115 protein-coding genes, 1 tRNA gene and 1 riboswitch (2 of these 117 running past the window's edge) are annotated in these 109,145 nt (G+C 68.4%); of the genes, 64 read left to right on the top strand and 52 right to left on the bottom strand.

The features are described 5' to 3' along the window. The 10 genes from gyrB to J2X65_RS10765 all read right to left on the bottom strand — a co-directional run. Positions 1-1,625, bottom strand: the 5' portion of a protein-coding gene (gene gyrB / locus J2X65_RS10810) for a DNA topoisomerase (ATP-hydrolyzing) subunit B (RefSeq protein WP_310200915.1). 802 nt of this gene lie to the left of the window's left edge; only the first 1,625 of its 2,427 coding nucleotides appear in the window; its start codon is at positions 1,623-1,625; its stop codon lies beyond the left edge, outside the window. 59 nt (positions 1,626-1,684) lie between these two features. Beyond that, positions 1,685-2,299 carry a LysE family translocator gene (locus J2X65_RS10805; RefSeq protein ID WP_310200914.1) on the bottom strand — a complete coding sequence of 205 codons (615 nt, stop codon included), beginning with the start codon at positions 2,297-2,299 and terminating at the stop codon, positions 1,685-1,687. 70 nt (positions 2,300-2,369) lie between these two features. Beyond that, positions 2,370-3,530 (bottom strand): DNA replication/repair protein RecF, encoded by a 1,161-nt coding sequence (gene recF, locus J2X65_RS10800; RefSeq protein ID WP_310200913.1) that lies wholly within the window; start codon positions 3,528-3,530, stop codon positions 2,370-2,372. Continuing rightward, a complete protein-coding gene (gene dnaN / locus J2X65_RS10795; protein WP_310200912.1) occupies positions 3,527-4,642 on the bottom strand; it encodes a DNA polymerase III subunit beta in 1,116 nt (371 codons plus the stop codon). The genes recF and dnaN overlap by 4 nt, the downstream gene beginning before the upstream one ends. A gap of 215 nt (positions 4,643-4,857) precedes the next feature. Then, positions 4,858-6,357 carry a chromosomal replication initiator protein DnaA gene (dnaA, locus tag J2X65_RS10790; RefSeq protein ID WP_310200911.1) on the bottom strand — a complete coding sequence of 500 codons (1,500 nt, stop codon included), beginning with the start codon at positions 6,355-6,357 and terminating at the stop codon, positions 4,858-4,860. A 1,073-nt stretch (positions 6,358-7,430) separates the two neighbouring features. Next, the gene (gene rpsT, locus J2X65_RS10785) at positions 7,431-7,697 is read right to left on the bottom strand and encodes a 30S ribosomal protein S20 (RefSeq protein WP_310200910.1); all 267 of its coding nucleotides are present in this window, start codon (positions 7,695-7,697) and stop codon (positions 7,431-7,433) included. A gap of 154 nt (positions 7,698-7,851) precedes the next feature. Beyond that, entirely contained in the window at positions 7,852-8,625 is a 774-nt protein-coding gene (locus J2X65_RS10780) for an enoyl-CoA hydratase (protein ID WP_310200909.1), read from the bottom strand. A 13-nt stretch (positions 8,626-8,638) separates the two neighbouring features. Then, a complete protein-coding gene (gene mutM / locus J2X65_RS10775; protein ID WP_310200908.1) occupies positions 8,639-9,568 on the bottom strand; it encodes a bifunctional DNA-formamidopyrimidine glycosylase/DNA-(apurinic or apyrimidinic site) lyase in 930 nt (309 codons plus the stop codon). A 26-nt stretch (positions 9,569-9,594) separates the two neighbouring features. Further along, positions 9,595-10,233: an HAD family phosphatase gene (locus J2X65_RS10770; RefSeq protein ID WP_310200907.1), complete on the bottom strand. Its 639-nt coding sequence runs from the start codon at positions 10,231-10,233 to the stop codon at positions 9,595-9,597. An 11-nt stretch (positions 10,234-10,244) separates the two neighbouring features. Next, positions 10,245-10,754, bottom strand: coding sequence for an invasion associated locus B family protein (locus tag J2X65_RS10765; protein ID WP_310200906.1), 510 nt, complete (start codon positions 10,752-10,754; stop codon positions 10,245-10,247). Between the two features lie 420 nt (positions 10,755-11,174). On the opposite strand from J2X65_RS10765, the gene coxB reads away from it, so the two are divergent. The 15 genes from coxB (at position 11,175) to J2X65_RS10690 (ending at position 26,239) form a co-directional block, all read left to right on the top strand. Further along, positions 11,175-12,077, top strand: a complete 903-nt coding sequence (gene coxB / locus J2X65_RS10760; RefSeq protein WP_310200905.1) for a cytochrome c oxidase subunit II — start codon at positions 11,175-11,177, stop codon at positions 12,075-12,077. 140 nt (positions 12,078-12,217) lie between these two features. Beyond that, the gene (gene ctaD / locus J2X65_RS10755; RefSeq protein WP_310200904.1) at positions 12,218-13,834 is read left to right on the top strand and encodes a cytochrome c oxidase subunit I; all 1,617 of its coding nucleotides are present in this window, start codon (positions 12,218-12,220) and stop codon (positions 13,832-13,834) included. A gap of 121 nt (positions 13,835-13,955) precedes the next feature. Then, on the top strand, positions 13,956-14,918 hold the full coding sequence (locus J2X65_RS10750) for a heme o synthase (protein WP_310200903.1): 963 nt from the start codon (positions 13,956-13,958) through the stop codon (positions 14,916-14,918). Positions 14,919-14,943: 25 nt separating this feature from the next. Continuing rightward, positions 14,944-15,183, top strand: a complete 240-nt coding sequence (locus J2X65_RS10745; protein ID WP_310201066.1) for a hypothetical protein — start codon at positions 14,944-14,946, stop codon at positions 15,181-15,183. A gap of 7 nt (positions 15,184-15,190) precedes the next feature. Next, positions 15,191-15,829 carry a cytochrome c oxidase assembly protein gene (locus J2X65_RS10740; RefSeq protein WP_310200902.1) on the top strand — a complete coding sequence of 213 codons (639 nt, stop codon included), beginning with the start codon at positions 15,191-15,193 and terminating at the stop codon, positions 15,827-15,829. A gap of 225 nt (positions 15,830-16,054) precedes the next feature. Further along, the gene (locus J2X65_RS10735) at positions 16,055-16,891 is read left to right on the top strand and encodes a cytochrome c oxidase subunit 3 (protein ID WP_310200901.1); all 837 of its coding nucleotides are present in this window, start codon (positions 16,055-16,057) and stop codon (positions 16,889-16,891) included. A 160-nt stretch (positions 16,892-17,051) separates the two neighbouring features. Further along, positions 17,052-17,438 carry a DUF983 domain-containing protein gene (locus J2X65_RS10730; protein WP_310201062.1) on the top strand — a complete coding sequence of 129 codons (387 nt, stop codon included), beginning with the start codon at positions 17,052-17,054 and terminating at the stop codon, positions 17,436-17,438. Then, complete coding sequence (locus J2X65_RS10725; RefSeq protein WP_310200900.1) at positions 17,435-18,196, top strand: SURF1 family protein; 762 nt, start codon at positions 17,435-17,437, stop codon at positions 18,194-18,196. Before J2X65_RS10730 ends, J2X65_RS10725 begins: the two co-directional genes overlap by 4 nt. Before the next feature lie 169 nt (positions 18,197-18,365). Then, complete coding sequence (gene thrC, locus J2X65_RS10720; protein WP_310200899.1) at positions 18,366-19,775, top strand: threonine synthase; 1,410 nt, start codon at positions 18,366-18,368, stop codon at positions 19,773-19,775. Next, positions 19,772-21,070 carry a pitrilysin family protein gene (locus tag J2X65_RS10715; RefSeq protein ID WP_310200898.1) on the top strand — a complete coding sequence of 433 codons (1,299 nt, stop codon included), beginning with the start codon at positions 19,772-19,774 and terminating at the stop codon, positions 21,068-21,070. The genes thrC and J2X65_RS10715 overlap by 4 nt, the downstream gene beginning before the upstream one ends. Before the next feature lie 30 nt (positions 21,071-21,100). Next, the gene (locus J2X65_RS10710) at positions 21,101-21,748 is read left to right on the top strand and encodes a GNAT family protein (protein WP_310200897.1); all 648 of its coding nucleotides are present in this window, start codon (positions 21,101-21,103) and stop codon (positions 21,746-21,748) included. 356 nt (positions 21,749-22,104) lie between these two features. Continuing rightward, entirely contained in the window at positions 22,105-22,413 is a 309-nt protein-coding gene (locus J2X65_RS10705; protein WP_310200896.1) for a (2Fe-2S)-binding protein, read from the top strand. A gap of 272 nt (positions 22,414-22,685) precedes the next feature. Continuing rightward, entirely contained in the window at positions 22,686-23,162 is a 477-nt protein-coding gene (gene bfr, locus J2X65_RS10700; RefSeq protein WP_213364846.1) for a bacterioferritin, read from the top strand. Positions 23,163-23,386: 224 nt separating this feature from the next. After that, a complete protein-coding gene (locus tag J2X65_RS10695) occupies positions 23,387-24,436 on the top strand; it encodes a Fe(3+) ABC transporter substrate-binding protein (protein WP_310200895.1) in 1,050 nt (349 codons plus the stop codon). A 126-nt stretch (positions 24,437-24,562) separates the two neighbouring features. Further along, positions 24,563-26,239 (top strand): iron ABC transporter permease, encoded by a 1,677-nt coding sequence (locus J2X65_RS10690; RefSeq protein ID WP_310201061.1) that lies wholly within the window; start codon positions 24,563-24,565, stop codon positions 26,237-26,239. A 276-nt stretch (positions 26,240-26,515) separates the two neighbouring features. Here the strand turns inward: J2X65_RS10690 and J2X65_RS10685 are convergent, their stop codons facing one another. Next, complete coding sequence (locus J2X65_RS10685; RefSeq protein ID WP_310200894.1) at positions 26,516-28,483, bottom strand: acetoacetate--CoA ligase; 1,968 nt, start codon at positions 28,481-28,483, stop codon at positions 26,516-26,518. 275 nt (positions 28,484-28,758) lie between these two features. Between J2X65_RS10685 and J2X65_RS10680 the strand changes: the two genes are divergently transcribed. Further along, positions 28,759-30,558: an AsmA family protein gene (locus J2X65_RS10680; protein WP_310200893.1), complete on the top strand. Its 1,800-nt coding sequence runs from the start codon at positions 28,759-28,761 to the stop codon at positions 30,556-30,558. 18 nt (positions 30,559-30,576) lie between these two features. Here the strand turns inward: J2X65_RS10680 and J2X65_RS10675 are convergent, their stop codons facing one another. Beyond that, positions 30,577-33,537: a PAS domain-containing sensor histidine kinase gene (locus tag J2X65_RS10675; RefSeq protein WP_310200892.1), complete on the bottom strand. Its 2,961-nt coding sequence runs from the start codon at positions 33,535-33,537 to the stop codon at positions 30,577-30,579. Between the two features lie 281 nt (positions 33,538-33,818). Here J2X65_RS10675 and J2X65_RS10670 point away from each other — a divergent pair, with 281 nt between their 5' ends. From J2X65_RS10670 to J2X65_RS10650, 5 genes are all read left to right on the top strand, one after another. Then, entirely contained in the window at positions 33,819-34,922 is a 1,104-nt protein-coding gene (locus tag J2X65_RS10670) for a phasin family protein (protein ID WP_310200891.1), read from the top strand. A 272-nt stretch (positions 34,923-35,194) separates the two neighbouring features. Further along, a complete protein-coding gene (locus tag J2X65_RS10665) occupies positions 35,195-35,683 on the top strand; it encodes a phasin (protein ID WP_310200890.1) in 489 nt (162 codons plus the stop codon). A 256-nt stretch (positions 35,684-35,939) separates the two neighbouring features. Then, entirely contained in the window at positions 35,940-36,236 is a 297-nt protein-coding gene (gene groES / locus J2X65_RS10660; protein ID WP_310200889.1) for a co-chaperone GroES, read from the top strand. Positions 36,237-36,325: 89 nt separating this feature from the next. Then, positions 36,326-37,963 carry a chaperonin GroEL gene (groL, locus tag J2X65_RS10655; protein ID WP_310200888.1) on the top strand — a complete coding sequence of 546 codons (1,638 nt, stop codon included), beginning with the start codon at positions 36,326-36,328 and terminating at the stop codon, positions 37,961-37,963. Positions 37,964-38,233: 270 nt separating this feature from the next. Continuing rightward, positions 38,234-39,115 (top strand): dienelactone hydrolase family protein, encoded by an 882-nt coding sequence (locus tag J2X65_RS10650; RefSeq protein ID WP_310200887.1) that lies wholly within the window; start codon positions 38,234-38,236, stop codon positions 39,113-39,115. 24 nt (positions 39,116-39,139) lie between these two features. Here the strand turns inward: J2X65_RS10650 and J2X65_RS10645 are convergent, their stop codons facing one another. Then, positions 39,140-39,835, bottom strand: a complete 696-nt coding sequence (locus tag J2X65_RS10645) for a MarC family protein (RefSeq protein WP_310200886.1) — start codon at positions 39,833-39,835, stop codon at positions 39,140-39,142. A 105-nt stretch (positions 39,836-39,940) separates the two neighbouring features. On the opposite strand from J2X65_RS10645, the gene J2X65_RS10640 reads away from it, so the two are divergent. Next, complete coding sequence (locus J2X65_RS10640) at positions 39,941-40,591, top strand: ribonuclease HII (RefSeq protein ID WP_310200885.1); 651 nt, start codon at positions 39,941-39,943, stop codon at positions 40,589-40,591. Positions 40,592-40,612: 21 nt separating this feature from the next. Here J2X65_RS10640 and cydB read toward each other — a convergent pair whose 3' ends face one another. From cydB to J2X65_RS10625, 3 genes are all read right to left on the bottom strand, one after another. Continuing rightward, complete coding sequence (gene cydB, locus J2X65_RS10635; protein WP_310200884.1) at positions 40,613-41,632, bottom strand: cytochrome d ubiquinol oxidase subunit II; 1,020 nt, start codon at positions 41,630-41,632, stop codon at positions 40,613-40,615. Positions 41,633-41,637: 5 nt separating this feature from the next. After that, complete coding sequence (locus tag J2X65_RS10630; protein WP_310201060.1) at positions 41,638-43,050, bottom strand: cytochrome ubiquinol oxidase subunit I; 1,413 nt, start codon at positions 43,048-43,050, stop codon at positions 41,638-41,640. Positions 43,051-43,386: 336 nt separating this feature from the next. After that, positions 43,387-44,301 (bottom strand): uracil-DNA glycosylase, encoded by a 915-nt coding sequence (locus tag J2X65_RS10625; RefSeq protein WP_310200883.1) that lies wholly within the window; start codon positions 44,299-44,301, stop codon positions 43,387-43,389. Between the two features lie 89 nt (positions 44,302-44,390). On the opposite strand from J2X65_RS10625, the gene J2X65_RS10620 reads away from it, so the two are divergent. Further along, positions 44,391-46,064 (top strand): electron transfer flavoprotein-ubiquinone oxidoreductase, encoded by a 1,674-nt coding sequence (locus tag J2X65_RS10620; protein ID WP_310200882.1) that lies wholly within the window; start codon positions 44,391-44,393, stop codon positions 46,062-46,064. Between the two features lie 10 nt (positions 46,065-46,074). Next, positions 46,075-47,139, top strand: coding sequence for a hypothetical protein (locus J2X65_RS10615; protein WP_310200881.1), 1,065 nt, complete (start codon positions 46,075-46,077; stop codon positions 47,137-47,139). Between the two features lie 144 nt (positions 47,140-47,283). Here J2X65_RS10615 and J2X65_RS10610 read toward each other — a convergent pair whose 3' ends face one another. Continuing rightward, positions 47,284-47,748 carry a DUF6790 family protein gene (locus J2X65_RS10610; protein ID WP_310200880.1) on the bottom strand — a complete coding sequence of 155 codons (465 nt, stop codon included), beginning with the start codon at positions 47,746-47,748 and terminating at the stop codon, positions 47,284-47,286. A gap of 141 nt (positions 47,749-47,889) precedes the next feature. Here J2X65_RS10610 and phnC point away from each other — a divergent pair, with 141 nt between their 5' ends. The 5 genes from phnC to J2X65_RS10585 all read left to right on the top strand — a co-directional run bounded on the left by phnC (position 47,890) and on the right by J2X65_RS10585 (position 53,133). After that, on the top strand, positions 47,890-48,726 hold the full coding sequence (phnC, locus tag J2X65_RS10605) for a phosphonate ABC transporter ATP-binding protein (protein ID WP_310200879.1): 837 nt from the start codon (positions 47,890-47,892) through the stop codon (positions 48,724-48,726). A gap of 14 nt (positions 48,727-48,740) precedes the next feature. Continuing rightward, positions 48,741-49,742: a phosphonate ABC transporter substrate-binding protein gene (gene phnD / locus J2X65_RS10600; protein WP_310200878.1), complete on the top strand. Its 1,002-nt coding sequence runs from the start codon at positions 48,741-48,743 to the stop codon at positions 49,740-49,742. Between the two features lie 96 nt (positions 49,743-49,838). Further along, positions 49,839-50,660 (top strand): phosphonate ABC transporter, permease protein PhnE, encoded by an 822-nt coding sequence (gene phnE / locus J2X65_RS10595; RefSeq protein WP_310200877.1) that lies wholly within the window; start codon positions 49,839-49,841, stop codon positions 50,658-50,660. A gap of 257 nt (positions 50,661-50,917) precedes the next feature. Then, positions 50,918-51,148 (top strand): hypothetical protein, encoded by a 231-nt coding sequence (locus tag J2X65_RS10590; protein ID WP_310200876.1) that lies wholly within the window; start codon positions 50,918-50,920, stop codon positions 51,146-51,148. A gap of 233 nt (positions 51,149-51,381) precedes the next feature. Continuing rightward, positions 51,382-53,133 carry an ABC transporter ATP-binding protein/permease gene (locus tag J2X65_RS10585; protein WP_310200875.1) on the top strand — a complete coding sequence of 584 codons (1,752 nt, stop codon included), beginning with the start codon at positions 51,382-51,384 and terminating at the stop codon, positions 53,131-53,133. 12 nt (positions 53,134-53,145) lie between these two features. Here J2X65_RS10585 and clcA read toward each other — a convergent pair whose 3' ends face one another. The 5 genes from clcA to J2X65_RS10560 form a co-directional block, all read right to left on the bottom strand. Continuing rightward, on the bottom strand, positions 53,146-54,510 hold the full coding sequence (gene clcA / locus J2X65_RS10580; RefSeq protein ID WP_310200874.1) for a H(+)/Cl(-) exchange transporter ClcA: 1,365 nt from the start codon (positions 54,508-54,510) through the stop codon (positions 53,146-53,148). A 167-nt stretch (positions 54,511-54,677) separates the two neighbouring features. Beyond that, positions 54,678-55,619, bottom strand: a complete 942-nt coding sequence (locus J2X65_RS10575; RefSeq protein ID WP_310200873.1) for an ABC transporter substrate-binding protein — start codon at positions 55,617-55,619, stop codon at positions 54,678-54,680. An 85-nt stretch (positions 55,620-55,704) separates the two neighbouring features. Further along, positions 55,705-55,823, bottom strand: a riboswitch (TPP riboswitch). Between the two features lie 63 nt (positions 55,824-55,886). Beyond that, positions 55,887-57,077: a winged helix-turn-helix domain-containing protein gene (locus J2X65_RS10570; protein ID WP_310200872.1), complete on the bottom strand. Its 1,191-nt coding sequence runs from the start codon at positions 57,075-57,077 to the stop codon at positions 55,887-55,889. Continuing rightward, positions 57,074-57,976: a sensor domain-containing diguanylate cyclase gene (locus J2X65_RS10565; protein WP_310200871.1), complete on the bottom strand. Its 903-nt coding sequence runs from the start codon at positions 57,974-57,976 to the stop codon at positions 57,074-57,076. Before J2X65_RS10565 ends, J2X65_RS10570 begins: the two co-directional genes overlap by 4 nt. Before the next feature lie 72 nt (positions 57,977-58,048). Then, positions 58,049-58,807 carry an ABC transporter permease gene (locus tag J2X65_RS10560; protein WP_310200870.1) on the bottom strand — a complete coding sequence of 253 codons (759 nt, stop codon included), beginning with the start codon at positions 58,805-58,807 and terminating at the stop codon, positions 58,049-58,051. Between the two features lie 232 nt (positions 58,808-59,039). On the opposite strand from J2X65_RS10560, the gene J2X65_RS10555 reads away from it, so the two are divergent. After that, on the top strand, positions 59,040-59,873 hold the full coding sequence (locus J2X65_RS10555; RefSeq protein WP_310200869.1) for a universal stress protein: 834 nt from the start codon (positions 59,040-59,042) through the stop codon (positions 59,871-59,873). Between the two features lie 80 nt (positions 59,874-59,953). On the opposite strand, the gene J2X65_RS10550 is transcribed toward J2X65_RS10555, so the two are convergent. From J2X65_RS10550 to J2X65_RS10535, 4 genes are all read right to left on the bottom strand, one after another. After that, positions 59,954-60,334, bottom strand: a complete 381-nt coding sequence (locus J2X65_RS10550) for a hypothetical protein (RefSeq protein ID WP_310200868.1) — start codon at positions 60,332-60,334, stop codon at positions 59,954-59,956. Between the two features lie 325 nt (positions 60,335-60,659). Further along, complete coding sequence (locus J2X65_RS10545; RefSeq protein ID WP_310200867.1) at positions 60,660-60,962, bottom strand: DUF6481 family protein; 303 nt, start codon at positions 60,960-60,962, stop codon at positions 60,660-60,662. A 75-nt stretch (positions 60,963-61,037) separates the two neighbouring features. Continuing rightward, complete coding sequence (locus tag J2X65_RS10540; RefSeq protein ID WP_310200866.1) at positions 61,038-61,280, bottom strand: BrnA antitoxin family protein; 243 nt, start codon at positions 61,278-61,280, stop codon at positions 61,038-61,040. A 153-nt stretch (positions 61,281-61,433) separates the two neighbouring features. Then, a tRNA-His gene (locus J2X65_RS10535) sits at positions 61,434-61,510 on the bottom strand. A 165-nt stretch (positions 61,511-61,675) separates the two neighbouring features. Between J2X65_RS10535 and J2X65_RS10530 the strand changes: the two genes are divergently transcribed. Next, entirely contained in the window at positions 61,676-61,879 is a 204-nt protein-coding gene (locus J2X65_RS10530) for a DUF4089 domain-containing protein (protein ID WP_310200865.1), read from the top strand. Next, on the top strand, positions 61,876-63,306 hold the full coding sequence (locus J2X65_RS10525) for an AtzE family amidohydrolase (protein ID WP_310200864.1): 1,431 nt from the start codon (positions 61,876-61,878) through the stop codon (positions 63,304-63,306). The genes J2X65_RS10530 and J2X65_RS10525 overlap by 4 nt, the downstream gene beginning before the upstream one ends. A gap of 3 nt (positions 63,307-63,309) precedes the next feature. Here the strand turns inward: J2X65_RS10525 and J2X65_RS10520 are convergent, their stop codons facing one another. Both J2X65_RS10520 and J2X65_RS10515 read right to left on the bottom strand, forming a co-directional pair. Next, positions 63,310-64,110, bottom strand: coding sequence for a TIGR02186 family protein (locus J2X65_RS10520; RefSeq protein WP_310200863.1), 801 nt, complete (start codon positions 64,108-64,110; stop codon positions 63,310-63,312). Then, positions 64,107-65,033, bottom strand: coding sequence for a sulfite exporter TauE/SafE family protein (locus J2X65_RS10515; RefSeq protein ID WP_310200862.1), 927 nt, complete (start codon positions 65,031-65,033; stop codon positions 64,107-64,109). The genes J2X65_RS10520 and J2X65_RS10515 overlap by 4 nt, the downstream gene beginning before the upstream one ends. A gap of 363 nt (positions 65,034-65,396) precedes the next feature. Between J2X65_RS10515 and J2X65_RS10510 the strand changes: the two genes are divergently transcribed. Both J2X65_RS10510 and J2X65_RS10505 read left to right on the top strand, forming a co-directional pair. Continuing rightward, the gene (locus J2X65_RS10510) at positions 65,397-66,635 is read left to right on the top strand and encodes a PQQ-dependent sugar dehydrogenase (protein ID WP_310201059.1); all 1,239 of its coding nucleotides are present in this window, start codon (positions 65,397-65,399) and stop codon (positions 66,633-66,635) included. Between the two features lie 90 nt (positions 66,636-66,725). Beyond that, on the top strand, positions 66,726-67,097 hold the full coding sequence (locus J2X65_RS10505) for a cytochrome c (protein WP_310201058.1): 372 nt from the start codon (positions 66,726-66,728) through the stop codon (positions 67,095-67,097). Here J2X65_RS10505 and J2X65_RS10500 read toward each other — a convergent pair. The 3 genes from J2X65_RS10500 to meaB form a co-directional block, all read right to left on the bottom strand. Then, positions 67,075-67,710 carry a peptidase C15 gene (locus J2X65_RS10500; protein ID WP_310200861.1) on the bottom strand — a complete coding sequence of 212 codons (636 nt, stop codon included), beginning with the start codon at positions 67,708-67,710 and terminating at the stop codon, positions 67,075-67,077. The genes J2X65_RS10505 and J2X65_RS10500 overlap by 23 nt on opposite strands. Continuing rightward, positions 67,707-68,099 carry a response regulator gene (locus J2X65_RS10495; RefSeq protein WP_310200860.1) on the bottom strand — a complete coding sequence of 131 codons (393 nt, stop codon included), beginning with the start codon at positions 68,097-68,099 and terminating at the stop codon, positions 67,707-67,709. The genes J2X65_RS10500 and J2X65_RS10495 overlap by 4 nt, the downstream gene beginning before the upstream one ends. A gap of 104 nt (positions 68,100-68,203) precedes the next feature. Next, positions 68,204-69,205, bottom strand: coding sequence for a methylmalonyl Co-A mutase-associated GTPase MeaB (gene meaB, locus J2X65_RS10490; RefSeq protein ID WP_310200859.1), 1,002 nt, complete (start codon positions 69,203-69,205; stop codon positions 68,204-68,206). Positions 69,206-69,298: 93 nt separating this feature from the next. Between meaB and J2X65_RS10485 the strand changes: the two genes are divergently transcribed. Continuing rightward, positions 69,299-69,502 (top strand): CsbD family protein, encoded by a 204-nt coding sequence (locus J2X65_RS10485; protein WP_310200858.1) that lies wholly within the window; start codon positions 69,299-69,301, stop codon positions 69,500-69,502. A 108-nt stretch (positions 69,503-69,610) separates the two neighbouring features. Here the strand turns inward: J2X65_RS10485 and J2X65_RS10480 are convergent, their stop codons facing one another. From J2X65_RS10480 to J2X65_RS10470, 3 genes are all read right to left on the bottom strand, one after another. Continuing rightward, entirely contained in the window at positions 69,611-70,471 is an 861-nt protein-coding gene (locus J2X65_RS10480; protein WP_310200857.1) for a branched-chain amino acid aminotransferase, read from the bottom strand. A 121-nt stretch (positions 70,472-70,592) separates the two neighbouring features. Then, positions 70,593-71,975, bottom strand: coding sequence for a dipeptidase (locus J2X65_RS10475; protein ID WP_310200856.1), 1,383 nt, complete (start codon positions 71,973-71,975; stop codon positions 70,593-70,595). A 60-nt stretch (positions 71,976-72,035) separates the two neighbouring features. Further along, positions 72,036-73,682: a helicase HerA-like domain-containing protein gene (locus J2X65_RS10470; RefSeq protein ID WP_310200855.1), complete on the bottom strand. Its 1,647-nt coding sequence runs from the start codon at positions 73,680-73,682 to the stop codon at positions 72,036-72,038. Positions 73,683-73,833: 151 nt separating this feature from the next. On the opposite strand from J2X65_RS10470, the gene folP reads away from it, so the two are divergent. Both folP and folK read left to right on the top strand, forming a co-directional pair. Continuing rightward, a complete protein-coding gene (folP, locus tag J2X65_RS10465; RefSeq protein ID WP_310200854.1) occupies positions 73,834-74,700 on the top strand; it encodes a dihydropteroate synthase in 867 nt (288 codons plus the stop codon). After that, complete coding sequence (folK, locus tag J2X65_RS10460) at positions 74,690-75,223, top strand: 2-amino-4-hydroxy-6-hydroxymethyldihydropteridine diphosphokinase (protein WP_310200853.1); 534 nt, start codon at positions 74,690-74,692, stop codon at positions 75,221-75,223. Before folP ends, folK begins: the two co-directional genes overlap by 11 nt. Before the next feature lie 67 nt (positions 75,224-75,290). Here folK and J2X65_RS10455 read toward each other — a convergent pair whose 3' ends face one another. Then, a complete protein-coding gene (locus J2X65_RS10455; RefSeq protein WP_310200852.1) occupies positions 75,291-75,671 on the bottom strand; it encodes a hypothetical protein in 381 nt (126 codons plus the stop codon). Positions 75,672-75,843: 172 nt separating this feature from the next. On the opposite strand from J2X65_RS10455, the gene J2X65_RS10450 reads away from it, so the two are divergent. Next, positions 75,844-76,830 carry a zinc transporter ZntB gene (locus J2X65_RS10450; protein ID WP_310200851.1) on the top strand — a complete coding sequence of 329 codons (987 nt, stop codon included), beginning with the start codon at positions 75,844-75,846 and terminating at the stop codon, positions 76,828-76,830. A gap of 94 nt (positions 76,831-76,924) precedes the next feature. Continuing rightward, positions 76,925-77,281, top strand: coding sequence for a hypothetical protein (locus tag J2X65_RS10445; RefSeq protein ID WP_310200850.1), 357 nt, complete (start codon positions 76,925-76,927; stop codon positions 77,279-77,281). A gap of 140 nt (positions 77,282-77,421) precedes the next feature. On the opposite strand, the gene J2X65_RS10440 is transcribed toward J2X65_RS10445, so the two are convergent. After that, positions 77,422-78,018: a superoxide dismutase gene (locus J2X65_RS10440; RefSeq protein ID WP_310200849.1), complete on the bottom strand. Its 597-nt coding sequence runs from the start codon at positions 78,016-78,018 to the stop codon at positions 77,422-77,424. A gap of 328 nt (positions 78,019-78,346) precedes the next feature. Between J2X65_RS10440 and J2X65_RS10435 the strand changes: the two genes are divergently transcribed. Then, the gene (locus J2X65_RS10435; protein ID WP_310200848.1) at positions 78,347-79,456 is read left to right on the top strand and encodes a hypothetical protein; all 1,110 of its coding nucleotides are present in this window, start codon (positions 78,347-78,349) and stop codon (positions 79,454-79,456) included. Positions 79,457-79,519: 63 nt separating this feature from the next. Here J2X65_RS10435 and J2X65_RS10430 read toward each other — a convergent pair whose 3' ends face one another. Together J2X65_RS10430 and msrB are read right to left on the bottom strand one after the other, a co-directional pair. Further along, complete coding sequence (locus J2X65_RS10430) at positions 79,520-81,637, bottom strand: S9 family peptidase (protein ID WP_310200847.1); 2,118 nt, start codon at positions 81,635-81,637, stop codon at positions 79,520-79,522. Further along, on the bottom strand, positions 81,634-82,074 hold the full coding sequence (gene msrB, locus J2X65_RS10425; protein WP_310200846.1) for a peptide-methionine (R)-S-oxide reductase MsrB: 441 nt from the start codon (positions 82,072-82,074) through the stop codon (positions 81,634-81,636). Before msrB ends, J2X65_RS10430 begins: the two co-directional genes overlap by 4 nt. Before the next feature lie 417 nt (positions 82,075-82,491). On the opposite strand from msrB, the gene J2X65_RS10420 reads away from it, so the two are divergent. Next, positions 82,492-82,911, top strand: coding sequence for a MucR family transcriptional regulator (locus J2X65_RS10420; protein ID WP_310200845.1), 420 nt, complete (start codon positions 82,492-82,494; stop codon positions 82,909-82,911). A 23-nt stretch (positions 82,912-82,934) separates the two neighbouring features. Here J2X65_RS10420 and J2X65_RS10415 read toward each other — a convergent pair whose 3' ends face one another. Continuing rightward, the gene (locus J2X65_RS10415; RefSeq protein ID WP_310200844.1) at positions 82,935-83,225 is read right to left on the bottom strand and encodes a hypothetical protein; all 291 of its coding nucleotides are present in this window, start codon (positions 83,223-83,225) and stop codon (positions 82,935-82,937) included. A 217-nt stretch (positions 83,226-83,442) separates the two neighbouring features. Here J2X65_RS10415 and J2X65_RS10410 point away from each other — a divergent pair, with 217 nt between their 5' ends. Both J2X65_RS10410 and J2X65_RS10405 read left to right on the top strand, forming a co-directional pair. Then, entirely contained in the window at positions 83,443-83,754 is a 312-nt protein-coding gene (locus J2X65_RS10410; protein WP_310200843.1) for a helix-turn-helix domain-containing protein, read from the top strand. Then, positions 83,744-84,316: a DUF6456 domain-containing protein gene (locus J2X65_RS10405; RefSeq protein WP_310200842.1), complete on the top strand. Its 573-nt coding sequence runs from the start codon at positions 83,744-83,746 to the stop codon at positions 84,314-84,316. Before J2X65_RS10410 ends, J2X65_RS10405 begins: the two co-directional genes overlap by 11 nt. Here the strand turns inward: J2X65_RS10405 and J2X65_RS10400 are convergent. Continuing rightward, entirely contained in the window at positions 84,302-84,724 is a 423-nt protein-coding gene (locus J2X65_RS10400; RefSeq protein WP_310200841.1) for a SufE family protein, read from the bottom strand. The genes J2X65_RS10405 and J2X65_RS10400 overlap by 15 nt on opposite strands. 67 nt (positions 84,725-84,791) lie before the next feature. After that, a complete protein-coding gene (locus J2X65_RS10395; protein WP_310200840.1) occupies positions 84,792-85,304 on the bottom strand; it encodes a DUF5330 domain-containing protein in 513 nt (170 codons plus the stop codon). A 237-nt stretch (positions 85,305-85,541) separates the two neighbouring features. Here J2X65_RS10395 and J2X65_RS10390 point away from each other — a divergent pair, with 237 nt between their 5' ends. Next, a complete protein-coding gene (locus tag J2X65_RS10390) occupies positions 85,542-86,213 on the top strand; it encodes a peptidoglycan-binding domain-containing protein (protein WP_310200839.1) in 672 nt (223 codons plus the stop codon). A gap of 9 nt (positions 86,214-86,222) precedes the next feature. Further along, a complete protein-coding gene (locus tag J2X65_RS10385; RefSeq protein ID WP_310200838.1) occupies positions 86,223-86,567 on the top strand; it encodes a DUF1491 family protein in 345 nt (114 codons plus the stop codon). Here the strand turns inward: J2X65_RS10385 and J2X65_RS10380 are convergent. Next, positions 86,564-87,634 carry a hypothetical protein gene (locus J2X65_RS10380; RefSeq protein WP_310200837.1) on the bottom strand — a complete coding sequence of 357 codons (1,071 nt, stop codon included), beginning with the start codon at positions 87,632-87,634 and terminating at the stop codon, positions 86,564-86,566. The genes J2X65_RS10385 and J2X65_RS10380 overlap by 4 nt on opposite strands. A gap of 74 nt (positions 87,635-87,708) precedes the next feature. Between J2X65_RS10380 and J2X65_RS10375 the strand changes: the two genes are divergently transcribed. Next, positions 87,709-87,882, top strand: coding sequence for a hypothetical protein (locus J2X65_RS10375; RefSeq protein WP_310200836.1), 174 nt, complete (start codon positions 87,709-87,711; stop codon positions 87,880-87,882). 11 nt (positions 87,883-87,893) lie between these two features. On the opposite strand, the gene J2X65_RS10370 is transcribed toward J2X65_RS10375, so the two are convergent. The 3 genes from J2X65_RS10370 to J2X65_RS10360 all read right to left on the bottom strand — a co-directional run bounded on the left by J2X65_RS10370 (position 87,894) and on the right by J2X65_RS10360 (position 91,304). Further along, positions 87,894-88,439: a DUF1254 domain-containing protein gene (locus J2X65_RS10370; protein ID WP_310200835.1), complete on the bottom strand. Its 546-nt coding sequence runs from the start codon at positions 88,437-88,439 to the stop codon at positions 87,894-87,896. Next, the gene (locus J2X65_RS10365; RefSeq protein WP_310200834.1) at positions 88,436-89,011 is read right to left on the bottom strand and encodes a DUF1214 domain-containing protein; all 576 of its coding nucleotides are present in this window, start codon (positions 89,009-89,011) and stop codon (positions 88,436-88,438) included. Before J2X65_RS10365 ends, J2X65_RS10370 begins: the two co-directional genes overlap by 4 nt. Positions 89,012-89,072: 61 nt before the next feature. Further along, complete coding sequence (locus tag J2X65_RS10360) at positions 89,073-91,304, bottom strand: transglycosylase domain-containing protein (protein WP_404977693.1); 2,232 nt, start codon at positions 91,302-91,304, stop codon at positions 89,073-89,075. Between the two features lie 195 nt (positions 91,305-91,499). Here J2X65_RS10360 and J2X65_RS10355 point away from each other — a divergent pair, with 195 nt between their 5' ends. Further along, on the top strand, positions 91,500-92,045 hold the full coding sequence (locus J2X65_RS10355) for a YcgN family cysteine cluster protein (protein WP_310200832.1): 546 nt from the start codon (positions 91,500-91,502) through the stop codon (positions 92,043-92,045). Here the strand turns inward: J2X65_RS10355 and J2X65_RS10350 are convergent. The 3 genes from J2X65_RS10350 to J2X65_RS10340 all read right to left on the bottom strand — a co-directional run bounded on the left by J2X65_RS10350 (position 92,037) and on the right by J2X65_RS10340 (position 95,585). Continuing rightward, positions 92,037-92,618 carry a LysE family transporter gene (locus J2X65_RS10350; protein ID WP_310200831.1) on the bottom strand — a complete coding sequence of 194 codons (582 nt, stop codon included), beginning with the start codon at positions 92,616-92,618 and terminating at the stop codon, positions 92,037-92,039. The two genes, J2X65_RS10355 and J2X65_RS10350, sit on opposite strands and share 9 nt — an antisense overlap. An 87-nt stretch (positions 92,619-92,705) precedes the next feature. Next, entirely contained in the window at positions 92,706-93,842 is a 1,137-nt protein-coding gene (locus tag J2X65_RS10345; RefSeq protein WP_310200830.1) for an alpha-hydroxy acid oxidase, read from the bottom strand. A 60-nt stretch (positions 93,843-93,902) separates the two neighbouring features. Beyond that, positions 93,903-95,585, bottom strand: coding sequence for an L-lactate permease (locus tag J2X65_RS10340; protein WP_310200829.1), 1,683 nt, complete (start codon positions 95,583-95,585; stop codon positions 93,903-93,905). Positions 95,586-95,819: 234 nt separating this feature from the next. Between J2X65_RS10340 and J2X65_RS10335 the strand changes: the two genes are divergently transcribed. Next, positions 95,820-96,587 carry an FCD domain-containing protein gene (locus J2X65_RS10335; RefSeq protein ID WP_310200828.1) on the top strand — a complete coding sequence of 256 codons (768 nt, stop codon included), beginning with the start codon at positions 95,820-95,822 and terminating at the stop codon, positions 96,585-96,587. Between the two features lie 3 nt (positions 96,588-96,590). Here J2X65_RS10335 and dcd read toward each other — a convergent pair whose 3' ends face one another. Beyond that, complete coding sequence (gene dcd, locus J2X65_RS10330; RefSeq protein ID WP_310200827.1) at positions 96,591-97,148, bottom strand: dCTP deaminase; 558 nt, start codon at positions 97,146-97,148, stop codon at positions 96,591-96,593. A 179-nt stretch (positions 97,149-97,327) separates the two neighbouring features. Here dcd and J2X65_RS10325 point away from each other — a divergent pair, with 179 nt between their 5' ends. Beyond that, entirely contained in the window at positions 97,328-97,900 is a 573-nt protein-coding gene (locus tag J2X65_RS10325) for an NADPH-dependent FMN reductase (RefSeq protein ID WP_310200826.1), read from the top strand. A 124-nt stretch (positions 97,901-98,024) separates the two neighbouring features. Next, positions 98,025-98,600, top strand: a complete 576-nt coding sequence (locus tag J2X65_RS10320; RefSeq protein WP_310201057.1) for a TetR/AcrR family transcriptional regulator — start codon at positions 98,025-98,027, stop codon at positions 98,598-98,600. On the opposite strand, the gene J2X65_RS10315 is transcribed toward J2X65_RS10320, so the two are convergent. Then, positions 98,597-99,016, bottom strand: coding sequence for a DUF1801 domain-containing protein (locus J2X65_RS10315; protein WP_310200825.1), 420 nt, complete (start codon positions 99,014-99,016; stop codon positions 98,597-98,599). The two genes, J2X65_RS10320 and J2X65_RS10315, sit on opposite strands and share 4 nt — an antisense overlap. Positions 99,017-99,349: 333 nt before the next feature. On the opposite strand from J2X65_RS10315, the gene J2X65_RS10310 reads away from it, so the two are divergent. The 3 genes from J2X65_RS10310 (at position 99,350) to J2X65_RS10300 (ending at position 102,445) form a co-directional block, all read left to right on the top strand. Next, positions 99,350-99,895: a hypothetical protein gene (locus J2X65_RS10310; RefSeq protein ID WP_310200824.1), complete on the top strand. Its 546-nt coding sequence runs from the start codon at positions 99,350-99,352 to the stop codon at positions 99,893-99,895. Then, positions 99,864-101,183 (top strand): terminase large subunit domain-containing protein, encoded by a 1,320-nt coding sequence (locus tag J2X65_RS10305; protein ID WP_310200823.1) that lies wholly within the window; start codon positions 99,864-99,866, stop codon positions 101,181-101,183. Before J2X65_RS10310 ends, J2X65_RS10305 begins: the two co-directional genes overlap by 32 nt. 110 nt (positions 101,184-101,293) lie before the next feature. Then, the gene (locus J2X65_RS10300; protein WP_310200822.1) at positions 101,294-102,445 is read left to right on the top strand and encodes a phage portal protein; all 1,152 of its coding nucleotides are present in this window, start codon (positions 101,294-101,296) and stop codon (positions 102,443-102,445) included. 94 nt (positions 102,446-102,539) lie between these two features. On the opposite strand, the gene J2X65_RS10295 is transcribed toward J2X65_RS10300, so the two are convergent. Beyond that, positions 102,540-102,845, bottom strand: a complete 306-nt coding sequence (locus J2X65_RS10295) for a hypothetical protein (RefSeq protein ID WP_310200821.1) — start codon at positions 102,843-102,845, stop codon at positions 102,540-102,542. Between the two features lie 124 nt (positions 102,846-102,969). Here J2X65_RS10295 and J2X65_RS10290 point away from each other — a divergent pair, with 124 nt between their 5' ends. From J2X65_RS10290 to J2X65_RS10275, 4 genes are read left to right on the top strand one after another with little or no spacing between them, the layout of a single operon-like run. Beyond that, positions 102,970-103,170: a hypothetical protein gene (locus J2X65_RS10290; RefSeq protein WP_310200820.1), complete on the top strand. Its 201-nt coding sequence runs from the start codon at positions 102,970-102,972 to the stop codon at positions 103,168-103,170. Beyond that, positions 103,167-103,382, top strand: a complete 216-nt coding sequence (locus J2X65_RS10285) for a hypothetical protein (RefSeq protein WP_310200819.1) — start codon at positions 103,167-103,169, stop codon at positions 103,380-103,382. Before J2X65_RS10290 ends, J2X65_RS10285 begins: the two co-directional genes overlap by 4 nt. Continuing rightward, positions 103,379-103,969: an HK97 family phage prohead protease gene (locus J2X65_RS10280; RefSeq protein ID WP_310200818.1), complete on the top strand. Its 591-nt coding sequence runs from the start codon at positions 103,379-103,381 to the stop codon at positions 103,967-103,969. Before J2X65_RS10285 ends, J2X65_RS10280 begins: the two co-directional genes overlap by 4 nt. A 13-nt stretch (positions 103,970-103,982) precedes the next feature. Then, complete coding sequence (locus J2X65_RS10275) at positions 103,983-105,236, top strand: phage major capsid protein (RefSeq protein ID WP_310200817.1); 1,254 nt, start codon at positions 103,983-103,985, stop codon at positions 105,234-105,236. Between the two features lie 138 nt (positions 105,237-105,374). Here J2X65_RS10275 and J2X65_RS10270 read toward each other — a convergent pair whose 3' ends face one another. Beyond that, positions 105,375-106,160 carry a trypsin-like serine protease gene (locus J2X65_RS10270; protein WP_310200816.1) on the bottom strand — a complete coding sequence of 262 codons (786 nt, stop codon included), beginning with the start codon at positions 106,158-106,160 and terminating at the stop codon, positions 105,375-105,377. Positions 106,161-106,276: 116 nt separating this feature from the next. Here J2X65_RS10270 and J2X65_RS10265 point away from each other — a divergent pair, with 116 nt between their 5' ends. The 7 genes from J2X65_RS10265 to J2X65_RS10235 form a co-directional block, all read left to right on the top strand. Next, entirely contained in the window at positions 106,277-106,843 is a 567-nt protein-coding gene (locus tag J2X65_RS10265) for a head-tail connector protein (protein WP_310200815.1), read from the top strand. Then, positions 106,840-107,160 (top strand): head-tail adaptor protein, encoded by a 321-nt coding sequence (locus J2X65_RS10260; RefSeq protein WP_310200814.1) that lies wholly within the window; start codon positions 106,840-106,842, stop codon positions 107,158-107,160. Before J2X65_RS10265 ends, J2X65_RS10260 begins: the two co-directional genes overlap by 4 nt. A gap of 103 nt (positions 107,161-107,263) precedes the next feature. Next, on the top strand, positions 107,264-107,668 hold the full coding sequence (locus J2X65_RS10255) for a DUF3168 domain-containing protein (RefSeq protein ID WP_310200813.1): 405 nt from the start codon (positions 107,264-107,266) through the stop codon (positions 107,666-107,668). 217 nt (positions 107,669-107,885) lie between these two features. After that, entirely contained in the window at positions 107,886-108,293 is a 408-nt protein-coding gene (locus tag J2X65_RS10250; protein ID WP_310200812.1) for a phage major tail protein, TP901-1 family, read from the top strand. 11 nt (positions 108,294-108,304) lie between these two features. Next, positions 108,305-108,688, top strand: a complete 384-nt coding sequence (locus J2X65_RS10245; RefSeq protein WP_310200811.1) for a gene transfer agent family protein — start codon at positions 108,305-108,307, stop codon at positions 108,686-108,688. A gap of 50 nt (positions 108,689-108,738) precedes the next feature. Beyond that, positions 108,739-108,897: a phage tail assembly chaperone gene (locus J2X65_RS10240; protein WP_310200810.1), complete on the top strand. Its 159-nt coding sequence runs from the start codon at positions 108,739-108,741 to the stop codon at positions 108,895-108,897. Positions 108,898-108,959: 62 nt separating this feature from the next. Beyond that, positions 108,960-109,145 carry the 5' portion of a phage tail tape measure protein gene (locus J2X65_RS10235; protein WP_310200809.1) on the top strand. The gene runs 426 nt beyond the window's last position, so 186 of the gene's 612 nt are visible here — the first part of the coding sequence; it begins with the start codon at positions 108,960-108,962; its stop codon lies off the right edge, out of view.

Raw genomic sequence — 109,145 nt, 5'->3', positions numbered from 1 at the left:
TGGGCGATATAGATATGCCCGCGATCCAGCAATTCCGGCATCTGGCGGAAGAAAAAGGTCAGCAGCAGCGTACGGATATGCGAACCGTCGACATCCGCGTCGGTCATGATGATGATCTTGTGGTAGCGCAGCTTGTCGGCGTTGAAGTCGTCGCGGCCAATTCCAGTTCCGAGCGCAGTAATCAGCGTGCCGACCTGATCGGATGAGAGCATCTTGTCGAAGCGGGCGCGCTCGACATTCAGGATCTTGCCACGAAGTGGCAGGATAGCCTGAAAGGCTCTGTTGCGCCCCATCTTGGCGGAGCCGCCGGCCGAGTCGCCCTCGACGATGAATAACTCGGATTTTGCCGGGTCGCGCTCCTGACAATCGGCGAGTTTACCTGGAAGGGAGGCGACGTCGAGCGGGTTCTTGCGGCGCGTCAACTCGCGCGCCTTGCGGGCCGCCTCGCGCGCCGCCGCCGCTTCCACCACCTTGCCGACCACCGATTTCGCTTCGGCGGGATGTTCTTCCAGCCAGTTGTTGAGTGCGTCGTTGACCAGCGTCTCCACCACCGGCCGGACCTCCGAGGACACCAGCTTGTCCTTGGTCTGCGAGGAGAATTTCGGATCCGGTACCTTCACCGACAGCACGGCGGTCAGGCCCTCGCGGCAGTCCTCGCCGGTCGGGTCGACCTTCTCCTTCTTGGCGATGCCCGAGCGCTCGGAATAGCCGATGATCTGCCGCGTCAGTGCCGCTGCAAAACCGGTGAAATGCGTGCCACGATCACGCTGCGGAATGTTGTTGGTGAAGCACAGCACGTTTTCATGGTAGCTGTCGTTCCACGACAGGGCGCATTCGACGGTAATCCCGTCCTTCTCCGCGCGGATCACCACCGGTTTCGGCAGAATCGCCTGCTTGGAACGATCGAGATACTGGACGAAGGCTTCGACGCCGCCTTCATACATCATCTCTTCGCGTTTGACCTCAGGATGGCGGGCGTCCGTCAAGACGATGCGCACGCCCGAATTCAGGAAGGCGAGTTCACGCAGCCGATGCTCAAGAGTCGCGTAGTCGAATTCTATGTGAGTGAAGGTATCGGGACTCGGGACGAAGGTCACCATGGTGCCGCGCTTGCCGGCCGACGCCGGACCTTTAACGGCCAGCGGCGCCTCGGCATCGCCGTGGCGGAAGCGCATATGGTGCTCTAACCCATTGCGCCATATGGTCAAATCGAGCGTGGTCGAAAGCGCGTTCACTACCGAGACGCCGACGCCGTGCAGGCCGCCGGAAACCTTGTAGGAATTCTGGTTGAACTTTCCGCCGGCGTGCAGCTGGGTCATGATGACTTCGGCCGCCGACACGCCTTCTTCCGGATGAATATCCGTAGGAATACCGCGGCCGTTATCCGTTACTGTCACCGAGCCCTCGGCGTTCAGGGTGACGGTCACTTCCGTCGCATAGCCCGCCAAGGCTTCGTCGATGGCGTTGTCCACCACTTCGTAAACCATGTGGTGGAGGCCCGATCCATCGTCGGTATCACCGATATACATGCCCGGCCGTTTGCGTACCGCGTCCAGCCCCTTGAGGACTTGGATGGACTGCGCGCCGTACTCTTCGGGAGTCGGAGCGGAATCGGTATCGGACATGGTTGTCAGCTCTTCGAATCGTTGAGATCGTTCAGGTTCTTTGTAGCGCAAACACGCGCCTATTTCGTGGCCACCATCACTGCCGCGCCGGCCATCGCCGTGCCGCATGCGCGGTTGATCAGCCGGATCGTCCGGTCACTCCCGATCATGCCGCGTGCCCTTTGGGCGAGGCCGATATAGAGGCCGAAGACCAATGCCAATACCATAACGATGATCGCGCACATCTCGAAGAAGGCGAGCATCGTCAAGTGATTGAGGTCGATGATCGTTGGAAGGAGGGCAAGGTAGAAGGCCATCGCCTTAGGGTTGCCGAGTGTCATGCCGACGCCGGTGAGGAACAGCCCGGCGGGCGAGCCGGTCGGCTTGGGCATGGTGACGGCCATGGCGTGGGCAGGAGCCGTCCACAGCTTCCAGGCGAGAAAGACAAGATAGGTCGCCGCGGCCAGCCGCACGACGACAAACAGCGAGCCGAGCGTGGCGGCCAGTGCTGCCAGGCCCAGAGCGGCAGCCGCCAGCCATACCATGTCGCCGAGGATGATGCCGGCCACGAGAGGAGGCGTGCCCTGGCGCCCATGTGCCAATGTCCGCGCCACCAGCGCAATCACGCTCGGCCCCGGCGAGGCGGCGGCCAGCGCAAGCGCTGCAGCGAAGACAAGCAATCCCAGCAAATCCATCGCCTCTACGTGCGCGCGCGCACGCGAAAGGTCAAGGAATAAATAGTTAAATCAACTCAATGTGTTGAACTCATTGGGCCGAGGTGGGCGCGATCTGGCCGGGACGGACCGAAAACCGCTCGGCGCCCTCGGGTAGCGCGGCGAAGGCAGCGGGGTCTGCGCCGGTCATCCATACCTGGCCGCCGAGCGCTTGCAGCGTTGCGAACAGTGCCTCCCGGCGGGAGGGATCGAGATAGGCGACGACATCGTCGAGCAGCATGATCGGGCTCATGCCGGCCATCTCCGCCACCAGGCGGGCATGCGCGAGGATAAGGCCGATCAGCAGCGCCTTCTGCTCGCCGGTGGAGCCTTGCGCCGCCGGCATGGCTTTCGGGCCATGACCGACCATGAGGTCGGAAAGATGCGCTCCCTCGAGCGTCCGTCCCGCGGCACGGTCGCGCGAGCGGGCTTCACGCAGCACAGCGCGGTAGCCGTCCTCCACCTGCGTCGCCGGCAGATGAGCCAGCTCGCGCTCGATCGCGCCGTCGAGAGCCAGTGTCGCCCAAGGAAATGCCGATCCATCGTCGCGTCCGGCAACTATGCCGGAGGCGAGCCGGCGCACCGTTTCCAGCCGCGCGGCCGCCACCGCGACCGACAGGGCCGCGAGTTCCTGTTCGACGGCATCGAGATAGCGCGGATCGGTGCGCGGCTCTTCCAGAAGGCGATTGCGCGCGCGCAATGCCCGCTCCAGCGCGTTCACTCGCGCCCCGTGCTCGGCATCCACCGCCAGCACCAGCCGGTCCAGAAAGCGCCGCCGCTCCGCGGGCGGGCCGGTGAACAGGCCATCCATCTCCGGCGTGAGCCAGATCACCCGTACGAAATCGGCGAAGGCGGCAGCCGAGCCGACCGGCTCGCCGTCGATGCGGCAACGGCGCGCGCGCACCTCACCTGTTGGGTCAGATTCCTGTCCGGTGCCAAGCGTCACGTCGCCATAGGCACCGGCGATAGTCGCCGAAACCGCCCAACCGTTCGCCCTCACGCCGTCCTGGCGATAAGGAAATTGATCGAGCGCAGCCCGGCGCAGGCCGCGGCCCGGCGCCAGCAGTGAAACAGCTTCAAGAACGTTGGTCTTGCCGGCACCGTTGGGGCCAAGCAGCACCACCGTGTCGGCTTCGGACCGCAGTTCCGCTGCTCCATAGCTGCGGAACTGGGTCAGCCGCAGGCGCGTGATGTAGGTGGCGGGCGAGCTCACACCCGCATCGGCATCAGCACATAGAGCGCGCCACGCCGCTCAGGGTCCTGCACCAGCGTCGGCGAACCGGGATCGGCGAACTTCAGCTCTGCCGTCGCCCCCTCGATCTGGCCGGTGATGTCGAGGAGATAGCGGCTGTTGAAGCCGATATCGATCGCTTCGGCGGCATATTCGACCTCGATCTCTTCGGTCGCGCTGCCGGAGTCTGGATTGGTCACCGAGAGAGTGAGCTTGCCATCGGCGATGGAAAGCTTCACCGCCCGGCCGCGCTCGCTCGCCACCGTCGAGACGCGGTCGACGGCGGCGGCGAAGTCGGCCTTCTCCACCACCAGCGTCTTGTCGTTGTTGAGCGGAATCACGCGGCCGTAGTCGGGGAAGGTGCCGTCGATCAGCTTCGAAGTCAGCACCACGCGATCGAGCGAGACGCGGATCTTGGCGCTGGAGAGCTCGACGGTGACCTCGGCCTCGCCATTCTCGGCGAGCCGCTGGATCTCGGCGACCGCCTTGCGCGGCACGATGACTCCGGGCATCCCGGCTGCGCCAGCGGGGGCTTCCGTCTGGGCCTGGGCAAGCCGGTGTCCGTCGGTTGCCACGGCGCGCAACACCGGACCGCCGGCATCGGCAACGTGGAAATAGATGCCGTTGAGGTAGTAACGGGTTTCTTCGGTCGAAATGGCGAACTGCGTCTTGTCGACGAGGCGGCGCAATTCCCCGGCGGGAAGGGTGAAGCGGTGGCTCATCTCGCCGGCGGCGAGGTCCGGAAACTCGCCTTCCGGCAGTGTCTGAAGTTGGAAGCGCGAACGGCCGGCGCGCACGGTGAGCGTGCCGCGGTCGCCCGAAGTCTCAATCTGTACCTGCGCGCCCTCGGGCAGTTTGCGCACGATCTCGTAGATGGTGTGGGCCGGCACCGTGGTAGCACCTTCCTGCCCGACCTCGGCTGGGATGGTCTCCACCACCTCGATGTCGAGATCGGTGGCGCGCAGGGCGAGGCCGCGCGTATCGGTGCGCATCAGCACGTTCGCCAGAATCGGAATGGTATTGCGCCGCTCGACGACCCGGTGGACATGGGCGAGAGATTTGAGGAGCTCGGCCCGCTCGACGGTGACCTTCATGGCCGCGACACCCGTGGCTTTCGGAAAGGGGAGGGACTTCCCAGGGCGCGGAATGAAGCGGGCGCTGCCTCACATCGCGCCCCGGCGAGCGGCGCGGGCGCGCCGCCGGGCTGACGACATTGCCGCCAGACCCTTAGCAATACAAGCCCACCTTGCCGCAGTGCGGCGATTTGGTGGGGATAAACGGCCGCCTGGCGACGGCGCTGGCGGGTCGGCTACTCGCTGACCAGCCGCTTGAGCGTCTCGACCTCGCTGGCGAGCGCGCTGTCGCTGCCCACCAGCCCCTCGATCTTGCGCACCGCATGAAGAACGGTCGTGTGGTCGCGACCGCCGAAGCGTCGGCCAATCTCGGGAAGCGACCGCAGGGTGAGCATCTTGGCCAGGTACATCGCGATCTGGCGCGGCTTTACCACATTGGCGGTGCGGCGCTGCGAGAGGATGTCGGCACGGGTGACGTTGTAGTGCTTGGCAACGATGCGCAGGATGTCATCGACACGCACGCGCTTGGGCTCGGAGGAGCGCACGAGATCCCGCACGACCTCTTCAGCCATTTCCAGCGTGATGGCGCGGGAGGTCAGCTGATTATGTGCGAGCAGCCGGTTCAGGGCGCCGTCGAGATCGCGGCCGTTCTGGCCGCAATTGCGGGCGATGAACTGCAGCACGTCCTGCGGCACGCTGAAGCCGGGATGCTGCTGGGCGAGCGCGGCAACGCGGCTCGCCAGAATTTCAAGCCGCAGGTCCTCGTCGAGCGGGTCGATCTCCACCACCAGCCCGCCGGCGAGGCGCGAGCGCACCCGCTCTTCCAGCGCATCGAGCTCGGACGGCGGGCGGTCGGCGGCAATGACGATCTGCCGGCCAGAATCCATCAGGGAATTGAGGGTGTGACAGAATTCCTGCTGCACGCTCTTGCCCTGCAGGAATTGCAGGTCGTCGATCACCAGCGTGTCGATCTCGCGCACCTGCTCCTTGAAGGCGAGGGCGGATTGGCTCTTCAGCGCGGCGATGAAGCCATACATGAAGCGTTCGGCGGTGAGATAGACAACGCGGCGGCCACGTTCGGCGCCGGCGGCGACAATCGCCTGCAGCAGATGCGTCTTGCCGAGGCCGACGGCGGCGTGGAGATAAAGCGGGTTGAACACCGCAGGGCCGCCGGCGGGAGCCTGCGCCACTTTCAAGGCCGCGGCATGGGCAAGCCGGTTGGAACTGCCCAACCGATAGGTGCCGAAGGTGAGCCGGGCGTCCAGCGGCGATCCGGCGCCGAGATCCGGCGTGGAAGCCGGCGCGACGGGAGTGGACGTGATCGGCTTGACCTCGGCGAGCGGACGCGGCTGCGGCGAGGATTCGGCGCGGGCGATCACCGGGACGTGGCCGGGGCTGCGCAGCACTGCGGTGCGTACCGACAGCTCCACGTGCGAACCGGCGATTTCCTCATTCCACAACGTATTGAGGCGATCGATATAGTGCTGCTGAATCCAGTTCTTGAGGAAGCGCGTCGGCACGGACAGGCGCACGGTTTCGCCGAAGATGCCGTCCAGTTCCACACGCGGAAACCAGCTGAGATAGACCTCTTCCCCGATCTCGGCACGCAAGCGGCGGCGCACCCGATCCCAGAAGCTGCGAGGATCTCCATCGAACGCATCTGCGTCCCCATTGCCGCGGAGCGGCACGGTGACGGAATCGGAAACGGTCGTCTCGACGATGCTGGATTTGAACATGGAGTCTCCGCTGCTTTTTGGGCGGTTTATTGGAAACACCGGCCGGCGGCACGTCACGCATGCGTCAAGCAATACGCGACGCGCGACAAACGCGGCGGTGACGGATGACAAATTGGGAATACGCGGCCGTCAGGGCGGCGGCGTCACCGGATCGGGGCCGGAGGCCCGGAACAGGGGGGCAACGCGGATGAACAGGATGCCTGGATTTGGTTCGGCAGATCGCGGTCGGTGAATATTCCCCGAAGCCCGCAGCTGCGGCCGGCGGATCCTGTGCGCGTCATATCAAACGCGCCCATTCGCGTGAACATAAGAGCCCCTTCGCGGCAAGTGCATTGCCATCCCTGTTGACGTTTATTGGTTTCAGGTGACGCTATATACGAACGCTACTAGAGTTCCGACGGAGAGTTAAAGTTGTTTGACATTGGTCTCCGTCATTCCCGGCGTACTCTATATACGCGGAGGTGGTGGATGCTGAGAACAACATGCGACACTCCTCCTCACGTGCAATGAGTAGTTCGAAAACTCAACTTTTCGCTGAGATATCCGGCCTCGCCGGATGAAGAGAACATACACACGGCCTCCCCGTCGCGCAACGCTCTTGGCGGTTTCGGCGATCCCGCCGCAGGCCGATTCGGCGCCTCGGCACCAGCGGCGTCGAACTGCTAGTCGGCAAATCTCTGACTCCTCTGGAAGATTCAGGGAATGGGCGCGAATCGGGCCGAAATAGGTTTTTTTTGATCGCGGGCGATCAGGCCGCCTCGGGACGGGCGATTCGACGGGGTGTCGGGAGCGTGCCATTCAACTCGTTGATTTTTAAAGTGAATATTTGTGCGCCCGTTAACGGTTTCCGAGCTTCGCGACAAGATTGTCGCTGCGTTGGCGCCATATCGGAGTCAAGGCTGGAATACGCTGCTGGAGCTCGGTCGGGCGTCTCTGTGTCGTTCATGTGACGCCGCCACCGGCGCTTTTCCGATGCGGGCCGGCCTCGGGGAGGCCGGCGCTCGTCGCAATGCAAAAAGCCCGGCATGAAGCCGGGCTTTCCATCTCTTCAGTCGCAATTCTCGTCGATTAGATCAGGCGCTGAGCTTGGCAAGGCGCAGGGTCAGGCGCGACACCTTGCGCGAAGCGGTGCTCTTGTGGAGGACACCCTTCTGCGCCGCGCGCATGATCTCCGGCTCGGCTGCCTTGAGGGCCACGGAAGCCGCAGCGCTGTCGCCAGCCGCCAAGGCTTCCTCGACCTTGCGGACGAAGGTGCGCATGCGCGAGCGACGGCTCGCATTGACCTCGGTACGACGCGCAATCTTGCGAGCCGCCTTCTTGGCGGAGGGCGTATTGGCCATCGGCCGTCCTCTTCGATCGTTGCCGGACCAGCAAAGCTGCACCAGCAGGAATGTCATGTGACAAAAGGGAAGCGGGCGCTCCGGTGGGGAGCCCCGCGTGAGTGGCGGGCTTATAGTAGGCAGGCGCCGCGGCGTCAATAGCGATGGGGAGCGTTCACCTGTTGTTAAAGTTTGGGCTGCGCTTCTCGACGAAGGCGGCCATGCCCTCCTTCTGATCGTGGCTGGCGAACAGCGACTGGAACAGGCGGCGCTCGAAGCGGATGCCTTCGCCGAGGGTGGTTTCGAAGGAGCGGTTGACGCTTTCCTTTGCCATCATCACCGACGGCAGCGAGAGATTGGCGATGGTGTCGGCGACCTTCATCGCCTCGGTCATCAAATCGGCCAACGGAACGACGCGGGAAACCAGGCCGTACATATCGGCCTCGCTAGCGTTAAGTGTCCGTCCTGTCAGGCACATTTCCATCGCCTTCGCCTTGCCGATCGCGCGGGTGAGCCGCTGCGAGCCGCCGGCGCCGGGGATGATGCCGAGCTGGATTTCCGGCTGGCCGAAACGGGCATTGTCGGCGGCGAGCAGGATGTCGCACATCATGGCGAGCTCGCAGCCGCCGCCGAGCGCGTATCCCGCCACCGCGGCGATCACCGGCTTGCGGAATCGCGACAGCCGCTCCCACGAGGTGATGAAGTCGTCAGTATAGGTGTCAGGGAAGCTAAGTCCTTGCATTTCCTTGATATCTGCGCCGGCGGCGAAGGCGCGGTCCGAGCCGGTGAGGATGACCGTGCTGATGCCGGCATCGGTCTCGAAGCTGTCCAGCGCCCGGTTCAGCTCGGCGATGAGTGCCGAATTCAGCGCGTTGAGCGCCTTGGGACGGTTGAGGGTGACGACGCCGACTCGCCCGTCGGTATGGACCAGAATATTCTCGTAACCCATTGGCACGTAATCCTTATTTCTGGCAGGTCCTGCAATGGAACGTGGAGCGCCCGGACTGTACGAGCCGCTCGATCTCGCCTCCGCAGCCGGGGGTGAGGCAAGCCTCGCCGGCGCGGCCATAGGCGCGGAAGGAATGCTGGAAATAACCAAGCGTGCCATCAACTTGCGCGTGATCGCGCAGGGTCGAGCCGCCGGCCCGGATCGCTTCCTCCAGCACCTCGCGGATCGCCGCCACCAGGCGCTCGATCAGGAGGGTGGGGTGTATGATGGGAGCGATCTCGCCGTCCGGATGTCCGGTGAGATCGACCAGGCTTGCCGCCGGGCGTTCCGGAGCGATTCCTGCCCGGTGCAGCGCCTCGCAGACATAGATGTTGCCCAGCCCGGCCACCACGCTCTGGTCGAGCAGCACCGCCTTGATCGGCGAGCGGCGGCCGGCGCAGGCGGCGGCCAGCGCCGCGGCGTCGAAGGCGTTGCCGAGCGGCTCGGGCCCGAGCGAGCGGAACAGCGGGTGCTCCTCCAGCCCGGCGCGCGGCACCAGCAGCATCGCCCCGAAGCGGCGAGGGTCGTTGTAGACGATCCGAGTGCCGCCCTCGAAGCCGAGCTCGACATGATCATGCGCCGCCGCCTTGGAGCGGGGGAGGGCGAAGGCGCCGGGGAGCCGGGGCTCCGTCGCCGGCGCCTCGATGCGGAAGGAGCCGGACATGCCGAGATGCATGACCAGCACCTCGGCGGGATGGCCGTTCTCCGCTTCGAGGTCGGCGACGAGATATTTCGCCCGCCGCCCGAGCCCGGCGACCCGCCGGCCGGCGAGCCGTTCGGCGAAGCGCTCCGGCAGTGGCCAGCGCAGATCCGGCCTATGCGCCACCGCCTCGACGAGCCGCGCGCCCTCCATCACCGGGGCTAGGCCACGGCGGACGGTTTCGACTTCCGGCAGTTCGGGCATGGTGCGCTCCTCGCGAGGGACGCACTCTATATAAGAGAGAGACCGGCGAGAAACCCTTCCAGGCCGGCGGCATCGGTGAAGCGATGCGCGTGCAGGCCGGCGGCGCGGGCTCCGTCTATGTTCACCTGCTTGTCGTCGATCATCACCGCTTCCTGCGGCGCGGCGCCATAGAGCGCGGCGAGGCGGCGATAGATCGCCGGATCCGGCTTCTTGGTGTTGAACTCGGCGGCGACATGCATGGCCGGGCCGAACACCTCGCGCAGGCCGGGCACCAGAAGGTCGAAATGCTCCTTCATGATGTGCCCGTTATTGGTGAGCAGCGCGATGGGGGTGCGCTGGGCCACACGCCGCGCCAGCGCCACCGACTCTGGGAACAGCGTCATGGCGAGGCCACGGGTGCGCGTCCATTCCGGCCGCCCGAACGGCACGCGCAACGCCGCCGAGATGGCCGCGAGATAGGCGTCGGCATCCAGGCGTCCGGCATCGGCCGCGTCCTCGATGCCGTCCTCCCAGATCAGCCGGGCGACATCGTCGAGGCCGAGGCCCGCCAGCTCGGCGATCGCCCGCTGGCGCGCCGCCACATCGTAATGCAGCAGCACGTCGTCCATGTCGAAGATGACGAGGCGGGGAGCGGTGAGCCGGGAAGCCGAGCCGGCGGGAGCCATCTGCGCCCCCGTCACGGCAGGGCGTCGTATCCTTCGCCGAACCCCTTGAGGCTGAGCGGGATGCCGATTCCCTCTTCCGGGGTCTGGAACACGATGAAGGTGGCGTTCTGCCCGGTGCGCAGCTGCTGGGTCAGCTTGTCGTCCAGCACCACTTCGGCGACGCAGCCATTCGGCACGCAGCGTACGAAGCCGGCGCGGCCGACATCGGTCTGGTCGATCTTCAGGCCGAGGCCGGAGGGCAGCAGCACGCCGAGCGGGGCAAGCACGCGTAGCAGGCGGCTCTGGCCGTCGGCGGTCTTCAGCACGATGACGGTGAGGCCGACATTCGGCCGGTCGTCGGCCTGCACGCTCTGCAGCAGCACGCACTGCTCGGACTGGGCGCCGGGCGGCGTGTCGCAGCGGATCTGCCATTCGCCGTGCACCGAGCGCACGACGCCCTGGGCATGCGCCGCACCGCCGGCGAAGCCGACGAGAAGAAGCACCGCCAGTATGGCAGGGTGGAGGGCCGGGAAGCCGCGCATGGGCCTTGTCTCCCATAAGGATTGGTCGTTCGGGCGAAACCCGGAGCGACGATAATAACGGGCGGTGAAAAAAGGGCGAATCGCCGTGACGACGATCGCTGCCCTCCCCGGGTCCCGATCGGACCCCCGCTCGGGGAAAGGGGGTTACAGCGCTCCCGCGCGATGTCAAGAATGCGGCGCCGGCTTCCCGGTCTCTTGCCCGAATTCCCGCCTTCACGTTGCTTTCAGCGGCCTGTGGCGGCCTCGCTTCGGGGGTAGAACCGTTCCAGGCACCCGACGTCTTGTCGCAGAGGCAGAGGCGGTTGTTTCGTTGCCCGGTGGGTTATTTTGTGTTTGATGAAGATCAAATGTGACCGGCCGGCCCTGCCTTGCAGGCGCCTCGCCGGGAAGGACTGGACGTCGAGGGGAGTGACGATCGCGATGAATGGGCGGACGATCGGTAATTGGACCAGCCATAACTGGATCAGCCCCGCCTTGCGCGCCGGCGCAGGCTTCGTCGGCGCCGCCGCCGGCGTGCTGGGTTTCGCCGGCGCGGCCTTCGCCGGCACCGGCCAGCCTTCCCCTTGGCAGATCAACCTGCAGGGCGCGGCCAGCCCGGTGATGGAAAGCATCCACTCCTTCCACTTCTTCCTGCTGGTCATCATCGTCGCGGTGGTGCTGCTGGTGGCGGTGCTGATGGCGGTTGTGGCGTTCAAGTTCAACGAGAAAGCCAACCCGGTGCCCTCGCGCACCACCCACAACACCCTCATCGAGGTGCTGTGGACAGTGGTGCCGGTGCTGATCCTGGTGGCGATCGCCATTCCCTCCTTCCGCCTGCTGTTCCTGCAGCTCGACCTGCCCAAGGCGGAGCTGACGGTGAAGGTGACCGGCCACCAGTGGTACTGGTCCTACGAATATCCCGACAACGGCCCGTTCGGCTTCGACAGCATGATGGTGCAGGAAGCCGACCTCCAGCCCGGCCAGCCGCGCCTGCTCGCGGTGGACAACGAGGTGGTGGTGCCGGTGAACAAGATCGTGCGCATCCAGGTCACCTCCGCCGACGTGATCCATTCCTTCGCGGTGCCGTCCTTCGGCGTGAAGATCGACGCCCTGCCGGGCCGCCTGAACGAGAGTTGGTTCCAGGCGAGCAAGGAAGGGGTGTATTATGGCCAGTGCTCCGAGCTCTGCGGCAAGGACCACGCCTTCATGCCGCTCGCCATACGGGTGGTGAGCGAGGCGGACTTCGCCACCTGGGTGGAAGAGGCCAAGCAGAAATTCGCGGCGGGCGAGGCTCCGGCCCGCGTCGCCGCCAACGAGAACGCGCAGCTGCCGGCGGCCCGCTGACCGGTGGCGGACGCCGGGTCCGCAAGCCGGGCCCTGGCGGGCTGGGCCCCGAAAAGGCCGGCTCCGGCAAAACCGGTTCCGGCAAGTCGGGTTGAGGGATTTAAGAAGCGCGTGCAAACGCGCGAGTGAGGGACGGATCTATGGCGACGTATGCAGCCGGTCACGCGCAAGGTCACCACGCGCACTCGGGCGACCCGACGGGTTGGAAGCGCTGGGTCTATTCGACCAACAACAAGGACATCGGCCTGATGTACCTGATCTTCGCCATCGTGGCGGGGATCGTCGGCGGCGCGCTCTCCATCGGCATCCGCATGGAGCTGCAGGAGCCGGGGATGCAGATCTTCTCCGATCCGCAGACCTTCAACGTGTTCACCACCGGCCACGGCCTCATCATGATCTTCTTCATGGTGATGCCGGCGATGATCGGCGGCTATGGCAATTATTTCGTGCCGCTGATGATCGGCGCGCCCGACACCGCCTTCCCGCGCATCAACAACGTCGCCTTCTGGCTGCTGCCCCCGGCCTTCGCGCTGGCGATCCTGTCGCTGTTCGTCGAGGGCGCCGCCGGCTCGACCGGCTTCGGCGGCGGCTGGACCATCTATCCGCCGCTCTCCTCCAAGCTCGGCCATCCCGGCCCGGCGATGGACCTCCTGATCCTGTCGCTGCATATCGCCGGCGCTTCCTCGGTGCTCGGCGCGATCAACCTGATCACCACCATCCTGAACATGCGCGCCCCGGGCATGACGCTGCACAAGATGCCGCTCTTCGCCTGGTCGCAGCTGGTGACCGCCTTCCTGCTGCTGCTGTCGCTGCCGGTGCTGGCCGGCGCCATCACCATGCTGCTCACCGACCGCAATTTCGGCACCACCTTCTTCGACCCGGCCGGCGGCGGCGACCCGATCCTGTTCCAGCACCTGTTCTGGTTCTTCGGCCACCCCGAAGTGTACATCCTGATCCTGCCGGGCTTCGGCATCATCTCGCACATCGTCGCCACCTTCTCGAAGAAGCCGGTGTTCGGCTATCTCGGCATGGCCTATGCCATGGTCGCCATCGGCGTGGTCGGCTTCGTGGTGTGGGCGCACCACATGTATACGGTCGGCCTGTCCTCCTCGACCCAGGCCTATTTCGTGGCGGCGACGATGATCATCGCGGTGCCGACGGGGGTGAAGATCTTCTCCTGGATCGCTACCATGTGGGGCGGCTCGCTCTCCTTCCGCACCCCGATGCTGTGGGCCTTCGGCTTCATCTTCCTGTTCACCGTCGGCGGCGTGACCGGCGTGGTGCTGTCCAATGCCGGCATCGACCGCTCGCTGCACGACACCTATTACGTGGTGGCCCACTTCCACTACGTGCTGTCGCTGGGCGCGGTGTTCGCCATCTTCGCCGGCTGGTACTACTGGGCGCCGAAGATGTTCGGCTACATGTACTCCGAGACCATCGGCAAGCTGCATTTCTGGCTGACCTTCGTCGGCGTGAACCTGGTGTTCTTCCCGCAGCACTTCCTCGGCCTCGCCGGCATGCCCCGCCGCTATGCCGACTATCCCGACGCCTTCGCCGGCTGGAACTTCGTCTCCTCGATCGGCTCGTATATTTCGGGCTTCGCGGTGCTGGTGTTCCTGTACGGCATCTACCGCATGTTCGCCGCCAAGGTGCCGGCCGGTGCCAATCCGTGGGGCGAAGGCGCGACGACGCTGGAATGGACGCTGCCCTCGCCGCCGCCCTTCCATCACTTCGACGTTTTGCCGCGCATCAAGTGAGCGGACGCGGATCCGGACGGCGCCCCCCGTGGCGCGCCGCCCGACACGTGCAGGAAGCGCCGCCCGCGTGGCGGCGCAGTGAAGCCGCAGGCGCCGCCACGTGCAGCGCTGGAGTGACCAAATGACCGACGTCGCATCCCGCGATTATGCCATCACCGCCGAGGAGCGCCCGCTCGACGGGCCTTCCTATGCCTCGGTGTCCGATTATCTGGCGCTGCTGAAGCCGCGGGTGATGTCGCTCGTGGTGTTCACGGCGCTGGTCGGCATATTGCGGGCGCCGGGCGAGGTGCACCCGGTGATCGCCTTCACCGCGCTGCTGTGCATCGCCATCGGCGCCGGCGCCTCCGGCGCGCTCAACATGTGGTGGGACGCCGATATCGACGCGGTGATGAGCCGGACCAAGCGCCGGCCGATCCCCGCCGGCCGCGTCACCCCCGGCGAGGCGCTGGCCTTCGGCATGACGCTGTCGGTCGGCTCGGTGCTGGTGCTCGGCCTCCTGGTCAACGAACTGGCGGCGGCGCTGCTGGCCTTCACCATCTTCTTCTACGTGGTGATCTACACCATGTGGCTGAAGCGCTCGACGCCGCAGAACATCGTGATCGGCGGCGCCGCCGGCGCCTTCCCGCCCATGGTCGGCTGGGCCGCCGCCTCGGGAGGCATCGGCCTCGAGAGCGTGCTGCTGTTTCTCATCATCTTCTTCTGGACGCCGCCGCATTTCTGGGCGCTGTCGCTCTACAAGGCCGACGACTACGCCCGTGCCGGCGTGCCGATGCTGCCGGTGGTCTCCGGCCCGGACGAGACGCGCCGGCAGATCCTGCTCTACACGCTGCTGCTGGTGCCGCTGGCGATGTCGCCCTATTTCCTCGGCATGGCCGGCCTCGCCTATGGCGTAGTTTCCGGCATCACCGGGGCGATGATGCTGGCGCTTGCCATGAAGGTCTACCGCCTCCGCGAGGGCGCGGCGGCCACCAAGGCCTGCAAGCAGCTGTTCGGCTTCTCCATCCTCTATCTGTTCACGCTCTTCGCGGTGCTGCTCGTCGAGGCGCTGCATGTGCCGTCCTGGCTTTCCGGGCTCGGGAGCTGAGCCGATGGCGCAAGGGAGCCTGACCATGACCGAGCGAGACGGTGCGCCGCAGGACAGCAGCCGGCGCGATGCGCTGCCGGACGCCGAGGGCCGGCGCGAGCCCGCCGAGGCGCCGGTGGATGGCGTGGTGCTCAGCGAGGAACAGCGCCGCCGCCGCCGCTCGCGTTCCGTCGCCATCGCGGTCGTGCTCGGCGCGCTGTGCGTGCTGTTCTATGTCGTCACCATCGTGAAGCTCGGCCCCGCCGTGCTGATCCGGCCGCTGTGAGGCGAAGATGAGCGCCAGCGAGACACCCCGCCGGGAGCCTGCCGGCGCCGGAAGCCCGTCCACCCCCCGCCGGCATGGCCTGGTGGCGGCGGGATGCCTCGCCTTCGTCGCCGTCATGGTCGGCGCGGCCTATGCCTCGGTGCCGCTCTACCAGCTTTTCTGCCAGGTGACCGGCTTCGGCGGCACCACCCAGGTCGCGGCCAGCGCCCCGGCCACCACCTCCGATCGCGAGATCGAGATCCGCTTCGACGCCAATGTCGCGCCGGGCCTGCCCTGGCGATTCCTCCCCGAGCAGCGCGCGGTGACGGTGAAGCTGGGCGAGACCAAGCTGGCCTACTACAAGGTCGAGAATATCGGCGCCAAGCCGGTGACGGCGACGGCGAGCTACAACGTGACCCCGGCGCAGGCCGGCTACCACTTCGCCAAGATGCAGTGCTTCTGCTTCACCGACCAGACTTTGCAGCCGGGCGAGGTGCTGGACATGCCGGTGGTGTTCTTCGTCGATCCGGCGCTGGCCGACGACCCGGACGCGACCGGCGTGAAGACCATCACCCTTTCCTACACCTTCTTCGCCAAGGCCAAGCTCGCGGAGCCGGTGGCCGTGGCGCCGCCGAAGCCGGGCGAAGAGAGCAAGTCCCCGCTCTAAGGCGTTTTCCCATCCATCGCGGACACGGCGGTGGATGGGAAAGTGCCCTAGGGTTCGAGACGTGGAGCCGGTTTTGCCGAAGCGGTACAGCTTCTGCGGGGCCGGTTCCGGCGCCGGCGCGGCGGGCGGATACGCCGCAGCCGGGGCGTGACCTAGAGGCAGAACGACACATTGCGGCCGCAAAGTCGGACCGCTAGGAATAAGACGGAACGGAGAGCGCGACCCATGGCCGAGGCCCACGCCAAGCAACACGACTACCACCTCGTCGATCCGAGCCCGTGGCCGTTCGTGGTTTCCGTCTTCGCCTTCATCCTGGCGGTGGGCGCGGTGTTCTGGATGCATGGCCAGCTCACCTCGCTGGTGATGATCGTGGGCATGCTCGGCGTCGTCTACACCATGGGCGTGTGGTGGCGGGACGTCATCCGCGAAGGCCAGCAGCACTACCACACCCGCGTGGTGCAGCTGCATCTGCGCTACGGCATGATCCTGTTCATCGCCTCCGAGGTGATGTTCTTCGTCGCGTGGTTCTGGGCGTTCTTCGACGCCTCGATCTATGCCGGCGAGGCGATCAACTATACCCGCGCCGAATTCACCGGCGGCCACTGGCCGCCGCAGGGCATCGAGACCTTCGATCCCTGGCACCTGCCGCTGCTCAACACGCTGATCCTGCTGACCTCCGGCACCACGCTGACCTGGGCGCACCATGCGCTGGTCCATGGCGACCGCCAGAGCGCGAAATGGGGCCTGTGGTGCACGGTGGCGCTCGGCGTGCTGTTCTCCAGCCTCCAGGCCTATGAATACGCCCACGCCAGCTTCGCCTTCTCCGGCAACATCTACGGCGCCACCTTCTTCATGGCGACCGGCTTCCACGGCTTCCACGTCATCGTCGGCACGATCTTCCTCGCTGTCTGCCTCGGGCGGCTCTATGCCGGCCACTTCACCCCGACCGCGCATTTCGGCTTCGAGGCGGCGGCCTGGTACTGGCACTTCGTCGACGTGGTCTGGCTGTTCCTGTTCACCTTCATCTATGTTTGGGGCGCCGGCACCATCGCCGCACACTGAGCGGTTCACCGCAGGGCTTTGGCGGGGCGGCGGGGGCCGCCCCGTTTGCGTTTGCAGGTGGCAGAAAGCCGCCGGAAGGCGCGAGACAGCCGCCGGGCGACGTGCGACACAGGCGGATGGCCGGTCGCGCGGCCGGCGGGGCGGCGACGGAGAGACGATGATGGACCTGCAGCCCTTCCATACCGGCACCTCGCCCTATGCCGCCGGCCTGAGCTGCCGCTGCCCGCGCTGCGGCCGCGGCAAGCTGTTCTCCGGCTTCCTCACCGTCGCCCCTTCCTGCACCCAATGCGGGCTCGACTACAGCTTCGACGATTCCGGCGACGGGCCGGTGGTGTTCATCATCCTCGCCGCCGGCTCGCTGGTGGTCGGCCTCGCCCTCTGGGTCGAGCTCTCCTGGTCGCCGCCGCTCTGGGTGCATGCGCTGCTGTGGACGCCGCTGGTGCTGGTCTCGACGCTCGGCCTGCTGCGCCCGCTAAAGGCGACGCTGATCGCGCTGCAATACGCCAAGAAGGCGGAGCAGGGCCGGCTCGACAAGGGTGACGCGTGAACGATTCCGTGCCTGCGGTCCGCCGCCCGATGAAGCGTGGCCGCCTCATCGGCCTGGCCGCCAGCCTCCTCGCCTTTGCAATGCTAGTGTCGCTCGGTGTCTGGCAGCTGGAGCGGCTGGCCTGGAAACAGGAACTGATCGCCACGGTCGAGGCCCGCATCCATGAGACGGCGGTGCCGGTGCCCGAGGAGCAGGACTGGGACAAGGTCGACTACGAGAATGACGAGTATCGCCGGGTCCATGCCACCGGCCGCTTCCGCCACGATCTAGAGGTGCAGGTCTATACGCTCGCCGACCAGACGCCGGACGGCGGTGGCGGACCGGGCTATTGGGTGATCACGCCGCTGGTCACCGCCGAGGGGGCGGCAATCCTGGTCAATCGCGGCTTCGTGCCGATGCGGCTGAAGGATCCGGCCGGCCGGGCCGAAGGCCAGGTCGACGGGGTGGTCACGGTCACCGGGCTGATCCGGTTGCCGGAGGAGGGCGGGCTGTTCACCCCGCCGAACGACCCGGCCAGGGATGCCTGGTATGTGCGCGACCCTTTCGCCATCGGCGACGCCAAGGGATTGCTGCGGGTGGCGCCGTTCCTGATCGATGCCGACGCCGCCGCCAATCCCGGCGGCTGGCCGCAGGGCGGCCTGACGCGCATCGCCTTTCCCAACCGGCATTTTGAGTATGCGCTGACCTGGTTCGGCCTCGCCGCCTCGCTCGCCGGGGTGGGAGCGGCGGTGCTGTGGCGGCGCCGGCGCCGCGACTGAGCCGGCGACGGGCGGGCCGCGCGGCCTCTGCCCCGCGACCTGCGCCCGCGGCGCATGTGCCGCGGCGCGCGCCCGTCGCGACGCGCTTGCCTCGCGGGCGCGCCGCCACTAGGTTGCGGCGCTTTCCGGGGCCCAGTCTGCCCCGATCGGTTCCATTGGAGGCGCGAGGTTGCGCTACATCTCGACACGCGGCGAGGCGCCGGCGCTCGCCTTTTCCGACGCGCTGCTGGCCGGGCTCGCCCGCGACGGCGGGCTCTACGTTCCCGAGGCCTATCCCGCGCTCGCCCCCGCCGACATCGCCCGGCTCGCCGGCCATTCCTATGCCGAGGTGGCGGGCCGGGTGATCGCGCCCTTCGTCGACGCCGCCTTCGCGCCCGCCGTGCTGGCGCCGATGCTGGAGGAGGCCTATGCGGGCTTCCGCCATGCCGCGACGACGCCGCTCACCCAGATCGCGCCGAACCGATTCGTGCTGGAGCTGTTCCACGGCCCGACGCTGGCGTTCAAGGACGTCGCCATGCAGCTGCTCGGCCGCATGATGGACCATGTGCTGGCCGAGCGGGATTCGCGCGCGACCATCGTCGGCGCCACCTCCGGCGACACCGGCTCGGCGGCGATCGAGGCGTTCCGCGGCCGGGCGCGGACGGATGTGTTCATCCTCTATCCGGCCGGGCGCGTCTCCGAGGTGCAGCGCCGGCAGATGACCACGGTGCCGGACGCCAATGTCCACGCCATCGCCATCGAGGGCACCTTCGACGACTGCCAGGCCCATGTGAAGGCGCTGTTCAACGACCACGCCTTCCGCGACCGCATGGCGCTGGCGGGGGTGAACTCGATCAACTGGGCGCGGATCGTCGCGCAGGTGGTGTACTACTTCTATGCGGGGGTGGCGCTCGGGGCACCCTATCGCCCGGTGTCCTTCGTGGTGCCGACCGGCAATTTCGGCGACATCCTCGCCGGCTATGTCGCCAAGCGCATGGGCCTCACCGTGGCGCGGCTCGCCATCGCCACCAATGTGAACGACATCCTCGCCCGCACGCTGGCCACCGGCCGCTACGAGGCGACGGGGGTGGTGCCGTCCTCCTCGCCATCGATGGACATCGAGGTGTCGTCGAATTTCGAGCGGCTGCTGTTCGATGCCCATGACCGCGACGCCGGGGCGTTGCGCGGGCTGATGGCGTCGCTGGCGCAGTCCGGCGCCTTCTCGCCGTCCAACGAGGCGCTCGCCGCCATCCGCGCCGAATTCGACGCCGGCCGCGCCGACGAGCAGGAGACCGCCGCCACCATCGCCCGGGTGCGGGCCGAGACCGGCTATCTCCTCGACCCGCATACCGCCGTCGCGGTGACGGTGGCCGAGAAGCTGAAGCATGAGCCGAAGGTGCCGCAGGTGGTGCTGTCCACCGCGCATCCGGCCAAGTTCCCCGATGCGGTGGAGAAGGCCTGCGGCGAGCGCCCGGCGCTGCCGCCGCATCTCGCCGACCTTCTCGACCGCCCCGAGCGCACGCCGACGCTGCCGAACGACATCGCGGCGATCCGCGGCTACATCCAGGCGCATGCGCGCATCGCGACCGACGCGATATGAGTGACATCGACATGAACGAGCCGCGCATCACCACGCTGGAGAACGGCGTCACCGTCATCAGCGACGCCATGGGGCACCTCGCCACCGCCTCACTCGGCATCTGGACCGGCGCCGGCTCGCGCGACGAGGCGACCGGCGAGCACGGCATCTCGCATCTGCTCGAGCACATGGCGTTCAAGGGCACGCGCCGGCGCTCGGCCCGCGCCATCGCCGAGGAGATCGAGGCGGTCGGCGGCGACATCAACGCCGCCACCAGCGTCGAGCACACCTCCTACAATGCGCGGGTGCTCGGCGAGGACATGCCGCTCGCCATCGACGTGCTCTCCGACATCCTCACCGAGCCGGCCTTCGACCCCGAGGAGCTGGTGCGCGAGCACAACGTCATCATCCAGGAGATCGGCGCCGCGCTCGACACGCCGGACGACCTGGTGTTCGACCTGTTCCAGGAGCGCGCCTTCCCCGGCCAGCCGGTGGGCCGCTCCATTCTCGGCACGCCGGCGAGCGTGAAGTCGTTCGGCCCAGAGGCGCTGCGCAGCTACCTCGACCGCAACTACCGCACCGGCCGGATGATCGTCGCCGGTGCCGGGGCGATCGACCATGACCGTCTTGTCGAGGAGGCCGGCCGTCGCCTCGCCGGCCTGCCGGTGGGCGACAAGCCGGCCCCGGTGGCGGCCGCCTATCAGGGCGGCGTCGAGATCGGCGGCGGGCGCGATCTCGAGCAGGCGCATGTGCTGGTCGGCCTCGAGGGCCTGTCCTATCGCGATCCCGGCATCCACGCGCTGCAGGTGTTCACCAACATCCTCGGCGGCGGCATGTCGTCGCGGCTGTTTCAGGAGGTGCGGGAAAAGCGGGGGCTCTGCTACGCGGTCTATGCCTTCCACTGGAGCTATGGCGACACCGGGCTGTTCGGCGTCTATGCCGGCACCGATGCCGGCGATCTCGGCGAACTGGTGAACGTCGTCGTCGATGAGATCGGCGAGACGGTGGAGACCCTTACCGAGGCCGAGCTCGCCCGCTCCAAGGCGCAGGCCAAGGTCGGGCTGCTGGCGGCGCTGGAGAGCTCCGGCGCGCGGGCGGACCAGCTCGCCCGCCAGATGCTGGCCTTCGGCCGGCCGATTCCGCTGGAGGAGATCGTTGCCAAGGTGGAGGCGGTGACGCTGGAGGACGCCCGTGCGGCCGGGCGGCGGCTGCTTGCCGGCGGCAAAGCGGGCACCCGGCCGACTTTCGCGGCGCTGGGACCGCAGAAGCCTCTTGAAACCGCGGCCCGCTTCGCCGAACGTCTGGGGTCGGCCTGAATCCCTCAGGCTGAGTATGCCCGTCGACCCATGGCTCTGTTCCGCAGCGTTTCCTGGCCGGAACCGCCCTCGCTGATCGAGGGCGAAGGCGTCATCCTGCGCGTGCCGCAAATGTCGGACTACGCTGCCTGGGCGACGCTGCGGGAGGAAAGCCGCAGCTTCCTCGCCCCCTGGGAGCCGCTGTGGCCGGCGCACGACCTGACGCGCGGCGCCTTTCGCCGCCGCATGCGCCGCTATGCCCGCGACCTGAAGGAAGACAACGCCTATCCGTTCCTCGTGCTGCGGGCCGCCGACCGGGTGCTGCTTGGCGGATTGTCGCTGTCGAATGTCCGGCGCGGCGTCACCCAGACGGCCAATCTCGGCTACTGGATGGGCGCGCCCTTCGCCGGCAAGGGCCATATGACGGCGGCGGTGCGCGCACTTCTTCCCTATGCGCATGGCACGCTGGGCCTGCGGCGCATCGAGGCCGCCTGCCTGCCGAGCAACCAGCCCTCGATCCGACTGCTGCAGCGGGTCGGCTTCCGCCGCGAGGGCTATGGCCGGGAATATCTCTGCATCAACGGCGTGTGGCAGGACCATCTGCTGTTCGCACGGCTCTCCAGCGACCCGGTGGCTCCGGCGCCGGCCCCGGCCCGCCCGACGCTGGTGCGCGATGCCGACGAGGAACGGGGCGGCTGAGCCTCAGGGTCGAGAGAACCCCGGACCGCCGCCGTGCCGGCGGTCGCTCCGCGGTGGTGCCGCGCGCGTGACATGGAGCTCAAGGGGAAGTGGAAGGAGAGTCGTGTCGGGGCAAGGGCGGCATGTCCATGGCAACGGCCAGTGTTCAGAGGCGCTTCAGTCTGGAATTCATATAAAAAGTGTTCTCTCCAGACTAGAAATGATAAAAACTGGAGCGTGCGAAGGTGAATATTCGTTCCTGTGATCGCATGATCGGGTTTTCCCGATTGACGGCGGGACGGAATGACGCGAGAAGTGAAATACAGGCATAAATTTAGAATTATTCTAAATAGCTGGTCACTTGGTTCCGCCGCACGATGATTGTGTGTTCGTGTAACGTGCTGTCCGACACGCAGGTTCGCGCCGCCATCGCCGATCCCGAGGCGAGCGTGCGCACTGCCGGACAAGTGTATCGCTGCCTTGGTTGCAGCCCGCAATGCGGCCGCTGCGCCCGTACCATCCGCAAGCTGATCGACGACATCAACGCCCCGGCCTGCGGCGCCTGCCCGCTGGACTGCGCCGCACATGCGCATGCCCATGATCACCCCCACGAGCATCCCCACGATCATGCCGCCGAGCCGGTTCTCGCCGATTTCGTCCCGGCCAATCTGCTGGCGGCGGAATAGCGGCATTCCCATCCTCTGCGGCTTGCCGCACCCGGCGCGGGATCGCGGCAGCTTTAGCGTGCCAGCTTGAGCGTGCCCCTCCGGGGCGCCATCTGGGCGTGCTCGCTTCCCCTGAACATGCTGGTCTTCAAGTCTTGCCCGACCATCGGCTCGTGCGTGACGGCGGATTGGCGCGGGAAAACCGTGCCGTCGTGGCCTGCCAACGGCTTGTCATTCGATTGGAACAATTCTAAAAAGAGGGCCTAAGCTCGAACCATCGAAAAGGCGAGGCCATGAAGGGCGACACCAAGGTCATCGAATATCTCAACCGCGGCCTGCGCTCGGAGCTGACGGCGATCAACCAATATTGGCTGCATTACCGCATGCTCGACAATTGGGGTTTCAAGAAGCTGGCCGCCAAGTGGCGTGCCGAATCCATCGAGGAGATGCAGCACGCCGACAAGTTCGTCGATCGCATCCTGTTCCTCGAAGGCTTCCCCAATCTGCAGGTCCTCGATCCGCTGCGGATCGGCCAGGACATCAAGGAAGTGATCGAATGCGATCTCGCCGCCGAGATCGAGGCGCGCGCGCTCTACCAGGAGGCCGCCTCCTATTGCGACGAGGTGAAGGACTATCCCAGCCGTGACCTGTTCAAGGAACTGATGGCGGACGAGGAAGGCCACATCGACTTCCTCGAGACCCAGCTCGACCTGATCGCCCGGCTCGGTGTGCAACTCTACGCCCAGCACCATATCGGCGAACTCGGCTGAGGCACCTGCCGTCCCATCGCGGGAAAGCATCGAAGGCCGGTCGCGAGACCGGCCTTTTTTGCGCGTGCCGATGTTCAGATTTAACTTAGAATAACTATAAATTATTGAGATCACTTATCTTTTGTTTGACCAGCCATCGGGCCTCTTCTAACGCAGCGGCATGGGCAGGCGCGTACCGTCGCAACCGTGGCGGCAGCCGGCGGGCGCGCCAGGAGGAGGAACGCATGAGGACGAAGCAGGTCGGCATTCTGGCGCGGCGCACGATTCTGGGCGGTCTCGTCGCCGCCACCGCGGCTTTCGCGCCGCTGGGTGCGAGCGCGGAAGAAGTGGTGAACGTCTACACCACCCGCGAGCCGGCGCTCGCCAAGCCGGTATTCGACGCCTTCACCGAGAAGACCGGCGTGAAGGTCAACACCGTCTTCGTGAAGGAAGGCCTCGCCGAGCGCGTGAAGGCCGAGGGCGCCGCTTCGCCCGCCGACGTGCTGATGACCGTCGATATCGGCAACCTGCTCGACCTCGTCGACCAGGGCGTGACGCAGAACGTCAAGTCCGAGGTGCTGGAGAAGGCGATCCCCGCCAATCTGCGTGGCGCGAACGGCGAGTGGTTCGCCGTTTCGATGCGCGGGCGCGTGGTCTACGCCTCCAAGGACCGGGTGAAGCTCGAGGCCATCACCTATGAAGACCTTGCCGATCCCAAGTGGAAGGGCAAGATCTGCATCCGCTCGGGCAAGCACCCCTACAACACCGCGCTGATCGCCGCCTATATCGCCCATCACGGCGAGGCCAAGGCCGAGGAATGGCTGAAGGGCCTCAAGGCCAATCTCGCCCGCAAGCCGGCCGGTGGCGACCGCGAGAACGCCCGCGACATCCTCGGCGACATCTGCGACCTCGGCGTTGCCAATTCCTACTATGTCGGGCTGATGCGCTCCGGCAAGGGCGGCCCCGAGCAGGAGAAATGGGCCGAGGCGATCAACGTCATCCTGCCGACCTTCGAGGGCGGCGGCACCAATGTGAACGTCTCCGGCGCCTCGGTGGCCAAGAACGCCCCCAACCAGGCGAACGCGCTGAAGTTGATGGAATTCCTGGTCTCGCACGAGGCGCAGGACGTCTATGCCAAGGCGAATTTCGAGTATCCGGTCGTCGCCGGCTCGCCGGTCGACCCGATCATCGCCGCCTTCGGGCCGCTGAAGATCGACAATCTCGACCTCGTGAAGATCGGCCAGTATCGCAAGGCCGCCGCCGATCTCGTCGACAAGGTCGGCTTCGACAACTGATCCGGCAAACGGGGCGGCTGACGCCGCTCCGCCCTCTGCGCGCGCCCGTTCCCGCAACGGGCGCGTTCCCGTTTCGAGGCCGACGGCTTCGAAAGTCGCTCCGCGCGTGGTGACGCTACCTTGGCGATGAGTTCCCCGGCGACCTACCGGCCTTCCAGCGTTTCCGGCATCTCCGGCGCGGCCGGCCGGCTCATGCGTCTCGGCGCGCTCGCAATTGTCGGGCTGGTGCTGCTGCCGCTCGCCGCTCTCCTCGCCACCGCCGCCCACGGCACCGGCGACCTGTGGCCGCACATCCTGCGCAACGTGCTGCCGGTCGCCATCACCGACACCGCGATGCTGGTGCTGGGCGTGGGGATCATCGCCGGCACCATCGGCACCGGCACCGCCTGGCTGGTGGCGGTCTGCCGCTTCCCCGGCCGCGGGCTGTTCGAATGGGCGCTGCTGCTCCCGCTTGCCATCCCCACCTACATCCAGGCCTTCGTCTATGTCGACGCGGTGCATCCGCTGGGGCCGATCCCCAGCGCGATCCGCGCGCTGCTCGGCCTGAAGAGCCCGCGCGACCTGTGGCTGCCGGAGGTGCGCAACATCTGGGGCTGCATCCTGCTGCTCGGCTTCGTGCTGTATCCCTATGTCTACTTGCCGGCGCGCGCCGCCTTCCTGGTGCAGACCGCCTCGGCGCTGGATGCCGCCCGCACGCTGGGGCACGGCGCCACCGCCACCTTCTTCCGCATCGCGCTGCCGCTGGCGCGCCCGGCGATCGCGGTCGGCGTGACCCTGGCGCTGATGGAGACGGTGAACGATATCGGCGCCTCGGAATTTCTCGGGGTGCAGACGCTCACCTTGTCGATCTACTCCACCTGGCTGAACCGCTCCAGCCTGCCCGGCGCGGCGCAGATCGCGCTGTTCATGCTGGTGATCATGGTCGGCCTCGTCATGCTGGAGCGCTGGGGCCGGCGGCATATCAGCCATGCCAATGTCGGCAACCGCGCCCGCCCGCCGATGCGGCGCGAACTCTCCGCATGGGCGGGGGCGACCGCCTTCCTCGCCTGCCTGGTGCCGGTGACGCTCGGCTTCCTGGTGCCGGCCGGGCATCTGGTCAACGCCGCCTATGGCCGCTTCATGTTTCGCGGCCTGCCCGAGACGCTGCTGCCGGAGGCGCTGAACACGGCGCTGTTCGCCGCCATCGGCACCGTGCTCGCGCTCGGATGCGGGCTGCTGCTGGCGATCGCCGCCCGTACCGGCACGGTACGCTCCCTGATGCTGCTGCGTTTCGCCGCCCTCGGCTATGCGGTGCCCGGCACGGTGCTGGCGGTGGGATTGCTGGTGCCGCTGGCCGGCTTCGACAATCTGGTCGCCGCCACCGTCCGGTCGCTCGGCGGGCCGGCGCTGGGGCTGATCGTCTCCGGCTCGGGAGCGGCCCTGATCATCGCCTATGTCATCCGCTTCCTCGCCATCCCGGTCGGGGCGCTGGAGACCGGCTACGAGAAGGTCGGCATGAGCCTCGACATGGCGGCGCGCGGGCTCGGCGAGGCGCCGGGCGGGGTGGTGCGGCGCATCCACCTGCCGCTGCTGCGCCCGGCGCTCGGCACCGCCGCGCTGCTGGTGTTCGTCGACTGCATGAAGGAACTGCCGGCGACGCTGATGCTGCGCCCGCTGAACTTCGAGACGCTGGCGAGCCAGGTCTATGGCGAAGCCGCCCGCGGCTCCTACGAGGACGGCGCGCTGGCGGCGCTGGTCATCGTGCTGGTGGGGCTCATCCCGGTGATCCTGCTGGCGCGGCTGTCGCGCCCGCACGCCGGGTGAGGGCCGCCTGGGTGGGGCAGCCGTTTGTCTCGCGATCGCTGAAATCCGTCATTCCGAGTCGCCGGCTCCTTCTTCCCGCTACCCCGGTGAGGACGTAGCCGCGCAGGAGAGGCGGTGAGGGGGCGACCTTGGGAAGCCAGGAAGACCCCTCACCCCACCCCTCTCCCCGACGGGGAGAGGGAGCAGGTTGTGTGGGGGGCGGCGTTCCTCTTGCATACTCCATGACGTCGACAGAAGTGCGAGAGGGGGCAGGTCGCGCGGGTGGCGATCTGCCGCTCAGTTCGCCAGTTCCGGCAGGTTGCGGTAGAGGTCGAGCGCTTCCGGGTTCGCCAGTGCCTCGGTGTTCTTCACCGGCCGGCCATGTACCACCTCGCGCACCGCAAGCTCGGTGATCTTGCCCGAGCGGGTGCGGGGGATATCGGTTACCGCGACGATCTTCGCCGGCACATGGCGCGGCGAGGCGCCGACGCGGATCTGCGTCTTGATGCGCTTCTCCAGCTCCACATCGAGCGCCGCCCCGGCCTTCAGCCGCACGAACAGGACGACGCGCACGTCATTGTCCCATTCCTGACCGATGGCGAGGGCTTCCAGGATCTCCGGCACCTGCTCGGCCTGGGCGTAGATCTCGGCGGTACCGATGCGCACGCCCTGCGGGTTCAGCGTTGCGTCCGAGCGGCCATGGATGATGATGCCGCCATGCGCGGTCCATTCCGCGAAATCGCCATGGCACCAGACATTGTCGAAGCGCTCGAAATAGGCGGCGTGGTACTTGGCTCCCTCCGGGTCGTTCCAGAACATCACCGGCATGCAGGGGAAGGGGCGGGTGCAGACCAGCTCGCCGCGCTCGCCGGTGACCGGCTTGCCGTCGTCCGACCACACCTCCACCGCCATGCCGAGGCCGGGCGCCTGGATCTCGCCGCGATAGACCGGCGAGGTGGGATCGCCGAGCACGAAGCAGGACACGATGTCGGTGCCCCCCGAGATCGAGGCGAGGTGCAGGTCCGGCTTGATCGCCTCATAGACATAGGCGAAGTCCGCCGGCGCCAGCGGCGAGCCGGTGGAGGTGAGCGCCTTCAGCTTCGACAGGTCGTGGGTGTCGACCGGGCGCAGCCCTTCCTTGCGCAGCGAATCGATGTATTTCGCCGAGGTGCCGAACAGCGCGAAACCTTCCTGCTCGGCATAGTCGAACAGCACGGACGGCTTCGGCGCGAAGGGCGAGCCGTCGAACAGGCACAGGGTGAGCCCGCTGGCGAGGCCGGAGACCAGCCAGTTCCACATCATCCAGCCGCAGGTGGTGAAGTAGAACAGCCGGTCGCCGGGGTGCAGATCGCAGTGCAGCCGGTGCTCCTTGATGTGCTGGAGCAGCGTGCCGCCGCCGCCATGCACGATGCATTTCGGCACCCCGGTGGTGCCGGAGGAGAACAGGATGAACACCGGGTGGTTGAACGGCACCGGCTCGAAGCGGAGAGGGGCGGCGGCAAAATCGCCGAGGAAGGCGTCCAGCGAGGCACCGTTGGGCAGGCCGGCCGCGACCTCCTCGGACTCACCGAGATAGGGCACGATGACGGTCTTCACCGCGCTGTCGAGATGCGGCACCACCGCGCGCAATTTGTCGCCGATGGAGACGCGCTTGCCGGAATACCAATAGCCATCGACGGCGAAATACAGCTTCGGCGCGATCTGGCTGAAGCGGTCGAGAATGCCGCGCTCGCCGAAATCCGGCGAGCAGGAGGAGAAGATGGCGCCGAGCGAGGTCGCCGCCAGCATGATGGCGATGGTCTCCGGCAGATTGGGCATGGTCGCCGCCACCCGGTCGCCCATGCCGACCCCGGCGGCCTTCATCGCCTGCTGCAGGCGGGAGACCAGGGCGGTGAGTTCGCCGAAGCTGACGCGCCGCTCCACCTTGTCCTCGCCGCGGAACACCATGGCGAGGCTGGCAGGATCGCGCGGGCGCAGCAGGTTCTCGGCGTAGTTCAGCTTCGCCTCGGGGAAGAAGGCGGCGCCGGGCATGCGGTCGCCATCGACGAGGGCGGGTCCGCTCCGCTCGCCGATCACCTCGCCGAGTTCCCATACCGCCTCCCAGAAGGCGGCCGGCTCGGCGATCGACCAGGCGTGCAGGTCGCGATAGCTGGCAAGTGCGGTGCCGTGGCGTTGGTTGACGGCGCGGATGAAAGCGACGACGGCGGTGCGTGCGACGCGTTCCTCGCTCGGCGTCCATAGCGGCAGATCGGTATCCGCACTCATAAAAGGTTCCCTCCCAGGCTCCAGCAGCGACGGTATCGTCGGTGTTTGTCGGGTGGCGTTTGTTGAGGATTTGTCGCACCCGGCGAATTCATAGCGCCGGGTCCACAACTTGTCAGGCCATGAAACAGACACAGAGGGACAGGATGTTGCACTATGTCGGCAATTGGTTTTATGCCAGTTCGCCGCCGGTCGACGACGGGAGGGGTGGTTCGTCGGATTAGCAAGCGACGGGCAGCGCAGCATGCGGAATGCCGACGGGGTTGTGGCGACACGCGATGAGAAAACTGCTGGCGATCCTGCTGCTGCCGCTCCTCCTTGTAGTGGTAGGCGCCGCCCTTGCTCCCAAGCTCGCCTCGCAGGAGCGGCTGCGTGCCGAGGCGCTCGAGCTGATGCGCGCCGCGACCGGCTTGGACGCGGCGATCGATGGTGACGTGCGCTTCGAAGTGCTGCCCTGGCCGGCGCTGGAGATGCAGGGCGTCCGCATCGGGCAGGATGACGGCGCCAGCCTGAGCGTGCCGCATCTGCGAATCGTGCTCGATCTGCTGCCGCTGGTCACCGGCGCCGCGCGCGCCGACTATATTGCGCTGGCCGACCCGGTGCTGATCGTTCCTGACCGCGTCTCCAACTCCGCCATGCTCGCCGAGTTGCTGCGCCGCATCGGCACCGGCACGCTGGCCGGCGAGATCCGGGTGACGGACGGCCTGCTGCGCCTCACCGATGCCGATGGCGCCATCCTCACCACGGCGCGGATGAACGCCACCATCGACTGGCGGGGCGGCAATTCGCTGAACCTCGATGGCGGGTTGATCTGGCACGACCAGCCGATGGAGGTCGACGTCGCCTTCTCGCAGCTCGGCGCGCTTGCCCAAGGGCACAATGCCCGTCTGCGCGCCTCGAGTTCCGGACCGCTCGGCGATCTCTCCTATGAAGGCAGCTTCGGATTTTCCAGCGGGCTCTCCGGCGAGGGAGCCGTCTATGCCGCCGCCCGCTCGGTGCGCGCGACGCTGGACTGGCTCGGCCTCGACGCGCCGACCGAGGGCGGCTTCGGCCCGTTCACGCTGAAGGCCGACATGCTGTATTCCGGCCAGTCGGCGGCATTGAGCCGGGTGCGGCTGGAACTCGACGGCAATGTCAGCGAGGGCGGCTTCAACCTGCGCCTCGACGAGGGGCGCCCGCGCATCCAGGGCTCGCTCGCCACCGGGACGCTCGATCTCGCGCCCTATGGCCAGCTGGTGCTGGCGGACCCAGACGGCCGCAACTGGAACCGCGATCCGATCGAGACGCAGCGGCTGGGGCGCTTCGACCTCGATCTGAGGCTCTCGGCCGGCGAGGTGCGCGTCGGCGGCACCAAGCTGGAGCGCTTCGCCGCCAGCGCGGTGGTGAAGGCAGGCAAGCTGTCGCTCGCCATCGGAGAGGCCGAGGGCTGGCAAGGCATCTTCCGCGCCTCCGCCCAGGTGGCGCCGGTGGCGGCCGGCACCGAGGTGCGGGTCGAACTCGTCTGCGAAGACGTCGCGCTCGCCCAGGCGCTCGGCGATATCTTCCGCACCCAGCGGCTCGAGGGGACCGGCTCGTTCCGGCTGACCGCCGCCGGCAGCGGCCGCGACATTGCCGGTATCGTCGGCAGCCTCGATGGCAGCTTCCGGCTGCAGGGCGCCACGGGGGCGCTGGTCGGCATCGATGCGCCGCGCATCCTCGCGCGGCTGGCGGAGCGCCCGCTGTCCGGCGTCGGCAATCTGCGCGGCGGCCGCACCGGCTTCGACAGCATCGCGGCGGAAGCGACGATCACCGCCGGCGTCGCCAGCCTCACCGCGCTTTCCATCGACAGCGCGCGGCTGGCGGTGCGGATGAACGGCACCGCCTCGATCCTGGCGCGCGACCTCGATCTCGCCGGCACCGCCATGCTGAAGGATGCCAGCGGGACGGCCAGCCCGTTCGAGCTGCCCTTCGTGGTGCGGGGAGACTGGGACGACCCGGTGCTGCTGCCCGATCCGCAATCGCTGATCCGCCGCTCCGGCGCCGCGCGGCCGCTTTTCGGGCCGCGCAGGGAAGCTGCCGGTATCGTGACGCCGCCCTGAGCCCCGGTCCGGCCGGCTCTATTCCGCCAGCACCCGGGTCGAGGGGAAGGTGATCTCGACCAGCGTGCCGGACTCCACCGCCGAGCGGATGGTGAAGGAGGCGCGGTTGGCTTCCGCCAGCGCCTTGGTCAGCGGCAGGCCGAGCCCGGTGCCGCCCGAGCCGGACTGGCCGGATGTGGCGATCTGCCGGAACGGCTCCATGGCGATGGCGATATCGGCCTCCGACATGCCGATGCCGGTGTCGCGCACCCGCAGCACCACCTCACCGGCGGAGGTGAGGGCGGTCGACAGGATCACCTGCCCGCCGGGCCGGGTGAACTTCACCGAATTCGACACCAGATTGAGGATGATCTGGCGGATCGAGCGCGCATCCGCCACCACCGGCGGCAGGTCGGCGGCCAGCGACGAGCGGATGATGATGCGCTCGCGATTGGCCTGCGGCTGCATGATCGCCATGCCCTGCTGCACGATCTCGTTGAGCGCGACGCTGGTAAAGGACAGATCGAGCTTGCCGGCCTCGATCTTCGACAGATCGAGCAGATCGTTGATGAGCGAGATGAGATGGCCGCCGGAGGCGTGGATATCGCGCAGATAGTCGCGGTAGCGCTGGTTCTCCACCGGCCCGAAGCGCTCCTCCATCATCACCTCGGAAAAGCCGATGATGGCGTTGAGCGGGGTGCGGATCTCGTGGCTGATCTTGGCGAGGAAGTCGGACTTGGCCATGTTGGCGCGCTCGGCGAGACGCTTGGCCTCGGTGAGTTCCTCCTCGGCGCGCTTCCACTGGGTGATGTCGCGCAGCACGGCGCAGAACTTGGTGGAGTCCTCGCCGACCCGCCCGACCGTCATGAACAGCGGGATCAGCCCGCCCTCGCGCACCCGTCCGATCACCTCGCGCCCGTCATTGAGCACGCTGGCGACACCGTTGGAGGCGAGGCCGTCGAGATAGTCGACGGCGGCGCGCTGGCTTTCGGGGGCGAACAGCAAGGTGAAGGTCTCGCCCTGCACCTCGGCGGAATCGAAGCCGAACAGCGCTTCAGCCGGCCGGTTCATCGACAGGATGACGCCCGCCGCGTCGATCAGCACCACGCCATCGGTGGCGGTATCGAGGATCGCGCGCAGCTCGCGGGCGGTCGATTCCGACTGGCGCAGCGCCAGCTCCGCCTGCCGCTGCCGCTCGTCCGCCGGCTCGCCCAGGCGGCGCAGCAGGTAGAGCATGGCCGGGGCGTCGTCCCAGGGGGCCGACATCAGCCGCGCCTCCACCGCGATCGGCACGCCGGTGCGGGTGAGGATCGACAGCGCGGCGCCGTCCTGCCCCTCGGTGGCGGCGGGGCCGCCGAACAGGCCGGCAAGCCCGCCGCCCGCCTGCATGGCGCCGGTATCTGCATAGCCGGTCCAGTCGAGCAGGGTGCGATTGGCGTAGAGGAGACGGTCGCCGCGCCAGGCGACGAGGCCGACCGGCAGACGGTCGAGCACCGGCCGCTCGGCCTCGGAGAGACTGCGGCGCAGGCCGTCGCGGCGGGCGGGATCCTCCGTGGCAGCGCGCGAGGGCGCGGAGGATTCCGGCGCCGGGACCACCGGGAGCGGCGCGGGCGGCGGCGGTTCGGGCGCGCGGAGTTCGGGTGCCGGCGATGGGGTGGCCGCTCGCGGGGAGGGGAGCTCGGCATCCGCGGGCGTTGACGGCGCCTCGGGTGAAAGGCCGGCCGAAGCGGGCGGAAGATCGACGGGCAAATCCGCCGTGTGGTCCGCCGGCAGGTCTGTCGGCAGGTCGGCCTGCACGTCCACCGGGTCGACGTCCATGCCCTCGATGCGGGCGCCGAGGGCGCGGGCGATCTCGCGGAAGGCGTTGCGCTCGCCGGTCGACAGGCCCTCCCAGGAGGCGCGCGCGGCATCGCCGCGGGCGGTGTCGGCGCGGTTGCCTTCGCCGGCGCGTAACGGCACGACATTGGGGATCGGCGGCACCAGGCTGAGGGTCGGCCGCGGGGCCTCCGAGGCCGGGGCGACCGCGGGAGAGGCCGGCCGCGGCGGCTCGGCGGCCGGCGGCGTGGCCGCGGGCGTGGCTTCGACGGGCGGCGGCGCGGCGGGGGCACCGGCCGGATCGGCCGGTGGCACGTCCTCGGTCGCTGCCGTCGGCACGGCGGGGACGGGCTCGGCGGCGACAGGCGCCGCCGCGGCTTCCTGCGGCGGCAGGGGGGCGGATGGACGGCCCTTCACCACACCGAAGCCACGCATGCCGCCCTCGCGCAGCGGCGCGCCGCCGAGTTCAGCATGCAGCGTCACCCCGGCGGCGGCGGTCAGTTCCACCGGCAGATGCGTGAAGCTCACGCCGGCCATGGCCGCTTGATGCGCTTGCACCGCGCCGAGTTCGGCCCAGCTGCGTCCGGCGATGTCCTGTACCGGACGGCCGAGCAACGCGCCGAGACGCGCATCGACCGGATCCAGCCGGCCATCGGCGCGGGTGCGCCAGGTGAAACGCTTGGCCGGGGGGCTCGCCGGCGGCAACGGCACGGTGGCGGGCGGCGGCGACGCTGCCGCCGCCGGCGCGACCGGCTCCGGCGGCGCTGCCGGTTCGGGAGCAAAGGCGGGCATGGCCGCATCCGGCCGGCGCGCACTGAACGAGGCCGGCGCATCGAGCGCGACCAGCAGCACCGCGCGGTGGCCGGCGGCGGCGACCAGCGTGCAGGCGACAGTGACCGGGGTGAGCCGGGCGGGAAGCCGCAGCTTTTCCAGCCGATGTCCGCCATGGCCGCGGGCGGCGCTACGGGCGGCAAGGCCGGCGAGATCGCGCGCCAGCGCCATCGACGCCTCGCCGATCAGGGCGCGGCCGGCCGCATTGCCGGCGAGCAGGCGGCCGGCGGCATCGACCAGCAGCGCCGGCGCCCGCGCCGCCAGCGCGGCGGCGATGCGGGGCTCGGCGAGCAGCGCGCTCACCGCGTGTGCGCCAGTGCCTGCGGCGTCGTGTCCGTCGGTCGGTGTCGTCATGAACCCGAACTGTTCGCTCCCACGGGGACGGGAAAAGCCAGCGGAGGCGCGCAGGAGGCCTCCATCGCCGCGATCATAAGGCGGGCGGCGGCCTCGCGCCATGCCGTCCCGCCGGCCGGCGGGACGCTTCGCGTTTCGCGGTTAACCGGATGCGACCAGACGCCAACCCCGATTCCGGTTGCCTTTCGCAGGGCGGACGATACTTTAGTTGTATGTGACGCTGCGCATAGACGCTAGCGTGCGCTGCGGTATCATGCCGGCAGAGTGAGGGGAGGACGTCGATGGCCCAGGATCCCAAGCTGGACATTCCGAACCACCTGCGGAACTTCGCCGAGCAGGGCGTGGACCAGGCACGCTCGGCCGTCGACAACATGTTCGGCGCCGCCCACAAGGCGCTGAGCGATGTCGAGCGCCGGGTGGACACCGCCCAGCAGAACGCCCGGGGATTTGGGCGGACCACGGTCGATTTCGCCGCCGCCAATATCGCCGCCGCCTTCGAGTTCGCCGGCCGCCTCGCACGCGCCTCGTCGCTGGAGGAATGGCGGCGGCTGAACGAGGAATTCGTGACCCGGCAGGCGCAGCGGCTCGGCGAGCAGGTCCGGGTGCTGTCGCAGGCCGGCTTCGCCGCCGCCGAAAGCGGTGGCGCCAAGCCGAACGGCCCGACGGCTCGCGCCGGCGTGTCCAAGGCTGAGCCGCCGCCGGCCCCCGCGGCTGCCGCGAAGCCGGCGACGGTCGAGCCTGCCGCTGCCAAACCTAGCGCTGCCAAGCCGGTTTCGGCCATGCCTGCCGCTGCCAAGGCGGTTGCGGCCGCCCCGGCGGCGATCGAGCCGGCGGCAGAGGTTTCGGCAAAGCCGGTGGCCGCGAAGCGGGGCGCGACGAAACCCAGCGTCACGGCGGCGCCACAGGCCGCAGCGGCGGTCGAGCCGGCGACGGCGAAGCGTGCGCGTGCGGCGACCAAGCCCTCAGCCGCGAAGCGCGCGGCGGCCAAGGCGACGGCAACGGTCCCGCTCGCAACAAAGGCCGCCGCACCTTCAAAGCCGGCGTCGGTCGCCGAATCCTCGCCGGCTACTGCGCCGGACGCCAAGACCCCTGCCGCCAAGACCCCTGCCGCCAAGACCCCGGCCATCAAGCCTCCGGCGGGCCGGCGTGCCGCTGCCCCCAAGGCTCCGGCGGCGCCCGAGCCGCCGGCTGCGCCCAAAGCTCCTGTTGAGGACAAGGCTGCCGTGTCTATCAAGCCTGCGAGGGGCCGGCGTGCCGCGCCGAAGTCCGCGACCGTGCCGTCGCCGGCTTCCAAGGAGCCGCCGGCGACCGAAGCGCCTGCGGCTGCCGAGCCTGTGGCGACGGCTCCGGCACCCGAGGCCCCGCGGCCCGCTGCGCAGGAGTGACGCCGCCGGCGCGGTGTCCGGGCTATTGTTCGGCGCCGTCCCGCCTGGCGATGCCGTCTTTTCAGTCTTTCGGGAGGCACCCCGGCAAAAAATTTGCGCAGCCGGGGTTGATTGTGCATTGCAATATGATATTGCATTGCACAAATAAGCAATGCGAAGTCGGAAAGGGCGGGAGGACATCCCGCTCGCGTTTTCCGAGCGCCGTTCCCGATCCGCGCCGCAGGCGTGGACGGGCGACTTGATTGAGCACCCGTGAACGCGAGGACCAAGCCATGACCGAGGCTACCGCTACCCCGACCCCGAAGAAGACCGTGAAGGCCGCCACCGCGGCGTTCGAGACGGCGCTGCCGAAGTTCGACATTCCCAATCTCGAAGTTCCCGCCGCGGTGCGTGAATTGACCGAGAAGAGCGTGCAGAACGCCCGCGACGCCTATGAGAAGCTTAAGTCGCATGCCGAGGAGACCACCGACCTCCTCGAGGACACCTACACCACCGCCTCCAAGGGCGTCGCCGAGTACAACACGCTGGCGCTCGAGGCCCTGCGCGCCAATGTGAATTCCACCTTCGACTATTTCAGCGCCCTGCTGGGCACCAAGAGCCTGTCCGAGGCGGTGGAGATCTCCACCGGCCACCTGCGCAAGCAGTTCGACGTGCTCTCGGCCCAGGCCAAGGATCTCTCGGTGCTGGCCCAGAAGGTCGCGAACGAGACCGCCGAGCCGATCAAGGCTTCGGTCGAGAAGACCATCAAGAAGGCCTCCTGACGCCTTACCGACCTGCCGATTCCGGAAGGCCCGGCCCGCCACACGCGGGTCGGGCCTTTCGGCGTTTCGAGGGGCGGGTTCCCGTACCGCGGGAATTCGCCGCCGCCCCCGGTTCCTCGCCTTGACTCCGCCTCATGGCCTGCCTATCTCGGCAGCGGCTTTGGCACTCATTCGCCCCGAGTGCCAGCCGGCCTGCCCCCGCGGGTGTCATGCCGGCGCCGTGCCGGCGCCACAGAGGAATAGCCGAGGATCAACGATGGCCAAGCTCAAGTTCCGTCCCCTGCACGACCGCATCGTGGTGAAGCGCATCGATGCCGAAGAGAAGACCGCCGGCGGCATCATCATCCCCGACAGCGCCAAGGAAAAGCCCTCGCAGGGCGAAGTCATCTCCGCCGGCCCGGGCGCCCGCGACGAGGCCGGCAAGCTGGTTCCGCTCGATGTGAAGGCCGGTGACCGCGTGCTGTTCGGCAAGTGGTCCGGCACCGAGGTGAAGCTCGACGGCGTCGACTACCTCATCATGAAGGAATCCGACGTGCTTGGCATCGTCGGCTGACACCGGCCGCCGGCATCCCGACCGGCACGCCCCGCGCCCGTCGAGGCAGCGGGGGAGCCGGCCCAGATATTTAGTCAGGAGCGAGCCCCATGGCTGCCAAGGAAGTTAAATTCTCCGTCGAAGCGCGCGAAAAGATGCTGCGCGGCGTCGACGTCCTCGCCAACGCGGTGAAGGTGACGCTGGGTCCCAAGGGGCGCAACGTCGTGATCGACAAGAGCTTCGGCGCCCCGCGCATCACCAAGGACGGCGTCACCGTCGCCAAGGAGATCGAGCTCGAGGACAAGTTCGAGAACATGGGCGCCCAGATGGTGCGCGAAGTGGCCTCGAAGACCAACGACCTCGCCGGCGACGGCACCACCACCGCCACCGTGCTCGCCCAGGCGATCGTCCGCGAGGGCGCCAAGTCGGTGGCCGCCGGCATGAACCCGATGGACCTGAAGCGTGGCATCGACCTCGCCGCCGCCGAGGCCATCAAGGACATCACCAAGCGCGCCAAGAAGGTGAAGTCGTCCGACGAAGTCGCGCAGGTCGGCACCATCTCCGCCAATGGCGATGCCTCGATCGGCCAGATGATCGCCGGCGCGATGCAGAAGGTCGGTAATGAGGGTGTCATCACCGTCGAGGAAGCCAAGACCGCCGAGACCGAGCTCGAAGTGGTCGAGGGCATGCAGTTCGACCGCGGCTACCTCTCGCCGTATTTCGTGACCAATGCCGAGAAGATGATCGTCGACCTCGACGATCCCTACATCCTGATCTTCGACAAGAAGCTCTCCGGCCTGCAGGCGATCCTGCCGGTTCTCGAAGCCGTGGTGCAGTCGAGCAAGCCGCTGGTCATCATCGCCGAGGACGTCGAGGGCGAAGCCCTTGCGACCCTCGTGGTGAACAAGCTGCGCGGCGGCCTGAAGGTCGCGGCGGTGAAGGCGCCCGGCTTCGGCGACCGCCGCAAGGCCATGCTCGAGGACATCGCCATCCTCACCGCCGGCCAGGTGATCTCCGAAGAGCTGGGCATCAAGCTTGAGAGCGTCTCGCTCGCCATGCTCGGCCGCGCCAAGAAGGTGATCATCGAGAAGGAGAAGACCACCGTCGTCGACGGCGCCGGCAAGAAGAAGGACATCGAGGGCCGCGTCGCGCAGATCAAGGTGCAGATCGAGGAGACCACCTCGGACTATGACCGCGAGAAGCTGCAGGAGCGCCTGGCCAAGCTCGCGGGCGGCGTCGCGGTGATCCGCGTCGGCGGCGCCACCGAGATCGAGGTGAAGGAGAAGAAGGACCGCATCGACGACGCCCTGAACGCCACCCGCGCGGCGGTGCAGGAAGGCATCGTGCCCGGCGGCGGCATCGCGCTGCTGCGCGCCAAGAAGGCGGTCGAGAAGCTGTCCTCGGACAATGCCGACATCCAGGCCGGCATCAAGATCGTCCTGAAGTCGCTTGAGGCGCCGATCCGCCAGATCGCCGAGAATTCCGGCGTGGAAGGCTCCATCGTCGTCGGCAAGGTACAGGAATCGAAGGACCAGAACTTCGGTTTCAACGCCCAGACCGAAGAGTTCGTCGACATGATCGAGGCCGGCATCGTCGACCCCGCCAAGGTGGTGCGCACCGCGCTGCAGGACGCCGCCTCGGTGGCCGGCCTGCTGATCACCACCGAAGCCATGGTTGCCGAGCTGCCGAAGCCGGCAGCTGCCGCTCCGGCCATGCCGGGTGGCGGCATGGGCGGCATGGATTTCTGACGAAATCCACTCCGCCCCTGCGGTTGTGAGTGCCGGAGCCGGGCGAGCCCGGCTTCGGAAAAGCATGGACTTCCGATCGAGGTCCGTGAGCTGTGGAATTGGAAAGGGCGCGGCGGAAGCTGCGCCCTTTCTGCTTGGCGGCTTCCGCAGATGGCGGGGCGGGCGCTCCGGAAAGCTCCCTCATTCGTGGCGCAGGGGCCGCTCGCTGGTTTCTGATGTGCGCGCGGCGGCGAACGGGTCCACCCTGCCGGTTCCCTGGGAGGAACGCCAATGGACCAGCGCATCATCGATCTCTACGACCGCTTCACCCATGGCCAGATCGGCCGGCGGGATTTCATGGACCGGCTCATCACCCTTGCCGGCTCGGTGGCGGCGGCAAGCGCCGTGCTGCCGCTGCTCTCCAATGACTATGCCCGCGCCGCCGTCGTCGCCGAGGACGATCCGCGGCTCGACATCTCGACGGCGAGCTTCCTGTCCGGCGGCAAGAATGTCAGCGGCCTGCTCGTACGGGCCAAGCGCGTCGATGCCCGGCGGCCGGCGGTGCTGGTGATCCACGAAAACCGCGGCCTCAATCCGCATATACGCGACATTACCCGCCGGCTGGGGCTCGAGGGCTATCTTGCCTTCGGCATCGACCTGCTTTCGGCCGATGGCGGCACGCCCGCCGACGAGGACAAGGCGCGGGACATGATCGCCGCGCTCGACCGCCCGGCCACGCTGGCGCGCGCCGTCGATGCGGTGGCCTTCCTCGCCCGCCACGAGGCCTCGACCGGATCGGTGGGGGCGGTGGGGTTCTGCTGGGGCGGCGGCATGGTCAACCTGCTCGCCGAGGCGAGCCCGCAGCTGAAGGCCGGCGTCGCCTATTACGGCGCGCAGCCGCCGCTCGACAAGGTGCCGGACATCAAGGCGGCGCTGCTGCTGCAGTATGGCGGGCTCGATACCCGCATCAATGAAGGCATCCCGGCCTATGAGGAGGCGCTCAAGAAAGCCGGCAAGGACTTCACCATCCACATCTATGCGGGCGCCAACCACGCCTTCAACAACGATACCAGCCCGACGCGCTACGATCCCCAGGCCGCAGCGCTCGCCTGGACCCGCACCGGCACGTTCCTGGCCAAGCATCTCGGCTCGCCGCCGCCGGTCGAGACCTGAGCGGCCGGCACGGACCCGTTCCGTTCAGATTGGCGGCAGGTTCAGCCAGCCGGCGGTGGCGCTGAGAATGAGATCGATGGCCATCGCCGCCAGGATCATGCCCATCACCCGCGAGATGATCGCGCCGCCGCCGCGGCCGATCAGCCGCGACAGGAAGCCGGCGCAGAGCAGGATGGTGAGGGTGACCAGCAGCACCACGCTCATGGTGCCGAGGGTCAGCATGCGATCGGTGACGTCGTGCCGGGCATCGTCCGACAGCACCACTGCCGCCAGCATCGCGCCCGGCCCGGCGATGGAGGGAATGGCCAGCGGGTAGACGGCGATGTCCATCGGGTTGGCGTCGATCTCGGGATGCGCGCTCTGGGTATGGCCGCCATGGATCATGCTGAGCGCGAACAGGAACAGCACGATGCCGCCGGCGATCTGGAACGAGGCGATGGAGACATCCATCGCATTGAGCAGAAAGTGCCCGGCCAAGGCGAAGAACACCAGCACGGCGAAGGCGATGATCACCGCCAGCACCGCCGCCTTCCGTCGCGCGGCGGGCGACAGCCCGGCGGTGACCGCGAGGAACACCGGCAAGGTGCCGATCGGGTCGAGAACGACCCAGAAGGTGACGAATTCCTGTAAGCGTTCCGACCAGTTCATCGCATCGCCCGTATAAAGCAGCCCGCAGACGGCTGCCGCCGCGCGGCGCGTCCCGAGCCTGCCGATATCCACATACCGCGCCTGTGGCGACACGAGGGCGCGCTGCGGGCGTTGCGTCCGGCAGCATAGAGACGCATGGTCGGCGCACAATCTCTCGCTCTCGAATCGCCCTGAAAAATGCCGCCGCGCCCGCTCCCCCGTTCCGGTCCCGATTTCGCCCATGAGGCTGCCGCCTGGCGGACAGGCGACGTACCGGTGGCCGGCGCCGACGAGGTCGGGCGCGGCCCCTGGGCGGGGCCGGTGGTGGCGGCGGCGGTGATCCTCGATCCGGCGCGGGTGCCGGAAGGGCTCGACGATTCCAAGAAGCTCACTGCCGCGCGCCGCGAAGCGCTGTACGAGATCATCTGCGAGACGGCGGAGGTGTCGGTCGCCTTCGCCCCGCCGGCGCGCATCGACGCCACCAATATCCGCCAGGCGACGCTGTGGGCGCTGGCGCGGGCGGCGCAGGGCCTGCCGCGCGCGCCGCGGCTGCTGCTGGTCGACGGCAATGATCTGCCGCCGGTCTCATGCGCGGCGCGGGCGATCATCGGCGGCGACGGGCTGGTCGCCTCGATCGCCGCGGCGTCCATCGTCGCCAAGGTCACGCGCGACCGGCTGATGGGCGAACTCGGGCGGCTCAATCCCGGCTACGGCTTCGAGCGGCACATGGGCTACGGCACGCCCGAACATGGCGAGGCGCTGGAGCGGCTCGGCGTATGCCGGCACCACCGCACCTCCTTCGCGCCGATCCGTCTGCGGCTGGCGCGGGAGAGCGAAGCGGCCGAATAGAATGCCGCCGGCTCATGCGGGCTAGTGATAGCCCTCGCCGGCGCGGACCTTGCCGCGGAAGGTCCAGTAGACGAAGGCGACATAGCCGAGGATCAGCGGCAGCATGAACACCGTGCCGATGAGCATGAACACCTGGCTCGCCGGCGCCGCCGCGGTCTCCCAGACAGTGAGCGCCGGCGGCACGAGGTGCGGAAAGATCGAGATGCCGATGCCGGCATAGCCGAGCAGGAACAGCCCGATCACCCCGAGGAACGGCAGGTGCTCGTGGCCGCGCTCCAGCCAGCGCCACACCAGGCCGGCGAGCAGCAGGGTGAGCAGCGGCAGCGGCGCCAGGTAATAGAGGTTCGGCAGCGAGAACCAGCGGTCGGCGATGCGCGGAAAGGCGATCGGCGTCCACAGGCTGACAATGCCCATGAAGATGAGCACCACCGGCAGCAGCAGCCGGGCGTGATGGCGGGCGCGGGCCTGGGCGGCGCCGTCGGTCTTCAGGATCAGCCAGACCGCGCCGATCAGCGCATAGCCGGCGGTCACCGCCAGCCCGCAGAGCAGCGCGAACGGCGTCGCCCAATCGAGCGCACCGCCGGCGAAGGCGTTGTTCTCCACCTTCATGCCCTGCACGAAGCCGCCGAGCAGCACGCCCTGGAAGAAGGCGGCGAGCGTCGAGCCGCCGGCGAAGGAGATGTTCCACAGGAAGCGGCTGGTGTCGGCGACGTGGCGGAACTCGAAGGCGACGCCGCGAAACACCAGCGCCAGCAACATGAAGATCACCGGCAGGTAGAGCGCCGGCATCAGGATCGAATAGGCGAGCGGGAAGGCGACGAGCAGCCCGCCCCCGCCGAGGATCAGCCACGTCTCGTTGCCGTCCCAGAACGGGGCGACGGAGTTCATCATCTGGTCCTTTTCCACCTCGCTGCGGGCGAAGGGAAACAGGACGCCGATGCCGAGATCGAAGCCGTCCAGCACGACATAGAGGGCGACGGCGACGGCGAGCAGCAGCGCCCAGATGACCGGGAGATAATATTCCATGCCGAGGCTGACCATGGCGTTCACTCCCCGGGTTGCTGGATGGCGGCGCGAGCGGCCTCGCGGGCGCCGGAGATCGGCTGGCTCGGCAGTCCCTGGTCCGGCGTGTCGATGGAGGCGCCGGTCGGGCCGCGGACGATCAGCCGGTTGATGTAGTAGATGCCGCCGGAGAACACGATGCCGTAGACGATGACGAACAGCGCCAGCGTGGTGGCCACCGCCCAGCCCTCCACCGGCGAGACGGCATCGGCGGTGCGCAGGATGCCGGTGGCCACCCAGGGCTGGCGGCCGACCTCGGTGACGAACCAGCCGGACAGTATGGTGATGAAGCCGACCGGCCAGACGAACTGCGTCGGCCACAGGTACCAGTCGGTCTCGAACAGGCGGCGCCGCCAGAGCAGGAAGGCGCCGACCCAGCCGAGGGCGATCATCAGCACGCCGAGCCCGACCATGATGCGGAAGGCGAAGAACGGCACCAGCAGTGGCGGGCGGTCCTCGCGCGGAAAATCCTTCAGGCTGGCGAAACCGTCGGTCCAGCTATGGGTGAGGATGAGGCTGCCGAGATGCGGGATCGAGATCTCGTAATCATTGCTCTCGGTCTCCTCGTTGGGAATGGCGAACAGCACCAGTGGCACGCCGGCTCCCGGCGGATGGCCGCCCCAGTTCGCCTCCACCGCGGCGATCTTGGCCGGCTGGTGCTTCAGCGTGTTGAGGCCGTGGGCATCGCCGATATAGGCCTGGATCGGCGCGAGGATGGCGATCAGGCCGATGGCCATGCGCATCATGGTGCGCCCGTCCTGCGGGTAGCGGCCGGCATAGACGTAGCGGGCGCCGATCGCCAGCACCACCAGCGCGGTGGTGAGGTAGCAGGCGGTGACCATATGCGCGAAGCGATAGGGGAAGCTCGGATTGAAGATGGCGGCGAGCCAATCGACCGGATAGGCGATGCCGTCTATGACCTCGTGGCCGGCCGGGGTCTGCATCCAGCTATTGGCCGCGAGGATCCAGAAGGCCGAGAGGCTGGTGCCGACCGCCACCGCGATAGAGGCGAAGACGTGCAGCCCCTTGGGCACCCGGTTCCAGCCGAACAGCATGATGCCGAGGAAGGTTGCCTCCAGGAAGAAGGCGGTGAGCACCTCATAGCCGATCATCGGGCCGACGACATTGCCGACGACACGGGAGAAATGGCTCCAATTGGTGCCGAACTGGTAGGACAGCACGATGCCCGACACCACGCCCATGCCGAAGGAGACGGCGAAGATCTTGGTGAAGAAGCGGGCGATGCGGTGGAAATGCTCGCGTCCGGTGGTGAGCCACAACACTTCCAGCGTGGCGATATAGGCCGCGAGGCCGATGGTGAAGCTGGGAAAGATGATGTGGAAGGAGACGGTGAAGGCGAACTGAATGCGGGCCAGCAAAACCGGATCGAATTCCATCGGCATGCCCCTATCCGACGCGGCGACGGTGCGCCGCTAGGGAAACTCTACGCGGTCACCGTTCAGAATGGAACAGGTCTTAACTTGGTTTGGCCGACGCGGAGATGACGGAGATCAGGCCGCAGGAGGACGCGGCTGCCGCGCGCCGGGTCGGGCGGAGGGCACGATCCCGCCCTGTCCGGCCCGTCGCCTTGAAGGTTTTCCGGCAGATGAAATCTTCCCGCGGCCGATAGCCGGCCGTTGGCCGGTTCGGTTCCGGGCGGGCAGCTTACCCGTTGATCGGGGTGCCGGATGAGACGTGCGGGGCGACCATGGAGAAAGGAACCGATCGTTCTCTCAGCCGGCTTCCGGTTTCGTCTCGGCGAGCTTGCGCTCGATGGCGAGCAGGTCGCGCCACACCATGCGCTTGCCGAGCGGGGTGCGCAGGAGATAGGCCGGGTGAAAGGTCGCCAGCGCCGCGATGCGGCGCGTGCCGGTGTCGTATTCCATCCAGCGGCCACGCGCCTTGGTGATGCCGTCCTTGCTGCCGAGCAGGGTCTGCGTCGACGGATTGCCGAGGCAAACCAGCACGTCCGGGTTCACCAGTTCGATCTGCCGGCGGATGAAGGGCAGGCAGATGGCGGTTTCCTGCGGCGTCGGCGTGCGATTGCCGGGCGGGTGCCAGGGAATGACGTTGGCGATATAGGCGCTCGTGCGGTCGATGCCGATGGCGGCGAGCATGCGGTCGAGCAGCTTGCCGGAGCGGCCGACGAAGGGCTTGCCCTCGATGTCCTCGTCGCGGCCGGGCGCCTCGCCCACCAGCATCAGCCGCGCCCGCGGGTTGCCGTCGCCGAAGACGAGGCGGCTGGCGGTGAGCTTCAGCGCACATCCGTCGAAGCCCTCCATCAGCGCGCGCAGCGCGTCGAGATCGGGCGCGGAGGCCGCGGCCTCGCGGGCATCGGCGGCGGCGCGGTCGGGTGGCGGCGGGGCGCCTGGAGACGGGGCGCCGGGAGACGGGGCAGGCGCACGCGCGATCTCCCGCCTTGCGGCGGCGGTGCCGGGCGATGCCGCGACGGGCAGCGCGGCGCCGGGGGCGGCGGCGTCTGGCCGTGGCGCGGCGCGCGGTGCGCTGCGCTCGGCGGCGCTTTCGGCGAATCGGTCCACCGGAGCGTCGCCGAGAGCGGCATCGACCCCGGCCTCGGCATAGAAGGCGAGCAAATCGGCAAGGGCGGCGCGCGGGTCGGGCTCACGCGGATCTTTGGAAAGGTCCATAACCTATCTTATCGCGTCGCGGCGGCGATTGTCAGGTCGGCGCAAGCGTGGAAGAAGTCCAGACAACAGATTACGTGCCGGAGAGTGAGATGGACGCGGCCGAACTGCCCGAACGCGAGGGCATGGACTATGACGTCGTGGTGGTCGGCGCCGGGCCGGCGGGCCTCGCCGCGGCGATCCGCCTGAAGCAGCTCGACGAGAACCTCACCGTCGTCGTCGTCGAGAAGGGCTCGGAGGTCGGCGCGCACATCCTGTCCGGCGCGGTGATCGATCCCATCGGCCTCGACCGGTTGTTCCCGGACTGGCGCGAAGCGCCCGACGCGCCGCTGAAGACGCCGGTGACCGAGGACCGCTTCTACCTGCTGGGCCCGGCCGGAGGGCTGCGGCTGCCCAACGGCCTGATGCCGCCCCTGATGAACAATCACGGCAATTATGTCGGCTCGCTCGGCAATGTGTGCCGCTGGCTGGCCGGCAAGGCCGAAGCGCTGGGCATCGAGATCTATCCCGGCTTCGCCGCCGCCGAACTGCTGTTCGACGGGAACGGCGCCGTCACAGGCGTCGCCACCGGCGATATGGGCATCGGCCGCGACGGCAAGCCAGGCCCGAACTTTGCGCGCGGCATGGAGCTACGGGGCAAGTACACGCTGTTCGCCGAGGGCGCGCGCGGCTCGCTCTCCAAACAGCTCATTGCCCGCTTCAAGCTGGACAAAGGCCGCGAGCCGCCGAAATTCGGCCTCGGGCTCAAGGAGCTGTGGCAGCTCGATCCGGCCAAGCACAAGCCGGGGCTGGTGCAGCATTCCTTCGGCTGGCCGCTGTCGTCCGACACCGGCGGCGGTTCCTTCCTCTATCACCTCGAGGACGGGCAGGCGGTGGTGGGCTTCGTGGTTCACCTGAACTATTCGAACCCGTATCTCTCGCCGTTCGAGGAGTTCCAGCGCTTCAAGACGCATCCGCTGATCCGCGAGCAGCTGGAGGGCGGCAAGCGGCTGTCCTATGGCGCGCGGGCGATCACCGAGGGCGGCTTCCAGTCGGTGCCGCGCACGGTGTTCCCCGGCGGGGCGCTGATCGGCTGCGCTGCCGGCTTCGTCAACGTGCCCCGCATCAAGGGCAGCCATAATGCGGTGCTCTCCGGCATGCTCGCCGCCGAGGAGGCCGCCGCCGCGCTGGCCGCGGGCCGGGCGCAGGACGTGCTGGAGGGCTATGAGGCCGGCTGGCGAACCGGGGCGATCGGCGCCGATCTGTGGAAGGTGCGCAACGTCAAGCCGCTCTGGTCGAAGTTCGGCACCTATGTCGGCATCGCGCTGGGCGGCTTCGACATGTGGGCGAACACGCTGCTGAAGTGGTCGCCCTTCGGCACACTCGGGCACGGCAAGCCGGACTCGGACACGCTGAAGCCGGCCAAGGACTCGCGGAAGATCGCCTATCCCAAGCCGGACGGCGTGGTCTCCTTCGATCGGCTGTCCTCGGTGTTCCTCTCCAACACCAACCACGAGGAGGACCAGCCGATCCACCTCAAGGTGAAGGACATGGAGCTGCAGAAGCGCTCCGAGCACGACATCTATGCCGGCCCCTCCAACCGCTACTGCCCGGCCGGCGTGTATGAATGGGTGGAGAAGGCAGAAGGCGCCGGGACGGACGAGGTCTTCGTGATCAACGCGCAGAACTGCGTGCACTGCAAGACCTGCGACATCAAGGACCCCAACCGCAACATCACCTGGGTGACGCCGGAAGGCGGCGGCGGGCCGAACTACCCCAATATGTGAGGAGGCCCCCATGCGTATGGCGATCATGGCGGGGCTACTGGTGCTGGCTTCGGCGAGCGCGCCGACGGTGGCGACGACGGAGGCCTGCGCGACCGAGGCACCGGACTATGCGCCGTTCCGCGACGGGCTGTTCCTGCGCTACCTCAATGCCGAGCCGGGCGGACGCATCGACGCGGTGCCGCGCATCGGCCTCTCCTTTGGCGGGGAAGAGCCGCTGCGGGCGGAACTGGATTCCGGCTCCACCGGCATCGTGGTGGCCGCAGCCTATATTCCCGGCTTCGACCAGCTGCCGAGCCAGGGGCCGGGGCAACTCACCTATACGAGCTCCGGCCGGCAGATGATCGGGCAATGGGTGGTGACGCCGGTGACGCTCAGCGGCAAGGAAGGCGCCTCCGTTACCACCGAGCCGATGCCGGTGTTGGCGGTGACCGAGCTGCGCTGCCTCGACACGGCCCGCGACTGCACCCCGCGCCAGATGCCCGAGCACATCGCCATGGTCGGCGTCGGCTTTGCCCGCGAGGCCGATCGCCAGAGCCAGAGCACGCCGGACAAGAACCCGCTGCTGCGGGTGACCGGCGGGGAGGGCGGCGAAAACGAAGGCGCTCGCCGGCGCGGCTATATCCTCTCGCCCGAGGGCATGCATGTCGGGCTGTCGCGGGGAAATACCGGCGGCGACTTCCGCTTCCTCAAGCTCGACCGGCAGGACGACGGCTCGGACTGGAAGGCGACGCCGGCCTGCCTCGCGCTGAACGGGGCCGCTCCGCCGGCCTGCGGCACGCTGCTGGTCGATACCGGGGTGTCGGCGATGTTCATGACGGTGCCGCCGGCGCAGGCGGCAGGTGCCGAGCGAACCCTGCCGGAGGGAACCGAGGTGGCGGTCCGCGCCGGCGCGGGAGAGGACGGCTTCGAGCTCTACCGTTTCACGGTGGGGGCCGACTCGCCGCTCGCGCCGGACGCCATCCATCTGCGCGTGGCACCCGACCGGGTGTTCGTGAACACCAGCTTCCACCTGCTGAACGGCTATGACGTGCTCTACGACGCCGACGGCGGCTATGTCGGGTTCCGCCGGCGCTAGGGACGCAAGCGCGTGCGTGCTTCGAGGCCGGCCTGCAGCCGGCACCTCAGCATGAGCAGCCCTCCGCCAAGAGAGCGGGCGGCCGCACCCTGAGGTCACCCTGAGGGGCGCTGCGCAGCGGAGCCTCGAAGGACGCACAGGCCCTCAGAACTGCGCGATGAGGAAGGCGGCGAACAGGATGAAGGCGGCGACGAGATCGCTGACCATCGCCATGTTCTCGCGGAAGTTCCGCTCCGGCCGGCGCATGTGGTTGAGCCCGGCAAGGCCGAGAAAGGCGCCACCGATGAAGGCGACCGGAAACACCCAGCTGGAGATCAGCAGCGACAGCAGCCCCGCCGCGCCCATGGCGAGATTGGCGCAGCCGAGTTCCTGCACCAGCACATGCGACCGCAGATCATCGACGCCGAGGATGGAGCTGGCGGTGTAGCCGGGCTTCAACAGCTGGGTGATGCCGGCCAGCAGCAGCCGCACGCCGACCGCCCAGAACACGAACCATTTGCTGGCGATGGTGAAGAAGCCGACCAGCGTGCCGTTGCCGGCCAGCTCCGAGGCGATGGAGACGACGGGCAGGATGACCATCGTGAACAGCAGCGTGGCGTAATAGATCATGGGTCGCACTCGGTGGCGGGCGGGAAGGTGACGCAACGGCAGATCGCGGTGCATGTCACCGAACTGTAACGTCATATTCATCCCGACGTCACCCGCCGCCGATACGCCCTCATCGACCCTGATGGCCGACGAGGGAAATCGATGCCGGCAGCGCTTGAACTCGACCGTGTAAGCAAGACGTGGGGCGCCATGCGCGCCGTCGACAATGTCTCGCTGCGCATCGAGGCGGGCGAGCGCGTGGCGCTGATCGGTGCTTCCGGCTCGGGCAAGTCGACGCTTATCCGCATCGCTTCCGGCCTCGCCCTGGCCGACCCGACCAGCGGCGGCGTGCGCTCCTTCGGCCTCGGCGTGCAGGACAAGGGGCGGCTGTCCTCCGAGGTGCGCCGCGCCCGCCGGCAGATCGGCCTGGTGTTCCAGCAATTCGCGCTGGTGGGCCGGCTGACGGTGATGACCAACGTGCTGGTCGGCGCGCTCGGCCGCATCAGCCGGCTGCGCGGCACGCTCGGCCTGTTCAACGTCGACGAGAAGCGCACGGCGCTGGCGGCGCTCGCCGAGGTCGGCATCGCCCAGCATGCCGGCAAGAAGGCGCGCGAGCTTTCCGGCGGCCAGCAGCAGCGCGTCGCCATCGCCCGCGCGCTGGTGCAGGGGGCGAAGCTCGTGCTTGCCGACGAGCCGATCGCCTCGCTCGACCCGAAATCCGCCAAGCGCGTGATGGACACGCTGGTGACCATGAGCCGCGACCACGGCATCGCCCTCGTGGTGTCGCTGCACCAGGTGGACTACGCCACCGCCTATTTCGACCGGGTGATCGCCATGAATGCCGGCCGCGTCGTGTTCGACGGTCCGGCGTCGCGCATCACCGCGGCCTTCCTCACCGAGCTCTACGGCGCCAGCGCCGAGGAACTGATCCTGCCGAGCCAGTTCGCCGTGCCGGCCGCGGTGGTGCTCGAAACGACCTCTTCAGAACCCGTATCCTGACAGGAGCGAACACCATGAAGCGCCTTCTCGCCGCCGGCCTGGTGCTGGCCGGCCTCACCGCCCCGCTGGCGGCTCAGGAAGTCAAGGAGCTGAACTTCGGCTTCATCTCCACCGAGTCCTCCGCCAATCTCGCCAAGAGCTTCGAGCCGCTGCTGAAGGACATGGAGAAGGCCATCGGCGTGCCGGTGAAGCCGTTCTTCGTCGGTGACTATGCCGGCGTGATCGAAGGCATGCGCTTCAAGAAGGTCGACGTGGCGTGGTTCGGCAACAAGTCGGCCATGGAAGCGGTCGACCGCTCCAATGGCGAAGTCTTCGTCAAGACCGCCAAGCCGGACGGTTCCTCGGGCTACTACTCGCTGATCGTCACCAATGTCGACCGCAACGACATCAACGGCCTGAAGGACATTCTCGACTGCTCCAAGGGCTATAATTTCGGCAATGGCGACCCGAATTCCACCTCGGGCTTCCTGGTGCCGAGCTACTACGTGTTCGCGCTCAACAATGTCGACCCGCAGAAGTGCTACAAGCGCGTCGTGACCTCGAACCATGAGGGCAACCTGCTCGCGGTCGCCAACAAGCAGGTCGATTTCGCCACCAACAACACCGAGAACATGACCCGTCTGCAGCAGACGCGTCCGGCCGAGGCGGCGAAGATCAAGGAAGTGTGGCGCTCGCCGCTGATCGCCGGCGATCCGATCGTGTGGCGCAAGGACCTGCCGGCCGACCTGAAGGCCAAGATCTACACCTTCTTCATGACCTATGGCCGCAACGGCACCCCGGAGGAGATCGAGCGCGCCCGCGCGGTGCTCGCCAAGACCTCGGACGGCTGGGGTCCGTTCCTCGCCTCTTCCGACGCGCAGCTGATCCCGATCCGCCAGCTCGAGCTGTTCAAGGCCAAGGTGAAGGCCCAGAGCAACGACAAGCTCTCGGCCGACGAGAAGGCCGCCGAGGTCAAGAAGATCGACGCCCAGCTCGCCGATCTCGATAGCCAGCTCAAGAAGCTGCCCGCCATGTGACATGTCGCCGGAGGCCGGCTTCGCCCGGCCTTCGCGCATGGCTTGCCGCCGTCTCCGGTCCGCCGGGGACGGCGTTCGATTGAGAGGGGACGCCCCATGTTCGCCACCGAGACCGCTCATCGCTCCGTCGCCGCCGCGCTGCCGGCGCCGCCGGTGACGCCGCTTGCCACTCGGCTGACCCGCCTGTGCCTCGGCGCGGTGGCGGTGGTCCTGCTGGTGTTCTTCTGGCACGAGGCGGAGATGAACCCGGCGCAGCTGGTGAAGGACGCCGGCAACATGGCAACGCTCGGCGCCGATTTCCTGCGCCCGGACTTCACCGATTGGGACGTCTACGCCACCGCCATGGTCGAGACGCTGGCCATCGCCGTCTGGGGCACGCTGCTGGCGGTGATCGTCGGCATCCCCTTCGGCATCCTCTGCGCCGACAACGTGGTGCCGCGCTGGGTCGCGTTTCCGGTGCGCCGATTGATGGATGCCTGCCGCGCCATCAATGAGCTCGTCTTCGCGCTGATCTTCATCGCCGCGGTCGGCCTCGGCCCGTTCGCCGGCGTGCTGGCCCTGTTCGTGCACACCACCGGTGTGGTCGCCAAACTGTTCTCCGAAGCGGTGGAAGCGATCGATCCGGCGCCGGTCGAGGGCATTCGCGGCACCGGCGGCACCTGGTTCCAGGAGGTCGTCTATGGCGTGCTGCCGCAGGTGCTGCCGCTGTGGATCTCCTACACGCTCTACCGCTTCGAATCCAATGTCCGCTCGGCGACCGTGCTCGGCATCGTCGGCGGCGGCGGCATCGGCATGGTGTTCAACGAAACCATGCGCGGCTTCCTCTATTCGCAGGGGGCCGCGATCCTGATCATCGTCATCATTACCGTGTCGTGCCTCGACATCGTCAGCCAGAACATCCGCAAGCGCTTCATCTGAGGGCCACGGGCAAAGCCGTCACGCATCCCCGGCCCGGCCGAGCGCCGGCATGGTCGCGGATCCGTTTCGCCTCGCGCCGCGTTTCGGGTCCTTTTGCGCCGCTGGCTTCATGACAGGTCGTCGGTTGGTTCCTTGCGATTCTGCACGATCAGGGATGCGTGAACTTCCCTTACGATCTGATCGCAAGCGACATAAATCATTCTCCGAATGCACGTCAGTGTCGCTCGCGCGACATGTCGCAAGTTAGGAGAAGACGCATGAGCAGGATAGTCGTCGCCCTTGCCCTTATTGCCAGCTTTGGCCTTTCCGGCGTGACCGCGGCGTCCGCCGCCGGGCGCAGCAAGGACGAGCGTGCCGCATGGTGGCAGACCATGCATCAGTCGAAGCAGCCCTGGAAAGACATGGTCAACAAGTCGAAAGCGGCGGTTGTCAAGCCGGCCGCGCCGGCGGCGAGCGCAGCGCCGAAGGCGGCCAAGCCGGCCCAGTGAGCCGGTTGCTTCCCGCCGCGAGCGACGCAACGCAGTGCAGGGGCGGTATCCCGCAAGGGTGCCGCCCTTGGCGTATTCGCCGAGCTTTCTTCATGACCTTACGTCACTTTGCCTGACCAAACTTTAATTTTCCCGCCATCCTCCCGCCGGGATTGCTTCCACTAGTCTTGCGGCGCGCGGCCCTCATGGGGCGGCGTCCAGCATTCGCCCTTCCCTCGGCCGGAGAATTCCCCGTGCGTGCCATATTGAGCCTGCTCTCCGACGTCTGGCGGCTGTCGAGCCCGTATTTCCGCGGCGAAGACAAGTGGCGCGGCGGTATCCTGCTTGCCGCCGTGGTGGCGCTGGAGGTCGGCTGGGTCTATGCGACTGTGCTGCTCAACGAGTGGAACAACGCCTTCTACAACGCCATCCAGGAAAAGGACTATCCGGCGTTCGTGCACCAGTTCTGGCTGTTCGGCGCCTATGCGGCCGGCGCGATCATCATCGCCGTCTACCAGATCTATCTGCGCCAGTGGCTGGAGATACGCTGGCGGACCTGGATGACGGAGAAATACCTCTCCGCCTGGCTCGACCACCAGACCCACTACCGGCTGCGGCTGAAGGGCGACACCGCCGACAACCCCGACCAGCGCATCGCCGAGGACATCCGCGCCTATATCGCCCAGACGCTCGGCATCTTCATCGGCATCCTCAATGCGGTGATGACGCTCGCCTCCTTCGCGGTGATCCTGTGGGGACTCTCGGGCGACTTCCACATTCCGCTGTTCGGGCACGAGGTGAACATTCCCGGCTATCTCGTCTGGGCGGCGTTCGCCTATGCGACGGTGGGCACCTACATCGCCCATCTCATCGGCAAGGTGCTGGTGAAGCTCAACTACGACCAGCAGCGTTTCGAGGCGGACTACCGCGTCGACCTGGTGCGCGTGCGCGAGAACGGCGAGCAGATCGCGCTGATGGACGGCGAGGGCGTCGAGCGCGCGCGGCTGCTCGACCGCTTCTCGCACATCGTCCACAATTACTGGGGCATCATGATCGCCCAGAAGCGGCTGACCTGGTTCACCGCCGGCTATGGGCAGGTGTCGAACGTCTTCCCCTTCATCGTGGTGGCGCCGGCCTATTTCGCCGGCGGCATCCAGCTCGGCCAGCTCATGCAGACCTCCTCCGCCTTCGCGCAGGTGCAGGGCTCGTTCTCCTTCTTCATCAACGCCTATGCGACGCTCGCCGAGTGGAAGGCGGTGGTGGACCGTCTCATCGGCTTCGAGAACAACATCGCCAGGGCCCGTGCCGATGCCGCCTCCAGCGCCTATCGCCGGGGAGCGGCCAGCGGAGGGACCATGCTGGCGATCGACGGCATGGAGGTGCGGCTGCCGCAGGGACGCACGGTGCTCACCGTCGACGGCGTCGCGATCCGGCGCGGCGAGGCGGTGCTGCTCACCGGGCCGTCCGGCTCGGGCAAGTCGACACTGCTGCGTGCCGTCGCCGGCATCTGGCCCTATGGGTCGGGCACGGTGGAGATCGCCCCCGATGCCCGGATGCTGGTGCTGCCGCAGCGGCCCTACATTCCGGTGGGCAGCCTGCGCGGAGCGCTCGCCTATCCCGATGCGTTGGCTGAGCACGACGACGCCGCGCTGCGCGAGGTGCTGGAGGCGGTCGGCCTCGGCGAACTCGCTGAGCGGCTCGACGAGCGCGAATTGTGGCCGGCGATCCTCTCCGGCGGCGAGCAGCAGCGGCTCTCGCTGGCGCGGGCGCTGCTGATCCGGCCCGATGTGCTGCTGCTCGACGAGGTGACCTCGGCGGTGGACGAGCCGGGCGAGGCGGCCCTCTACCGCACCCTGCGCGAGCGTCTGCCGGAGACGGCGATCCTCTCCATCGGCCACCGCTCGACGCTCAAGCCGCTGCACGGCCGGCACATCGAGATCACCCGTGCGGCGGGCGAGCCGGCACGGCTCGATGGCGGGGCGGAGCTGACGGCCGTCGCGGGCTGAGGCGCGGCCGCTTCACTCCTTAGTTTTGGAAGCGGCCATGCCGGAAAGATCGCTCCGCGGCCGGCGCAGGCGAAAGCGGCGGCGCGGGGCTGGCTGGCCCTCGGCCTCGATGGCCAGCGTGCGCTCCAGCAGGGTCTCGTAGATCGGCCGGCCGCCCAGCGCCTGCGCCACCATGTTGGAGACGATGGTGGCCAGCATCACCGGCACCAGGAGAGCATAGGCGCCGGTGAGTTCCATCACCAGCACCATGCCGACCAGCGGCGCGCCGATAGTGGCGGCGAACAGCCCGCCCATGGCGGCGATGGCGAGTGCGAGGTGGGTGTTCTCCGGCAGCGGGAGCACCAGCTCCAGCGCCGTGCCGAAGGTGAGGCCGATGGTGGTGGCGAGCGCCAGGATCGGCGCGAAGATGCCGCCGGCGACGCCGGTGGAGTAGCTCGCCATGGTCATGACGAAGCGGATGAGCACGATCACCGCCAGCACCGCCAGCGGACGGTTTTCCGTCGCCAGCTGCACGGCCAGCACCTCGCCGCCCTGCGTCGCCTCCGGCAGCAGGAAGATCAGCGGGCCGACCACGAGGCCGATGGCGAGCGGGAACAGATAGAACGACGTCGCCAGCCCGAGCCGGCGGACATGATCCAGCGACCAGACCAGCGTGCGGTTGAAGCCGACGCCGACCGCGCCGAGCACGGCGCCCAGCAGCACGAACGCCGGCAGCGCGGTGAGCGGCATCGCCGAGGCGGGAAGTCGCATATAGGGTGTGTTGCCGGTCAGGCTCTCGGTGACGACGGCGCTGGCGAGCGAGGCCAGGATGACGCCGACATAGGTCCGGGCGCTGTAGGGGAACTGCCGCCGCGTCTCCTCGATGACGAACAGCACGGCGGCCAGTGGTGCGTTGAAGGCGGCGGCGAGGCCGGCGGCGCCGCCGGCGGCGAGCAGGCCCCGCATGTCCTCGGACGACATTCTCGTCACATCGGCGGCGGCCTTGGCGATGGAGGCGCCGATATGGATGGTCGGCCCCTCGCGGCCGAGCACCATGCCGGAGGACAGCGACAGCAGGCCGGCGGCGAACTTCACCGGCAGCACGCGCTTCCAGCGCACCTCGCGCAGGCCTTCCATCGCGCCTTCGATCTCCGGCACGCCGGAGCCGCCGGCCTCCGGCGCGAAGCGGCGCACCAGGAACAGCGAGGCGACCGCCATGGCGGCGGCGACGAGCGCGGCGGCGGTGTAAAGCGCCGTGCCCGCCAGCCCGAGCGTGTCGCGCAGCAGCGCCGGCCAGGCGGCCGTGAGGCCCTCGACGCCGAGATGGAAGGCGACGCCGGCAACGCCGACTGCCAAGCCGACGAGGACCGCCACCATGTGATAGCCGCCATTGCCCATGCCGTTCCCCCCTGCGATCGCCTCACATCCCATCGGACGGGTAGCATCGCCTAGGGCGGGCTGGAAGGGCGACGTCCGCCGATTTGCCGGTTCGGCACGTGAGGCCAGACGGCAACACTCCCGCGGCGGCGGATGGCGCGCGCCGTCGAAGCGCGCGGCGTGTCGGCTCAGGGCAGCGCGGGGGCGTAGGTGGCGACCGGCTCGACGGTATGGATCAGCCCGTGCTGCTTCATGAATTCGCCGAAGCGGGCATAGCGGCCGGCGTCGAGCGCCGCCGGCGCATGGGCAAAGCGGCGCAGCGTATCGGTCCAGGCGGTGCGGTTGAGCTCGTCGTCGAGCTTGGGGTTCGCCTTCACGAAGACGCCCCAGGCTTCGTCCGGGTGGTTGAGCACATAGATGGTGGCATCCTCCACGGCGGCGAGGAAGCGTTTGAGGCGCGGATCGGCAACGAGATCCCTGCGGGTGATGTAGATCAGCTCATCGAACACCGGCACGCCGTGCTCCTCGGGGAAGAAGGCGGTGCCCTCCTTGCCCTCGAGGCGGATCTGGGTGAGCTCAAAATTGCGGTAGGCGCCGATCACCGCATCGACCTTGCCGGAGACCAGAGCGGGGGAGAGGGCGAAATTGACGTTCACCATGGTAACGTCGCTCGGCTTCAACCCGGCATCTGCGAGCATGGTGCCGAGCAGCGCGTCCTCCAGCCCCGCTACCGAAAAGCCGACCGTCTTGCCCTTGAGATCGGCAAGCGACTTGATCGGCCCATCCTTCAGCACCACCAGCGCGGTCAGCGGCGTCGAGACCAGCGTGCCGAAGCGGATGAGCGGCAGGCCCTCCTTCACCGCGAGATAGAGGTTCGGCTGGTAGCTGACCGCCACCTCGGCCTGGCCCGCCGCGACGAGGCGCGGCGGCGCGGAAGGATCGGCCGGCGCGACGAGTTCGACGTCGAGGCCGTGGGCGGCGAAAAGGCCTTTTTCCTTGGCGATGACCAGCGGCGCGTGGTCGGGGTTCACGTACCAGTCGAGTAGCACGGTGAGCTTGTCGGCCGCGGCGGCGGGGGCAAGCGAAAGCACCAGGGCGATGCCGGCGGCGGCGATGGTTTTGACGAACATTTGGATCTCCTCCCGTTTGCGGAGATCCGGCACATGAGCTTTCGGGGGAAATCCGGCGCAGGAACGAACATCACGCGGATGACTTGCCTCGCCGTCGTTCCGTCCCTTCGCCGGCATGACCCGGATCAGGTTCAAAGGGTCTGGCGGATGCCATCTCAGCCCCTTCGACCCCTGAAGGCCGGCGGGACACCCCTCGGACAGGTCGGAGCCTAGCAGAGCTGGTATGCCACGGCAATCGCTGCGCCAGCCGGCTTCGGCCGCGACCGCTCACCCTCGCCAGCCGTCGAGATAGCGCACGCCCTCGACCCCGGCGAAGCGGGCCATGCGGGCGAGTTCGGCGTCGAGCCGCTCCAGCCGGCCGGCCGAGGCTCGCACGCCCGGCTCCAGCCACAGGCGCCTGACGTCGAGCGTGCCGGCCTTGCGCTCGGCCTTCATGTCGATGCGGCCGATCATCCGGTCGCCCTCCATCAGCGGGAAGACATAATAGCCGTAGACCCGCTTCTCCGCCGGGACGAACACCTCGATGCGGTAGGAGAAGCCGAACAGCCGCTCGGCGCGGTTGCGATCGCGCAGCAGCGGGTCGAAGGGGCTGAGCACCCTGAGCCGCGCCGGCGGCTCCGGCAGCGCGTCGAAGGCCGGGCCGCTGCCGGCAAAGGCGAAGGAGGCGCGGGGGCGGCCGCCATCGGCGGTGACGAGCCGCACTTCCTCCAGTTTCTCGCGATTGGCGAGTACCCAGGCGCGCGCCTCCTCCGGCGACACCAGGTCCCAGAAGGCGGCGATCTCGCCATGGGTGGCGAAGCCGAGCCGCTCCAGCGCCGAGGCGCAGGCCCAGTCGACGAATTCCTCGCGCGTGACTTCGCTGCCGTAATGGCGGGCGGGAATGACGCGTTCGGCAAGGTCGTAGATTTTCTGGAAGCCGTCGCGGCCGGCAATGGCGAGACGGCCGGTGCGCCAGAGATATTCCAGCGCCGTCTTGGCCGGATGCCAGTTCCACCAGCCGCCGGGGATGCGCTCCTCCGCCTCGAAATGCCGGGCCATCAGCGGACCCTCGGTGGTGATGCGCTCCAGCACATGGTCGACCGATTGCTCGAAGCCGTTCTCGTGCCACGAGCGCCAGCGCTGGGCGAGGTTTTCCCGCGCGTGGGCGAAGCGGTGCTTCCAATAACCGTAGAACGCCGAGGGGATGATGGCGGCGTCGTGCGTCCAGTGCTCGAACAGGTCGCCGTCGCGCTCGGCGAGGGCGGTGAGGTGCTCGCGCCGATAGGTCTGGGCGCGGGCGAACAGGATGTGATGATGCGCGCGCTCCACCGTGGCGATGCTGTCCACCTGCACGAAGCCGAGCTCGTGGATCAGCTCCAGCAGTCCGGGCTTGCTGAGCGCGCGGCCGGGCGGGCGAGACAGGCCCTGCTTCGCCAGGAAGATGCGCCGGGCGTCCTGATTGGTGAGATGCAGGCTCATGCGCCGTCAATCCAGCCGGAATCCACCGCGATCGCCTGGCCGGTCGCCTTGGCGGCGTACATCAGCGTGTCGGCGTGCCGGAGCAGCGTATCGGCATCGATGGCCGTCTTGCACATGGCCACCCCGATGGCGGCGCCGATGGCGAGTTGATGATCGTCGATGGGCATCGCGGTGCAGATGGTTTCGGCGAAGACATGCAGGTCGTCGGCGGTCGGAGCATGATCGCGCGGGAAGGTGGAGAGCAGCACGAACTCGTCGCCGCCGATCCGCGCCGCGAAGCGCTGCGGATCCACATAGCGGCCCAGACGCTCCGCCACATGCCGGAGCACGCGATCGCCGACGAGATGGCCGTGACGGTCGTTGACCGACTTGAAGCCGTTCAGGTCGATATAAGCGAGCGCCACGCCCTGATCGACCTGCCACTGCGCCAGGAGGTTGCGCAATCGGTGGTCGAAGGCGGCGCGGTTCGGCAATCCGGTCACCACGTCGGTATAGGCCGCCTCCAATATGCCGCGCTCGAACGCCTTGCGTTCGGTGTTGTCGATGATGATCTCGATGTCGAGCTGCTGGCCATTGATGGTGCGGCACTGGGTCGAGATGAGCGTGGGAATGATGCGGCCGGACGAGTGCCGCAGGTCCACTTCCTCCAGCTGGTACAACCCGACCGTCTCCAACTCGTGCAGGCGGCGCAGCCTTTGCGGATCGTCGAGCCTCCTGACGGTGTCGAGATACATTGGCTGGTCGGCGATCTCCTCCCAGCTGCGGCCGATCAGGCTCAGATAGGCCGGATTGGCCATGATGTACCGGGAGACATACTCGGCTGTCGAAATGCAGATGGCGACGGGCGACAGCTCGAACACGTCCACCAGCGCTTCATAGACGACTTGGCGTGGAATCATGGATCCTCACAGGATCGACGGAAAGCTAACCTTGCTCGTTACCGCACTTCTCGTCCACTGCCCCTGTGGGGCTCACTCGCGGGCCGGGCCGGTCTCCGGCGCCCAGGGGACCAGCCGGGCGAGGGCGCGGTCGACCAGGGCGAACAGGATCAGCGCCACCGCCAGCAGGATGGCGAGCGCCGCGAACACCATGTCGGTCTGCATGCGGGCATTGGAATAGATCATCAGATAGCCGAGCCCGGCCGAGGCGCCGACCCATTCGCCCACCACCGCCCCGATCGGCGCAACCGCGGTGGCGACGCGCAGCCCGGAGGCGAGCGCCGGCAGCGCCGAGGGCACGCGGATGAAGCGCAGCATGGCGAGATCGCCGGCGCCATAGAGCCGCCCGAGATCGACCAGCCCCTGATCGGCGCGCGCGAGCCCGTCATGGAAGGCGGAGGCGACGGGAAAGAAGATGATCAGGCTGGCCATGACGATCTTGGAGGCGAGGCCGAAGCCGAACCAGATGACCAGCAGCGGCGCGATGGCGAAGACCGGCAGCGCCTGCGCCACCAGCAGCACCGGCCGCATGGCGCGCCGCACCGTCGGCGAAGTCGCCATGGCGAGGGCGCAGGCGATGCCGAGCGCACTGCCGCAGACGAGGCCGAGCAGCATTTCCCCGAGCGTGATCAGCGCATTGTCGAACAACACCGCGCGGTTCAGCCAGAGCGCCAGCCCGATGCGTGACGGAGTGGGAAGGATGTAGGCGGGTACGCCGGCCAGCCGCACCGCGATCTCCCATAGACCCAGCAGCAGGGCCGTGACGAGACAGGCGCGCACTAGCCCGGCCATCAGAGGTTCTCCATTCGAGGGGCGGCGGATTCGCGTCGCCCGGCAAGGACGGCCCTGGACCGCCGGCAGGGGCGGAGGGGCTTCGGATTGCCGTCTTACCGCGTCTTGTTCCCGCGGATCGAGAGCGGTCGGGCGGAAAATGTTCGGGGACGGGGAATGGGCTTGACGCCGGTCAATACCGGGCCAACTTGATGGAGGTAACAATGATGAAGCCTGTGAAGTGGAGGAAGGCATGATCAAGGACATTCTCGTCAGCCTGGGCGTCGGCGAGGGGGTGGATGCCACCACGGATTACGCGGTGTCCGCGGCGGCGGCGTTGGGCGCGCATCTCACCGCGGTGGCGGTCAGCTACGACATCGATATTCCGCCGGTCTATACCGAAGCCTTTTCCACTGACTTCCTGGAAGCGCAACGCGCCGAGGGGCAGCGGCTCGCCAAGCTGGCGGTGGAGCGGTTCGGCGAGTCGGCGCGCGCGGTCGGCATCACCGCTGAGGTGCGCAGCATCGACGGCACGCCCGGCGGTGCCGCCGAGCAGATCGGCGCCATGGCGCGGCTGTTCGATCTCACCATCGTCGGCCAGGCCGATCCGGAGCGGATGGGCCCCGAAGAGGTGATCGCCGAGGCGGTGCTGTTCGAATCCGGCCGCTCATTGCTGCTGGTGCCGATGAAGCAGGCCAAGCCCTTCTCCGCCCGCCGCATCCTCGTCGCCTGGGACGGCGGGCGCGCCTCCGCCCGTGCGGTGGCCGAGGCGCGGCCGCTGGTCGAGAAGGCGGATTTCGTCGAGGTGGCAGTGGTGGAGACCGGCAAGTCCAAGCCGGGCCGGCTCCCCGGCGTCGATCTCGCCGAGCATCTGTCGCGCCACGAGAAGAATGTCGAACTGCGTCGGCTGGTGCCGGCGAGCGACGAAGGCATTGTCGACGTTCTGCTGAAGGAGATTGCCGAACGCGACATCGATCTGGTGGTGATGGGCGGTTACGGCCATTCACGGCTGCGCGAATTCGTGCTGGGAGGCGTCACTCGCGACATGCTGGAGCGCATGACGGTGCCGCTGCTGCTCGCGCACTGAGTGCCGGAGGCACGGACGACCGAAAGGCGGCGCCGGGCGCCGCCTTTTTTCATGCCCGGCCGGCGCTCGGCACGCGTCGCTCAGCGTGAGTGGAAGAGCCGCTCGCGGCAGCGATAGCCGACGAAGCACTGCGCCTGATCCGATGTCTGCAGCCAGGCCGGCGTCGTGGTCTGCTGGTTGTTGCAGTAGCGCTGATTGGCGACATAGCGATCGAAAATGTTCGGGCCGGTGCCGATGACGATCGCACCGCGCTGGCTGACAAGGGCGCTGGTGGCGGCGCATGTCATGCTCAGCGAATTCGGCATCGCCTGAGCGAAGGCCGACGACGCCACGAACAGGAAAGGAAGGGATAGAAGAACGTTGCGCATCGCTTCGCCTCGCCAAAGATATCCGGTTACGCTGCGATTATCGCCGCGGATATCACGCAAGGTAATCAATAGCGCGTGCTTGAGCTTCCTCAACCGCACGGACCGCCGTGCTCGCGTGCCAAGGTTGAGGCGAAGGCGATGCTGGGTGGCACGCGGCGCCGGCGGCACGGATCGCCGAGATCACCCGCCGCGCGTGAAGCCGGCGCATCGGCCGGCGAGCCTCACTCGCGCCCGCCGGGCTGGACGCGGCGTGGCGCAATCCAAGGAGGGTATGGCCGGCCCGGCCTGCTCTACCCGCCTTGGCGTCACCATTTCGGCATGGTGCGCGATGGCAGTACCGTTTGCCAGTGCCCCGGCATGAGCAGAAGCAACCGCCGTGGCGGCGGTCGCTTGCTTGCAGAGGGGCACTCGCCGGCGATTACTTGCCGGCGCGTTCCTTCCGGGCGGCGTAACGCGCGTCGCGCTTCGCCTTGGCCGCGGCTTCCAGAGCGGCGGCGCGCTCGGCGGCGGCGGTCTCGTTGGCCAGCTTTTCGGCCGCCGCAGCTTCCTGGCGGGCGATCTTGGCGGCGAGGCGCGCTTCTTTCTCGGCCTTGCGCGCCTCGTTGCGAGCGATCACCGCCGGATCATCCGCCTTAGGCATTTCTTTCAGCTTGGCCAGCAGCCGAGCCTTGGAAGCTTCGGCGGTCCGACGGCGGTCTTCGAAGGTGTCGTTGATTTTCATTTACGCCCTGTACTCGGCGAGTGGATCTGTTTCAAGGGGCGTCGTCCGCGCCGAGAATACGGGCGGCCCCGTCGTTCAAAGCCCGGCGGCCTTGCGCAGGGCGGTGTTGATACGCTCCTGCCATCCCGCTCCCGCCTCCTGGAAGTGCGCCAGCACCTCGCGATCGAGCCGGATCGAAACGAGCTCCTTCGCATTCGGCAGCGGCGGCGCCTTGGCAACGGGCAATTCCGCTGCCGGCTTTGCCGTCGCGGCCTTGAATGCGGCCTCGGCAGCGTCTCTGGCCGAGCCCATCGGGCGGCGGGTCGTCGGACTTTTCATATAGCGAGTTCCTAGCGTCCGTGTCGCACCGGCCTTCGCGCCGCCTGCAACGCGTTGAATTCGAGGATCCGTCAGTCGTCGCCAGAAGCCGCCTTACCGGGTGCCTTGGTCGCCGCCATCTTATCAAGCTCTTGATGTCGTTCTGTTATGTTGTGGTACAGGTGGGTGGGCTCGAACCACCGACCTCCGGTTCCACAGACCGGCGCTCTAACCAACTGAGCTACACCTGCATGCCAGAACGGCGCGGAACCTAATCGGGCGAGTGCCGCTTTGCAAGGCCGCCAAGCCCTCGGATGCAAAATCCTTGGGATAGATGCCAAACCTCGCCTCGCCGCACCCCCGCAGCCATGGCACGTTTCCTGAATCGAGCGTGCGGTGGTGACAGGGAGGCGGATGTGACGGACGACCGGACGGGCAGCGAGCCCGGCGACCTTGGAACCTATCTCGACGCAGCGCTGGCGCTGGCCGGCCTGCCACTTGAGGCCGGGCTGCGGCCACGGGTGCTGATGCATCTTCATACCGCGCTGGAGATGGGCAGGCTGGTGCTCGATTTCGAGCTTCCCGACGAGGCCGAGCCGGCCCCGGTGTATCGGCCATGAGCGCAACCGTGCAGGCGCATGCGCCTTCCACCATCGCCGAATTCGCCGCCGGGCCGGCTCTCGCCATTGCCGAGGCGGTGCGCTCGGGCCGCGTATCCGCCCGCGCCATTTGCGAGGCGACGCTGGCACGGATCGGGGTGGTCGATCCCAAGCTCAACGCCTTCACCCACGTCACCGCGGTGCGTGCGCTGGCCGAGGCTGACGCACTCGATGCCGCCCGGGCGGCGGGCAAGGCGCTCGGGCCGCTGGCCGGGGTGCCCTTCGCGGTGAAGAACCTGTTCGACCTCAAGGGCCTGCCGACGCTCGCCGGCTCGAAGATCAACAAGGACCGGCCGGCGGCAACCCGGGACGCAACGCTGGTGGAGCGCATGGTCACCGCCGGCGCGGTATGCCTCGGCGCGCTCAACATGGGCGAATATGCCTATGATTTCACCGGCGAGAACATCCATGCCGGTAATTCCCGCAACCCGCACGATCACGGGCACATGTCCGGCGGCTCCTCCGGCGGCTCGGGCTCGGCCGTCGGCGGCAAGCTGGTGCCGCTGTCGCTCGGCTCCGACACCAATGGCTCGATCCGGGTGCCGTCGTCCTTCTGCGGCATCTTCGGGCTGAAGCCGACCTATGGCCGGCTGTCGCGGGCGCGCAGCTTTCCGTTCGTGGCGAGCCTCGATCATCTCGGTCCCTTCGCCCGCAACGTCGCCGACCTCGCCGCGACCTATGACGCGCTGACCGGTGCCGACCCGGAAGATCCGGCGATGGCCGATGTCGCGGCGCTGCCGACGCTGCCGGAACTGGAGCGCGGCGCCGACGGCCTGCGCATCGGGATCCTCGGCGGCTGGTTCGCCCGCCAGGGAACGCCACAGGCCTATGACGCCGTCGCCCGCGCCGCCGCCGCGCTCGGTGCTGCGCGCACCGTCGAGCTGCCCGAAGTCGAGCGGGCGCGGGCGAGCGCCTATGTGATCAGCATGGCTGAGGGCGCTGCGCTGCATCGCGAGCGCCTGCGCGACCGTCCGGCCGATTTCGACCCTGCCGTGCGCGAACGCCTGCTCGCCGGCGCGGTGCTGCCGGCCGGGATGATCGTGAAGGCGCAGAACTTCCGCCGCTGGTTCCACGACCGGGCGCTGGAACTGTTTGCCGAGTTCGACGTGCTGATCGCGCCCGCGACGCCGGTACCGGCACCGAGAAGCGGGCAGGTGACCTTCGTGCTCGACGGCAAGGAGATGCTGGTCCGGCCGAATATCGGCATCTACACCCAGCCGATCTCCTTTATCGGCCTGCCGGTGGTGGCGGCGCCGATCCCGACGGATGAGCCGCTGCCGATCGGCGTGCAACTGATCGCGGCGCCGTGGCGTGAGGATGCCGCGCTGCGGGCAGCCAGGGCGCTGGAACTGGCCGGCGTCGCCTATGCGCCGGAGCCGTTGCTCTAGCGCTCAGTCGCGGCGGAACATCAGATTGGCGACGAAGCCGACGGCGAGCGCGCCGAACATGGTGGCGAGGCCATAAAGCAGCGGATGATCCTGAGCGGCGGAGGCGACCGATTGCTCGAAATCGATCTTCGCCACCTCCAGCGGCAGCATGCCGCTGGCGAGGCGTTCGCCGTTCTGGAACAGCTTCACCTGCACGTCATAGGTGCCGATGGGGGCGATGCCGGGGATCGGGATGACGGTGCGGAACACGTGCGGGGCGATGAACTCCACCGCCGCCGTGCGCTCGAAATATAGTCCCTGCGCCTGCTTCACCCGCAGGAAGGCCTGCCGGAACGGGTCGCCCGGCACCACGTCGGCATAATCCGGGCCGACACGCTGCAGCAGGCGATTATTGGTGAATCCGGCCTGTTCCTGCCTGAGCGTGTCGGCATCCGCCATGTCGGCGGGCGGGCGATTGCTCAGCACGGCGAGATAGGACGGCGCGGCGAGGAAGGAACGGCTCTCGACATTGGTCCACAGGCCGAAACGGCGCGCCTTCCGCCAGGTGACGAAGCTCGCATTCGGCCCGCGCACCGTGACGACGACATCCGGCGGCGCAGCACCGTCGGCATCGTCCGGCGCGACGCCGAACAGCACGATGCTGTCGCCGGAGAAGCTGGAGGTGATCGTCACCCGCGGCTTGGAGAGCGACAGCACGAGGTTTTGCCGCTTCAGCACCGACGGCTGCTGCGCATCGGCCGGCGCGGACGCGAGGATGCCGCACGCCATCAGGCCGGGCAGGACAAGGGCGGCGGCGCGTCTCACCGGTTCGCCTCGTCGAGCGTGACGGCATAGAGATCGGTGGGTTGCCGGATCTGGTCGATGGCGACCCGCAGGCCGACGCCGAGCACCAGCAGGCCGAGCAGCAGGCGCAGATTCTCCGCCTTCATCGCCTGGCCGGCGCGGGCACCGAACTGGGCGCCGATGGTGCCGCCGACCATCAGGACCAGGCCCAGCACCGCATCCACGGTCTGGTTCAGCACCGCATGCATGACGATGGCCGCCGCCATGGTGACGAGGGTGAGCATCAGCGAGGTGGCGACCGAGGTCAGCGTCGGCACCCGCAGGAGATAGATCAGCGCCGGAACCAGCAGGAAGCCGCCGCCGATGCCCATCACCGCGCCGAGAAAGCCGATGGAGAAGCCGATGACGACGACCGGAATGATCGAGACATAGATCCGCGACTGGCGGAAGCGCATCTTGAACGGCATGCGCAGGAACCACGGATGCGCCCCCGGACGCCGGACCCGCGCCGGCTCGCCCCGCCAATTGCGCATCAGCACCCGCAGGCTCTCGATCACCATCAGCGTGCCGATGGTGCCGAGCAACACGATGTAGGAAATGGCGATGAACAGATCGAGCTGTCCGAAGCGGCGCAGCAGCATGAAGGTGAGTACACCCGTCAATGTGCCGGTGAGGCCGCCGGCAAGCAGGACGAACCCCAGCTGCACATCGACCAGTTTTCGTCGCAGATAGTTGAGCGTGCCGGAAAACGACGAGGCGGCCATGTGGGTCGAGACGCTCGCCACCGCCACCGCCGGTGCGACCCCGAGGAAAATGAGCAGCGGCGTCATCAGGAAGCCGCCGCCGACCCCGAACATGCCGGAGATGAAGCCCACCGCGATGCCCAGGGCGAGCAGGGTGAAGATGTTCACCGGCAGTTCGGCGATCGGCAGATAGATGGTCACGCGGGCGGGATCCCAGAGCAGGGGAGGTAAGCGTGCTTCCCGCTTAGCAGATTTCCGCCAACAGGTGATGAGGGGCGTCGCGGGTGATCGCGCTCGCGCCGCTTCCGCTGGGCTCTCCGGTGCAGGAGGCTCCCGGCGCGATTTGGAAGTAACGAGCTGCGATATATTTCGCAATAATGCCGCATTGCAGCGAGATATTAATTATTACAGCGAGATATCTACGTAGATTGTACTTCCATTTCCCAGGATCATAGTAATACTCCTCTCGCGGAACGGGCCCGTACGAGGCCCGAATGCCTGGGAGGATACTGCATGACGACCTCTGCAACAGGCGTGCGCCTGCGCACGCTGCTGACCTCGACGATGCTGGCCGGCGCGCTGCTGGCCGCAGGGCAGGGCGCGGCGCGCGCGCAAGCCACCGACAATCTGGAGAAGCTTTCGAATTTCCAGTCGACCGGCACGGCGATGGAGATTCCGACGGTGCCGCAGGACGGGCCGCGCGTCGCCGCCTTCAACAAGACGCTCGCCGGCATCAAGCTGCCCGACGGGTTCAAGATCAAGCTCTACGCCATCGTGCCGGATGCGCGCGAAATGGCGGTGGGCCCGTCGGCCGGCGTGGTGTTCGTCGGCACCCGCAAGTCGCGGGTGTGGGCGGTGACCGACCGCGACAAGGACCGGGTCGCCGACGAGGTGAAGCCCTTCGCGCCTTCGATCCAGATGAAGCTGCCGCATGGCGTATGCTTCTCCAAGGACGGCTTCCTGTTCGTCGCCGAGCAGAACCGCGTGCTGCTCTTTCCGGCCGCCGAGTTCTTCTATGAGGGGCCGGATGTCGCGGCGTTCCAGGTGGTGAAGCAGGGCGACCTCATCCCGAAGGAGGAGGAATCCTACAATCATACCGCCCGCGTCTGCCGGATCGGGCCGGATGACAAGCTCTACATCTCGCTCGGCCAGCCCTTCAACGTCTTCGCGCCGGAGAAATACGACCTCTACAAGAAGGTCGGCATTGGCGGCATCGTCCAGATGGACCGTGACGGCAAGAACCGGAATGTCTATGCGTGGGGCATCCGCAACTCCGTCGGCATGGATTTCAACCCGAAGGACAAGACGCTCTGGTTCACCGACAACCAGGTCGACGGCATGGGCGACGACATTCCGCCGGGCGAGCTCAACCGCGCCGAGAAGGCCGGCCAGACCTTCGGATTCCCCTATTTTGGCGGCGGCTCGGTGCGCACCGTCGAGTACAAGGACAAGGAGCCGCCGGCGGATTCGGTGAAGCCGCAGGTGGAGATGGTGGCCCATGCGGCCGATCTCGGCATGACCTTCTACACCGGCACGCAGTTCCCGGAGAAATATCGCGGCGGCATCTTCTCGGCGCAGCACGGCTCGTGGAACCGCACCACGCCGGTCGGCGCGCGGGTGATGTTCACCGAGGTGAAGGAGGACGGTACCGCCGGCAAGAGCGAACCGTTCGCCGAAGGCTGGCTGACCTCGAACGGCGAGTATCTCGGCCGCCCGGCCGCGGTGGCGCAGCTCAATGACGGCTCGCTGCTGGTGTCGGACGACACGTCGGGAGCGATCTACCGCATATCCTACGGCGAGTGACGGCGTCCTCACCGGAGGCCATGCCCCCGTGCCGCGGCGGCGGCTGCCGTCGCGGTCACCGTTCCGGACAATCGCGGAAAGATATTGATGATGCGGATGTGGAGCCCGCCGCCGGTCGCGGCGGCACGCTTGGTTTATCCGGTTTTCGCCTGTGCCGCGCTGATCTTGGCGCCGCTTGCCGGAACCCCGGCCCATGCTGGCGATGCGGCGGCCGGACGGGCCAAGGCGAGCCAGCAATGCGCCGTCTGCCATGGCACCAACGGCATGTCGCAACATCCGGAGGCGCCGAATCTTGCGGGCCAGGTCGAGATGTATCTCGTCAAGGCGCTGGAGGAATTCCGCTCGGGCAAGCGGAGCAACGAGATGATGACGGTCGTCTCCAAGGATCTCTCCGACGACGACATCGCCAATTTCGCCGCCTGGTACAACTCGATCGAGATCAGCGTGCAACCGCCACCCTGAGCCGATGCTGGGCGACGAGCGCCACCATCAGATTGCCGAGGCCCCGCAGCATGCGGCCGCGATCGAGCCGGCCACCGGCGCGCGGACGTGGAATGTGCACGAAGACCGCGAGGCGCCGGGCCCCACCCTGACGCGCCCAGCCATAGGCGCTCCATGCCAGGGCGTTGCATACATAGCCGCCGGCATCGCGCGACAGCCGCGCCGGCAGGCCGGCGACAGCGAGCGCCTGCAGCAGCGGTGCCGCATCGAAGCCGCCGCGCCGGATGGCGGCCGAGCCGGCCTCGAACCGGCGTTCGGACGGGTGACGGCGCGCGGCATCGGGAAGAAGACGGGTGTGGTTGCGCCCCAGCCATTCGATCGAAACGGCCCGACGCCGGGCGGCGAGGCCGATCATCAGCACGATGTCGGGAGCGAAAGCGTCCAGGGTCGAGGGAAAGCCGGCGGCTTGCTCCCATAGCGTCGGCAAGATGCGCAGGCTGCGCCGCGTGCCGGCCAGCGCCGGTCGCCGCAGCCGCGCGAGATCCCGGGCGAGGCTGGCGGCCGGGTTGGCCGGGGCGCCGGGAAACGGGCCGAAGCCGGTGATGAGAATATGCGGCGCGCCTGCCGGCGTCATCCGCGTCCGCCGCGGGACGCGACCGCCTGAGCCAGTGCGGCCTCAAGCTGCGCCAGCTGGAACGGCTTGGACAGCAGTGGCCGGCCGCGCCAGGGCTCGTTGATCGCGTCGTCGTCGTACCCGGTGGAGAACACCACCGGGATACCCTGGTCGGCTGCCGCCTGCGCGACGTCATAGCTCTCGATGCCGCCGAGGTTGAGGTCGAGCAGGGCGACGTCGATCTCCCCATGCCGCGCCGCGACGAAATCGAGCGCATCGGATGGGCGCCGTGCGCTGCCGATGACCACCGCGCCGAGTTCCTCGATCATCGCCTCGACCATGAGGGCGACCAACGGCTCGTCCTCGACGACGAAGATGCCTCTCCCGGCGAGCCCGCTATTGCTTTCCATCTCGCTTCCCATCGCCCCGTCATCATGCTCGGAGCACCATCGCTCATTTAAGCGCGCGGCGATCCGGAAAACTGTACAGAAGTAGGCGAAGCATTCCGCCTTTTTCAGGTCGGCTCAAGTCCCAGCCGCGCGGCTATGCGCGCGGCGCCGAGGCCGGGCGCGAGCCGCCCGGCCGCGACCTCGGCCGAGATCGCCGGCATCTCGTCGCGCAGCGCGGCATCAGTGCGGATGCGCTCGCGGATACGCTCGTCCAGCAGCGCCCACATCCATCCGATCTGCTGGGAGCGGCGCCGGGCGGCGAAGGCGCCAGCCTGCTGCGCACGTTCCTTGTGCAGCCGTACCTGCTCCCACAGGGCCTCCAGCCCTTCGCCGGTCAGGCCGGAACAGGCGAGCACCGGTGTCGACCAATGCGGTTCGCGGGCGCCGAGAACCTGCAGCGCCGCGCGGTATTCGGCGGCGGCGGCGCGGGCACGGGTGAGGCCGTCGCCATCCGCCTTGTTCACCGCCACGATATCGGCGAGTTCGAGGATGCCCTTCTTGAGGCCCTGCAACTCGTCGCCGGCACCCGGCAGCATCAGCACCAGAAAGGTGTCGGTCATGTCGGCGACGGCTGTTTCCGATTGGCCGACGCCGACCGTTTCCACCAGCACCACATCATAGCCGGCCGCCTCGCAGAGCAGCAGCGTCTCGCGGGTGCGGGCGGCGACGCCGCCGAGCGTTCCGGCCGCGGGCGAGGGACGCACGAAGGCACGCTCGTCAAGCGAGAGCCGAGCCATGCGGGTCTTGTCGCCGAGAATCGAGCCGCCGGTGCGACTGGAGGACGGATCGACCGCCAGCACCGCCACCCGGTGGCCCTTGCCGATCAGCGACGCGCCGAGCGTATCGATGGCGGTCGACTTGCCCACGCCGGGCACGCCGCTGATGCCGACCCGCCAGGCGTTGCCGGTGAACGGCAACAGGGCCTGCAGCAGGTCCTCCGCTCGCGCCCGGTGATCGGGCTTGCGCGATTCGACCAGAGTGATCGCGCGCGCGAGCATGGCCCGCCGTCCGGCGCGCACGCCGTCGATGAGTTCGTCGAGCGTGGGACTGGCAGTCGCGTGGATCAAAATCGGGTCTCGGACGTTGTCGAGGCGATGCTAGCAGCGGCAGCCGAGCCTGACGAGGCACGGCAACCCCGATGTTCAACGGAGATGCATGTCATGAACTGGGACCGTATCGAAGGCAATTGGAAGCAGATCAAGGGTCAGGTGCGCCAGCAATGGGGCAAGCTGACCGATGACGACCTCGACCGCCTGCACGGCAAGCGCGAGGAACTGGAAGGCGTGCTGCAGGAGCGCTATGGCATCGCCAAGGACGAGGCCAAGCGTCAGGTCGACGAGTGGAGTGGCCGTTACAAGATGTGACGTCGGGTGCCGGACGCGGGCGGTCTATCCGCCCCTGTCAAAAAGGGTCACGGCCGGGCATGTCCCGGCCGTTTTCCATGGCCGGCTATGTCGGTGAAAAGCCTCGGCTCAGCCGTGGGCGAACTCCAAGTACAGTTCGCGGGCGCGGCGGAATATTGGGCCGGGCTGGAGCGCGCGGTCCTCAACGCGGGTGATCGGCGACACCTTGGAATAGTTGCCGGTGGTGAACAGCTCGTCGGCGGCCTTGAAGTCGTCCCAGCGCAGCGACGTTTCCACCACCTCGATGCCGGCCTGCCGCATCAGCCCGATGGTGCGGGTACGGGTGATGCCGGCGAGGAAGCTGCCATTGGCGGCGGGCGTGAGCGCAACGCCGTCCTTCACCATAAACAGGTTGGCGGTGGCGAGTTCGGCCACATTGCCGAGCATGTCGCACAAAGCCGAATTGTCGAAGCCGCGGCGGTGGCATTCGACGAGGGCGCGGGCATTGTTGGGATAGAGCGCGCCGGCCTTGGCGTCGGTCACTGCGCATTCCACCGTCGGGCGGCGGAAGGGCGAGAGGGTGATCGACGTGCCTCGCCCCGGCTCCGGCATCGGCGCCTCGTAGAGGCTGAGGCACCAGCGGGTGGATTCCGCGTCCGCATCCACGGTGCGTGCGCCGGGAAACTCGGCCCAGTACATCGGCCGGATATACAGCGCGGCACCGGGGGCGAAGCGCTGGAGCCCCTCGGCGGTGAGGTCCATCCAGCGCTCGACCGACACCACAGGCTTCAATCCCATGGCGAGCGCCGAGCGGTTGACGCGGGCGCAGTGCAGGTCGAGATCCGGCGTCACGCCCTCGAAGGCGCGCGCGCCGTCGAAGACCGAGGTGCCGAGCCAGGCGGCATGGGTGCGCACGCCCATGATCGGCACATTGCCCTCGTGCCAGGCGCCATCGAGGAAGGTCCAGGTCTGCGACCAGTCGCCGCTCATCTCATGCCACTCCGAAGCATCAATCGAGGCGGCATCCTAGCGAAAGATCGAGGCGGCGGATGCCGCCATTCCTCGTTCTTTCGGCCAAGCCGCGCCTCCCGGTGGGTTGGGTTCCGAACGCTCAGTTCGCCAGTGCGGCGAGGATGCGCACCCAGCTGCGGATGCCCTTGTGGAACGAGGCGAGGTCGTATTTCTCGTTGGGCGAATGAATGCGGTCGTCGTCCAGCGCGAAGCCGATCATCAGCGCGTCCTGCCCCAGCGTCTTCTTGAAATGGCCGACGATCGGGATCGAGCCGCCGGCGCCGATGACCACGGCGGGCTTGCCCCACTCGTCCTTCAGGGCGGCGGTCGCCTTGGCGAGGTTGGGGTTGTCATGCGAGACGGCGACGGCGGGAGAGCCCTCGCCGCCGAGGAACGCAACGGAGCAGTCGGCCGGCAGCTGCGAGCGCACAAAGGCGCGCACCGCGTCGCGCACATGCACCGGATCCTGGCCGGCGACCAGGCGGCAGGAGATCTTGGCGGTAGCGATGGAGGGGATCACCGTCTTCGAACCTTCGCCGATATAGCCGCCCCACAGGCCGTTGACCTCGAAGGTCGGGCGCGAGGTGGTCATCTCGACGAGCGAGCGGCCCTTCTCGCCGATCGGTTGCGACAGGCCGATGGGGCCGAGGAAGCTTTCCGCAGTCAGGCCGAGCGCCTCCCATTGCGCCTTTACCGCATCCGGCGGCTCGACTACGCCGTCATAGAAGCCGGGGATGGCGATGTGCCCATCCGGACCGTGGACGGCGGCGATGATCTTCGAAAGCACGTGCAGCGGGTTGGCCGCCGCGCCGCCGTAATAGCCGGAATGCAGGTCGCGATTGGCACAGGTGACGACGATCTCGTCATGCATCAGCCCGCGCAGCGAGACGGTGATCGCCGGCGTCCTGCTGTCCCACATGCTGGTGTCGCAGACGAGGGCGACGTCGGCCTTCAACTCATCCTTGTGAGCCTCAAGGAACGGCGGGAGGTTGCCTGAGCCGTTCTCCTCCTCGCCCTCCACCATGATGGTGACATCGACGGGCAGCGTGCCGGTCGCCTTCAGATAGGCGCGGCAGGCCTCGACGAAAGTCATGGCCTGGCCCTTGTCGTCGGAGGAGCCGCGGGCGACGATCCGCTTCACCCCGTTTGGCCCCTCGACGATCTTCGGCTCGAAGGGCGGGTTTTCCCACAGGTTCAGCGGATCGACCGGCTGCACGTCGTAATGGCCGTAGAACAGCACGCGCCGTGTCGCGCCGAGGCTCGAGCTCGCGGTGACGATCGGGTGGCCGGGCGTGTCGTTCAGCTTCGCGCCGAGGCCGAGGCCGGCGAGATCGTCGACCAGCCACTGGCCGGCTTTGCGGCAGTCGCCGGCATAGGCGCGGTCGGTCGAGATCGAGGGGATGCGCAGAAAGGCGAACAAGCGTTCGAGGCTGGCATCGAGATCGGCATCCACAGTGGCGAGGACGCGGTCGAGATCGGACATGGCAATGGACTCGGGCATGACAGGAAAGAAGATGCGGACGCCGAGAGGCGGGAGCAGGGGCTATTTGCGGTTGCCGGGCCTGGAGCCCGAAAAGTCGTCGAAGATCTGCGCGAAGTCGTCGCCGGCGCTTGCCTTGCCGGGGCCGGTGCTTCGCGTCGAAGATGCGGAAACGGCGCGGGTGGTGCGCGAGCGCCCGCCGAGCACGTTGCGCAGGATCGCCTTGGTCACCTGATTGGTGACCTCGCGGGCGACCTGGCGGGTGACCTGCTCGCCGACGCTCATGCGGCCGCGCGGCGAGCGCGAGCCGAACAGCCCGCCCAGCACGTCGTCGAGCCATCCTCCGCCGGAAGCGGCGCCGGCTTCGGTCGGCGCGGGCGCGTTGGGGGGCGCTTTGTCGGCCTCGGCCTCCGCCGCGGCTTCCTCGGTGCGCTTTGCCAGGGTTTCGAAGGCGGATTCGCGGTCGAGCGGCTCGTCATAGGCGCCCTTGAACGGGCTGCCGGCGATGATCGCCGCCCGTTCCTGCGGCGTCACGGGACCGACGCGACCGGCAGGCGGGACGATCAGCGTGCGTTCGACGATCGAAGGCGTGCCGTTGCCTTCCAGCAACGAGACCAGTGCCTCCCCCTTGCCGAGCTCGGTGATCACCTGCGCGGTGTTGAGCGCCGGATTGGGACGGAAGGTATCCGCCGCCGCCTTCACCGCCTTCTGATCGCGCGGGGTGAAGGCGCGCAGCGCATGCTGCACCCGGTTGCCGAGCTGGGCGAGCACGGTTTCCGGGACGTCGAGCGGGTTCTGGGTGACGAAATAGACGCCGACGCCCTTGGAACGGATGAGGCGCACCACCTGCTCGATCTTCTGGAGCAGCGCCCTCGGGGCCTCGTCGAAAACGAGATGCGCCTCGTCGAAGAAGAACACCAGCTTGGGTTTCTCCGGATCGCCGACCTCCGGCAAGGCTTCGAACAGTTCGGAAAGCAGCCAGAGCAGGAAGGAGGCGTAAAGCTGCGGCGACCCCATCAGCCTGTCGGCGGCGAGGATGTTGATGGTGCCGTAGCCGGAGCGGCGTTCGACATGCATCAGGTCGGAAATCTTCAGGGCCGGCTCGCCGAAGAACTTGTCGGCACCCTGATTCTCCAGCACCAGCAGGGCGCGTTGGATGGCGCCGACGGTGGCCGAGGAGACATTGCCATAGGTCGTAGTGAGCTTGGCGGCGTTCTCGGCCACAAAGGCTAGCATCGCCCTGAGGTCCTTCAGGTCGAGCAGCAGCAGGCCGTGCTCGTCGGCGACGCGGAAGACAACGTTGAGCACGCCTTCCTGCACATCGTTGAGGTTCATCAACCGCGACAGCAGCAGCGGCCCCATCTCGGTGACGGTGGCGCGCACGGGGTGTCCCTGCTCGCCGAACAGGTCCCAGAACACCACGGGGAACTCATCCGCCGCATAGTCGACGCCGATCTCGGCACAGCGCTTGAGGATCCACTCCTGTCCCTCGCCCTTCATGGCGACGCCGGAAAGATCGCCCTTGATATCGGCGGCGAAGACCGGGACGCCGGCGCGGGAGAAGCCCTCGGCCAGCGTCTGCAGCGTTACCGTCTTGCCGGTGCCGGTCGCGCCGGTGGCGAGACCGTGGCGATTGGCGAGCTTCAGCGTGAGGTATTCGGGCTTGCCCGAACGGCCCACCAGGATCTTGCCGTCGACATCCCCGGTCATGATGGTCTCCCGTGTGGATTCATCGGCGCCTATAGAGCGCGGGGGCGGGGCGTTCGGCAAGCGGGGGCTGCGCAGATTGTCGCCGCCGCTCGCCGATGCCTTGCTTTCGCCGGCGCGGCGCGCAATTTGAGAGGAAATGCGAGAGCCATCCATGTCCGCCCCACCGACCGCATCCGAAACGCTCCTGCCGCCTCCGGCCCATGCGGGCTTCGACGCCCGCGGCCGGCGGCTGGACTATGCCGGCCGCACGCTGATCATGGGCATTCTCAACGTCACGCCCGACTCTTTTTCCGATGGCGGGCGCAGCGCCGCGCTGGACGATGCGGTGACCAATGCGGCCAGGCTGGTGGCCGATGGGGCCGACATCCTCGATATTGGCGGCGAATCGACCCGGCCCGGCCACACCCCGGTTCCCGCCGAGGAGGAGATGCGCCGCGTGCTGCCGGCGCTGGCCGAAATCGTCGGGCTCGGCGTGCCGGTATCGGTCGACACCCAGAAGGCGCGGGTCGCCGAGGCGGCGCTCAATGCCGGCGCCCACATCGTCAACGACATATGGGGCCTGATGGGCGATCCGGAGATGGCGCCGGTCGCCGCCGCCTTCGAGGCGGGCGTGGTGGTGATGCACAACCGGGCGAGCGTCGATCCGGCGATCGATATCGTCGCCGACATGCTGGCCTTCTTCGACGCAGCGCTGGAGCGCGCGGCGCGGGCGGGCATCCGTTCCGACCGCATCAGCCTCGATCCCGGCATCGGCTTCGGCAAAAGCTTCGAGCAGAACCTTGCCGCGCTGGCGCATCTGGGCGACCTTGCCCGGCTCGGCTTCCCGCTGCTGCTCGGCACCTCGCGCAAGTCGCTGATCGGCAAGGTGGTGGCGGCGACGCCGGCCGAGCGGCTGCCCGGCACCCTCGCCTCGAATGTGATCGGCATCATGGCCGGCTGCGCGATCATCCGCGTCCACGACGTGGCCGAGCATGTCCAAGCGGCGCGCGTGACGGAGGCGATCAAGGGTGCCGCCTGAATTCTTCATCCGTCGGCCACGCAAGGTCGAGAGGCACGTCGCCTATCTCTGCCTCGGCTCCAATCTCGGCGACCGGGCGGCCACCATGGCGAAGGCGGTGGGGCTGATCGCGCGCACGGGCGGCGTCAGCATCCTGAAGCGCTCCTCGCTCTACGAAACCCCGCCCTGGGGGCCGGTGCCGCAAGGCCCCTACCTCAATCTCGTGGTCGCCATCGACACCGAGCTCTCGGCGCGCGAGCTCCTGCACATGCTGCTCGGCGTCGAGCACGCCTTCGGGCGCGACCGCACCCGCGAAGTGCGCTTCGGGCCGCGCACCATCGATATCGATATCCTGCTCTATGGCGACGAGAAGCTCGACGAGCCGGATCTCGAAATTCCGCATCCGCGCATGATGGAGCGGGCCTTCGCCCTCATGCCGCTCGCCGAGATCGCCCCGGACCTCGCCGTCGGCGGCGTGGGCATCCGCGATGCCCTGGCCGGGCTAGATACCTCCGGCATCGTGCAGGTCGCCGATGCGGCCTGACACGGAAAGGGCGACGGATCGCTCCGTCGCCCTTTCTGCAGGTCGTGGCGTGCCGCGTCTACGCAACTCAGCGGCAGACCTCGACGTCGCGGTAATAGGGGCGGCCCCAGCGATTGTAGAAGGTCTGGGTCTCGACCCAGCAGCGCGGACGGTGCGGGCGGTATCCGTAGCCATAGCCGGAGCCATAGGCATAGGTCGGGCCGCCATAGGCCCGGGGCGGCGGCGGGGGCGGGGCGTAGTAGCCGCCGCCATATCCACCGCCATAGGCGTTGCTGGCCGCCCCGGCGACAAGGCCGCCGACGATGAGGCCGCCGACCACGCCGGCAGCGACGGCGGCGCCATTGTTGCGGTGATCGCGCGCCTGCGAGGGGGTGGGGAGGGCGCTGGCCAGAGCGACGCCCGCCAGGGCGACCGCGGCGATCTTGGTGCTGTGAGCGAAGCGGCTCATGACGACCTCTTGCATCTCGGTGTCGGCCGGGGATCGGCCTGTCGATGGTGAGAGACTAAATCCTCGCTCCCGAACTCAATCTGAACCCGCTGTTGCAAAAGGTTCATCAAACTGAACGCAATCCTTCGGGTTCATTCATCTAGCGTTCATCCCGCGCATAGGGAGGTGGCCGGTGCCGGATTATGACAGCGAGGGCTTGATCGGGGCGTGGGCCTTCGACGGCGCCGGCAATGCGCGCCGGCTCGGCTGGGCCGATCTGCGCGGCGGCTGCGATGTCGGTGAGCAGGGCTTCATCTGGATCAATCTGCAACTGATGGACCGGCGCCAGCAGCCCTGGCTGCAGACGGATGCCGGCATCGAGCCGGGCATCGCCGATTCGCTCACCGCCGAGGAGACGCGCCCGCGCTGCGTGCTGTTCGATTCCGGCGCCTTCCTCAATCTGCGCGGCATCAACTTCAAACCCTATTCGCTGCCGGACGAGATGCATTCGATCCGCTTCTGGGTGGAGCCGAAGCGCATCATCTCGGTGCGCACCTACCCGCTCTCGGCCCTCGCCGATTTCGAAGAGGCGCTGGCGCGCGGACGGGCGCCGCGCACGCCGGGCGAGTTCATCGCCGATCTGTCGCTGCGCCTGGTCGACCGCATGGACACGGTGATCACCGCGCTTGCCGAGCAGGCCGACGAACTGGAGGAGAATGTCTGGAGCGCCACGCTCACCAATCTCAGCCAGCGCGTATCCGAACTGCGCCGCGTCGCCATCATCCTGCGGCGCTACATCGCCCCGCAGCGCGAGGCGCTCAACCATTTCTCGCTGGAAGATGCCGGGTGGATGACGGTGCGCGACCGCAACCGGCTGCGCGAAGCCGGCGACCGGGTGACCCGCTTCGCCGAGGAACTCGATTCGGTGCGTGAACGCGCGGCGGTGATCTACGACCAGATGGTGGAACGGCGCGCCGAGCAGATGAACCGCTCCATGCAGATCCTGGCGGCGGTGACGGTGATCTTCGCGCCGCTCACGCTGATCACCGGCCTGATGGGGATGAATGTCGGCGGCATACCCGGCGCCGAGGACCCCGTCGGCTTCTGGACGGTGACGGTGCTGGCCGGCATCGCCGGAGTGGCGATGGTGGGGCTGTTTCGCTGGGTGCGCTGGCTGTAGGCCTGACCTAGGGGTATATTGCGCGGGCGGTTCCGTTGCGGGGGCGGTTCCCGTGGGGGGCGGCTCCCATGTGGGGGTATGCGCGAGGCGCGAGATGCATAAGCTGCTGATGCCGGCCTTCGCTGCCGGGCTGGGCTTCGCCGCCCTGGCGATTTCGGCCTCCGGGGCGGTGGCCTATGAATTCACCGGCGCCTTTCCGGGGGGCGATTGTGTCGCCATGGCGCGAACCATTCCGCCCTCGAAGCTCTGGTACGGCCATTTCACCGGCCAGCGACAATGGGGCACCTTCGAGGAGCGCATCCAGACGCGCACCGTGGAGGGGTGCTTCAAATCCAAGGCGGTGTGTGACAACTGGCTCTACCAGTGGCGTTCCACCTACCAGTATAATTTCTGGAACGACTATTGCGTGCTCAGCAACCAGCCGCGACCGCGCCGCCCCTATGCCGGCTGACGCCGTTCACTTCATGGAAGGGGACCGCCGCGCCAGGCGGTGAAGACGGCCGGTCATGAAACCGGTGTGGAAACCGGCCATGGAAAAAGGCGCCGGTCCGGTGGGCCCGACGCCTTTCATTCCCATCCGACGCGCAGGGCTCAGACGGCCTTGGCGTAGAGTTCGGCGACGTAGTCCCAGTTCACCAGGTTCTCGACGAACGCCTTCAGATAGTCGGGGCGACGGTTGCGGTAATCGATGTAGTAGGAGTGCTCCCACACGTCGACGCCGAGGATCGGGGTGGCGCCGGAGATCAGCGGGCTCTCGCCGTTCGGCGACTTCAGCACGGCCAGCTTGCCGTCCTTCACCGCCAGCCAGGCCCAGCCGGAACCGAACTGGGTGACGCCGGCCTGGATGAAGTCTTCCTTGAACTTCTCCACCGAGCCGAGATCCTCGACGATCTTCTTCTCGAGCTCGCCGGGAATGGGGCCGCCGCCATTGGGCTTCAGCCAGTTCCAGAAGTGCAGGTGGTTGTAGTGCTGGCCGGCATTGTTGAACAGGCCGGGGTTCTTGCCGTAGGAGCCCTTGACGATCTCCTCGAGCGACTTGCCCTCGAACTCGGTGCCCTTCAGCAGGTTGTTGCCGTTGTTCACATAGGCGAGGTGATGCTTGTCGTGGTGATACTCCAGCGTCTCGCGCGACATGTACGGCGCAAGGGCATCGTAGGAATAGGGCAGATCAGGAAGCGTGAAGGACATCGACTCTGTCTCCGCAATATGAATCCGGCTCTGCCGCCTCGGCAGCAGGGCGCCGGGCGGCTTCCTCCCAAAGGTGCGTGCGCACCGAAAAGAGATCAACGGTGACTAGATAGGGCGCTCCGGCGCCGGCGACAACCGAAAGCCATGCCGAGCCCGCATTTCCCTGGGAAGAATTTCCACAAAGCGGGCAGGGGACATCTTGGCGGAATTGGCGATGTCGCGAAAGCAAAGCATCTTGGTAATCGTGCCGAGCTTTCGTAAAAGCTGTGCCCGACGTAAGTTTGATGAGGGGAGGGCTGGTCGCGAATCAGCCCGGCGGAGTTTTTCTATGGGTGCAATCATCATCGGCATCGGTCTGGTCGTCGGCGCCATCGGCGTGGTGATCGGATTGATCGGCGTGCAATCCCTGGCTCAACCTTCCGGGACTGCGCTCGTCATCGTCGGCACCGTCGGCTTTGTCGGAGGATTGCTGCTGTTCGCGCTCGGCTTCGTCCATCGCGCCCTGGTCGATATCGGCCAGAAGCTCGACGGCGTCGTGCATGTCGAGGCGGAGGAGTATTACGAGGGCGAGCATCGCGAGGCCGCCCATGGTCCGGCGCATGAGCCGCCCGCCGCCTCGTTGCCCGCCGCGGCGGCCCTCCCGTCCGCGCCGATCGCGGCCCGGCACGCCGAGGCGGATGCCATGGCCGCCAGGCCTCAGGCCTTCGAGCCGCCCGCCGAACCACCGGCTCCGGCTCCGGCCCTGGCCCCGCACCCGGCCCCGGTTGCCGAGCCGGCGGCCAAGGGACTGTCCGGGGCGCTGCCGTCCTGGTTCCGCCGCAAGCGCGGGCCGGAGCCCGAGGCAGTCGAGCCCGAGCCCGAGCCGGCTTCCGCCTTTGGCGGGCCGGCGGCGGAAGACCTGGAACTGCCGCCGTTCGAACTGTCCGAGCTGCTCGAACCGGAACCGCTGCCGGAGGAGTCCCGGCCGACGCCCGCGCCGGCGGAACCCAAGCCTTCCGTCCCGCCGAAGTCGCCGGCCGAGGCAAAGCTGGCGGATGCGCCCAAGCCGGCGCCCAAGCCGCCCGCTCCGCCGACGCGTGACCCGAAGGCCAACGAGCTGCGCATGCCGGAACGGCGCCCGGACGAGCCGAAATTCGTCGAGCCCCGGCCCGCCGAGCCGGCGGCCGCGGCATCCGCGCCGGCGGAACCGCACCACGCCGCCATCGAGGCCGAAGAGGGGCCCGGCGCGCCGCCGGCATTCCTGCATGTCTCCGATCTCGCCGAAGAGGCGCCGAGCGAGGCGCCGGCGATTACCGTGCTGAAGGCCGGCGTGATCGGCGGCATGGCCTACAAGCTGTTCTCGGACGGCTCCATCGAGGCCGAGCTGCCGGACGGCACGCTGCGTTTCGCCTCGCTGCAGGATCTGCGCAACCACGTCTCCGGCGCCAGCCAGGGCTGAGCCGGGCCGCCTCGGGCGTGCCTTGAAGGGCGTCGCGGCGAGAGGCCGCGGTGCCCTTTTCCGTCAATCGGCGGCTTCCGCCAGCTTTGCCGCGGCAAGCGCGAAGGCGTAGACCAGGGCGGTCTCCTCCAGCCGGTCGAAGCGACCGGCGGCGCCGCCATGGCCGGCATCCATATTGGTCTTCAGCATCAACGGCGCCTCGTTGGTGCGGGTGGCGCGCAGCTTCGCCACCCATTTCGCCGGCTCCCAATAGGTGACGCGCGGATCGGTGAGGCCGGCCAGCGCCAGGATCGCCGGATAGGCCTTCGCCGCGACATTGTCGTAGGGCGAATAGGCGCGGATGAAGCGGAAGGCGTCGGCGTCGGTGATAGGATTGCCCCATTCCGGCCATTCCGGCGGGGTGAGCGGCAGGGTGTCGTCGAGCATGGTGTTGAGCACGTCGACGAACGGTACCTCCGCCACGATGCCGGCAAAGCGGTCCGGCCGCAGATTGGCGACCGCGCCCATCAGCATGCCGCCCGCCGAGCCGCCATGGGCGACGATACGGTCCGGTGCGACGATGCCTCCCTTGGCGAGATGGTCGGCCGCGGCGATGAAGTCGTGGAACGTGTTGGTTTTCTTGTCGAGCTTGCCGTCGAGATACCAGCGCCAGCCCTTCTCGGTGCCGCCGCGTATATGGGCGATGGCATAGACGAAGCCTCGATCGACCAGCGACAGCCGCGAGGTCGAGAAACCGGCGGGGATCGCGATCCCATAGGCGCCGTAGCCGTAGAGCAGGCACGGCGCGCTGCCGTCGAGCGGGGTGTCGCGGGAGAACAGCAGCGATACCGGCACGCGCGCGCCGTCTTCCGCCGTCACCATGAGCCGCCGGGTGACGTAGCGCGCCGGATCGTGACCGGAAGGCACCTCCTGACGCTTGCGCAGTACGCGCTCGCGCGAGGCGATGTCGTAGTCCCACACCTCGGCGGGTGTGGTCATCGAGGAATAGGTGAAGCGTATCAGCGTCTTGTCGAAGCCGTGACCGGGGTCGAGGCCGAGCGAGTAGGCCTCTTCCTCGAAGGCGACGACGTGCTCGGCGCCCACGCCGAGGGGGCGGACCACCAGGCGCGGCAGCCCGTCCTCGCGCTCCAGCCGCACCAGATGGCCGCTGAAGACGCTGTGCGACAGGATCAGCCGGCCGGTTTCATGCGGCACGAGGTCGCGCCAGCTTGCCCGGCCGGGCGTGGCGAGGGGAGCGGCGACGATCTTGAAGTCCTCGGCGCCGCCGGCATTGGTGAGCAGCACCAGCGTGTCGACGCCGGCGAGATCCGGGTGGTGCTCGACGCTGTAGCGCATGCCGGGGCTGCGCGGCTCGACGAGGCGCGGCGCGGCGAAGGGATCGGCGAGATCGAGCAGATGCACCTCGCTGGTATCGTGGTCGCCGCAGGAGATCAGCCCGAAGCGCCCGGACTGGGTGCGGCCCAGCGAGACGAAGAAGCCCTTGTCCGGCTCCTCATAGACGAGCATGTCGGCGGAGGGCGCGCTGCCGAGCGCGTGGCGGTAGACGAAGCTCGGCCTATGCTCGGCGTCGCGGCGGATATAGAAGACGTGGCGACCGTCGGCGCTCCACAGCACGTCGCCGGTGGTCTCCTCGATGACATCCGGCAAATCGGTGCCGGAGGCGCTGTCGCGCAGGCGCAGCGTGTAATATTCCGAGCCGGCGCTATCAGCGGTCCAGGCGATCAGCCGGTGGTCGGGCGAGGGCTGGATGTCGCCGAAGCTGAAATAGGCCAGCGTCTCTCCAAGCGCATCGCCGTCGAGCAGCAGCTGCTCCTCCCGGCCGCCGACCGGGATCCGGCAATAGAGCGGGTACTGGCCGCCTTCGCGGAAGCGCGTGTAATAGGCGAACGGACCGTCGGGGGAGGGGACGGAGGAATCGTCCTCCTTGATCCGGCCGCGCATTTCCTTGACCAGGGTCCGGCACAGCGGCGCATGCGGAGCGAACCAGGCGTCGGCCGCCCGGTTCTCCGCCTCCAGATGCGCACGGATGTCAGGCGCCAGCACGGACGGGTCCCGCATCACTTCGCGCCAATTGTCGGCACGCAGCCAGGCAAAGGGATCGACCAGCGTTTCGCCGTGGAACTGGCGGAGTAGAGGGGCGTGAGAGGCGTGAGAGGCCTTGGCCGGGATGTCAGCGCTCACCGGTTGGACTCGCTTGCGGCGGACCCGCTGTCGGCATGGAAGTTCATGGCGACGCCGTTCATGCAGTAGCGCAGGCCGGTCGGGCGCGGCCCATCCGGAAAAACATGGCCGAGATGCGCGTCGCAGCTGGCGCAGCGGATCTCGATGCGGTGCATGCCGTGCGAATGATCGTGGACGGCGGTGACCGCCTCCTTCGACACCGGCTGGAAGAAGCTCGGCCAGCCGGTGCCGGATTCGAACTTCGCCGCCGAGTGGAACAGCGGCTCGCCGCAGCAGACGCAGCTATAGGTGCCGGCCTCCTTCTGCGACAGATGCGGCCCGGTGAAGGCGCATTCGGTGCCGTGGCCACGGGTGACGCGGAACTGCTCGGGTGTGAGTAGGGCGCGCCATTCGGCTTCCGTCTTCACAACCTTGGGGCGGCGGGCGGTATCGACCATATCGGAAATTCCTGCTGAACCGTCCTGAAATAAGCGCGGGCCGCGCCGTCTTCAAGCCGGCGCGGTCGAGCCGCGGGGTTCTGCAGCCGAGGCAGGGCTACATTGCCGGAATTTCATGAAAAGTCCGTCGGGGATAGGCTATATTTATGGGGTGACCGTGCAGCCGGTGACGGTTCGGTTAAACACAATCAGTTGAGCAAGCGGTGTTCCGGCGGAATGAGGGCGACAACACATGTCGCCGCTCGCTAAAGAATGTTGCAAACCGGAATGTTCTTGATGTTTGTCAAAAAAAATCTTATCTAAAAAGGGTAGAAACGCACATAGCTGCGGATGCAGTGCGGATTCGTCCTCAGGCCGACGTTGCGGTAGATGGATGGTCGGTGGCTCTTCTGCCGATCTGGCGAAAAAGAACGACTCATGAGCGAAAATACTGATATCGAGAAATATATTGAACTCGCCGCAGACATCGTCTCCGCCTATGTGAGCAACAATGCGGTGATGTCGAACGATCTGCCGAGCCTGATCGGCGAGGTGCATGCCGCGTTGCAGTCTCTCGGCAAGGTTGCCGACGAGCCGGCGCCGGAGCCGCTGAAGCCGGCGGTACCGCTGAAGAAGTCGATCGCGCCGGACTATCTGGTGTGTCTTGAGGACGGCAAGAAGTTCAAGTCGCTCAAGCGCCACTTGCGTACCCAGTACGGTATGACGCCGGAGCAGTATCGCGAGAAATGGGGGCTGCCCGCCGACTATCCGATGGTGGCGCCGAACTATGCCGCGGCCCGTTCCGAACTGGCAAAGCAGATGGGACTCGGCCAGCAGCGGCGTCGCGGCGCCTCCTGAGGCGTCGGCGCCACACGGGAAGATCACGTCTTGATGCGAAAGGCCGTCGCGGTTCCTGCGGCGGCCTTTTTCATGTCTGCCGCCGTCTCGGCGTCCAGCCGCCGCAAGGCGGCATGGCGGGTGGCATCATAGCCGATGCCGGTGAGGGCGGCGCGGCGCTCGGCCCGCAACAGCCTTGCCAGCCGCGCCCGCCGTTCGGCGAGGCCGTGCCCCAGGAATGGCCGCAGCGCCGCCACCTTGGCAGCGATGGCTTCCGCGGGCTCGTGCAGGCGCATCGCCCGCACCGCGGCACGTCTTGGTTGTGTTCGTCTCATGAGGAAGCTCCGTGGCATAGCCTCCATTGTTGCGGGTGGCGGGGAGCGCGCGGATAAAATTGGTATTTAAATACCTATTTGGCGTAAATTTCCTTTCTGGCCCGCGGGTGCATCAAGGTGTCTTGTTAAATGCATCTCTCACGTGTAGGTTTAAATTCCTGCAAGTAAGAGTATATGCTTCATGACGCCAAGCGCTCTTCCCCCACCGACCGAGCCAATGGGCCGATCCAGCCTGCTGGCCGCCCGCCTCGCCGCCGAAAGCTCCGGCCTTTCGCTTCACGACATCCTGCATGCGCGGAGAGGGCGACATGCCAGCGCCTCCGCCCGTGCGCTGGCCATGTATCTTGCCCATGTCGGGCTGGGCGAACCCATGGGCCGGGTTGCGCTGGATTTCCGCAGGCACCGCTCCACCGTCGCCCATGCCTGTCGCCGGATCGAGGAGCATCGCGAGGATCACGGCTGCGATGGCTGGATCACCACACTCGAGCAGCGGCTGCGCCGCGCCACGGAGGCCGGCCATGGCGAGTGAACGCGCGACCGGGCGGATCATCGAACGGCTGGAGATCGTGATCGACGGCCACCGCAGCTGGGTCGAGGTGGACATCACCGAGAGCCCGCTCGCCTGGCTGGCGCGGCGGCGCGGCCGCGACGGGCGCAGCTTCATCGATGCGGTGCAATTGATGGCCGGGGAGCGGCTCAGGGCGGACTTCACCCGCGCGCAGATGATGCCGCGCACCACGGCGGACTGGAGCGGGATGGGTCGCCCGCCGGCGCGCCATGCCGCCCGCACCGGCCTCGATGTCTCGGAAGCGGTGCTTGCGGCGAAGCAGCGGGTCACGCGGGCGATGGAGGTCGTCGGACCGGAGTTTTCCGACGTGCTGCTCGATGTGTGCTGCTTCCTGCAGGGAATAGAGCAGGTGGAACTGGACCAGGGCTGGCCGGCGCGCTCCGGCAAGGTGATCCTGGGCCTCGCCCTCAGCCGGCTGGCGCGCCACTATGGCCTGTCGCGCGAGGTGAAGGGCCCGGAGCGGAGCCCGCTGCGCAGCTGGAGCGCGCCGCCGGACGCGGCGGGACGATCAGACGGCGGCTAGCGCGCCGCGGGCATCGGCGCGGATCCGCTCCACCATCGAGCGCAGGCCGTTCGAACGCTGCGGCGTCAGGTGCTCGCGCAGGCCGATCCGGTTGAACACGGCGGCGGGATCGATGGCGAGTATGTCGCGGGCCGGCTTGCCGGAATAGAGCGCCAGCAGGATGGCGATGAGGCCGCGCACGATATGCGCGTCGGAATCGCCGACGAAGCTCAGGCGCGGTCCATCGGCCGTCTCCGCCATATTGCTCACCAGCCAGACCTGGCTGGCGCAGCCCTGCACCTTGGTCGCTTCCGAACGCTCGTCTTCCGGGAAGGGCGGCAGCTTTCGGCCGAGCTCGATGAGGAAACGGTAGCGGTCGTCCCAGCTGTCGAGCAGTTCGAAGTCGTCGATGATGTCGTCGATGCTCATGGCCATGTCGCTGCGCCCCTCGACGCGCATATAGGGGTGCGACCGCCCCGAGCGCAATGGTCGGGCTTCAGCCCGGCCGGCGCGGAGGCGTGGGGATCGAGGGCGCGGCGGCGGGAGCGGCGTTGACCGAGGCGGGGGTCGCCACCGGCGGGCCGAAGATCGCGGACGAGGAGGCGTCGGCGCGCGCGCCGGCCTCGTCGGCGACCGGCGCCTGCCAGGCCGGGCTGAGATCGTGGGCGGTGAGGGTATCGCCTGCCGGATTGGCGGCGGCGCGCTCGGCGGCCTTACGCTTCTGTTCGGAGATCTGATCGCCGATATAGCCGAGCAGCAGCTGGGCGCCGGCTTCCGCCCGGCTGCCCAATTGCGTGATGATTTCGCTGCCGATGGCGCAGGCCTGCGGCTCACGCTCGCAGAAGCCGCCGGCATCGGAGACCGCGGAGCTGGCGGCGGACAACGCCTTGAGCGGATCGACCTGCGCCGTGCCCGGCGCATCCGTCCCCGATGGCTGCGTGCCCGGAAGCGAGGGCAACAGCAGCAGCACGATGGTGAGCCAGAACCCGATACGCAGAAGGAAGAACATCGCGTGTCTCTCATCTCCGGAACAGGCGCCGCCGGCGTTCCTCGCACGCCCTCCTGTCGCCCATCTTCGGCGATATTAGCGCGCAGACGTTGCGCAACCGGTGTCGCAATCGCGCAAAATCAGCCGATTGCGGAAAGCGGATGTTAAGCACGCCGGCATCATGATCGTCGGGCAAGGGCGCCGGTGGCGGGTGCCGTGGAGAGCCGGCCGGCACGGTCGGCGGCGGGGGAGTACGGGATGCCGCGTTCATATGCGAGCGACCTTCTCGTGGATGGAATCGATCTCGGCGCACAGCGCGGCCTGGTCGTGCCGGAGCGCCCGAGGCACCGCCGCTCGGATCTGTTCATGGTGCTCGTGGCCGCCGCCGCCAGCGCCGCGGTCCTCGCCAACGCCTTCATGTTCCAGGAGGGCCGGCGCGAGAGCGGCGGCACGCCGGTACCGCCTCCCGCTCCGACGGCGAGCCGCCCGGCGGCCGCTTCGTCTCCCGCTCCTTCTCCGGTCGCCGCCGCTCCGCTCGCCCAGACCAGCGAGCCGGTGACCGCGCCGGCCGCTGCCACGATGCCGCTGCCGCCGGTGAAGCCGCCCGTGCCGAAGCCGGCGGCGAAGGTCGATGCCGGCGGCATGGCCGCGCTGGCCAACCAGGCCGGCGCAGCGGCATCGGCGGCGCCGATGGCTGCCCAACCGGTGCGTCCGCCGGCCGAAGTCGCGGTATCCGCGCGCATGCTGGAGGTGCAGAAGGCGCTGGCTCGCCTGGGCTATGGGCCGCTCCGCATCGATGGACGCGCCAGCGAGGCGACGGAGAAGGCGATCAAGGATTTCGAGCACGACCGTCGCCTGCCGGTGACCGGCCAGCTTTCCGACCGGCTGGTGCGCGAACTCAACGCCGTCGCCGGATTCGCCATTCAATAGGGGAGCGCCATGCGCCTGAAGAGCGCCATCTGGGTTTCCGCCCTGATACGGCGCGCCAATGGCGCAGGGGCCTTTGCCGCCGTGCGCCGACGCGGCGCCGAAGAGGCGGGCGCGGTGTTCGTCAAGATCGCGACGCTGGATGGCCTGGCGGCGCTTTACGGGCCGGCTCCCCCTTCCTTCGACGATGAGGACAGCCCCGAGCGACGCTTCGCGGCCATCGTGCCGGCCGATCGGCCGGAAGCCGAGGCGGAGGAGCGGATGGACAAGGAGATCCGCTTCGACCCGGATCTGTGGTTCGTCGAGATCGAGGATCGCGCCGGACGCAGCTTTCTCGATATCGCCCCGCTGCGCTAGCCCTGGCGGCGCGGCTCCGCCAGCGTATCGCCGGCCTGCGCGCTCCCCGGTGCCGGACGCGGCACGGCGAAATCGCGCATCGACGGGGTGTCGGCGGCGGGGCGTGGCACGCCGGCGCGGCGGGCGCCACGCCAGATCGCCACCATATGCTGCGCGCTGGCCAGCGGCAGCCCATCGAACAGGTCGGCCAGACGCGCCATGTCGCTCGACGAGCGGCCGACGCCGGGATGCAGGCGGAACAGGATCCGCGACAGCACGGCGAAGCTCAGGCCGAGCGCCCGGGCGGCGATGGCGAGCGCCTGCCCCGCCTCGTCCTCGACAATGCGCGCGGCGGCCTCCGCCGGCACCGCCAGCGCCCGTTCCAGCAACAGGGCGAGGGCGGCCCGGTCCTCGCGCTTGGCTGCGGCGAGCAGGCTGTCGGTGAAGGCTCCGCCCTGCGCGCCGACCCTTTCCGCCAATGGCAGAGGCGGCAGGGTGAGCAGACGATGCAGGAGGGTCGCGCGCTCTTCCGGCGTGGCGGTGAAGAAATCCGCCGTCGCCTGCGGCCGACGCTGATGCGCCTCGCGCGCATGATGGACGGTGGAGGCGAGCCGCTTGGCTAGTTCGGGAGACACGTCGCGGCGGGCGGCAATCGCCTGCAGCCGCGCCGGTTCGGCACCGGCGGCGAGCTGGAGAAGGGCGGCCTCGTCCAGCGCCGGCGACAGCCGCAGCAGCGGCGCGGCGCTGTCGATCGGGCCGGATGCCAGTCTGTGCACGAGTTCCGCCGGCAGGTCGGCACGCCCCGCCAGACGCTCGGCGGCCTCGCGGGCGAGCGCGGGCGCCACCCCCTCCATCAGCCGCGGCAGCAATATGCCGAGCCGACGGGCGGAATCGGCGTCGCCGGGGCCTTCCTCGATCACGCGATCGACCAGGAGCGCCAACAGCGCCGGGCGCGTATCGGCGCCATGGCTGCGGAAGTCCTCGATGGTGGCCTTGAGACTGGGGCCGACGGTGGAGGGCATGAAGGACGACAGGTTCGAACGGGAAGGGGGGAGCGCGCCGGGACCGGCCGAACCAAATTGCGCCATGAACGTTAGCAAGCCGTTAACCATGCCGAACTAGCCTTTACCTATCCGGTTTGGCTGAAGGTCGGAGACGCAGAATGGGTTCGGTCGTACCGTTTCCTGCCTCCCGCAAGCTACGCGTGCGGCGTGATCGTCGCCGGGAGCCCGTATTACCCGTGTCGGCGAAAGTGGTGATCCTGCCGGCCATCCGCATTTCGCGCACGGTGCCGCCGCCTGCGGCCACCGCGAGCGCGGCGCCGCCCAAGGCCTGAGCGCAGGCGGTTCAGGGGGCGGGGGTGCAGCTCGCCGAAGCGATCGCGGCTTTCACTTCGTCGCGGGCGCCGCGTTCGCGTGCCATGCCGCGGATGACGACGATGCCTTGCTGCGACGGCGATTCCACCACCAGCCGATCGGCGACCGTCACCTCCTCGTCTTCCGGCATCGCCGCCTTCTGGCGGGCATTCATCAGGTCGAGCTCGATGACGGTGCGTCCGGCGGAGCGGTCATTGATGGCGTAAAACGGCAGGCCGTATCGCGTGTAGAAGGAAATCGAGGTGTAGTCCTCCGTCGTCGGCGTGCGGACCTTCAGCGGGCCTTCGGTGAGATCGTAGAGGCATACCGCCGTGACGAAGGCCGGATCGGAGGCCGGCAGCGCGGTTGCGAGGGTGCGCGGATCCTCGATCAGGGCGATCGCGTTCACCTGGCCGACGCCGGACAGCCGCGCATAGGCGTCGCGTTCCGCCACATAGGGCATGATCAGCACGCCGATGAGGTGGACGATGGCGCCGAGCACCAGGCCGGCGAGGATGGGAACCACCAGACGCTTCACGGGCAGCGCTCCGTGATCAGCTTCGGCATGTCCGGCGCGTCGCTGGTGCGGCTGGCGAGGCCGACCGGCGCGTCATAGAGGCGCAGGGTCAGCACCAGGCGATCGCGGGCGCCGGTGGGGAGCCAGTTGCCGGCGCGCGCCCGCGGGCCCAGCGCGACATCGACGGTGCCGTCGCGATTCCACACCACTTCCGTCGAGGTGAAGCCATGACGGTCGGCGGCGTTGTCGACGAGATTGCCGTCATGGTCCGTGAGCGTCAGCGTCCAGAACCGCGCCTGCGGCACGGTGCCGGAGAGCCGGATGTCGCAGCGCCCGTCCAGCGACTTGCCGCTGTCGTCGGTGGTGGCGACGAAAGCCAGTCCGTCGGCGAGCTCCAGCGGCAGTTCCCCGGCGCGGGCCAGCGCCGCGCGGGCATAGGGATCGGCGTCTTCGGTGCCGGCCCTGGGCCACGCCTTCCACGCCCCGGCATGCACCACGCCGGGGCCGTAGCCGTTGGCGGTGGCGAACCAGACGAGGCCGAGGCCGACGACGGCGCCGATGGCGAGGGTCAGGATGAAGAGCAGCGGACGCACGGTCGGGACGAATCCGGTATCAGGAGCGCGATGCCAGCAATGGAACTGCCGGCGGCGAGGGTCAATTGCGGTCGATGGCCGGGGTGGCGTCGGCGCCGGCGAACTGTTCGCTGGCCGGCAGCGAGGCGCTCGGCCGGCGCGCGGCCTCGGCCGCCAGGCGCATCCGCTCCGACAGCGCCATCAGCCGCACCGCCGAGGCGGGAGCGAGGGTGACCGGGCGCTGGAAGCCGTCAATATCCAGCGGCGCGGCCTCCGCCACCGCCCCGTCGAGCTTCGGCGCCGGCTGGTTGCCGAGGCCGGGCGTCGGCTTGAGCTCGATGCCCTGATGCGCGAAGGCCATCACCTTCTGCCAGGTCATCGCCGGCAGCGAGCCGCCGGTCATCTTGCGGGTCGGGGTGAAGTCGTCATTGCCGAACCAGATGGCGCCGGCATAGTTGCCGGTGAAGCCGACGAACCAGGCGTCGCGATAGGCATTGGTGGTGCCGGTCTTGCCGGAGACCTTGGTGCCGGGGATCATGGCCCGCCGGCCGGTGCCGTTCTCCACCACGCTGTTGAGCATCGGATTGATCATGGCGATGATGTTCTCCGGGATCACGCGGTGCGGCTTCGGCCCGTTGCGGTCGAAGTTCCACACCGGCTCGCCGGCCGGGGTGCGCATCTCCAATATGGCGTGCGGGTCCACCGACATGCCGTTATTGGCGAAGACGGCATAGCCGGTCGCCTGGTCGATCACCGTCACCTCGGCGGCACCGAGCGGCAGGGCGCGAGTGATCTTCAATTCGCTCTTCACCCCCATGGCATGGGCGAGGTCGACGATGCGCCCGCGCCCGATCGCCTCGGCGAGTTTCACCGCCACGGTGTTGAGCGAGCGGGTCAGGGCCTGGATGAGCGGCAGGCGGCCGGCATAGGAGCGGCCGTAATTCTGCGGGCACCAGTTGCCGATGCAGATCGGCCCGTCCACCACCATGGTCTGCGGGGTGTATTTCCCGGTCATCAGCGCGGCGGTGTAGACATAGGGCTTGAAGGACGAGCCAGGCTGGCGCAGCGCGTCGGTGGCGCGGTTGAACTGGCTCTCGCCATAGTCGCGCCCGCCGACCATGGCGCGCACGGCGCCGTTCGGCTCCAGCACCACCATGGCCGACTGGCTGGCGCCGTAATCCTTGCCGAACTGCTTCAGGCTGTCGCGGATCGCGGTGTCGGCCGCCTTCTGGATGTTGGGATCGAGCGCGGTGCGCACCACGAAGGAGCGCTCGGCATAGGATTTCGGCAGGGTCTCAACCACGGTCTTCACCTGATCGAAAGCGTAGTCGAGATAGTAGTCCGGCGTGTCTTCCTGCTTGCGGTTGATCGGGGTCGCCGGGTTGCGGCGGGCGCCGAACACCTGGCCCTCGGTCATGAAGCCGGCATCGACGAGATTGTCGAGCACCACCGAGGCGCGCCCGCGCGCCGCCGGCAGGTTGATGTGCGGGGCGAATTTCGACGGCGCCTTGAACAGGCCGGCCAGCATGGCCGCCTCGGCCAGCGTGACCTCGCGGGCGGACTTGCCGAAATAATACTGCGCCGCCGCGTCCACCCCGAAGGCGCCGCCGCCCATATAGGCGCGGTCGAGATAGAGCTTCAGGATCTGGTTCTTGGTGAGGTGGAACTCCAGCCACAGCGCCAGGAAGGCTTCCTTGATCTTGCGCTCCAGCGTGCGCTCGTTCGACAGGAACAGGTTCTTGGCCAATTGCTGGGTGAGCGAGGAGCCGCCCTGCACCACGCCGCCGGCGCGGGCATTCGACAGCACCGCCCGGAAGGTGCCGGGGATATCGATGCCGAAATGCTCGTAGAAGCGCCGGTCCTCGGTGGCGAGCACCGCCTTGATCAGATGATCGGGGAACTCCTCCAGCGGCACGGTGTCGTTGTGGCGGATGCCGCGCTCGCCGATGGTGTTGCCATAGCGGTCGAGAAAGGTCACCGACAGCTCGGAACGCTTCAGCCAGTCATCCGAGGTCTCGTGGAAGGCCGGGATGGCGAGCGCCAGCATCAGCACCGCGCCGACCGCGCCCCAGGTCATGCCCTCCGAGGCGATCTCGACGCCCCAGCGGGCCGGCCCCTGCAGGTTGAAGCGCTCGGTGAAGGCGACGAAGGAATCCCATCCGGCGCGCAACCGCACGCCGCCGGTATAGATGGTCGAATCGATCCAGGAATCGACGGCAAGAAGGAGGTTGCGCAGGCGTCGGCGACGCGGCCGTTCCCCGCCGGGAGAGGAGTTTTCCGACCCCGCGCCTCCCGCAGGAGCCCCGTCCTTCATCGACCCGTCGTCCAAGCCACGCTCTCCGCGAGGTACTCTACCCGTCCGCCCTTATAGCCGAGACGTCCGGGGCACACCACTTGAGGGTGCGGGCTCGCCATGGCGGCACGTCGAAGCTATCTAAGGTTTGATTGCCAAGCCGTGAAGCGGGGCGACCGCCGAGAGGCGGAGCGTTTCCCGCCCCCGAGAGGTCCGATGACTGCCGAAACCGCCCACGCCTCGGATGCCGAACTCCCGGATCTGCCGTTCTGGAAGCGCAAGCCGCTGGAAGCGATGAGCGCCGAGGAGTGGGAGAGCCTGTGCGACGGCTGCGGGCGCTGCTGCCTGGTGAAATTGCAGGACGAGGACACCGAGGCGATCGCCTATACCGACATAGGCTGCCAGTTGCTCGACGATTTCGGCTGCCGCTGCCGCGACTATCCCAACCGTCAGGCGCAGGTGCCGGACTGCGTGCGGCTGACCCCGGAGGTGGTGCGCACGCTGGACTGGCTGCCGCCCTCCTGCGGCTACCGGCTGATCGCCGAGGGGCGCGACCTCTATTGGTGGCACCCTCTCGTCTCCGGCGACCGCGACACCGTGCATGCCGCCGGCGTCTCGGTGCGCGGCCGGGTGGCGGCGCTGGAGGACGAACTGCCGCTGGAGGACTTCGTCGACCACATGGTGCGCTGGCCGCTGCGCCTGCCGAAGGGGGCGGCGAGCCGCCGCCGCAAGGGAGAAGCTGGCCGGGCGCGCTCAGCGTAGCAGCGGCGACGTCAGCAGCAGGGCCGCGAAGCCGGCGACGGCGGCGGCGGCGATGCGCGGGACGATATGACCGCGCCCGCTCGCACCCGCGGCGCGGCCGGCGAGCGTTCCGATGCCGATCCACCCCAGCGCCACCAGCGCGCAGAGCCCAGCGAAGCCGGCGAGATAGGGCCACACCCGCTCCGTGCCCAACGGCACCACGCCGAGCGCGAACAGGATCGCCTTGGGATTGAGCAGGGTGGTGAGGAACACCCGCGAGGGCGTCACCACCCGGCCGACCGCGCCGGGCGCGTTGCCGGAGCGCTGCCACAGCGACCAGGCGGTGGTGAGGAGGTAGAGCCCGACGACGAGGCGCAGCCCCAGGCCGAGGATCGGCGAGGCGGCGATGGCCGGCCCCAGCACCAGGCCGAGCAGGCTGATCGAGACGAGATAGCCGCCGATCTCGGCCGGCATCAGCGGCAGCGCGCGGCGCATGCCGCCAGCGGCACCGGCGGTGGCGAGCAGCGTGTTGGTGGGACCGGGTGTGGCGAGGATCGCCAGCACGGCGAGGGCGAACAGGATGGGATCGGTCATGCCGCCCTGTCTAGGCCACGGCGAGCGCCGGCGGCATCCGGCACTCTGCGCATCCGCAACCGTGCCGATGCCGGAAGCGTGCGGACGTCAGAGCGCCAGCACGCTCTTGTCGACGTTCTTGATGTCCTTGGTGCCGGTGAGCGCCATGGAGACGTCGAGCTCCCGGCGGATGATCTCGATGGCCTGCGCCACGCCCTTCTGGCCGCCGGCCGCCAGCGACCACAGGAACGACTTGCCCATCATGCAGCCCTTTGCGCCCAGCGCCACGGCCTTCAGCACGTCCTGGCCGGACTGGATGCCGCCGTCGAACCAGATCTCGCTGCGGCCGCCGCCGACGGCGTCGACGATCTTCGGCAGCGCCGAGATAGAGGACACCGCGCCGTCGAGCTGGCGGCCGCCATGGTTCGACACCACGATGGCGTCGGCGCCGGTCTGCGCCGCGATCTTGGCGTCCTCGACGTCGAGCACGCCCTTGAGGATCAGCTTGCCCGGCCAGATGGAGCGTACCCATTCGACGTCCTTCCACGACAGGGAGGGGTCGAACTGGCCGGCGATCCACTGGGAGAGCGTCGTCAGGCTGTCGCTCTCCTTGCGCACCGCGAGATTGCCGAAGCTATGGCGCTTGCCCATCAGCACGCTCATCGCCCAGGCCGGTTTGGTGGCGATGTCGATGGCGTTGGCGAGGGTGAGCTTGGGCGGGACGGCGAGGCCGTTCTTGATGTCCATGTGGCGCTGGCCCTGGATCTGCAGATCGAGGGTGAGCACCAGCGCCGAGCATTTCGCCGCCTTGGCGCGCTCGATCAGCGATTCGGAGAATTTGCGGTCGCGCATCACATAGAGCTGGAACCAGAACGGCTTCGACACCGCCGCCGCCACGTCCTCGATCGAGCAGATCGACATGGTGGAGAGCGTGAAGGGAATGCCGGCGGCCTGCGCGGCGCGGCAGCCATGGATCTCGCCGTCGCCATGGAACAGGCCGGTTAGGCCGGTGGGGGCGATGGCGAGCGGCAGGGCGACCTCCTCGCCGATCATCGTCGTCCTGGTCGAGCGCTCGGAGACGTCGATCATCACCCGCTGGCGCAGCGGGATGGCGTCGAGGTCGGCCTTGTTGGCCTTGAGGGTGGTCTCGTCATAGGAGCCGCGGTCGGCATAGTGGAAGATCGCGCGCGGCACCTTCTTCATGGCGATGGCGCGAAGATCCCGGATATTCGTGACGGTGGCCATTGGCCCGGCTCCTATACTGCCAAAGAGGAGGGGAGGCGCCGCGGCCTCCCCTTCGTGACGTCAATTATGGATCACCAGTGCCGTGAACGGCCACAGGTGAGCCTGGGCGCTGACGAGCAGGCCGACCAGCACCGCCAGCGCGATGGAGTGGAAGAACACATAGCGCAGAATGGTGCCTTCCGAGTTCTGCCAGCCGGTGGCGGTGGAGGCGACGACGATCGACTGGGCGTCGATCATCTTGCCCATCACCCCGCCCGAGGAGTTCGCCGCCGCCATCAGCACCGGCGACAGGCCGAGCTGCTGCGAGGTGATCTTCTGCAGGCCGCCGAACAGCACGTTCGACGCGGTGTCCGACCCCGTCAGCGCGACGCCGAGCCAGCCGAGCAGCGTGCCGAACAGCGGGTAGAACGGCCCGGTGGCGGCGAAGGCGAGGCCGAGCGTGGCGTCGAGGCCGGAGTAGCGGGTGAGGAAGCCCAGCGCCAGCATGATGGCGATAGTGGCCAGCGAATAGCGCACCTTCCACAGCGTGCGGGCATAGATCTTCGCCAGCGCCAGCGGCGAGAAGCCCATGGCGAGGCCGGCGACGACGGCGGAGATGAAGATGCCGGTGCCGGTCATCGACAGGATGTTGAAGTTGAACACCGCGGCTTCGGCATGCGCCTCGGCGACCACCGGCGGCACCTTGAAGACCAGATTGTGCAGGCCGCTCATCTCGAACTTGCGGATGAAGAACCCGTCCAGCAGCGCCTTCACCTGCGGGATGCCCCAGGCGAACACGAACACGGTGAGGATGCCCCAGGGCAGCCAGGCCTTGACCAGCGCGCCGGTGGAGGGGCGGGCGGTGGTGAAATCGGTGGCACCCTTGGTGGTGGTGCCTTCCGAGCCGTCGCCATTCTCGCGGCCCTTCAGCGCCGTCGAGGTCCAGATCTTCTTCGGCTGCCAGACGCGCAGGAAGCCGACGAGGCAGAGCATGGAGACGATGGCGGCCACCACGTCCACCAGCCAGGGGCCGTGATAGTTCGACACCAGGAATTGCGGGATGGCGAAGGACACGCCGCAGACGAGGATGGCGGGCCAGATCTCCAGCATGCCGCGCCAGCCGGCGAAGGCCCAGATGAGCCAGAACGGCACGATGAGCGAGAAGAACGGCAGCTGGCGGCCGATCATCGCCGACAGGTCCATCAGATCGAGCCCGGTGACGGCGGCAAGCGCGATGACCGGCGTGCCGAGCGCGCCATAGGCGACCGGCGCGGTGTTGGCGATCAGTGACAGGCCGGAGGCGGCGAGCGGCGAGAAGCCGAGGCCGATCAGCAGCGCCGCCGTCACCGCGACCGGGGTGCCGAAGCCGGCCGCGCCCTCGAAGAAGGCGCCGAACGAGAACGCGATCAGCAGGAGCTGGAGCCGGCGGTCGCCGGTGATGCCGGCGATCGAGCGCTGCAGGGTGGTGAACGACCCGTTGGCCTCGGTCATCTGGTGCAGGAAGATGATGTTGAGGACGATCCAGCCGATCGGCATCAAGCCATACATGGCGCCGTAACCGGCGGCGATGCCGGCCTTTTCCGTCGGCATGCCGAACACGAACACCGCGATGACGAAGGCGGCGACAAGGCCGGCGAAGGCGGCGACGTGCGCCTTCATGTGCAGGAAGCCGAGGCCGACGAGCATGACGACCACGGGGACGGCCGCGAACAGCGTCGACAGGGCGAGGCTGCCGAACGGGTCGTAAATCTGATTCCAGGTCAAGATCCGTTTCCTCCGAGAGAACCTTCCGGACTTGGCGTCCGTTTTTCGCGTTCGCGATTGGGTGCCGGCCGGCGGCACCTTGACCCCGCCCCGTTGGGGAAGGTGGTAACAGGAATGTTGCTTGGTAAAATTACCTTACCAATCGAGTCAACTGGTCAGTCGCTTAGCTCTTCGTTGTAGACGCGGGTGCCGGAAAATGAAAAAAGCAGCGGGACATCAGTTCGGAGCAGGAAGATGACCGCGCGGCTGCGCACGCCGAAACTGGCCGAGGCCATTGCCGAGCACATCGAGCGGCTGATCCTCGAAGGCGTGCTGCGTCCCGGCGAGCGGCTGGCGAGCGAGCGCGATCTCTCCGAGCAGCTGGAGGTTTCGCGCCCTTCGCTGCGCGATGCGCTGCAAATCCTCGAGGAGCGCGGACTTCTGGCGATCGGCCGCGACGGCACGCGGGTGACGCAGTTCCTCGCCCCGCTCACCGAGCCGCTCGCAGGGCTGCTGCATGCCAACGAGCAGGTGACGGCCGACTATTTCGAGTATCGCGAGGCGGTGGAGCGCAAGGCGACCGGGCTTGCCGCGGTGCGGGCCAGCGACCCCGAACGGCAGGCGATCCGCGACTGCCTCGCCGAGATGCAGGCGGCCTACGACGCCAACGACGCCACCCGCGAGGCGGAGGCGGACATCGTGCTGCACCGGCTGATCTACGGCGCCTCGCACAACCTCGTCATCCTGCACGTCATGCGCGCCTTCAGCGAGATGCTGCGGCGGGACATCTTCTTCAACCGGACGCAGCTGTTCGCGATCGACGAGTTCCGCGAGGAATTGCTCAGCCAGCACAAGGCGATAGGCCAGGCGGTGATCGAGGGTGACGCGACAGGGGCGGAAGAGGCGGCGCTGCGCCACCTCGTCTATACTGGCCAGAGCGTCGAGCGCTTCCGTCGCGACGAGGCGCGCACCAGCCTGGCGCTGCGGCGGCTCAACCGCTCGACCTTGATTTCCGGCGGCTGACCGCTACCCGGCGGCGCGCTGGCCGGCGAACTGGCCGCGATAGCCGGTCTCCGGCACCCCCAGCGTCTGCTCCAGGATCAGCTGGCACACCTTCATGCCCGTCCGCAGGCGGATGGGGCGCGGACCCAGATTGATGATCTCGAGCTGGATGCGGCCGGTCGATCCGGCATGGATGGTCGGCGCCGTCAGATGCACGATCAGCCCGATGCGGGCCAGCGAGCTCTTGCCCTCCACCCGCGCGGCAAGGCGGGCGCCGGGCATCAGGTCGACCTTCTCGCAGGTCCAGCCCAGCACCAGCCGGCCGGGATCGAGCACGAAGCCCTGCTCGCCGATCTCGATATCGCCGGCCATGGCAAGGATCGCCTCGCGGAAACTGTAGCCGGGGCCGGCGGGATCGATGACCGGGTCCTCCCCCTCCGCCGGCGGGCGATAGAGGGTGAGCAGGGAATCAAGCCGCAGATCGACGCCGTTCGGCGCATAGAACTCCGCCGGCGGCGGCGGATCGATGCGGAGCAGGCCGGCGGCCAGGGCGTCGCGAATGTCGCGATCGGTCAGGATCAAGGGCAGGCACCCCGTTTACGCGAGACAAGCCCATGATCGGTAACATGATTGCCGGCTGCGCGCGAGGGTGGCGTCGCAGCGCAAATCTGTTGCAGCCGCGAAACGCCGCTTGCGCAGCAAAGACCACCTATGAAATGATACCGGTGAGTATCATTCATTCCCAGGAGACGTTCTTTCCCATGTCCGCTCGTTTCAAGCTTCTCGGCATTTCCGGCAGCCTGCGCGCTGCTTCCTTCTCCACCGCCGTCCTCGAGGCCCTCAAGGCGGCGCTGGCGGACAAGGCGGAACTGACCGTCTATCGCCTGAACGACGTGCCGCTCTACAATCAGGACGAGGACACCGCCACCCCGCCGGCCGGCGCCGCGGCGCTGCGCGCGGCCATTGCCGAGGCGGACGGCGTGATCTTCTCCTCGCCGGAATATAATTTCGGCACCTCCGGCGCGATGAAGAATGCCATCGACTGGGGCTCGCGTCCCTATGCCAAGGGCGCGCTGCTCGGCAAGCCGGTACTGGTCGTCACCTCCTCGCCCGGCTCGACCGGCGGCATCCGCGCCCAGGCGCAGCTGCGCGAGTCGCTCACCGCCGCCGGCGCCCGCGTCGCCGTGGTGCCGCATGTCGCGGTGCCGGCCGTCGCCGAGAAGGTGAAGGATGGCGCCTTCACCGACGAGAAGACCAAGAATTTCGTGCTCAGCGGCGTCGATGCGCTCATCACCGAGATCCGTTTCGTCCAGCACCTGAAGCAGGGGGCCTGAGACGGACCCGGACGACCATAGCGGCGCCGGCGAGCCGGCGCTCGCGTCGCAGGCGGCGGCGCGCTCCACCGCCCGTCGCTGCTCCAGCCGCCGCACCGGCCGCGGGCAGGCGACCTGCGAGCGGCTGCGCCGCATCGCCGCCTGCCTGTTCGTCGCCCGTGGCTATGACGGGGTGAGCCTCGACGAGATCGTCCAGGCCGCCGGCGGGTCCAAGACCAACATCTACGCCTTCTATGGCGGCAAGGAGGGCTTGTTCGTCGCCGCCATAGAGGACGCCCTGACCGAGGTGCTGCGGCCGCTCGCCGGGGCGCAGACCGAGGGGCTGGGGCTGGAGGCGGGGCTGACCCGGCTCGGCCGGGCGCTGATCGACGCGCTGCTGACCCCGCCGGCGCTGGCGCTGCACCGCACGCTGGTGGGCGAGGCCGGGCGCTTTCCCCGACTCGGCGCCGCCTGGTATGCCGCCGGCCCGGCGACCTCGCAGGCGATTTTCGCCGCCTTCCTCGCCCGCCGGCTGGCCGCGCGGCCGGAGTCGGAGGGGCCGGACGTTACGCTGCTGGCCCGGCTGTTCCACGATATGGTGGCCGGCGACCTGCACCACCGGGCACTGTTCGAGCCCGAGCCGGCCGGCGAGGCCGAGCGCGCGGCGGCGGTGGGCGCGGCGGTGCAGGCGGTGCGGGCACTGGCTGGGCCCGGCCGCTAGGATCGCCGTGAGCCGCTCGGTTGCCGCGTCTTGGAGCGGTTCAGCGCGACGGCCGCGCGAAGCAGGGCACGGAACGCCTCTTCATCGAGTGCATCGCCCTGGTGAAGATCGATGGCGCGCCGCGCATTGCCGTCGAGGCCGGCATTGAACAGGCCCGACGGATCGGTAAGCGCGGCGCCCTTGGCGAAGGTGAGCTTCACCGCGTTCCTGTAGGTTTCGCCGGTGCAGATCATGCCATCGCGATACCAGACCGGAACGCCGCGCCATTTCCATTCCTCGACCACATCGGGGATCGCCTGCCTGATGAGCCCGCGGACATGCGCCAGCGTTTCGCCTCTCCAGTCGCCCAGTTCCGCGATGTGCGCGTCGATCCGCTGCGAGGGAGAGGGAGCGCTGGTAATGGCGCTGGCTTGCATGTCTTGGGTTCCTTCTCCGGTCGCCACCGGTGGCGGCGCGGGGCGGCTCGGCGGCCGCCGGACCGCCGCAGCTTAGCCGTGGCGGCGCGGCCTCGCGAGTCCGCGCCGGGCGCCAGGGATGGCGGCGGCGATCGTGCACGCATAAAGTGTGAGAAAATTTCCGGGTGTAGGAATAAATGCCTTGACAGCGTGACGCTGCCCGGGTACGTTTTCGTCATGCTCCACAATTGCGTCCGGGGCCGGCGGTGCCGGGGAGGGCGCCCATTCGTCAGCCGGCCGCAAGGCCGGCTTTTTTATTGTGGCGGGGCCGAGATTCCAGGGGAACCACGGATCATGACGATACCCAAGCGCGACGTCTCGCCCGAGGCGATCGAGGAAGCGCGCCGGCTCTACGAGCATACCCGCGTGCCGAACCAGCACATTGCCGACCTGCTCGGCATCAGCCGCTCGACGCTGAATGTCCGCGTCGGCCATTGGGGCTGGAAGCGGCGCAAGGATCGGCTGGCGGCCGAGCCCGGCCCCGGCCCCGGCCCCGGCCCGGCCGAGAGCGCCTCCGCCGCACCCGCAGCGGAGGGGCCGATGTCGCGCCGGCTGCTGATCGCCCGGCTGGTGGCGCGCATGGAGAGCGAGATCGCCGCCGTCGAGCGGCTGTTGGCGCGCGCCGGGCTGAACGCCAACCGCAGCGGCGCCGATGCCGAGCGGGCGGCGCGCACGCTCGCCGTGCTGGTGCGCTCGCTGCGCGAACTCGCCGCCATCGCCCGCGACGAGGATGAGGATGCCGGGGACGCCAGCGCCAATGACATGTTCCGTGACGCCGATGCCTACCGACGCGAACTTGCGGAAGCTCTTGAGCGCGTGCTGGCGGAGCGGGCGGCTTGACGAGGCGGTCGCCGGGCTCAGCCCCGGCGTATCGCACTGGCTGCTGCATTGCTGGAGCCTGCTGGCGCGGCCGGCGCAGCTGCCGCCCGAGCTTTCGCAGGGGAGAAGCGACTGGACCACCTGGCTGGTGATGGGCGGGCGTGGTGCCGGCAAGACCCGCGCCGGTGCCGAATGGGTGCGCGGGCTGGCGCTCGGCGCGCCGGGATTTTCCGCCCGCCCCGCCGGACGGATCGCCCTCGTCGCCGAGACCTTCGCCGATATGCGCGAGGTGATGGTGGAGGGGGTGTCGGGCCTGATGGCGGTGCATCCGCGCCACGAGCGCCCGCGCTGGGAGCCGACCCGCCGCCGGCTGGAATGGCCGAACGGGGCGATCGCGCAGGGGTTTTCCGCCGACGACCCGGAAAGCCTGCGCGGCCCGCAATTCGATGCCGCCTGGTGCGACGAGCTCGCCAAATGGCGCTATGCCGAGGCGACCTTCGACATGCTGCAATTCGGGCTGCGGCTGGGCGAGCGGCCGCGGCAGATGGTGACGACGACGCCGCGCGCCACCGCGCTGATGCGGCGGCTGATCGCCGACCCGACGACCGCCATCACCCGGATGGGCACGGCCGAGAACGCCGCGCATCTGGCGCCGACCTTCCTGGAGGCGGTGGTCGGGCGCTATGCCGGCACGCGGCTCGGACGGCAGGAACTGGAAGGCGAGCTGATCGAGGACCGCGCCGACGCGCTGTGGAACCGGGCGGGGATCGAGGCGGCCCGCGAGGAGGCGGCGCCGCCGCTGACGCGCATCGTGGTGGCGGTCGATCCGCCGGCCTCCTCACGCAAGGGGGCGGATGCCTGCGGCATTGTCGCCGCCGGGCTCGACGGCGAGGGCATGGTGCATGTGCTCGCCGACGACAGCGGCCACGGACTGACGCCGGGCGCCTGGGGCGCGCGGACGGTGGCGCTGTTCCATCGGCTCGCCGCCGACCGGGTGGTGGTGGAGGTGAACCAGGGCGGCGAGATGGTGCGCACCATCCTCGCCGGCATCGACCCCGCTTTGCCGGTCGCCGAGGTGCGGGCGACGCGCGGCAAATGGCTGCGCGCCGAGCCGGTGGCGGCGCTCTACGAGCGTGGCCGGGTGCGCCATGCCGGGATGTTTCCGGCGCTGGAGGACGAGCTCTGCGATTTCGGCCCGGACGGGCTGTCCGGCGGACGCTCGCCCGACCGGCTCGACGCGCTGGTCTGGGCGATCACCGCGCTGGCGCTCGGCCCGAAAGAGAACGCGCCGCGGGTGAGGCGCGTGTAACGCGACGCGTTTCGGCACGGCACGACATTCCGATTTCGAGGCTGCCGGCAGGGGTGGGAGGCGACTCCTGCCTGCCGGCGGCGCTGACGCTTCACGACAGGAACCTTCCCATGAAGCTGCCCTTCTTCACCCGCGCCCCTGCGCCGCCGGACCTCAAGGCCTCCCGCGCGGCGCCGCTGGTGGCGCTCATCTCCGCCGGGCGGCCGCGCTGGACGCCGCGCGACTATGCGGCGCTGGCCGGGGAGGGCTATCTGCGCAACGCCGTCGCCCATCGCTGCGTACGGATGATCGCCGAGGGGGCGGCGCAGGTGCGCTTCTCGCTGATGGAGGGTGCGCAGGAGCATGCCGAGCATCCGCTGCTCGACCTCATCGCCCGGCCGAATGCGCGGGCCACCGGCGGCGGCCTCGTCGAGGCGGTGGCCGGGCATCTGCTGCTCGCCGGCAATGCCTATGTCGAGGCGGTGAGCCTCGACGGGCGGGTGCGCGAGCTGCATGTGCTGCGCCCCGACCGCATGAGGGTGGTGCCGGGTGCCGACGGCTGGGCCGACGCCTACGATTATACGGTGGGCGGCCGCACGCTGCGCTTCCTGCAGGATGGCGCGGTGCCGCCGATCCTGCATCTGGCGCTGTTCAACCCTCTCGACGACCATTACGGCACCCCGCCGCTGGAGGCGGCGCAGACGGCGCTCGACCTCCACAATGCCGCCGGCGCCTGGAACAAGGCGCTGCTCGACAATTCGGCGCGTCCTTCCGGGGCGCTGGTCTATGGCGGGGCGGGCAACCTCTCCGACGAGCAGTTCGACCGGCTGAAGGAGGAGCTGGAGAACAATTTCTCCGGCGCCGCCAATGCTGGGCGGCCCCTGCTGCTGGAAGGCGGGCTCGACTGGCGGCCGCTGTCGCTGTCGCCGAAGGAGATGGACTTCCTCGAAGCACGCAACGCCGCGGCGCGGGAGATCGCGCTGGCCTTCGGCGTGCCGCCCATGCTGCTCGGCATCCCCGGCGACGCGATCTACGCCAACTATTCCGAGGCCAACCGGGTGTTCTGGCGCCAGGCAGTGCTGCCGATGGCGCGGCGCATCGGAGAGGGGCTGGCGCGCTGGCTCGGGCCGGCCTTCGGGCCGGCAGTGCTGGAGCTGGTGCCGGACCTCGACGCCATCGAGGCGCTGAGCTCCGAGCGCGAGGCGCTGTGGCGCCGGGTCGGCGAGGCCGGCTTCCTCACCGACGAGGAGAAGCGCGCGGCAGTGGGGTATGGCGAGGGGTAGAGAAGCTGGCGGGCCAGATGCATGGATCGATCGGCTCCCCCTCTCCCCGCCGGGGAGAAGGAAGGAGGGCCGTCGCGCATTTCCTCGCGCGGCCTCAGTCCCGGACCTGCACGACGACGCGGTCGATGCAGGTCTGGGGCTGCGAGTGACGGGCCGAGTGCCAGCCGCCGTCGACGATGCGGGCGGCGCCGACACGGTCGAGGAACAGGCAGCGCCACTCGCCTCCGGGCGGGAGACCGCTGGCGCTGCCGCCCGCGAACTGGAAGGCCAGGGCCTTCGGCTTGCCGTGCCTGTAGCCGACCACATGCACGCAGAGCTGGCGGGCGTGGCCGTCATAGATGCAGGCGATCGGCCTTCTTTCGCGCGCCGATAGCACGAACAGGTCGAATACGTTCGACATGGCCATGTTCCTCGCGGGTGGCGCGCCCGAGCTTAATCCCGTTCCGCGCGCATGTGCACCTCAAGCCGCGCGTCGCGGCGGCGTTCCCAGAACGGCGCGCCGTGCCTCCCACCAGAGACCGCCCATGGACAGGTTCATCGACGCCTTCGTGGCGCGGGGCGATCTCGCGCATCTGGCGCTGCTCGCCTGGGCGCTCGGCGCCTCCGCCTTTGCCTATGTCGCCCTGCGCGAGCTTGCCGCCAGCGTGCGGCGCTTCGACGACTTCGTGCGCGAGATCGCGCGCTTCAACGCCAAAATCAACGCCACGTTCGGAGACGACGAATGAAGGTCACACCCCGCATCCGGGCCTTCCTGCCCGGACGTCCACGGCTGCCGGCGCCGACCCGCGCCGGCGACGCGCCGAAAGTGTTCCGCGATTTCGGCCGCACCCTCGGCAAGCTCGACCGCGCCGCCCATGTCGGCACCCCCGCCGCCGCCCCCGCCGGCCGTCCCGGCAAGAAGCGCGGCAAGGCCGGAAAGGGAGGCGCGCGCGCATGATCCATGCCCGTATTCCGCCCTCCGCGCCGGCCATCGAGGTGAAGGCCGGCCCGGCGCTGGCCGAGATCGAGGCCGATGGCCGCTTCGAGGGCTATGCCGCCCTGTTCGGCCGCGTCGATCTCGGCCGCGACCTGATCGTGCGCGGCGCCTTCGCCCGCTCGCTGGCTGAGCGGGGCGCCGGCGGCGTGCGCATGCTGTTCCAGCACGACCCCGCCGAACCGATCGGCGTCTGGACCGAGCTGCGCGAGGACGCCACCGGGCTGTTCGTGCGCGGCCGGCTGATGCCGGACGTCGCCCGCGCCCGCGAGGTGCTGGCGCTGATGCGCGCCGGGGCGATCGACGGGCTCTCGATCGGCTTTCGCGCCGTGGAAGGCCGCACCGACCCGCGCTCGCGGGTGCGCCGGCTGACCCGCATCGATCTGTGGGAAGTGTCGGTCGTCACCTTTCCCATGCAGCCCGATGCCCGGATCGACGCGGTGAAGCGTGCCGGCATCGGTCGCTCGCCCCTCGCCGCCACCATCCGCCGCGGCGCACGGCGCCTGCGCGCGCTCGGCGCCATCGGCGCGCCGATCCCCTCTTTGCCCTGAAAGGATGAACTTCATGCAGAACCAGACTGACGGCCTCGAAGTGAAGTCGGCGGGCGGCCCGGAAGTGAGCGCCGCCTTCGAGGAGTTCATGGGCGCCTTCGAGGCGTTCAAGGACGCCAACGACCAGCGGCTCGGCGAACTGGAGCGCCGCGGCGTCGATGCGGTGACCGCCGACAAGGTGGAGCGCATCAATGCCGCGCTCGACGGCCAGAAGGCGCTGATCGACGAACTGGTGCTTAAGGCCCGCCGGCCGGGCCTCTCGGGCCGCGCCGACCCGGTCGCCGATCTCGCGGCGCGCGAGCACAAGGCCGCCTTCGACGCCTATGTGCGCCATGGCGAGGCCGCCGGCCTCAAGCGCATCGAGGCCAAGGCGATGTCGGCCGGTGTCGCCGCCGATGGCGGCTATGTGGTGCCGAGCGAGACCGAGCGCGAGATCGGCAAGCGGCTGGCGGCGCTTTCCCCCATCCGCGCCATCGCCGATGTCCGCACCATCTCGGCCGGCACCTACAAGAAGCCGTTCATGACCTCCGGCCCGGCGGTCGGCTGGGTGGCCGAGACCGCCGCCCGCGCCCAGACCGCCAGCCCGGTGCTGGACGAACTGAGCTTCCCGGCGATGGAGCTCTATGCCATGCCGGTGGCGACCCAGACCCTGCTCGACGACGCGGCGGTGAACATCGACGAATGGCTCGCCATCGAGGTGGAGGCCGCCTTCGCCAGCCAGGAGGGCACCGCCTTCGTCACCGGCGACGGCGTGGGCAAGCCGAAGGGCTTCCTGAGCTATGCCAGCGTGGCCGAGAGCGCCTGGGCGTGGGGCTCGCTCGGCTTCGTGGCGACGGGAACGGCGGGGGATTTCCCGAGCGCCAATCCGTCGGATCCGCTGGTCGACCTCGTCTACGCGCTGAAGGCCGGCTACCGCCAGAACGGCAGCTTCGTGATGAGCCGGCGCACGCAGGGCGCGGTGCGCAAGCTGAAGGACGAGAACGGCCACTATCTATGGGCGCCCTCGGCCGGACCCGGCCAGCCGCCGAGCCTGCTCGGCTTCCCCGTCCACGAGGCGGAGGAGATGCCGAATATCGGCGCCGGCAGCCTCTCGGTGGCGTTCGGCGATTTCCGCCGCGGCTACCTTGTGGTCGACCGCGCCGGGGTGCGGGTGCTGCGCGACCCGTATTCCGCCAAGCCCTATGTGCTGTTCTATACCACGAAGCGCGTCGGCGGCGGCGTGCAGGACTTCGACGCCATCAAGCTGTTGAAGTTCAGCGCGTCGTAGGGAAGAAGCGATGCTGGCCCCCTCTCCCCCATGGGGGAGAGGGGTGAGGTGGCTCTTGGCTTCCCAATCGCGCCCCCCTCGCCGACCCGCTGCGCGGACCACCTCTCCCCGACGGGAGAGGGAAAGAAAGAGGTCGAATCAATTCGCGTCCAGGGCGCGGGCGGTGGCGTCGATCCAGGTGCGCTGGGGACCCACCAGCGTCGCCCCGGTGACGCCGCCGCAGCCGCGCGCGCCGCCGGCCGCCGTCGACCAGCCGATGATGCCGGCGACGGTTCCATTCAGGAATACCGGGCCGCCGCTGTCGCCGGTGCAGCCGCCGGCGGCGGGTGATCCAGCGGAATCGCTGGCGGACAGGCGGATCATGATGCCGCCGGTGGTGCCGATGCTCGGCAGGTTGACCACGCGCAGCGTGCCGGCCGACTTGCCGTCGCCGTCCTTCACCACGCCATAGCCGGCGAGGGTGAAGGCGGTGCGGCGGGCCGGGAGCGCCGGCTCGCTGGACAGCCGCGCCGGGCGGAAATTCGCCGGCAGCGGCGCCGACAGCTTCACCAGCGCGAGGTCCGGCGTCGGCCGGCGGGTTTCGAACGAGGCCGGGTCGAATTGCGGGTGCAGCGCCACCCGGCTGGCCTCGATGAGGCGCGGGCCGGAAGCCTCGAACGCCACCGCCGCATAGTTCGCCGCCGGCTGCACGCAATGGGCGGCGGTGAGCACGACGTACGGGGACAGCACCACCCCGGTGCAGGAGGCGCCGCGCGTCGAGACGATCAGCGCGGTCTGCGCCCTGGTCGCCTCGTCCGCCGGCCGACCGCCGACGATGGCGGAGGCCGGCGCGGCGATACCGACCAGCATCGCGGCGAGGGCGAGGCGCAGCCCAATGGCGCGCTTCGGGACAGGACGCTTCAGGCACATGCGGACGGCGCGCATCGGGCTTCCTCGGCAGGGGTGGCGCGGTTCTGCCGTCCGGGCCGGCCGGCGTCAAGGCGGCGGCGCCTGTCCCGGCCTTGCCGCCGCGCCGTTTCAGCACATCAGGGGAGGGGCCGATGCCCGCTTTGCTGCTCGCGGGGCCCGCGAGCGAACCGCTTACGCTCGCCGAGGCGAAGGACTTCCTGCGTGTCGACCACGACGCCGAGGACGCGCTGATCACATCGATGATCGTTGCCGCGCGCGCCACGGTGGAGACGCTGACCCGCCGGGCGCTGATCGACCAGAACTGGCGGCTGGTGCGCGATGCCTGGCCGGCGAGCGGGCTGATCCCGGTGCCGGTCTCGCCGCTGCGCGCGCTCGATGCGGTGGCACTGATCGATGCCGAGGGCAACGAGGTGGCGGTGCCGCCCGGCGGCTTCGTCATCGACACCGCGCGGCTGCCGGGGCTGATCCGCGTCGATCGGGCATCGGTGGCGGCGCCGCTGCGCCCGCTCGCCGGCATCGCGCTCGATATCACCGCCGGGCACGGGCCGGGCGCCGCCGACGTGCCGGCGCCGCTGATCGAGGCGGTGCGGCTGGTGCTGGCGCACTTCTACGAGCACCGCGACGAGACGGGGGCGTCGAACGCCTTTCCCGCCACGCTGGGTGCCCTGGTGGCGCCCTATCGGGTGACGCGGCTGTGAGCGGGGCGGGTACGCTGCGCCACCGGCTGACCCATGAGACGCCGGTGGCCACACCCGACGGGCTCGGCGGAACGACGCTGACCTATCAGGCGGTGGGCGACCTATGGGGCGCGATCCGTAGCGACGCCGCCCCTGCCGAGATCGCCGACCGGCCCGGCGCGGTGCTGACGCATCGGGTGACGCTGCGCGCGCCGGCGGCGGTGAAGCCGGGCGACCGGCTGCGGCTCGGCGCGCGGGTGCTGCTGGTCGAGACGGTGAGCGATCCGGAGGGGCGCGGACGGCGGCTCGCCTGCCGCTGCCGGGAGGAGACACCATGAATTTCGCATCGACCTTGAAGCCGGGCGGGCTTGCCCGGCTGATCGCCGCCTTGCGCCGGCAGGTGGCCCGTCGCGAAGCCGCGGCCCCGCCTGAGGCGGGACGATGAGCGCGGCGACGGCCTTGCGGGCCGCGCTCTACCAGGCGCTCGTCGCCGACGCGCCGCTGACCGCCGCACTGGGCGGGGCGCGCATCCACGACGTGCCGCCGGCCTCGCCGGACTTCCCCTATGTGACGCTGGGCGAGGCGCAGGTGCTCGACTGGTCCACCGCCACCGAACGCGGCGAGGAGCATCGGCTGACGCTGCATGTCTGGTCGCGCCAGGGCGGGCATGGCGAGGCGCACCGCATCGCCGCGCTGGTGCAGGAGGCGCTGCACGACGCGGCCCTGCCGCTCGCCGAGGGGCGGCTGATCAATCTGCGCCACACCGGCGCCGAGATCCGGCGTGAATCGGGCGGGCGCACCTATCGCGCCATCGTCCGTTTTCGCGCGGTGACGGAATCCGGTTGAAGATACTCATCCGACTTTAGGAAGCCCGGCCAAGGGGCGGAAGAGACTCGGGAAGATGTCTTCATCCTGAATCGGAAGACGAGATCGCCTGGCGGCATTTCCTGACGTTGATTCAGAAGATGAAGACGCCGCCCGCGCCCGTCGCCAGCCGCCGATACTGACTCAAGGTTACCGCAGGGCGGTTAACGGTCCCTCACCACCAGAACAGGAGACGGCCATGGCCGCGCAGAAGGGCAAGGACCTGCTTTTGAAGATCCATGACGGCTCGACCTATGTGACGGTCGCCGGGCTGCGCTCGCGGCAGATCGCCTTCAACACCGAGACGGTCGACGTCACCCACGCCGAGAGCGCCGGGCGCTGGCGCGAGCTGCTCGCCGGGGCGGGGGTAAAGCGGGCGTCCGTCTCCGGTTCCGGCGTGTTCAAGGACGCCGCCTCCGACGCGCTGATCCGCCAGAGCTTCTTCGACGGCGCGGTGCAGAACGCCCAGCTGCTGGTGCCGGATTTCGGCACCGTCACCGGGCCGTTCCAGATCTCCTCGCTGGAGATCGCCGCCGAGCACGACCGCGAGGTGACCTTCGACATCGCGCTGGAGAGCGCCGGCGAACTCGTCTTCGTCGCGCTGTGAGGAGCGAGGGGATGAGCGTTTTCGCGATCAACCGGCATCGCGGCGAGATCGCCGCCGAGCTTGACGGGCGCCGGCGCCGGCTGGTGCTGACCCTCGGCGCGCTGGCCGAGCTGGAGGAGGCCTTCGGCGCCGCCGACCTCGTGGCGCTGACCGAGCGCTTCGGCGCTGGACGGCTTTCCGCCCGCGATGCCGTGCGCATCATCGCCGCCGGGCTCAACGGCGCCGGCGAGGCGGTCGGCATCGAGGAGGTGGCGGGCATGACCACGCCCGGCGGGGCTACCGGCTTCGCCCGTATCGTCGGCGAGCTGATCGCCGCCACTTTCGGCGGCGTGCCGGAAGACGGGCGGCCGGCGACGGATCTGCCGCCGGACCCTCGGGTGCCGCGGCGGGACTGAACGCGGCCGACGGCCCGCGTCCCGTCGCGGCCTTTCCCTGGGCCGAAGCCATGGCCTTCGGCTTCGGCCGGCTGCGGCTTGCCGCGCGCGACTTCTGGGCGCTGACCCCGCGCGAGCTCGCCGCCGCCATGCGCGCTGTCGCCGGTCCCGCACGCCGGCCGCTCGATCGCGCCGGCCTCGCCGGGCTGATGGCGCGGTTTCCCGATTGAACCCGACGTTTCGGGCACCCGACGTTGCCGCACCGATTTGCCGACCACCCGACGGAGCCGACATGACCAAGAACGACACCTTCGCGGCGGAAAGCCTCACCGTCGAGATTTCCGCCGATACCACCGCCTTCCGGCGTGAACTCTCCGACGCCGAGCGGCTGGCGCGCGGCTTTGGCCGGGCGGTGGGCGATGCGCTCACCGGCGCGGCGGTGAAGGGCAGGGAGGCCGACGACGTGATCCGCGCGCTC

Source organism: Ancylobacter sp. 3268, assembly GCF_031456575.1.
In the GTDB taxonomy this organism is placed as follows: Bacteria; Pseudomonadota; Alphaproteobacteria; order Rhizobiales; family Xanthobacteraceae; genus Ancylobacter.
This window is presented reverse-complemented; position numbering and strand designations above follow the sequence as displayed.

What these genes read in the sequence shown, in the direction of transcription:
- J2X65_RS10745 (WP_310201066.1), top strand. Translation starts at nt 14,944, where the DNA reads ATGACCGAGCGAGACGGTGCGCCGCAGGACAGCAGCCGGCGCGATGCG.
- J2X65_RS10480 (WP_310200857.1), bottom strand. Translation starts at nt 70,471, where the DNA reads ATGAGCGGCGACTGGTCGCAGACCTGGACCTTCCTCGATGGCGCCTGG.
- groL (WP_310200888.1), top strand. Translation starts at nt 36,326, where the DNA reads ATGGCTGCCAAGGAAGTTAAATTCTCCGTCGAAGCGCGCGAAAAGATG.
- J2X65_RS10690 (WP_310201061.1), top strand. Translation starts at nt 24,563, where the DNA reads ATGAGTTCCCCGGCGACCTACCGGCCTTCCAGCGTTTCCGGCATCTCC.
- J2X65_RS10500 (WP_310200861.1), bottom strand. Translation starts at nt 67,710, where the DNA reads ATGACGCCGGCAGGCGCGCCGCATATTCTCATCACCGGCTTCGGCCCG.
- J2X65_RS10385 (WP_310200838.1), top strand. Translation starts at nt 86,223, where the DNA reads ATGCGCCTGAAGAGCGCCATCTGGGTTTCCGCCCTGATACGGCGCGCC.
- J2X65_RS10285 (WP_310200819.1), top strand. Translation starts at nt 103,167, where the DNA reads ATGAAGGTCACACCCCGCATCCGGGCCTTCCTGCCCGGACGTCCACGG.
- J2X65_RS10570 (WP_310200872.1), bottom strand. Translation starts at nt 57,077, where the DNA reads ATGAGCCTGCATCTCACCAATCAGGACGCCCGGCGCATCTTCCTGGCG.
- J2X65_RS10485 (WP_310200858.1), top strand. Translation starts at nt 69,299, where the DNA reads ATGAACTGGGACCGTATCGAAGGCAATTGGAAGCAGATCAAGGGTCAG.
- J2X65_RS10325 (WP_310200826.1), top strand. Translation starts at nt 97,328, where the DNA reads ATGTCCGCTCGTTTCAAGCTTCTCGGCATTTCCGGCAGCCTGCGCGCT.
- J2X65_RS10640 (WP_310200885.1), top strand. Translation starts at nt 39,941, where the DNA reads ATGCCGCCGCGCCCGCTCCCCCGTTCCGGTCCCGATTTCGCCCATGAG.
- J2X65_RS10715 (WP_310200898.1), top strand. Translation starts at nt 19,772, where the DNA reads ATGAGTGACATCGACATGAACGAGCCGCGCATCACCACGCTGGAGAAC.
- coxB (WP_310200905.1), top strand. Translation starts at nt 11,175, where the DNA reads ATGAATGGGCGGACGATCGGTAATTGGACCAGCCATAACTGGATCAGC.
- J2X65_RS10740 (WP_310200902.1), top strand. Translation starts at nt 15,191, where the DNA reads ATGAGCGCCAGCGAGACACCCCGCCGGGAGCCTGCCGGCGCCGGAAGC.
- J2X65_RS10375 (WP_310200836.1), top strand. Translation starts at nt 87,709, where the DNA reads ATGGGTTCGGTCGTACCGTTTCCTGCCTCCCGCAAGCTACGCGTGCGG.
- rpsT (WP_310200910.1), bottom strand. Translation starts at nt 7,697, where the DNA reads ATGGCCAATACGCCCTCCGCCAAGAAGGCGGCTCGCAAGATTGCGCGT.
- bfr (WP_213364846.1), top strand. Translation starts at nt 22,686, where the DNA reads ATGAAGGGCGACACCAAGGTCATCGAATATCTCAACCGCGGCCTGCGC.
- J2X65_RS10440 (WP_310200849.1), bottom strand. Translation starts at nt 78,018, where the DNA reads ATGTCCTTCACGCTTCCTGATCTGCCCTATTCCTACGATGCCCTTGCG.
- J2X65_RS10750 (WP_310200903.1), top strand. Translation starts at nt 13,956, where the DNA reads ATGACCGACGTCGCATCCCGCGATTATGCCATCACCGCCGAGGAGCGC.
- J2X65_RS10610 (WP_310200880.1), bottom strand. Translation starts at nt 47,748, where the DNA reads ATGATCTATTACGCCACGCTGCTGTTCACGATGGTCATCCTGCCCGTC.
- J2X65_RS10730 (WP_310201062.1), top strand. Translation starts at nt 17,052, where the DNA reads ATGGACCTGCAGCCCTTCCATACCGGCACCTCGCCCTATGCCGCCGGC.
- J2X65_RS10545 (WP_310200867.1), bottom strand. Translation starts at nt 60,962, where the DNA reads ATGAAAATCAACGACACCTTCGAAGACCGCCGTCGGACCGCCGAAGCT.
- J2X65_RS10770 (WP_310200907.1), bottom strand. Translation starts at nt 10,233, where the DNA reads ATGGCTCCCGCCGGCTCGGCTTCCCGGCTCACCGCTCCCCGCCTCGTC.
- J2X65_RS10270 (WP_310200816.1), bottom strand. Translation starts at nt 106,160, where the DNA reads ATGCGCGCCGTCCGCATGTGCCTGAAGCGTCCTGTCCCGAAGCGCGCC.
- J2X65_RS10805 (WP_310200914.1), bottom strand. Translation starts at nt 2,299, where the DNA reads ATGGATTTGCTGGGATTGCTTGTCTTCGCTGCAGCGCTTGCGCTGGCC.
- J2X65_RS10680 (WP_310200893.1), top strand. Translation starts at nt 28,759, where the DNA reads ATGAGAAAACTGCTGGCGATCCTGCTGCTGCCGCTCCTCCTTGTAGTG.
- J2X65_RS10510 (WP_310201059.1), top strand. Translation starts at nt 65,397, where the DNA reads ATGCTGGCCGGCGCGCTGCTGGCCGCAGGGCAGGGCGCGGCGCGCGCG.
- J2X65_RS10435 (WP_310200848.1), top strand. Translation starts at nt 78,347, where the DNA reads ATGGGTGCAATCATCATCGGCATCGGTCTGGTCGTCGGCGCCATCGGC.
- J2X65_RS10685 (WP_310200894.1), bottom strand. Translation starts at nt 28,483, where the DNA reads ATGAGTGCGGATACCGATCTGCCGCTATGGACGCCGAGCGAGGAACGC.
- J2X65_RS10705 (WP_310200896.1), top strand. Translation starts at nt 22,105, where the DNA reads ATGATTGTGTGTTCGTGTAACGTGCTGTCCGACACGCAGGTTCGCGCC.
- J2X65_RS10265 (WP_310200815.1), top strand. Translation starts at nt 106,277, where the DNA reads ATGCCCGCTTTGCTGCTCGCGGGGCCCGCGAGCGAACCGCTTACGCTC.
- J2X65_RS10410 (WP_310200843.1), top strand. Translation starts at nt 83,443, where the DNA reads ATGGGCCGATCCAGCCTGCTGGCCGCCCGCCTCGCCGCCGAAAGCTCC.
- J2X65_RS10405 (WP_310200842.1), top strand. Translation starts at nt 83,744, where the DNA reads ATGGCGAGTGAACGCGCGACCGGGCGGATCATCGAACGGCTGGAGATC.
- J2X65_RS10620 (WP_310200882.1), top strand. Translation starts at nt 44,391, where the DNA reads ATGGACGCGGCCGAACTGCCCGAACGCGAGGGCATGGACTATGACGTC.
- J2X65_RS10735 (WP_310200901.1), top strand. Translation starts at nt 16,055, where the DNA reads ATGGCCGAGGCCCACGCCAAGCAACACGACTACCACCTCGTCGATCCG.
- J2X65_RS10300 (WP_310200822.1), top strand. Translation starts at nt 101,294, where the DNA reads ATGAAGCTGCCCTTCTTCACCCGCGCCCCTGCGCCGCCGGACCTCAAG.
- J2X65_RS10625 (WP_310200883.1), bottom strand. Translation starts at nt 44,301, where the DNA reads ATGGACCTTTCCAAAGATCCGCGTGAGCCCGACCCGCGCGCCGCCCTT.
- J2X65_RS10665 (WP_310200890.1), top strand. Translation starts at nt 35,195, where the DNA reads ATGACCGAGGCTACCGCTACCCCGACCCCGAAGAAGACCGTGAAGGCC.
- J2X65_RS10250 (WP_310200812.1), top strand. Translation starts at nt 107,886, where the DNA reads ATGGCCGCGCAGAAGGGCAAGGACCTGCTTTTGAAGATCCATGACGGC.
- J2X65_RS10505 (WP_310201058.1), top strand. Translation starts at nt 66,726, where the DNA reads ATGCGGATGTGGAGCCCGCCGCCGGTCGCGGCGGCACGCTTGGTTTAT.
- J2X65_RS10445 (WP_310200850.1), top strand. Translation starts at nt 76,925, where the DNA reads ATGCATAAGCTGCTGATGCCGGCCTTCGCTGCCGGGCTGGGCTTCGCC.
- ctaD (WP_310200904.1), top strand. Translation starts at nt 12,218, where the DNA reads ATGGCGACGTATGCAGCCGGTCACGCGCAAGGTCACCACGCGCACTCG.
- J2X65_RS10670 (WP_310200891.1), top strand. Translation starts at nt 33,819, where the DNA reads ATGGCCCAGGATCCCAAGCTGGACATTCCGAACCACCTGCGGAACTTC.
- J2X65_RS10695 (WP_310200895.1), top strand. Translation starts at nt 23,387, where the DNA reads ATGAGGACGAAGCAGGTCGGCATTCTGGCGCGGCGCACGATTCTGGGC.
- J2X65_RS10420 (WP_310200845.1), top strand. Translation starts at nt 82,492, where the DNA reads ATGAGCGAAAATACTGATATCGAGAAATATATTGAACTCGCCGCAGAC.
- J2X65_RS10710 (WP_310200897.1), top strand. Translation starts at nt 21,101, where the DNA reads ATGGCTCTGTTCCGCAGCGTTTCCTGGCCGGAACCGCCCTCGCTGATC.
- J2X65_RS10415 (WP_310200844.1), bottom strand. Translation starts at nt 83,225, where the DNA reads ATGAGACGAACACAACCAAGACGTGCCGCGGTGCGGGCGATGCGCCTG.
- J2X65_RS10400 (WP_310200841.1), bottom strand. Translation starts at nt 84,724, where the DNA reads ATGAGCATCGACGACATCATCGACGACTTCGAACTGCTCGACAGCTGG.
- J2X65_RS10315 (WP_310200825.1), bottom strand. Translation starts at nt 99,016, where the DNA reads ATGCAAGCCAGCGCCATTACCAGCGCTCCCTCTCCCTCGCAGCGGATC.
- J2X65_RS10360 (WP_404977693.1), bottom strand. Translation starts at nt 91,304, where the DNA reads ATGAAGGACGGGGCTCCTGCGGGAGGCGCGGGGTCGGAAAACTCCTCT.
- J2X65_RS10765 (WP_310200906.1), bottom strand. Translation starts at nt 10,754, where the DNA reads ATGCGCGGCTTCCCGGCCCTCCACCCTGCCATACTGGCGGTGCTTCTT.
- J2X65_RS10310 (WP_310200824.1), top strand. Translation starts at nt 99,350, where the DNA reads ATGACGATACCCAAGCGCGACGTCTCGCCCGAGGCGATCGAGGAAGCG.
- J2X65_RS10780 (WP_310200909.1), bottom strand. Translation starts at nt 8,625, where the DNA reads ATGGGTTACGAGAATATTCTGGTCCATACCGACGGGCGAGTCGGCGTC.
- J2X65_RS10630 (WP_310201060.1), bottom strand. Translation starts at nt 43,050, where the DNA reads ATGGAATTCGATCCGGTTTTGCTGGCCCGCATTCAGTTCGCCTTCACC.
- J2X65_RS10275 (WP_310200817.1), top strand. Translation starts at nt 103,983, where the DNA reads ATGCAGAACCAGACTGACGGCCTCGAAGTGAAGTCGGCGGGCGGCCCG.
- J2X65_RS10345 (WP_310200830.1), bottom strand. Translation starts at nt 93,842, where the DNA reads ATGGCCACCGTCACGAATATCCGGGATCTTCGCGCCATCGCCATGAAG.
- J2X65_RS10355 (WP_310200832.1), top strand. Translation starts at nt 91,500, where the DNA reads ATGACTGCCGAAACCGCCCACGCCTCGGATGCCGAACTCCCGGATCTG.
- J2X65_RS10555 (WP_310200869.1), top strand. Translation starts at nt 59,040, where the DNA reads ATGATCAAGGACATTCTCGTCAGCCTGGGCGTCGGCGAGGGGGTGGAT.
- J2X65_RS10495 (WP_310200860.1), bottom strand. Translation starts at nt 68,099, where the DNA reads ATGGAAAGCAATAGCGGGCTCGCCGGGAGAGGCATCTTCGTCGTCGAG.
- phnC (WP_310200879.1), top strand. Translation starts at nt 47,890, where the DNA reads ATGCCGGCAGCGCTTGAACTCGACCGTGTAAGCAAGACGTGGGGCGCC.
- J2X65_RS10255 (WP_310200813.1), top strand. Translation starts at nt 107,264, where the DNA reads ATGAGCGCGGCGACGGCCTTGCGGGCCGCGCTCTACCAGGCGCTCGTC.
- J2X65_RS10615 (WP_310200881.1), top strand. Translation starts at nt 46,075, where the DNA reads ATGCGTATGGCGATCATGGCGGGGCTACTGGTGCTGGCTTCGGCGAGC.
- J2X65_RS10475 (WP_310200856.1), bottom strand. Translation starts at nt 71,975, where the DNA reads ATGTCCGATCTCGACCGCGTCCTCGCCACTGTGGATGCCGATCTCGAT.
- J2X65_RS10290 (WP_310200820.1), top strand. Translation starts at nt 102,970, where the DNA reads ATGGACAGGTTCATCGACGCCTTCGTGGCGCGGGGCGATCTCGCGCAT.
- dnaN (WP_310200912.1), bottom strand. Translation starts at nt 4,642, where the DNA reads ATGAAGGTCACCGTCGAGCGGGCCGAGCTCCTCAAATCTCTCGCCCAT.
- J2X65_RS10560 (WP_310200870.1), bottom strand. Translation starts at nt 58,807, where the DNA reads ATGGCCGGGCTAGTGCGCGCCTGTCTCGTCACGGCCCTGCTGCTGGGT.
- groES (WP_310200889.1), top strand. Translation starts at nt 35,940, where the DNA reads ATGGCCAAGCTCAAGTTCCGTCCCCTGCACGACCGCATCGTGGTGAAG.
- J2X65_RS10240 (WP_310200810.1), top strand. Translation starts at nt 108,739, where the DNA reads ATGGCCTTCGGCTTCGGCCGGCTGCGGCTTGCCGCGCGCGACTTCTGG.
- J2X65_RS10245 (WP_310200811.1), top strand. Translation starts at nt 108,305, where the DNA reads ATGAGCGTTTTCGCGATCAACCGGCATCGCGGCGAGATCGCCGCCGAG.
- phnD (WP_310200878.1), top strand. Translation starts at nt 48,741, where the DNA reads ATGAAGCGCCTTCTCGCCGCCGGCCTGGTGCTGGCCGGCCTCACCGCC.
- J2X65_RS10350 (WP_310200831.1), bottom strand. Translation starts at nt 92,618, where the DNA reads ATGACCGATCCCATCCTGTTCGCCCTCGCCGTGCTGGCGATCCTCGCC.
- cydB (WP_310200884.1), bottom strand. Translation starts at nt 41,632, where the DNA reads ATGGTCAGCCTCGGCATGGAATATTATCTCCCGGTCATCTGGGCGCTG.
- msrB (WP_310200846.1), bottom strand. Translation starts at nt 82,074, where the DNA reads ATGGTCGATACCGCCCGCCGCCCCAAGGTTGTGAAGACGGAAGCCGAA.
- J2X65_RS10335 (WP_310200828.1), top strand. Translation starts at nt 95,820, where the DNA reads ATGACCGCGCGGCTGCGCACGCCGAAACTGGCCGAGGCCATTGCCGAG.
- clcA (WP_310200874.1), bottom strand. Translation starts at nt 54,510, where the DNA reads ATGGGCAATGGCGGCTATCACATGGTGGCGGTCCTCGTCGGCTTGGCA.
- J2X65_RS10540 (WP_310200866.1), bottom strand. Translation starts at nt 61,280, where the DNA reads ATGAAAAGTCCGACGACCCGCCGCCCGATGGGCTCGGCCAGAGACGCT.
- phnE (WP_310200877.1), top strand. Translation starts at nt 49,839, where the DNA reads ATGTTCGCCACCGAGACCGCTCATCGCTCCGTCGCCGCCGCGCTGCCG.
- J2X65_RS10390 (WP_310200839.1), top strand. Translation starts at nt 85,542, where the DNA reads ATGCCGCGTTCATATGCGAGCGACCTTCTCGTGGATGGAATCGATCTC.
- J2X65_RS10280 (WP_310200818.1), top strand. Translation starts at nt 103,379, where the DNA reads ATGATCCATGCCCGTATTCCGCCCTCCGCGCCGGCCATCGAGGTGAAG.
- dnaA (WP_310200911.1), bottom strand. Translation starts at nt 6,357, where the DNA reads ATGTTCAAATCCAGCATCGTCGAGACGACCGTTTCCGATTCCGTCACC.
- J2X65_RS10590 (WP_310200876.1), top strand. Translation starts at nt 50,918, where the DNA reads ATGAGCAGGATAGTCGTCGCCCTTGCCCTTATTGCCAGCTTTGGCCTT.
- J2X65_RS10675 (WP_310200892.1), bottom strand. Translation starts at nt 33,537, where the DNA reads ATGACGACACCGACCGACGGACACGACGCCGCAGGCACTGGCGCACAC.
- J2X65_RS10380 (WP_310200837.1), bottom strand. Translation starts at nt 87,634, where the DNA reads ATGGCGCAATTTGGTTCGGCCGGTCCCGGCGCGCTCCCCCCTTCCCGT.
- J2X65_RS10575 (WP_310200873.1), bottom strand. Translation starts at nt 55,619, where the DNA reads ATGTTCGTCAAAACCATCGCCGCCGCCGGCATCGCCCTGGTGCTTTCG.
- folP (WP_310200854.1), top strand. Translation starts at nt 73,834, where the DNA reads ATGTCCGCCCCACCGACCGCATCCGAAACGCTCCTGCCGCCTCCGGCC.
- J2X65_RS10395 (WP_310200840.1), bottom strand. Translation starts at nt 85,304, where the DNA reads ATGTTCTTCCTTCTGCGTATCGGGTTCTGGCTCACCATCGTGCTGCTG.
- mutM (WP_310200908.1), bottom strand. Translation starts at nt 9,568, where the DNA reads ATGCCCGAACTGCCGGAAGTCGAAACCGTCCGCCGTGGCCTAGCCCCG.
- J2X65_RS10565 (WP_310200871.1), bottom strand. Translation starts at nt 57,976, where the DNA reads ATGATTCCACGCCAAGTCGTCTATGAAGCGCTGGTGGACGTGTTCGAG.
- J2X65_RS10455 (WP_310200852.1), bottom strand. Translation starts at nt 75,671, where the DNA reads ATGAGCCGCTTCGCTCACAGCACCAAGATCGCCGCGGTCGCCCTGGCG.
- J2X65_RS10525 (WP_310200864.1), top strand. Translation starts at nt 61,876, where the DNA reads ATGAGCGCAACCGTGCAGGCGCATGCGCCTTCCACCATCGCCGAATTC.
- J2X65_RS10295 (WP_310200821.1), bottom strand. Translation starts at nt 102,845, where the DNA reads ATGTCGAACGTATTCGACCTGTTCGTGCTATCGGCGCGCGAAAGAAGG.
- J2X65_RS10650 (WP_310200887.1), top strand. Translation starts at nt 38,234, where the DNA reads ATGGACCAGCGCATCATCGATCTCTACGACCGCTTCACCCATGGCCAG.
- J2X65_RS10470 (WP_310200855.1), bottom strand. Translation starts at nt 73,682, where the DNA reads ATGACCGGGGATGTCGACGGCAAGATCCTGGTGGGCCGTTCGGGCAAG.